This is a genomic window from Pseudomonas sp. FP1762 (genome assembly GCF_030687105.1).
Classification (GTDB): Bacteria; Pseudomonadota; Gammaproteobacteria; order Pseudomonadales; family Pseudomonadaceae; genus Aquipseudomonas; species Aquipseudomonas siliginis.
In genome coordinates this window covers 5,007,501-5,121,460 of sequence record NZ_CP117458.1, presented here as the reverse complement: position 1 = coordinate 5,121,460, position 113,960 = coordinate 5,007,501, and the positions used below count along the sequence as shown (strand labels likewise).

General features: G+C 60.3%; 104 protein-coding genes and 4 tRNA genes (1 of these 108 only partly in view). 59 read left to right on the top strand and 49 right to left on the bottom strand.

Going from position 1 to position 113,960, the window contains the following annotated elements:
- Positions 1-39: 39 nt before the first annotated feature.
- From katB to radA, 3 genes are read left to right on the top strand one after another with little or no spacing between them, the layout of a single operon-like run.
- A complete protein-coding gene (katB, locus tag PSH90_RS22835; protein ID WP_305381566.1) occupies positions 40-1,581 on the top strand; it encodes a catalase KatB in 1,542 nt (513 codons plus the stop codon).
- 58 nt (positions 1,582-1,639) lie between these two features.
- On the top strand, positions 1,640-2,185 hold the full coding sequence (locus tag PSH90_RS22830) for an ankyrin repeat domain-containing protein (protein WP_305381564.1): 546 nt from the start codon (positions 1,640-1,642) through the stop codon (positions 2,183-2,185).
- 47 nt (positions 2,186-2,232) lie between these two features.
- On the top strand, positions 2,233-3,600 hold the full coding sequence (radA, locus tag PSH90_RS22825; RefSeq protein WP_095181861.1) for a DNA repair protein RadA: 1,368 nt from the start codon (positions 2,233-2,235) through the stop codon (positions 3,598-3,600).
- 172 nt (positions 3,601-3,772) lie between these two features.
- On the opposite strand, the gene PSH90_RS22820 is transcribed toward radA, so the two are convergent.
- Positions 3,773-4,141: a PilZ domain-containing protein gene (locus PSH90_RS22820; protein WP_252868313.1), complete on the bottom strand. Its 369-nt coding sequence runs from the start codon at positions 4,139-4,141 to the stop codon at positions 3,773-3,775.
- A gap of 159 nt (positions 4,142-4,300) precedes the next feature.
- On the opposite strand from PSH90_RS22820, the gene PSH90_RS22815 reads away from it, so the two are divergent.
- The 3 genes from PSH90_RS22815 (at position 4,301) to yjiA (ending at position 7,710) form a co-directional block, all read left to right on the top strand.
- A complete protein-coding gene (locus tag PSH90_RS22815) occupies positions 4,301-6,367 on the top strand; it encodes a carbon starvation CstA family protein (protein ID WP_305381563.1) in 2,067 nt (688 codons plus the stop codon).
- A 15-nt stretch (positions 6,368-6,382) separates the two neighbouring features.
- Positions 6,383-6,580 carry a YbdD/YjiX family protein gene (locus PSH90_RS22810; protein ID WP_003228401.1) on the top strand — a complete coding sequence of 66 codons (198 nt, stop codon included), beginning with the start codon at positions 6,383-6,385 and terminating at the stop codon, positions 6,578-6,580.
- Positions 6,581-6,732: 152 nt separating this feature from the next.
- Positions 6,733-7,710 (top strand): GTPase, encoded by a 978-nt coding sequence (yjiA, locus tag PSH90_RS22805; protein WP_305381562.1) that lies wholly within the window; start codon positions 6,733-6,735, stop codon positions 7,708-7,710.
- Between the two features lie 114 nt (positions 7,711-7,824).
- Here yjiA and PSH90_RS22800 read toward each other — a convergent pair whose 3' ends face one another.
- The 3 genes from PSH90_RS22800 to PSH90_RS22790 are packed head-to-tail and all read right to left on the bottom strand — an operon-like array spanning position 7,825 to position 10,615.
- Positions 7,825-8,529, bottom strand: a complete 705-nt coding sequence (locus tag PSH90_RS22800) for a GntR family transcriptional regulator (RefSeq protein ID WP_305381560.1) — start codon at positions 8,527-8,529, stop codon at positions 7,825-7,827.
- A gap of 18 nt (positions 8,530-8,547) precedes the next feature.
- Complete coding sequence (locus tag PSH90_RS22795) at positions 8,548-9,252, bottom strand: FadR/GntR family transcriptional regulator (protein ID WP_016773102.1); 705 nt, start codon at positions 9,250-9,252, stop codon at positions 8,548-8,550.
- Positions 9,253-9,301: 49 nt separating this feature from the next.
- The gene (locus PSH90_RS22790) at positions 9,302-10,615 is read right to left on the bottom strand and encodes a C4-dicarboxylate transporter DctA (protein ID WP_150742265.1); all 1,314 of its coding nucleotides are present in this window, start codon (positions 10,613-10,615) and stop codon (positions 9,302-9,304) included.
- 149 nt (positions 10,616-10,764) lie between these two features.
- Between PSH90_RS22790 and PSH90_RS22785 the strand changes: the two genes are divergently transcribed.
- Positions 10,765-10,941 carry a hypothetical protein gene (locus PSH90_RS22785; protein WP_177434227.1) on the top strand — a complete coding sequence of 59 codons (177 nt, stop codon included), beginning with the start codon at positions 10,765-10,767 and terminating at the stop codon, positions 10,939-10,941.
- 8 nt (positions 10,942-10,949) lie between these two features.
- Here the strand turns inward: PSH90_RS22785 and glyA are convergent, their stop codons facing one another.
- Together glyA and morA are read right to left on the bottom strand one after the other, a co-directional pair.
- On the bottom strand, positions 10,950-12,203 hold the full coding sequence (gene glyA / locus PSH90_RS22780) for a serine hydroxymethyltransferase (protein ID WP_016773106.1): 1,254 nt from the start codon (positions 12,201-12,203) through the stop codon (positions 10,950-10,952).
- Between the two features lie 231 nt (positions 12,204-12,434).
- Positions 12,435-16,283 (bottom strand): cyclic di-GMP receptor MorA, encoded by a 3,849-nt coding sequence (gene morA / locus PSH90_RS22775; protein ID WP_041477787.1) that lies wholly within the window; start codon positions 16,281-16,283, stop codon positions 12,435-12,437.
- A 286-nt stretch (positions 16,284-16,569) separates the two neighbouring features.
- On the opposite strand from morA, the gene ettA reads away from it, so the two are divergent.
- Together ettA and gdhA are read left to right on the top strand one after the other, a co-directional pair.
- The gene (ettA, locus tag PSH90_RS22770) at positions 16,570-18,234 is read left to right on the top strand and encodes an energy-dependent translational throttle protein EttA (RefSeq protein ID WP_016773108.1); all 1,665 of its coding nucleotides are present in this window, start codon (positions 16,570-16,572) and stop codon (positions 18,232-18,234) included.
- 350 nt (positions 18,235-18,584) lie between these two features.
- Positions 18,585-19,922 (top strand): NADP-specific glutamate dehydrogenase, encoded by a 1,338-nt coding sequence (gene gdhA, locus PSH90_RS22765; protein WP_305381559.1) that lies wholly within the window; start codon positions 18,585-18,587, stop codon positions 19,920-19,922.
- Here gdhA and PSH90_RS22760 read toward each other — a convergent pair.
- The 4 genes from PSH90_RS22760 to PSH90_RS22740 form a co-directional block, all read right to left on the bottom strand.
- Positions 19,919-20,413: a GreA/GreB family elongation factor gene (locus PSH90_RS22760; protein WP_305381558.1), complete on the bottom strand. Its 495-nt coding sequence runs from the start codon at positions 20,411-20,413 to the stop codon at positions 19,919-19,921. The two genes, gdhA and PSH90_RS22760, sit on opposite strands and share 4 nt — an antisense overlap.
- A 70-nt stretch (positions 20,414-20,483) precedes the next feature.
- Complete coding sequence (locus PSH90_RS22755; RefSeq protein ID WP_095181853.1) at positions 20,484-20,840, bottom strand: hypothetical protein; 357 nt, start codon at positions 20,838-20,840, stop codon at positions 20,484-20,486.
- A 219-nt stretch (positions 20,841-21,059) separates the two neighbouring features.
- Entirely contained in the window at positions 21,060-22,913 is a 1,854-nt protein-coding gene (locus PSH90_RS22745; RefSeq protein ID WP_305381556.1) for a DUF4105 domain-containing protein, read from the bottom strand.
- Between the two features lie 97 nt (positions 22,914-23,010).
- Positions 23,011-23,499, bottom strand: a complete 489-nt coding sequence (locus PSH90_RS22740; protein ID WP_016773112.1) for a DUF3015 domain-containing protein — start codon at positions 23,497-23,499, stop codon at positions 23,011-23,013.
- 302 nt (positions 23,500-23,801) lie between these two features.
- Between PSH90_RS22740 and PSH90_RS22735 the strand changes: the two genes are divergently transcribed.
- Both PSH90_RS22735 and PSH90_RS22730 read left to right on the top strand, forming a co-directional pair.
- Positions 23,802-26,240: a Lon protease family protein gene (locus tag PSH90_RS22735; protein WP_056790505.1), complete on the top strand. Its 2,439-nt coding sequence runs from the start codon at positions 23,802-23,804 to the stop codon at positions 26,238-26,240.
- 324 nt (positions 26,241-26,564) lie between these two features.
- Positions 26,565-26,885, top strand: a complete 321-nt coding sequence (locus tag PSH90_RS22730; protein ID WP_016773114.1) for a hypothetical protein — start codon at positions 26,565-26,567, stop codon at positions 26,883-26,885.
- On the opposite strand, the gene PSH90_RS22725 is transcribed toward PSH90_RS22730, so the two are convergent.
- Positions 26,882-28,711: a hypothetical protein gene (locus tag PSH90_RS22725; protein ID WP_305381554.1), complete on the bottom strand. Its 1,830-nt coding sequence runs from the start codon at positions 28,709-28,711 to the stop codon at positions 26,882-26,884. The two genes, PSH90_RS22730 and PSH90_RS22725, sit on opposite strands and share 4 nt — an antisense overlap.
- Positions 28,712-28,871: 160 nt before the next feature.
- Here PSH90_RS22725 and PSH90_RS22720 point away from each other — a divergent pair, with 160 nt between their 5' ends.
- The 3 genes from PSH90_RS22720 (at position 28,872) to PSH90_RS22710 (ending at position 30,534) form a co-directional block, all read left to right on the top strand.
- Positions 28,872-29,360 carry a TIGR00645 family protein gene (locus tag PSH90_RS22720; protein ID WP_016773116.1) on the top strand — a complete coding sequence of 163 codons (489 nt, stop codon included), beginning with the start codon at positions 28,872-28,874 and terminating at the stop codon, positions 29,358-29,360.
- A 130-nt stretch (positions 29,361-29,490) separates the two neighbouring features.
- Complete coding sequence (locus PSH90_RS22715; RefSeq protein ID WP_305381553.1) at positions 29,491-29,796, top strand: DUF6482 family protein; 306 nt, start codon at positions 29,491-29,493, stop codon at positions 29,794-29,796.
- Positions 29,797-29,916: 120 nt separating this feature from the next.
- Complete coding sequence (locus PSH90_RS22710; RefSeq protein ID WP_039761705.1) at positions 29,917-30,534, top strand: FKBP-type peptidyl-prolyl cis-trans isomerase; 618 nt, start codon at positions 29,917-29,919, stop codon at positions 30,532-30,534.
- Between the two features lie 139 nt (positions 30,535-30,673).
- Here PSH90_RS22710 and PSH90_RS22705 read toward each other — a convergent pair whose 3' ends face one another.
- The 3 genes from PSH90_RS22705 to PSH90_RS22695 form a co-directional block, all read right to left on the bottom strand.
- Positions 30,674-30,931 (bottom strand): hypothetical protein, encoded by a 258-nt coding sequence (locus tag PSH90_RS22705; protein WP_016773118.1) that lies wholly within the window; start codon positions 30,929-30,931, stop codon positions 30,674-30,676.
- Between the two features lie 204 nt (positions 30,932-31,135).
- Entirely contained in the window at positions 31,136-31,477 is a 342-nt protein-coding gene (locus tag PSH90_RS22700; RefSeq protein ID WP_016773119.1) for a zinc ribbon domain-containing protein YjdM, read from the bottom strand.
- Between the two features lie 181 nt (positions 31,478-31,658).
- A complete protein-coding gene (locus PSH90_RS22695) occupies positions 31,659-32,627 on the bottom strand; it encodes a polyprenyl synthetase family protein (RefSeq protein ID WP_016773120.1) in 969 nt (322 codons plus the stop codon).
- Between the two features lie 241 nt (positions 32,628-32,868).
- Here PSH90_RS22695 and rplU point away from each other — a divergent pair, with 241 nt between their 5' ends.
- The 5 genes from rplU to PSH90_RS22670 all read left to right on the top strand — a co-directional run bounded on the left by rplU (position 32,869) and on the right by PSH90_RS22670 (position 36,624).
- The gene (gene rplU / locus PSH90_RS22690; RefSeq protein ID WP_007924746.1) at positions 32,869-33,180 is read left to right on the top strand and encodes a 50S ribosomal protein L21; all 312 of its coding nucleotides are present in this window, start codon (positions 32,869-32,871) and stop codon (positions 33,178-33,180) included.
- Between the two features lie 35 nt (positions 33,181-33,215).
- Positions 33,216-33,473: a 50S ribosomal protein L27 gene (rpmA, locus tag PSH90_RS22685; RefSeq protein ID WP_016773121.1), complete on the top strand. Its 258-nt coding sequence runs from the start codon at positions 33,216-33,218 to the stop codon at positions 33,471-33,473.
- A 193-nt stretch (positions 33,474-33,666) separates the two neighbouring features.
- Entirely contained in the window at positions 33,667-34,890 is a 1,224-nt protein-coding gene (cgtA, locus tag PSH90_RS22680) for an Obg family GTPase CgtA (protein WP_016773122.1), read from the top strand.
- A gap of 137 nt (positions 34,891-35,027) precedes the next feature.
- On the top strand, positions 35,028-36,146 hold the full coding sequence (gene proB, locus PSH90_RS22675; protein WP_039761700.1) for a glutamate 5-kinase: 1,119 nt from the start codon (positions 35,028-35,030) through the stop codon (positions 36,144-36,146).
- A 10-nt stretch (positions 36,147-36,156) separates the two neighbouring features.
- Positions 36,157-36,624, top strand: a complete 468-nt coding sequence (locus PSH90_RS22670) for a CreA family protein (RefSeq protein WP_041477794.1) — start codon at positions 36,157-36,159, stop codon at positions 36,622-36,624.
- Between the two features lie 185 nt (positions 36,625-36,809).
- Here the strand turns inward: PSH90_RS22670 and rpsT are convergent, their stop codons facing one another.
- Entirely contained in the window at positions 36,810-37,082 is a 273-nt protein-coding gene (gene rpsT / locus PSH90_RS22665) for a 30S ribosomal protein S20 (protein WP_003228351.1), read from the bottom strand.
- Between the two features lie 252 nt (positions 37,083-37,334).
- On the opposite strand from rpsT, the gene murJ reads away from it, so the two are divergent.
- The 6 genes from murJ (at position 37,335) to ispH (ending at position 44,887) form a co-directional block, all read left to right on the top strand.
- Entirely contained in the window at positions 37,335-38,873 is a 1,539-nt protein-coding gene (gene murJ / locus PSH90_RS22660; RefSeq protein WP_305381552.1) for a murein biosynthesis integral membrane protein MurJ, read from the top strand.
- Between the two features lie 129 nt (positions 38,874-39,002).
- Positions 39,003-39,941, top strand: coding sequence for a bifunctional riboflavin kinase/FAD synthetase (ribF, locus tag PSH90_RS22655; protein ID WP_016773125.1), 939 nt, complete (start codon positions 39,003-39,005; stop codon positions 39,939-39,941).
- 13 nt (positions 39,942-39,954) lie between these two features.
- Entirely contained in the window at positions 39,955-42,786 is a 2,832-nt protein-coding gene (gene ileS / locus PSH90_RS22650) for an isoleucine--tRNA ligase (RefSeq protein ID WP_056790497.1), read from the top strand.
- Entirely contained in the window at positions 42,779-43,291 is a 513-nt protein-coding gene (gene lspA / locus PSH90_RS22645; RefSeq protein ID WP_151551936.1) for a signal peptidase II, read from the top strand. The genes ileS and lspA overlap by 8 nt, the downstream gene beginning before the upstream one ends.
- Positions 43,284-43,736 (top strand): FKBP-type peptidyl-prolyl cis-trans isomerase, encoded by a 453-nt coding sequence (gene fkpB / locus PSH90_RS22640; RefSeq protein WP_056790492.1) that lies wholly within the window; start codon positions 43,284-43,286, stop codon positions 43,734-43,736. Before lspA ends, fkpB begins: the two co-directional genes overlap by 8 nt.
- Positions 43,737-43,942: 206 nt before the next feature.
- Complete coding sequence (ispH, locus tag PSH90_RS22635) at positions 43,943-44,887, top strand: 4-hydroxy-3-methylbut-2-enyl diphosphate reductase (RefSeq protein ID WP_016773129.1); 945 nt, start codon at positions 43,943-43,945, stop codon at positions 44,885-44,887.
- On the opposite strand, the gene PSH90_RS22630 is transcribed toward ispH, so the two are convergent.
- Complete coding sequence (locus PSH90_RS22630; RefSeq protein WP_256811038.1) at positions 44,844-45,413, bottom strand: GspH/FimT family protein; 570 nt, start codon at positions 45,411-45,413, stop codon at positions 44,844-44,846. The genes ispH and PSH90_RS22630 overlap by 44 nt on opposite strands.
- Before the next feature lie 130 nt (positions 45,414-45,543).
- Here PSH90_RS22630 and PSH90_RS22625 point away from each other — a divergent pair, with 130 nt between their 5' ends.
- The 7 genes from PSH90_RS22625 to thiO are packed head-to-tail and all read left to right on the top strand — an operon-like array spanning position 45,544 to position 52,314.
- A complete protein-coding gene (locus PSH90_RS22625) occupies positions 45,544-46,017 on the top strand; it encodes a GspH/FimT family pseudopilin (RefSeq protein ID WP_041477800.1) in 474 nt (157 codons plus the stop codon).
- Complete coding sequence (gene pilV, locus PSH90_RS22620) at positions 46,014-46,463, top strand: type IV pilus modification protein PilV (protein ID WP_071173641.1); 450 nt, start codon at positions 46,014-46,016, stop codon at positions 46,461-46,463. The genes PSH90_RS22625 and pilV overlap by 4 nt, the downstream gene beginning before the upstream one ends.
- The gene (locus PSH90_RS22615) at positions 46,460-47,173 is read left to right on the top strand and encodes a PilW family protein (RefSeq protein ID WP_056790483.1); all 714 of its coding nucleotides are present in this window, start codon (positions 46,460-46,462) and stop codon (positions 47,171-47,173) included. The genes pilV and PSH90_RS22615 overlap by 4 nt, the downstream gene beginning before the upstream one ends.
- A gap of 10 nt (positions 47,174-47,183) precedes the next feature.
- Positions 47,184-47,663: a PilX N-terminal domain-containing pilus assembly protein gene (locus PSH90_RS22610; protein WP_095181844.1), complete on the top strand. Its 480-nt coding sequence runs from the start codon at positions 47,184-47,186 to the stop codon at positions 47,661-47,663.
- A complete protein-coding gene (locus PSH90_RS22605) occupies positions 47,650-50,739 on the top strand; it encodes a pilus assembly protein (protein WP_305381551.1) in 3,090 nt (1,029 codons plus the stop codon). Before PSH90_RS22610 ends, PSH90_RS22605 begins: the two co-directional genes overlap by 14 nt.
- A 15-nt stretch (positions 50,740-50,754) precedes the next feature.
- On the top strand, positions 50,755-51,156 hold the full coding sequence (locus PSH90_RS22600) for a type IV pilin protein (protein ID WP_256811028.1): 402 nt from the start codon (positions 50,755-50,757) through the stop codon (positions 51,154-51,156).
- A 57-nt stretch (positions 51,157-51,213) separates the two neighbouring features.
- Positions 51,214-52,314 carry a glycine oxidase ThiO gene (thiO, locus tag PSH90_RS22595; protein WP_252878916.1) on the top strand — a complete coding sequence of 367 codons (1,101 nt, stop codon included), beginning with the start codon at positions 51,214-51,216 and terminating at the stop codon, positions 52,312-52,314.
- Between the two features lie 92 nt (positions 52,315-52,406).
- On the opposite strand, the gene PSH90_RS22590 is transcribed toward thiO, so the two are convergent.
- The 4 genes from PSH90_RS22590 to PSH90_RS22575 form a co-directional block, all read right to left on the bottom strand.
- Complete coding sequence (locus PSH90_RS22590) at positions 52,407-53,753, bottom strand: sigma-54 dependent transcriptional regulator (protein ID WP_305381550.1); 1,347 nt, start codon at positions 53,751-53,753, stop codon at positions 52,407-52,409.
- A complete protein-coding gene (locus PSH90_RS22585) occupies positions 53,750-55,339 on the bottom strand; it encodes a PAS domain-containing sensor histidine kinase (protein WP_305381549.1) in 1,590 nt (529 codons plus the stop codon). The genes PSH90_RS22590 and PSH90_RS22585 overlap by 4 nt, the downstream gene beginning before the upstream one ends.
- Positions 55,329-55,562, bottom strand: coding sequence for a PP0621 family protein (locus PSH90_RS22580; RefSeq protein WP_056790465.1), 234 nt, complete (start codon positions 55,560-55,562; stop codon positions 55,329-55,331). Before PSH90_RS22580 ends, PSH90_RS22585 begins: the two co-directional genes overlap by 11 nt.
- Before the next feature lie 127 nt (positions 55,563-55,689).
- Positions 55,690-56,706, bottom strand: a complete 1,017-nt coding sequence (locus tag PSH90_RS22575) for an outer membrane protein assembly factor BamD (RefSeq protein ID WP_041477809.1) — start codon at positions 56,704-56,706, stop codon at positions 55,690-55,692.
- 151 nt (positions 56,707-56,857) lie between these two features.
- Between PSH90_RS22575 and rluD the strand changes: the two genes are divergently transcribed.
- The 8 genes from rluD to PSH90_RS22535 all read left to right on the top strand — a co-directional run bounded on the left by rluD (position 56,858) and on the right by PSH90_RS22535 (position 63,735).
- The gene (gene rluD / locus PSH90_RS22570; RefSeq protein ID WP_016773140.1) at positions 56,858-57,820 is read left to right on the top strand and encodes a 23S rRNA pseudouridine(1911/1915/1917) synthase RluD; all 963 of its coding nucleotides are present in this window, start codon (positions 56,858-56,860) and stop codon (positions 57,818-57,820) included.
- A complete protein-coding gene (pgeF, locus tag PSH90_RS22565; RefSeq protein ID WP_056790460.1) occupies positions 57,817-58,539 on the top strand; it encodes a peptidoglycan editing factor PgeF in 723 nt (240 codons plus the stop codon). Before rluD ends, pgeF begins: the two co-directional genes overlap by 4 nt.
- A 130-nt stretch (positions 58,540-58,669) precedes the next feature.
- The gene (gene clpB, locus PSH90_RS22560) at positions 58,670-61,234 is read left to right on the top strand and encodes an ATP-dependent chaperone ClpB (protein ID WP_016773142.1); all 2,565 of its coding nucleotides are present in this window, start codon (positions 58,670-58,672) and stop codon (positions 61,232-61,234) included.
- A 297-nt stretch (positions 61,235-61,531) separates the two neighbouring features.
- Positions 61,532-61,607, top strand: a tRNA-Asn gene (locus tag PSH90_RS22555).
- A gap of 9 nt (positions 61,608-61,616) precedes the next feature.
- A tRNA-Pro gene (locus tag PSH90_RS22550) sits at positions 61,617-61,693 on the top strand.
- Between the two features lie 5 nt (positions 61,694-61,698).
- Positions 61,699-61,774: transfer RNA gene (locus PSH90_RS22545), tRNA-Lys, on the top strand.
- Positions 61,775-61,871: 97 nt separating this feature from the next.
- Positions 61,872-61,948 (top strand) — tRNA-Pro (locus tag PSH90_RS22540).
- Positions 61,949-62,109: 161 nt separating this feature from the next.
- The gene (locus PSH90_RS22535; protein WP_041477812.1) at positions 62,110-63,735 is read left to right on the top strand and encodes a methyl-accepting chemotaxis protein; all 1,626 of its coding nucleotides are present in this window, start codon (positions 62,110-62,112) and stop codon (positions 63,733-63,735) included.
- A 156-nt stretch (positions 63,736-63,891) separates the two neighbouring features.
- On the opposite strand, the gene PSH90_RS22525 is transcribed toward PSH90_RS22535, so the two are convergent.
- From PSH90_RS22525 to PSH90_RS22510, 4 genes are all read right to left on the bottom strand, one after another.
- Entirely contained in the window at positions 63,892-65,190 is a 1,299-nt protein-coding gene (locus PSH90_RS22525) for an NAD(P)/FAD-dependent oxidoreductase (RefSeq protein ID WP_016773144.1), read from the bottom strand.
- Between the two features lie 63 nt (positions 65,191-65,253).
- A complete protein-coding gene (locus PSH90_RS22520) occupies positions 65,254-65,427 on the bottom strand; it encodes a DUF3094 domain-containing protein (protein WP_007909875.1) in 174 nt (57 codons plus the stop codon).
- A 51-nt stretch (positions 65,428-65,478) separates the two neighbouring features.
- Positions 65,479-66,006 (bottom strand): MOSC domain-containing protein, encoded by a 528-nt coding sequence (locus PSH90_RS22515; protein WP_160768590.1) that lies wholly within the window; start codon positions 66,004-66,006, stop codon positions 65,479-65,481.
- Positions 66,003-66,629 carry a DUF1780 domain-containing protein gene (locus PSH90_RS22510; RefSeq protein ID WP_007909887.1) on the bottom strand — a complete coding sequence of 209 codons (627 nt, stop codon included), beginning with the start codon at positions 66,627-66,629 and terminating at the stop codon, positions 66,003-66,005. The genes PSH90_RS22515 and PSH90_RS22510 overlap by 4 nt, the downstream gene beginning before the upstream one ends.
- A gap of 190 nt (positions 66,630-66,819) precedes the next feature.
- Between PSH90_RS22510 and PSH90_RS22505 the strand changes: the two genes are divergently transcribed.
- On the top strand, positions 66,820-67,509 hold the full coding sequence (locus tag PSH90_RS22505) for an energy-coupling factor ABC transporter permease (RefSeq protein WP_041477814.1): 690 nt from the start codon (positions 66,820-66,822) through the stop codon (positions 67,507-67,509).
- 65 nt (positions 67,510-67,574) lie between these two features.
- Positions 67,575-67,790, top strand: coding sequence for a hypothetical protein (locus PSH90_RS22500; RefSeq protein WP_016773148.1), 216 nt, complete (start codon positions 67,575-67,577; stop codon positions 67,788-67,790).
- A gap of 7 nt (positions 67,791-67,797) precedes the next feature.
- Here PSH90_RS22500 and yacG read toward each other — a convergent pair whose 3' ends face one another.
- The 5 genes from yacG to pilB are packed head-to-tail and all read right to left on the bottom strand — an operon-like array spanning position 67,798 to position 72,409.
- The gene (yacG, locus tag PSH90_RS22495) at positions 67,798-67,998 is read right to left on the bottom strand and encodes a DNA gyrase inhibitor YacG (protein WP_016773149.1); all 201 of its coding nucleotides are present in this window, start codon (positions 67,996-67,998) and stop codon (positions 67,798-67,800) included.
- Positions 67,995-68,618, bottom strand: coding sequence for a dephospho-CoA kinase (gene coaE / locus PSH90_RS22490; protein WP_305381548.1), 624 nt, complete (start codon positions 68,616-68,618; stop codon positions 67,995-67,997). The genes yacG and coaE overlap by 4 nt, the downstream gene beginning before the upstream one ends.
- Positions 68,615-69,487, bottom strand: a complete 873-nt coding sequence (locus PSH90_RS22485) for an A24 family peptidase (protein WP_150742243.1) — start codon at positions 69,485-69,487, stop codon at positions 68,615-68,617. The genes coaE and PSH90_RS22485 overlap by 4 nt, the downstream gene beginning before the upstream one ends.
- A gap of 1 nt (position 69,488) precedes the next feature.
- Complete coding sequence (locus PSH90_RS22480) at positions 69,489-70,706, bottom strand: type II secretion system F family protein (RefSeq protein WP_252884847.1); 1,218 nt, start codon at positions 70,704-70,706, stop codon at positions 69,489-69,491.
- A 2-nt stretch (positions 70,707-70,708) separates the two neighbouring features.
- Complete coding sequence (gene pilB / locus PSH90_RS22475) at positions 70,709-72,409, bottom strand: type IV-A pilus assembly ATPase PilB (protein ID WP_056790439.1); 1,701 nt, start codon at positions 72,407-72,409, stop codon at positions 70,709-70,711.
- Between the two features lie 226 nt (positions 72,410-72,635).
- Between pilB and PSH90_RS22470 the strand changes: the two genes are divergently transcribed.
- Together PSH90_RS22470 and PSH90_RS22465 are read left to right on the top strand one after the other, a co-directional pair.
- Positions 72,636-73,052, top strand: coding sequence for a pilin (locus tag PSH90_RS22470; protein ID WP_071173630.1), 417 nt, complete (start codon positions 72,636-72,638; stop codon positions 73,050-73,052).
- Between the two features lie 291 nt (positions 73,053-73,343).
- A complete protein-coding gene (locus PSH90_RS22465; RefSeq protein WP_071173629.1) occupies positions 73,344-73,697 on the top strand; it encodes a BON domain-containing protein in 354 nt (117 codons plus the stop codon).
- A 264-nt stretch (positions 73,698-73,961) separates the two neighbouring features.
- On the opposite strand, the gene PSH90_RS22460 is transcribed toward PSH90_RS22465, so the two are convergent.
- The 14 genes from PSH90_RS22460 to dksA form a co-directional block, all read right to left on the bottom strand.
- On the bottom strand, positions 73,962-74,261 hold the full coding sequence (locus tag PSH90_RS22460) for a DUF2845 domain-containing protein (protein WP_150742242.1): 300 nt from the start codon (positions 74,259-74,261) through the stop codon (positions 73,962-73,964).
- On the bottom strand, positions 74,258-77,209 hold the full coding sequence (locus PSH90_RS22455; RefSeq protein WP_305381547.1) for a DUF748 domain-containing protein: 2,952 nt from the start codon (positions 77,207-77,209) through the stop codon (positions 74,258-74,260). The genes PSH90_RS22460 and PSH90_RS22455 overlap by 4 nt, the downstream gene beginning before the upstream one ends.
- A gap of 222 nt (positions 77,210-77,431) precedes the next feature.
- Positions 77,432-78,448, bottom strand: a complete 1,017-nt coding sequence (locus PSH90_RS22450) for a class I SAM-dependent rRNA methyltransferase (protein WP_305381545.1) — start codon at positions 78,446-78,448, stop codon at positions 77,432-77,434.
- A 136-nt stretch (positions 78,449-78,584) separates the two neighbouring features.
- A complete protein-coding gene (gene acs, locus PSH90_RS22445; RefSeq protein WP_305381543.1) occupies positions 78,585-80,522 on the bottom strand; it encodes an acetate--CoA ligase in 1,938 nt (645 codons plus the stop codon).
- A gap of 201 nt (positions 80,523-80,723) precedes the next feature.
- The gene (gene pgi, locus PSH90_RS22440) at positions 80,724-82,388 is read right to left on the bottom strand and encodes a glucose-6-phosphate isomerase (RefSeq protein WP_016773160.1); all 1,665 of its coding nucleotides are present in this window, start codon (positions 82,386-82,388) and stop codon (positions 80,724-80,726) included.
- Positions 82,389-82,745: 357 nt separating this feature from the next.
- Positions 82,746-83,606: a pantoate--beta-alanine ligase gene (gene panC, locus PSH90_RS22435; protein WP_305381542.1), complete on the bottom strand. Its 861-nt coding sequence runs from the start codon at positions 83,604-83,606 to the stop codon at positions 82,746-82,748.
- Positions 83,603-84,403, bottom strand: coding sequence for a 3-methyl-2-oxobutanoate hydroxymethyltransferase (gene panB, locus PSH90_RS22430; protein WP_122698553.1), 801 nt, complete (start codon positions 84,401-84,403; stop codon positions 83,603-83,605). The genes panC and panB overlap by 4 nt, the downstream gene beginning before the upstream one ends.
- Positions 84,404-84,838: 435 nt before the next feature.
- A complete protein-coding gene (gene folK / locus PSH90_RS22425; RefSeq protein WP_071173623.1) occupies positions 84,839-85,324 on the bottom strand; it encodes a 2-amino-4-hydroxy-6-hydroxymethyldihydropteridine diphosphokinase in 486 nt (161 codons plus the stop codon).
- A gap of 3 nt (positions 85,325-85,327) precedes the next feature.
- On the bottom strand, positions 85,328-86,728 hold the full coding sequence (locus PSH90_RS22420; RefSeq protein WP_056790418.1) for a polynucleotide adenylyltransferase PcnB: 1,401 nt from the start codon (positions 86,726-86,728) through the stop codon (positions 85,328-85,330).
- A gap of 733 nt (positions 86,729-87,461) precedes the next feature.
- Complete coding sequence (locus PSH90_RS22415) at positions 87,462-88,898, bottom strand: sigma-54 dependent transcriptional regulator (protein WP_252868293.1); 1,437 nt, start codon at positions 88,896-88,898, stop codon at positions 87,462-87,464.
- Positions 88,899-88,920: 22 nt separating this feature from the next.
- Positions 88,921-91,875 (bottom strand): sensor histidine kinase, encoded by a 2,955-nt coding sequence (locus PSH90_RS22410; protein ID WP_024014332.1) that lies wholly within the window; start codon positions 91,873-91,875, stop codon positions 88,921-88,923.
- Positions 91,859-92,035 carry a hypothetical protein gene (locus tag PSH90_RS22405; protein WP_003176118.1) on the bottom strand — a complete coding sequence of 59 codons (177 nt, stop codon included), beginning with the start codon at positions 92,033-92,035 and terminating at the stop codon, positions 91,859-91,861. Before PSH90_RS22405 ends, PSH90_RS22410 begins: the two co-directional genes overlap by 17 nt.
- 77 nt (positions 92,036-92,112) lie before the next feature.
- Entirely contained in the window at positions 92,113-93,006 is an 894-nt protein-coding gene (gene gluQRS, locus PSH90_RS22400) for a tRNA glutamyl-Q(34) synthetase GluQRS (RefSeq protein WP_305381541.1), read from the bottom strand.
- Positions 93,007-93,215: 209 nt separating this feature from the next.
- A complete protein-coding gene (gene dksA / locus PSH90_RS22395) occupies positions 93,216-93,659 on the bottom strand; it encodes an RNA polymerase-binding protein DksA (RefSeq protein ID WP_041477831.1) in 444 nt (147 codons plus the stop codon).
- 332 nt (positions 93,660-93,991) lie between these two features.
- Between dksA and PSH90_RS22390 the strand changes: the two genes are divergently transcribed.
- Both PSH90_RS22390 and sfsA read left to right on the top strand, forming a co-directional pair.
- Entirely contained in the window at positions 93,992-95,161 is a 1,170-nt protein-coding gene (locus PSH90_RS22390) for a pyridoxal phosphate-dependent aminotransferase (protein WP_056790414.1), read from the top strand.
- Positions 95,161-95,874 carry a DNA/RNA nuclease SfsA gene (sfsA, locus tag PSH90_RS22385; RefSeq protein WP_150638526.1) on the top strand — a complete coding sequence of 238 codons (714 nt, stop codon included), beginning with the start codon at positions 95,161-95,163 and terminating at the stop codon, positions 95,872-95,874. The genes PSH90_RS22390 and sfsA overlap by 1 nt, the downstream gene beginning before the upstream one ends.
- Here sfsA and PSH90_RS22380 read toward each other — a convergent pair.
- Positions 95,871-96,188, bottom strand: coding sequence for a Rieske (2Fe-2S) protein (locus PSH90_RS22380; protein ID WP_305381540.1), 318 nt, complete (start codon positions 96,186-96,188; stop codon positions 95,871-95,873). The two genes, sfsA and PSH90_RS22380, sit on opposite strands and share 4 nt — an antisense overlap.
- 164 nt (positions 96,189-96,352) lie before the next feature.
- Here PSH90_RS22380 and PSH90_RS22375 point away from each other — a divergent pair, with 164 nt between their 5' ends.
- Genes PSH90_RS22375 through PSH90_RS22360 form a run of 4 tightly spaced genes read left to right on the top strand, consistent with a single transcriptional unit; the run spans position 96,353 to position 99,894 of the window.
- Positions 96,353-97,225, top strand: coding sequence for a hemin ABC transporter substrate-binding protein (locus PSH90_RS22375; protein WP_305381539.1), 873 nt, complete (start codon positions 96,353-96,355; stop codon positions 97,223-97,225).
- A 50-nt stretch (positions 97,226-97,275) separates the two neighbouring features.
- Positions 97,276-98,259 carry an iron ABC transporter permease gene (locus PSH90_RS22370; protein WP_305383146.1) on the top strand — a complete coding sequence of 328 codons (984 nt, stop codon included), beginning with the start codon at positions 97,276-97,278 and terminating at the stop codon, positions 98,257-98,259.
- Positions 98,259-99,026: a heme ABC transporter ATP-binding protein gene (locus PSH90_RS22365; RefSeq protein WP_305381538.1), complete on the top strand. Its 768-nt coding sequence runs from the start codon at positions 98,259-98,261 to the stop codon at positions 99,024-99,026. The genes PSH90_RS22370 and PSH90_RS22365 overlap by 1 nt, the downstream gene beginning before the upstream one ends.
- A 19-nt stretch (positions 99,027-99,045) precedes the next feature.
- Positions 99,046-99,894 carry a ChaN family lipoprotein gene (locus PSH90_RS22360; protein ID WP_305381537.1) on the top strand — a complete coding sequence of 283 codons (849 nt, stop codon included), beginning with the start codon at positions 99,046-99,048 and terminating at the stop codon, positions 99,892-99,894.
- A gap of 232 nt (positions 99,895-100,126) precedes the next feature.
- On the opposite strand, the gene PSH90_RS22355 is transcribed toward PSH90_RS22360, so the two are convergent.
- The 4 genes from PSH90_RS22355 to PSH90_RS22340 all read right to left on the bottom strand — a co-directional run bounded on the left by PSH90_RS22355 (position 100,127) and on the right by PSH90_RS22340 (position 103,491).
- Entirely contained in the window at positions 100,127-100,921 is a 795-nt protein-coding gene (locus PSH90_RS22355; protein ID WP_252882689.1) for a Crp/Fnr family transcriptional regulator, read from the bottom strand.
- 15 nt (positions 100,922-100,936) lie between these two features.
- Complete coding sequence (locus tag PSH90_RS22350; protein WP_016773175.1) at positions 100,937-101,209, bottom strand: TfoX/Sxy family protein; 273 nt, start codon at positions 101,207-101,209, stop codon at positions 100,937-100,939.
- 289 nt (positions 101,210-101,498) lie between these two features.
- Positions 101,499-101,843, bottom strand: a complete 345-nt coding sequence (locus PSH90_RS22345; protein ID WP_305381534.1) for a pentapeptide repeat-containing protein — start codon at positions 101,841-101,843, stop codon at positions 101,499-101,501.
- Between the two features lie 91 nt (positions 101,844-101,934).
- Positions 101,935-103,491 carry a bifunctional aminoglycoside phosphotransferase/ATP-binding protein gene (locus PSH90_RS22340; RefSeq protein ID WP_056790394.1) on the bottom strand — a complete coding sequence of 519 codons (1,557 nt, stop codon included), beginning with the start codon at positions 103,489-103,491 and terminating at the stop codon, positions 101,935-101,937.
- A gap of 116 nt (positions 103,492-103,607) precedes the next feature.
- Between PSH90_RS22340 and mrcB the strand changes: the two genes are divergently transcribed.
- From mrcB to PSH90_RS22325, 3 genes are read left to right on the top strand one after another with little or no spacing between them, the layout of a single operon-like run.
- Positions 103,608-105,932 (top strand): penicillin-binding protein 1B, encoded by a 2,325-nt coding sequence (mrcB, locus tag PSH90_RS22335; protein WP_056790389.1) that lies wholly within the window; start codon positions 103,608-103,610, stop codon positions 105,930-105,932.
- Between the two features lie 16 nt (positions 105,933-105,948).
- A complete protein-coding gene (locus PSH90_RS22330) occupies positions 105,949-106,698 on the top strand; it encodes a M48 family metallopeptidase (protein WP_041477844.1) in 750 nt (249 codons plus the stop codon).
- Positions 106,698-107,033, top strand: coding sequence for a YqcC family protein (locus PSH90_RS22325; RefSeq protein WP_056790386.1), 336 nt, complete (start codon positions 106,698-106,700; stop codon positions 107,031-107,033). The genes PSH90_RS22330 and PSH90_RS22325 overlap by 1 nt, the downstream gene beginning before the upstream one ends.
- 124 nt (positions 107,034-107,157) lie before the next feature.
- On the opposite strand, the gene PSH90_RS22320 is transcribed toward PSH90_RS22325, so the two are convergent.
- Positions 107,158-107,574, bottom strand: coding sequence for a DUF4124 domain-containing protein (locus tag PSH90_RS22320; protein ID WP_150638534.1), 417 nt, complete (start codon positions 107,572-107,574; stop codon positions 107,158-107,160).
- 399 nt (positions 107,575-107,973) lie between these two features.
- Between PSH90_RS22320 and PSH90_RS22315 the strand changes: the two genes are divergently transcribed.
- The 6 genes from PSH90_RS22315 to msrQ form a co-directional block, all read left to right on the top strand.
- Positions 107,974-109,698: an acetolactate synthase 3 large subunit gene (locus tag PSH90_RS22315; protein ID WP_039761986.1), complete on the top strand. Its 1,725-nt coding sequence runs from the start codon at positions 107,974-107,976 to the stop codon at positions 109,696-109,698.
- A gap of 2 nt (positions 109,699-109,700) precedes the next feature.
- Positions 109,701-110,192, top strand: coding sequence for an acetolactate synthase small subunit (gene ilvN, locus PSH90_RS22310; RefSeq protein WP_003176102.1), 492 nt, complete (start codon positions 109,701-109,703; stop codon positions 110,190-110,192).
- Positions 110,193-110,238: 46 nt separating this feature from the next.
- Complete coding sequence (gene ilvC / locus PSH90_RS22305; RefSeq protein WP_003228216.1) at positions 110,239-111,255, top strand: ketol-acid reductoisomerase; 1,017 nt, start codon at positions 110,239-110,241, stop codon at positions 111,253-111,255.
- Positions 111,256-111,403: 148 nt separating this feature from the next.
- Positions 111,404-112,261, top strand: coding sequence for a CDP-diacylglycerol--serine O-phosphatidyltransferase (gene pssA, locus PSH90_RS22300; protein WP_016773182.1), 858 nt, complete (start codon positions 111,404-111,406; stop codon positions 112,259-112,261).
- Between the two features lie 63 nt (positions 112,262-112,324).
- Positions 112,325-113,338 carry a protein-methionine-sulfoxide reductase catalytic subunit MsrP gene (gene msrP, locus PSH90_RS22295; RefSeq protein ID WP_024014317.1) on the top strand — a complete coding sequence of 338 codons (1,014 nt, stop codon included), beginning with the start codon at positions 112,325-112,327 and terminating at the stop codon, positions 113,336-113,338.
- Positions 113,338-113,960, top strand: partial view of a protein-methionine-sulfoxide reductase heme-binding subunit MsrQ gene (gene msrQ / locus PSH90_RS22290; protein ID WP_305381533.1) — the 5' portion only. 1 nt of this gene lie beyond the right edge of the window; 623 of the gene's 624 nt are visible here — the first part of the coding sequence; its start codon is at positions 113,338-113,340; only part of the stop codon is in view: it crosses the right edge, with 2 bases visible at positions 113,959-113,960. The genes msrP and msrQ overlap by 1 nt, the downstream gene beginning before the upstream one ends.

Below are 113,960 nucleotides of genomic sequence, written 5' to 3'. Positions count from 1 at the left end.
CGCACCTGGATGCGCCCAATAAAACCAGAGGAACCTGATATGACATCCACTCCTGGACTGGGGGCTTTTCCCTTCCGCCGCACCTTCGGCGTACTGACTGCCGGGCTGCTGACCTTTTCGGTCAACGCCGCTCCGCTGACCCGCGATAACGGCTCGGCAGTCGGTGACAATCAGAACTCGCAAACTGCCGGCGCCAACGGCCCGGTGCTGCTGCAGGATGTGCAACTGATCCAGAAGCTGCAGCGCTTCGATCGTGAACGCATCCCCGAGCGCGTCGTACACGCACGCGGCACCGGCGCTCACGGCACCTTCACCGTGACCGATGACCTCAGCGACCTGAGCAAGGCCAAGGTGTTCGCCGCAGGCCAGAGCACGCCGGTATTCGTGCGTTTCTCGGCGGTGGTGCATGGCAACCATTCCCCGGAAACCCTGCGTGACCCGCGCGGTTTCGCCACCAAGTTCTACACTGCTGACGGCAATTGGGATCTGGTCGGCAACAATTTCCCGACCTTCTTCATCCGCGATGCGATCAAATTCCCGGACATGGTGCACGCCTTCAAGCCCGATCCGCGCACCAACCTCGATGACGATTCGCGCCGGTTCGATTTCTTCTCCCATGTACCGGAAGCCACCCGCACGCTGACCGAGTTGTATTCCAACTACGGCACTCCGGCCAGTTACCGGGAGATGGATGGCAATGGTGTTCATGCCTATAAGCTGATCAATGCCAAGAATGAAGTTCACTACGTGAAGTTTCACTGGAAGAGTCTTCAAGGCATCAAGAATCTCACGCCAAAACAAGTCAGCGAAGTTCAGGGTCAGGATTACAGTCATATGACTAACGACTTGGTGAGTAATATCAACAAGGGCAACTTTCCGAAGTGGGACTTGTACGTGCAAGTTCTCAAGCCACAGGATTTGTCCAAGTTTGATTTCGATCCATTGGATGCAACCAAGATCTGGCCGGGTATTGCCGAGCGCAAAGTTGGACAAATGGTCCTGAACCGTAATCCGGCCAATGTCTTCCAGGAAACCGAACAAGTTGCCATGGCTCCAGCCAACGTAGTTCCGGGTATCGAACCTTCGGAAGACCGCTTGTTGCAGGGCCGAGTGTTCTCTTATGCCGATACGCAGATGTATCGCCTCGGCGCCAACGCTTTGCAATTGCCGGTCAATGCACCGAAAACCGCAGTGAACAATGGCAATCAGGATGGTGCGATGAATTTCGGCGCCAGCCAGTCCGGCGTCAACTACCAGCCAAGCCGCCTGCAACCGCGTGAAGAAACGCCAGCGGCGCGTTACAGCCAGTCGGCGCTGGCGGGCAGCACGCAGCAGGCGAAGATCCAGCGTGAGCAGAACTTCAAGCAGGCCGGTGATCTGTATCGCTCGTACAGCAAGCAGGAACGCCGCGACCTGATCGACAGCTTCGGCGGCTCACTGGCCACCACTGATGACGAGAGCAAGCACATCATCCTGTCGTTCCTGTACAAGGCCGACCCTGAGTACGGCAGCGGTGTGACCGAAGTGGCCAAGGGCGACCTCAGCCGTGTGAAAGCACTGGCGGCGAAACTGACCGACTGATAGCCATGCGGCGCACGCGAGGGCCTGTGCGGCCTCGCGTGCGCTCAAGGAGAGCCCGATGCGTGTTTTTCTTTTATGCCTGGCCGGGTGCCTGTCGTTCAGCGCGTGGGCGGCACCGGTCGAGCAAAGTCCCGAGGCGGTCAAGGCGCAGTTGCAGGATTACTACTTCGACGCCGCCCGCCGGGGTGATGTGCCGATGCTCGAGACCTTTATCGAGTCTGGCTATTCCCTCGATACCCGCGACAGCAAGGGTTACACCGCGCTGATCCTGGCGGCCTATCACGGTCAGGCGCCGGCGGTTGAGCGCCTGCTCGCCGCTGGCGCAGATGCCTGTGCCCAGGACCAACGCGGTAACACGGCGCTGATGGGCGCGATATTCAAAGGCGAATTACAGATCGCCCGGCGACTGATGGCCAGCGATTGCAGCCCCGACCAGCGTAATGGCGCCGGACAGACAGCGGCGATGTACGCCGGGCTGTTCAAGCGTCTGGAATTGCTTGATGCGCTGAAAGCCAAGGGCGCCGACCTCAACGCCGAGGATCCGCTGGGCAACAGCGCCGCGCGTCTGGCCAGCGGCGAAATCCGTACCGCTGCGCCGCGCTGATCATCGATGGCTGCGTTATCATCGCGTCTTTTGTTCCGGGGGTTCTGATGGCCAAGGCCAAGCGCATGTACGGCTGCACCGAGTGCGGCGCAACCTTTCCCAAGTGGGCCGGGCAGTGCGGCGAGTGCGGTGCTTGGAACACTCTGACTGAAACCATGATCGAAAGCGGCGGCGCCACGGCACCTACCGGGCGCACCGGTTGGGCTGGCCAGCAGGCGCAGATCAAGACGCTCGCCGAAGTCAGCATCGAAGAGATTCCACGTTTTTCCACCGCCTCCGGTGAGCTCGACCGCGTGCTCGGCGGTGGTCTGGTCGATGGCTCGGTGGTGCTGATCGGCGGTGATCCGGGGATCGGCAAGTCGACAATCCTGCTCCAGACCCTGTGCAATCTGGCCAAGAGCATGCCGGCGCTGTACGTCACTGGTGAGGAATCCCAGCAGCAAGTGGCGATGCGCGCCCGCCGTCTCGGCCTGCCGCAGGATCAACTGCGGGTGATGACCGAAACCTGCATCGAAACCATCATCGCCACCGCCCGCCAGGAAAAGCCCAAGGTCATGGTGATCGACTCGATCCAGACCATCTTCACCGAACAACTGCAATCGGCGCCGGGCGGCGTGTCGCAGGTGCGCGAAAGTGCGGCGTTGCTGGTGCGTTACGCCAAACAGAGCGGCACGGCGATCTTCCTCGTCGGCCACGTCACCAAAGAGGGCGCCTTGGCCGGTCCGCGTGTTCTGGAACACATGGTCGATACCGTGCTGTATTTCGAAGGTGAATCCGATGGTCGTCTACGTCTGCTGCGCGCGGTGAAGAACCGTTTCGGGGCGGTCAACGAATTGGGCGTGTTCGGCATGACCGACAAGGGCCTGAAAGAAGTCTCCAACCCATCGGCGATTTTTCTCACCCGCGCCCAGGAAGAAGTCCCGGGCAGTGTGGTCATGGCGACGTGGGAAGGCACCCGACCGATGCTGGTGGAAGTGCAGGCACTGGTCGATGACAGCCATCTGGCCAACCCGCGTCGGGTGACGCTGGGGCTGGATCAGAACCGTCTGGCGATGTTGCTCGCGGTGCTGCACCGCCACGGCGGGATTCCGACCCACGATCAGGACGTGTTCCTCAACGTGGTCGGTGGCGTGAAGGTGCTGGAGACAGCGTCGGATCTGGCGTTGATGGCGGCGGTGATGTCGAGTTTGCGCAATCGGCCGTTACCGCATGATCTGCTGGTGTTCGGCGAAGTCGGCCTGTCCGGCGAGGTGCGCCCGGTGCCAAGCGGGCAGGAGCGGCTGAAAGAAGCGGCCAAGCACGGTTTCAAACGCGCCATCGTGCCGAAGGGTAATGCTCCGAAGGAATCGCCGGCGGGGTTGCAGATCATTGCCGTGACCCGCCTTGAACAAGCACTTGACGCACTGTTTGAGTGAACGCCGAACCTCTGTGGTGAGGGGATTTATCCCCGTTGGGGCGCGTAGCGGCCCTGAAAAAAACGGGTCTGCTGCGCAGCCCAACGGGGATAAATCCCCTCGCCACATAAGTCCCTTCACCACATAGATCCCCCTCACCACAGGGCATTCCAATTCGGGGTTGGGGGTGGCGCTAGATTTCGATCAGCGCACCCAGTTCGCGCTCCAGCTCGGCCTCATCCGCCAGATTCAGTTCGATCAAGCGGCGCAGGCGCTGGATCGATTCCAGGCTGATGTGCCGGCAGATGAACCCCAAGTGGCCGTTTTCCTCGTGGGCCAGACGCACGTCCATTTCTATATCGACGTCTTCGCTCAGATGAATGTCGACTAGGAAGTCCTGCTCTTTATCCCCGAGCCACGGCTCCGGTCGCTCGATCAGCAGGCCCTTGAGCGACAGGTCGATCAACTTGACCGGCCAGATGTACTCGCCCTGTTTCAGCTCGGTTCGGGCATCGAACGCAATACGTTTGAAACGACGTCGATTGGCGGGGTGCTCGCTCATGGCGCAATCCTCATGAAGGTTCGCTGACTATAGACCGCGAATGCGGGCGCCAGCCAATCGCTCAAGCGTCTAGACCTATGTCGGGGTATGGCCTTTGGCGCCGTAAGCGCTAAACTCGGGGTGGCTGTATTTCTTGTCCACCCTGGCTGGAATAATAAAATGAAAAATAATAATAGCCTGCTGCGCCACTTACCCTGGCTCGTGCTGGCAATCGTAGGAGCGTGCGCCCTTGGCGTAGTGGCATTGCGCCGCGGCGAGGCGATCAACGCCTTGTGGATTGTGGTCGCTGCCGTGGCCATTTATCTGGTTGCGTACCGTTACTACAGTCTGTTCATCGCCAACAACGTGATGCAACTGGATTCGCGTCGGGCCACCCCCGCCGTGCTCAACAACGATGGTCTGGACTATGTGCCGACCAACAAACACATTCTTTTCGGTCACCACTTCGCGGCCATCGCTGGCGCGGGGCCGCTGGTCGGTCCGGTGCTGGCGGCGCAGATGGGGTATCTGCCCGGCACACTCTGGCTGATTGCCGGTGTGGTGCTGGCGGGCGCGGTGCAGGACTTCATGGTCCTGTTCATGTCGACCCGACGCAACGGCCGTTCCCTGGGCGACATGGTGCGTGAAGAGATGGGCCGGATTCCCGGGACCATCGCACTGTTCGGCTGTTTCCTGATCATGATCATCATCCTCGCGGTGCTGGCGCTGATCGTGGTCAAGGCCCTGGCCGAGAGCCCGTGGGGCATCTTCACCGTGATGGCGACCATCCCGATCGCGATGTTCATGGGCATCTACATGCGCTACATCCGCCCGGGCCGCATCGGCGAGATCTCCGTGGTCGGTGTGTTGCTGCTGCTCGGCTCGATCTGGCTGGGCGGGCAGATTGCTGCCGATCCGGTATGGGCCAAAGCCTTCACCTTCACCGGTGTGCAGATTACCTGGATGCTGGTCGGTTACGGTTTTGTCGCCGCGTCGCTGCCGGTCTGGCTGATTCTGGCGCCGCGTGACTATCTGTCGACCTTCCTCAAGATCGGCACCATCGTCGCCCTGGCGATCGGTATTCTGGTGACCATGCCCGAGCTGAAAATGCCGGCGCTGACCCAGTTCGTCGACGGCACCGGGCCGGTATGGAAGGGCGGTCTGTTCCCGTTCCTGTTCATCACCATCGCTTGCGGCGCGGTATCGGGTTTCCACGCGCTGATCTCGTCGGGCACCACGCCGAAGCTTTTGGATAACGAAACCAACGCCCGCTACATCGGTTACGGCGGCATGCTGATGGAATCGTTCGTGGCGATCATGGCCATGGTTGCCGCTTCGGTGATCGAGCCAGGCGTGTACTTCGCCATGAACAGCCCGGCCGCCGTGGTCGGCAGTGATGCCGCGTCAGTGGCGCAAATGGTCACCAGCTGGGGCTTCGCGATTACGCCGGAGGCGCTGCAAGCGGTTGCCCATGATATCGGCGAAACCACCATTTTGGCTCGCGCCGGTGGTGCGCCGACCCTGGCGGTCGGTATCGCGCAGATCCTGCACAGTGTCCTGCCGGGTGAAAACACCATGGCGTTCTGGTACCACTTCGCGATCCTGTTCGAAGCGCTGTTCATCCTCACCGCTGTGGACGCCGGTACCCGTGCCGGGCGTTTCATGCTGCAGGATCTGCTCGGCTCCTTCGTACCGGCGCTGAAGCGCACCGAATCGTGGACCGCCAACCTGATCGCCACCGCCGGTTGTGTGGCGATGTGGGGCTGGTTGCTGTATCAGGGCGTGATCGATCCACTGGGCGGCATCAACACCCTGTGGCCACTGTTCGGCATCTCCAACCAGATGCTCGCCGGTATCGCGCTGATGCTCGGCACCGTGGTCCTGATCAAGATGAAGCGCCAGCGCTACATCTGGGTCACCCTGTTGCCGGCCACCTGGCTGTTGATCTGCACCACCACTGCTGGCTTCATCAAGCTGTTCGACGCCAATCCGGCGATCGGCTTCCTGTCCCTGGCCAAGAAGTACAGCGATGCGCTGGCCAACGGTCAGGTGCTGGCTCCGGCGAAGAGCGTCGAGCAGATGCAGCACGTGATCTTCAACGCCTACACCAACGCCACACTCACCGCGCTGTTCCTGTTCGTGGTGTTCAGCATCCTGTTCTATGCGCTCAAGGTCGGCATCGCCGCCTGGGGCAAAAAAGAGCGTACGGATAAAGAATCGCCATTCCAGGCCCTGCCGGATGCGTAACCAGAGGATTGCAGCATGTTCAATGACCTGAGTCGCCTCGGTAAATACCTCGGTCAGGCCGCGCGCTTGATGGTCGGCATGCCCGACTACGACACCTACGTCGAGCATATGCAAACCAAACACCCGGACAAACCGGTGATGAGCTACGAGATGTTCTTTCGCGAACGTCAGGAAGCCCGTTACGGTGGCAAGGGTGGGCCGAAGTGCTGTTGAGCTGACAGCCTGCGGTTGAGGTAATCCCCTGTGGGAGCGAGCCTGCTCGCGAATACGGAGTGTCAGTTGATGAAGGATTTGACTGACACACCGCTTTCGCGAGCAGGCTCGCTCCCACATTTGTTTTTGTGTTCTTTTCAGGAGATCGGGTTTTGTCTTCTCCCATTCCGGTAACGGTCCTCAGCGGTTTCCTCGGCGCCGGCAAGACCACCTTGCTGCGTCATTTATTGAAAGCCGAGCACGGCCTGAAAATCGCCGTGATCGAAAACGAATTCAGCGACGCCGGCATCGACACTCAGTTGCTGGGTGACGAGCCGGTGCAGGTCATGACCCTGGCCAACGGCTGCGTCTGCTGCACCATTCACACCGATCTGACCAAGGCGCTGTACTTGCTGCTCGAGCGCCTGGACAGCGGCGAGATCGCCTTCGATCGTCTGGTGATCGAGTGCACCGGTCTCGCCGATCCGGCACCGGTGGCGCAGACGTTCTTCATCGACGAAGAGCTGCGCGAGCGTTACCTGCTCGACGGCATCATCACCCTGGTCGACGCCGCTCACGCCGACGTGCACCTGACCCAGACCATTGCCCAGGCGCAGATCGGTTTCGCCGATCGCTTGCTGGTGAGCAAGACCGACCTGGTCGATGAGGCGACGTTCACCGCGCTGAGCGAACGCCTCACCCGAATCAACCGCCGCGCACCAATCCGTGTGGTCGAGCATGGCAACATCGATCTGGCCGAACTGCTGGATGTGCGCGGCTTCAACCTCAATGCTGATCTGGGCGGTGGTTTGAGCCTGCGTCCGGTGAGCAAGGCACCGTCGATCGATCGCATCTCCAGCCTGGTGCTGCGCACCGATCAGGCGCTGGATATCGATCAGCTCAGCGATTTCATGAACGAGTTGCTGGAAGAGCATGGCAAGCAATTGCTGCGTTACAAAGGCGTGCTGAATATTGCTGGCGAAGATCGGCGCCTGGTGTTTCAGGGTGTGCTGAAACTCTATGGTTTCGACTGGGACACTGAATGGGCCGAGGGCGAGGCGCGGGAGAGTGTGATCGTGTTTATCGCCGATGACTTGCCGGAAGAGAAGATTCGGGCGGGGTTTGCCAGGGTTGCAGCGCAACAAGCCTGATAATTTCAATAGCTCAACGGGCCTCTTCGCGAGCAGGCTCGCTCCCACAGTAGAACGCATTCTGTCAGAAGGAATGCAATCCACTGTGGGAGCGAGCCTGCTCGCGAAGGCGGTCTAACCGACAGCACAATGCTCAAGGTCTGGAGCGAGCAGTGTCTGCTCAAGATGATCCAGATGCCGATTTATCAGCCTCCCGGCCTTGCAAGCATCACCTCGCTCCACAACCTCAACCAACGCCAAATGCTCCTGCCACGCGCAACAGCTGCGCGTCGGGCACCGACTCCGCGCAATCGCCAGCGACGTCAGCGGCACCAGACTGCGCAGAAAATGCGCCAACGGCAGATTTCCCGCCATTCGTGCCAATTGCAAATGAAACTCCCCCGATAACCGAATCGCCGCCCCCCGACGATCCTGCTCGACGGCGCGCTTCTCGCGCTCTATCAACGTGCGCAAGCATTTCAAATCGTCTGGCTGCGGACGCTGACACGCCAATCGCACCAAGGTGTTCTCAGCCAGCCGTCGCGCATGCAAGGTCTGCCGGATCAGTTCCCGATCAGGCGCGGCCACTCGTGGTCGATGATTGGCGCGCAACACCACGATCTGCTCATGGAACAACTGCGTCAGCACCCGTCGTACATCGGCGCGGCCGGCGCCGAACATCGCTTGCAGACTGTCCTCGGTGAACCGGCTGTCTTCATCGATACGCTGTTCGAGGATCGCGTCGAACAGTCGCGGATACAGATCCTCCGTCGGCGTGCCCAGGCGAGAGACGGGCAGGGCGGTCGAATGCGCATGCGAGGCTGAAGCAAAACTGTTCATGGCCGTTCTCCTGGCAAATCAGGTGGGCAGGTTGTCGTCCGGAATATTCAGCTCAACGCCCATGCGCTGGCCTTCGCGCAGAATGTGCCGACGCATTTCGGCGCTGGCCTGAGCGCTGTTCTTGCTGCGGATCGCGCGGACTACGGCTTCGTTTTCTTCCAGGCGTTCGGCCAGATGTTCCGGTGAATTGCGCAACACTTCGGCGCTTTGCTTGAGGGCATTGCTGGTCTGCTGCACCACGCTCTGGAAAATCGGGTTCGAGGTCAGCGTGAACAGTTCTTCGTGAAAGGCGATGTAGGCGCTGACCCCGGCTTCACTGTCACCGGCCTCGAGGGCTTCGCGCATGTCCATCAGGGTCAGGCGCAATTGGCCGACTTCCTTGCTGCTGATCGATTGCGCGACCAGCCCGACGATGAACGGCTCAAGGGTGTAGCGCAGTTGCAGCACGTCTTCGAGACTGGCGCCGGCGACTGCGCTGTCGTGGCTCTGGCTGTCGCTGAGTTGCGCATCGAGGACGACCACGCCTTTGCCCGGCATCGAGCGCACCAGGCCGAGTGTTTCCAGCACGATCACCGCTTCGCGCAGGCTCGGCCGGCTGATGCCCAGCTGTTCGGCCAGTTCACGCTGGCCCGGCAGCATGTCGCCGGAGCGCCACTGGCCTCGGGCCAACGCGGCGCGGAGTTTCTCCACCACTGAATTGACGACGGTTGAAGTTGTAATCACGTATTGGCTCCCTGCGCCGTGCCTGCGCATTGGCAGGCACGGCACTCATTCAGAATTCTTTGGCCGCCGCCGGAGCGACGGTTTTTCGCGGTTGAAAGTTATAGCCCTGTTCGCCGTTGAGCACCTTGTTCGCTCGCTGCACGTCGATGTCCTTTTCCCAGCGGGCGATGGCCACGGTGGCGACGCAGTTGCCGATCAGATTGGTCAGCGCGCGGCCGATGCCCATGAACCAGTCCACGGCCAACACCAGCACCAGGCCGACCACGGGAATCGCCGGAATCGCCGTCAGCGTTGCCGCGAGAATCACCAGCGCCGAACCGGGAATGCCGTGGGCGCCTTTGGAGGTGATCAGCGACACCAGCAGAATCGTCAGCAAATCGGTCATCGCCAGCGGTGTGCCGGTGGCATTGGCGATGAACACGATGGCCAGGGTCAGGTAAATCGAGAAACCGTCGAGGTTGAACGAGTACCCGGTCGGGATCACCAGACCGACCGTCGAGCTGCCGATACCGAGGTGTTCGAGCTTGCGCATGATCTGCGGCAGCACGGCGTCGGAAGAGGCGGTGCCCATGACGATCAGCAGTTCTTCCCGCAGGTACTTGAGCAGCGGCCACATGCGCAGGCCGGAGACGCGCATCACCAGACCGAGGATCAGCGCGACGAAGGCGATGCAGGTCAAATAGAACAGACCGACCAGACTGCCCAGGTGCTGCAGCGAGTCGAGACCGTATTTGCTGGTGGTGAAGGCGATGGCGCCGAACACGCCGATCGGCGCCAGCCGGACGATCATGCCCATGATGCGGAAAATCACGTGGCTGAGTTCGTTGATCAGTCGCGAAATCCCGGAAGCCGCTTCGCCAACCAGATTCAGCGCACTGCCGAACAGCACCGAGAACAACAGCACTTGCAAGATATTGTTGTCAGCGAAGGCACCGATCACCGAGGTCGGGATCAGGTCCATCAGAAATTGCGTGGTGGTGTGCATGTGCTGGCTGCGCTCGGCGAGGTCGCCCATGTCGGCGCTGGAGAGCTGCTCCAGATGAATGTTCGCGCCGCTGCCAATGCCGGTGCTGAAGGCGAACACCAGGCCGATCACCAGAGCGATGGTGGTCAGCACTTCAAAGTAGATCACCGATTTGAGGCCAATGCGCCCGACCTTCTTCAGATCGCCCGCGCCGCTGATGCCGCTGACCACCACGCAGAACACGATCAGGCCAATCAGCATCTTGATCAGTTTGATGAAGCCATCGCCGAGCGGTTTGAGCTGAGCGGAGTATTCAGGAAGGGTCAGCCCGCAGACGATGCCGAGCATCAGTCCGAGAACCACTTGAAGGAAGATTGAACGCGAGCACCATCTGAGCATGGGAGGAATCCTGGGTCGGTGTCCTGGCTGCCGCACGCGTTGCGCATCGGATGCAGGACTTAATTATTGTGGTCTTACCGGTATGTCCAGTGCAGGCGCAGTCTAGGCTTGGTTTTTTCCTGATTACAAGGGGAAAGCATGAAATTGGCATGACCGGTCTGACCAGCGGCCAAAGCCGCGTAGGAGCTGCCGAAGGCTGCGATCTTTTGATCTTGTTTATAAAATCCAGATCAAAAGATCGCAGCCTTCGGCAGCTCCTACAGGTGAATTGCAGGCGAAAAAAAACCGGCCAATCACTTGGCCGGTTTTTCATGCTGCTGGTTTAACGTCGCGATTAAGCGCCGTACACCGGCAGTTTCTTGCAGATGGCTTTGACTTTCTCGCGAACGGCGTCGATCACCGCTTCGTTGTTCAGGTCAGCCAGGATGTCGCAGATCCAGCCGGCCAGCTCTTTGCACTCAGCCTCTTTGAAACCGCGAGTGGTCACAGCCGGAGTACCGAAGCGCAGGCCGGAGGTGACGAACGGCGAGCGTGGATCGTTCGGCACGGAGTTCTTGTTCACGGTGATGAACGCTTTGCCCAGAGCGGCGTCAGCGTCTTTGCCGGAGATGTCCTGCTTGATCAGCGACAGCAGGAACAGGTGGTTTTCAGTACCGCCCGAAACCACGTCGAAACCGCGCGCGATGAACACTTCGGCCATGGCCTTGGCGTTCTTCACCACTTGTTGCTGGTAAGCCTTGAACTCAGGCTGCAGCGCTTCCTTGAAGCAGATCGCCTTGGCCGCGATCACGTGCTCCAGCGGGCCACCCTGGGCGCCCGGGAATACTGCGGAGTTGAGCTTCTTCTCGATCTCGGCGTTGGCACGGGCCAGGATCAGACCGCCACGTGGACCGCGCAGGGTCTTGTGCGTGGTGGTGGTCACGACGTCGGCGAACGGCACCGGGTTCGGGTACACACCAGCGGCAACCAGACCGGCGACGTGAGCCATGTCGACGAACAGGTAAGCGCCGACCTTGTCAGCGATTTCGCGGAAGCGCGGGAAGTCGAGGATCTGCGAGTAGGCCGAGAAACCGGCAACGATCATTTTCGGCTTGTGCTCGACCGCCAGACGCTCGACTTCGTCGTAGTCGATCAGGCCGTTGGCATCGATACCGTATTGAACGGCGTTGTACAGCTTGCCCGAGGAGGAAACGCTGGCGCCGTGGGTCAGGTGACCGCCATGGGCCAGGCTCATGCCCAGAATGGTGTCGCCACCTTGCAGCAGAGCCAGGTAAACAGCGGCGTTGGCTTGGGAACCGGCGTGCGGCTGAACGTTGGCGTAATCAGCACCGAACAGTTCCTTGGCACGGTCGATGGCCAGTTGTTCAACCACGTCAACGTATTCGCAACCACCGTAGTAACGCTTGCCCGGATAGCCTTCGGCGTACTTGTTGGTCAGGACCGAGCCTTGAGCTTCCATCACCGCTGGGCTGGTGTAGTTTTCCGAAGCGATCAGCTCAATGTGTTCTTCCTGACGCTGAGCTTCTTGCTCCATGGCGGCAAAAAGGTCGGCGTCGTACTTGGCAATAGTCAAATCACGGCTGAACATGGCGGTCCTCAAGGATCGGGGGCAGAAAAGGGGGGCATTCTAACCCAACCGCTTTTGGATGACATATGAAACGACGTCATGTCGCAGACAAGTGGCGTTCATGACAGATGTGCGGTGCTTTTGCCGGCCCCTTCGCGAGCAGGCTCGCTCCCACATTTGAGATGCATTCCCCTGCTGCAATGCATTCCCCTGTGGGAGCGAGCCTGCTCGCGAAGGGCGCGCCGCAGATGTTCAGTCGAACATGAACAGCGCATCGTTACAGAACTGCGCTTCAAACCGTCCCGCCGGCATCGGCCGGCCGAACAGATAGCCCTGCACCTCATCGCAACCATGCTCACGCAGGAAGTCCAGTTGCTCGTGGGTTTCCACGCCCTCGGCGATCACCGCCAGGTTCAGGCTGTGGGCCATGGCGATGATCGCCCGGGCGATCTGCGCGTCCTGTTCGCCGGACGGCAGGCCGTCGACGAAAGTACGGTCGATCTTCAGCACGTCGATCGGGAATTGCTTGAGGTAGTTGAGCGATGAATAACCGGTGCCGAAGTCATCGACTGCGATGCTCAGGCCGAGGTTCTTCAGCCCGGCAAGAATCTGCATCGCCTCGCTGACTTCGCGCATCAGGATACTTTCGGTCAGTTCCAGCTCCAGACACGCCGGTGGCAGGCCGGTTTCGCGCAGGATCGTCGCGATTCGCGTGCCCAACTGGCCATCGGAGAACTGCCGTGCGGAAATGTTCACCGAGACCTTCGGCACCCGCACCCGTTGCTGGTGCCAGGTTTTCAGCTGTCGACAGGCCTCGCTGATGACCCAGTCGCCAACGTCCACCACCAGGCCGAGCTCTTCCAGCACCGGAATGAAATCACCCGGCGGCACCAGCCCGCGACGCGGATGGCGCCAGCGCAGCAGCGCTTCGGCGCCGGTCAGGCGCTTGCCGTCGCCACTGAACTGCGGCTGGTAATACAGGACGAATTCGTTCTGCTCCAGCGCATGGCGCAGATCGCTTTCCAGTTCCAGACGCTCCAGCGCACTGGCGTTCATGTCGGCCTGATAGAACTGGAAGTTGTTCTTGCCGCGTTCCTTGGCGTGGTACATCGCCGTGTCGGCGTTCTTCATCAACTGGCTGAGTTCGTTGCCGTCCTGCGGACTCAGGGCGATGCCGATACTGGCGGTGACGAAGAACTCGCGGCCCTCGAGCACGAACGGCCGCACCAGGCTGGCGAGAATCTGCTCGGCGACATGAATCGCCCGGTTCAGCGCCAGTTCGCGATTGGAGCGATGCTGCAGCAGCAAGGTGAATTCGTCGCCGCCCATGCGCGCCACGGTGTCGTCGTCATCGACGCAGGCCAGCAGGCGCGTGGCCATGTCCTTGAGCATGCGGTCGCCGGCGGCGTGGCCGAGGGAGTCGTTGATCGGTTTGAAACGGTCGAGGTCGAGGAACATCAGCACCACCCACGACTTCTGCCGTTCGGCCGCTTGCAGCGCGGTGTGCAGACGGTCCTGGAACAGCGTGCGGTTCGGCAGGTGGGTGAGGGCGTCGTAATAGGCGAGGCGGTGGATGCGCTGCTCGCTGGCCTTGCGCTCGCTGATGTCGCTGAAGAAACACACGTAACTGGCCAGATCGCCCTCGTCGTCGAGCACGGCAGTGATGCCGACCCACGCCGGGTAGTGCTCGCCGTTACGGCGCTTCATCCATACTTCGCCTTCCCAGGTGCTGTGCTCGTGCAACTGCTTGAGCACGTAGCGCAGGTGCGCATCCTGCTGTTCGTCGACGGTGAGCATGTTCGGCAACTGGTCAAGCACTTCGCCGACGCTGTAGCCGCTGACCCGACTGAAGGCTTCGTTGGCCTGAACGATATAACCGGCCGGGTCGGTGATCAGGATTGCCGAAGTCGAGTGCTCGAATACCGTAGCGGCCATGCGCAGGTCTTTTTCCGCGCGGCGCTGCTGGCTGATATCGCGGCCGACGCCGAGCACGCCTTCGAACGCGCCGTGTTCGTCCCAAACCAGCACCAGGCGCAGTTCGATCGGAATCTTGCGGCCATCGGCACGCAGGCAATCGAAGAGGAACAGCTGGGTTTGCACCTGACTGCGCAGCAATGCCAGTTGCTCGGGCTTGTCCAGCGCCTTGCTGACGCGGTCCATCAGCACATGAATGCCGTTCAGTTGCCCGGGATTGGCGATGATCGATTGCCAGCCGTTCTGGAAAATCCATTCGGCGTTGTAGCCAAGCACGGCCTGCACCGACGGGCTGACGTAGTTCAGCGAGAGCTTGCTGTCGGTGGAGAAAATCACGTCGCTGATGCTTTCGGCGAGCATGCGGTAGCGCTGCTCGCTGTCACGCAGCGATTCGCTCGCCTCAATCTGTTCGGTGATGTCCTTGGCGACGCCGATGATCCGCGTGACCTGATCATGCTTGTCCCGCGCCAGCGCCTGTTCACGGATGTCGAAGCGCCGCCACTTGCCGTCGCGATGGCGGAAGCGCAATTGGCATTGCAACAACTGGCTGTAACCGGCGTGACGCTGCAACTGCCGCGAGCGATGGTAATAGTCGGCGTCTTCCGGATGCAGAAGGATTTCCCAGAAGTATTCGCCCATCTGATGCAGTTCAGTGCGGTTGTACCCCAGGGTCTGGCCGAGGTGGTGGTTGCTGAAAATCATCCGCTGGCTGATCACGTCCTGCACATACAGATGATCCGGCACGGTGCGCACCACGTCCGACCAGAAGCCTTCGCGCTCCAGCAACGACAGCTCGATCAGCTTGCGGCTGGTGATGTCGTTGATGCTGAGGATCACCGCTTTATAGTCGTGCTGCTCGCTCGGCAGGCGCAGGACCATCCACAGGTGCTGGTCGCGACCATTGCTGTTGGGCAGTTTGATTTCCAGTTCCAGCTGTTTCTGCTGCTGCAGGACGGCGTCGAGGATCTGCTGACCGATCGCGCACTGCGGATGGCGCTGGCCATCGATCAGCAGTTGCCAGGCATCGTCGCAGGAATGCACATCGAGCAGTTGCAGGGCGACCTGATTGACCTCGGTGACGCGCATTTCCGCGAGCAACTGCTGGCGCTGCTGCGGTTGGTCGAGCCAGGCCTTGAGCTGGTCGCTGGTCTGGATCTGCGCCTTGTCGAACATCTGCTTGAGGCCGGACAGGTCAAGCACGCACAAGGCCACGCCGGTGCCTTCGAAAATATCCTGATAACGCCGCCGGCCTTCATGCACCTGGCGCTGGCGCCGACGCATGTTCAACAGGGCGATCACCGGCAACATCGAGAACGCCAGGCCGAGCAGGCATTTGCCGATGAACGCCGGCAGCAATTCTTCCAGTACGCGCTGGCGGTCGAACAGCCCGCGCAGTTGCCAGTCGCTGCTGCTCAGCGGCACGGTCAGCACGGTGTTGGCGACATCGTCAGGCGTCAGCCCGCCAGCCTTGGCCGAGGGCAGCCCCGCTTCGCGGCTGATGATCTGGTGATTGAGGCGGTTTTCCACCAGCCACAACGGGCGCAGGGCGGTGGCGTCCTGTTTGGTCAGCGAGTCGAAGAAGGTTGGCGTCAGGCGCAAGGCCCAGTAACCGCGACTGCTGCCGCTGGCCTGATGCAACAGCAGGTGCACCACCGAGCCGTCATCGGCATTGCTGAAATAATGCGCCTGAGCGCGACTGCGACGCACCAGTTCGGTCAGGTAATCGGCGTCGGAACTGTCGGTGGCGCTGTCGCTGATGATGCGGCCGGAGGGAGAAAGCAGGGCCATGCTGCGCAGATCCGGCAGCGAACGCTGCAACTTGCGCAGGAGCATCTGCTGTTCGTCGGCGGTTTGCGGTTGTTCGACGATCGGTAGCAGATTGAGGGCGATTTGCGCATTCAGCGCCATGTTCAGGCTGACCTGGGCGGCGAGGTCGGCGGTGTAGTCGATGGTGTACTGGCGCTGATTCTTCTGCGTTTCACGCAATTGATCGAGCAGTTGCCAGAACAGCAACGCGAGCAATAACAGCACGAGGGTGGCCAGCGCACCCTTCAATGTCCCGCGCAGGGGCGAGCCGGGCGCCGGTGGGGTGCTGCTCACAGAGGCTGGCGGAGTGACATTGGTCAAGCTGTGATCCTGCGATTTGGCTGGACTGGCGCGACGTGCACTATAAGCCGGACGCCCGAAGGGCGGCTAGCATGCCTTGACTCGTGGCGAAGTGCCAGCCCCTCTCGGCTGGACTGCCATCGGTCATTAAGGTAGCTTTGCCGGTTACGCGGGGGCGTTCCAGCTCCTAGAATCAGACTTTTTCCGCGCGCACGCATTGATGATCCTCAAGTGAACGACGCGCACCGGTCTGGCCAGGCATCGCCTGCGCTCCAATCATTCATCTGTCACTGACCCAAGGTTCTCCATGGCTCAATACGTCTTCACCATGCATCGGCTGGGCAAAGTTGTTCCGCCGAAGCGGGAAATTCTCAAGAACATTTCGCTGTCCTTCTTCCCCGGCGCCAAGATCGGCGTGCTCGGCCTCAACGGTTCGGGTAAATCCACGCTGCTGAAAATCATGGCCGGCGTCGACACCGAGTTCGAAGGCGAAGCCCGTCCGATGCCGGACCTGAACATCGGTTACCTGCCGCAAGAGCCGCAGCTCGACCCAGCCAAGACCGTACGTGAAGTGGTCGAGGAAGCGGTCAGCGTGATCAAGGATGCGCAAGCGCGTCTGGACGAGGTCTACGCGGCCTACGCCGACCCGGATGCCGACTTCGACAAGCTTGCTGCTGAACAGGCCAAGCTCGAAGCGATTCTGCAGGCCAGCGACGGCCACAACCTCGAGCGCCAGCTGGAAGTTGCTGCCGATGCACTGCGTCTGCCGGCCTGGGACGCGAAAGTCGAACACCTGTCCGGTGGTGAAAAGCGCCGTGTCGCCCTGTGCCGTCTGCTGCTGTCCGCGCCGGACATGCTGCTGCTCGACGAACCGACCAACCACCTGGATGCCGATTCGGTGGCGTGGCTGGAGCATTTCCTCCACGACTTCCCGGGCACCGTGGTCGCGATCACGCACGACCGTTACTTCCTCGACAACGTCGCCGGCTGGATTCTGGAACTCGACCGCGGCGCGGGCATTCCTTACGAGGGCAACTATTCGGGCTGGCTCGAAGCCAAGTCCGATCGTCTGGCCCAGGAATCAAAGCAGCAGTCGGCTCACGAAAAAGCCATGAAAGAAGAACTGGAGTGGGTGCGCAAAGGCGCCAAGGCCCGCCAGTCGAAATCCAAGGCACGCCTGCAACGCTTCGAAGAAATGCAATCGCAGGAATTCCAGAAGCGCAGCGAGACCAACGAGATCTACATCCCGGCCGGTCCACGCCTGGGCGACAAGGTCATCGAGTTCAAGAACGTCACCAAGGGCTACGGCGATCGCGTGCTGATCGACAACCTGTCGTTCTCCATGCCGAAAGGCGCCATTGTCGGCGTGATCGGTGGTAACGGTGCCGGTAAGTCGACGCTGTTCCGCATGCTGATGGGCAAGGAAACCCCGGATTCGGGCAGCATCGAAATCGGCGAAACCGTGCAACTGGCCTGCGTCGACCAGAGCCGCGAAGACCTCGACGGCAGCAAGACCGTGTTCCAGCAGATTTCCGACGGTTCCGACCAGATCCGCATCGGCAACTACGAAATCCCGTCGCGCACTTACGTCGGCCGCTTCAACTTCAAGGGCGGCGATCAGCAAAAGTTCGTCAAGGATCTGTCCGGCGGTGAGCGCGGTCGTCTGCACCTGGCGCTGACCCTGAAGGAGGGCGGCAACGTCCTGCTGCTCGACGAACCGTCCAACGACCTCGACGTGGAAACCCTGCGTTCGCTGGAAGAAGCCCTGCTGGACTTCCCGGGCGCCGCCATTGTGATCTCCCACGATCGGTGGTTCCTTGACCGTGTCGCCACGCACATCCTGGCGTATGAAGACGACTCGCAAGCGGTGTTCTTCGAAGGCAACTACACCGAATACGAAGCCGACCGCAAAAAACGCCTCGGCGAAGCAGCGGCCCAGCCTCACCGGGTACGTCACAAGAAACTGGCCTGATTCGGGTTGGTTGCAAAAAGAGCGGAGCCTTCGGGCTCCGTTTTTTTTCGCCTGGTTTTTTCCTGATAAACCGAGTTGCGGCTTTCGCGAGCAGGCTCGCTCCCACAGGGGTAACGCATTCCAAATGTGGGAGCGAGCCTGCTCGCGAATACGGTGTAACTGTTGGTGCAAGTCTTGGATCTGTGCTCCCCACTCAGGTGCAAAAACGGATCAAATACCCCTCGGATTTATATCCTGTGCACCATTTAATTTCATAACTGCGACATTTTGCTCTGTTCCTGTGCGCAATTCGTTTGTTACAGTCCGACCCAATCTCTTCCAACGACAATAAATTTGCCGAGACTTTGCCCATGATCGAATCCGTCGAATCCTTCCTTGCGCGCCTGAAAAAACGCGACCCGGATCAACCCGAATTCCACCAGGCTGTCGAAGAAGTCCTGCGCAGTCTGTGGCCGTTTCTTGAAGCCAATCCGCATTACCTGACTTCAGGCATTCTCGAGCGCATCTGCGAGCCCGAGCGCGCGGTGGTGTTTCGCGTGTCGTGGGTCGACGATCAGGGCAAGGTCCAGGTCAATCGCGGTTTCCGCATCCAGATGAACAGCGCCATCGGCCCTTACAAGGGCGGCCTGCGCTTCCATCCATCGGTGAACCTCGGCGTGCTGAAATTCCTCGCCTTCGAGCAGACCTTCAAGAACTCGCTGACCTCCCTGCCCATGGGCGGCGGCAAGGGCGGTTCCGACTTCGATCCGAAGGGCAAGAGCGACGCCGAGGTCATGCGTTTCTGCCAAGCGTTCATGAGCGAGTTGTATCGCCACATCGGCGCCGACGTTGACGTGCCGGCCGGTGACATCGGCGTCGGTGCGCGGGAGATCGGTTTCCTCTTCGGCCAGTACAAGCGCCTGAGCAACCAGTTCACCAGCGTCCTCACCGGCAAGGGCATGACCTACGGCGGCAGCCTGATTCGCCCGGAAGCCACCGGTTTCGGCTGCGTGTACTTCGCCGAGGAGATGCTCAAGCGCCGCGGGCAGGGCGTGGAAGGCAAGCGCGTGGCGATTTCCGGTTCCGGCAACGTTGCTCAGTACGCGGCGCGCAAAGTGATGGACCTGGGCGGCAAAGTGATTTCCCTGTCCGACTCCGAAGGCACGCTGTACTGCGAGGCAGGCTTGAGCGAAGCACAGTGGCTGGCGCTGCTGGAGCTGAAGAACATCAAACGCGGGCGCATCAGCGAACTGGCGAGCGCCCATGGTCTGGAATTCCGCGCCGGCCAACATCCGTGGTCGCTGCCGTGCGATATCGCGCTGCCCTGCGCGACGCAGAACGAACTCGACGCCGAGGCCGCACGCACGCTACTGCGCAATGGCTGCGTCTGTGTGGCTGAAGGCGCGAACATGCCGACCACGCTGGAGGCTGTGGATATCTTTATCGAGGCCGGCATTCTGTTCGCACCGGGCAAGGCGTCGAATGCGGGCGGTGTTGCCGTGAGTGGTCTGGAAATGTCGCAGAACGCCATGCGCCTGCTGTGGACGGCGGGCGAGGTGGACAGCAAGCTGCACGCGATCATGCAGTCGATCCACCACGCCTGCGTGCATTACGGCGAAGACAACGGTCAGATCAATTACGTCAAAGGCGCGAACATTGCCGGCTTCGTCAAAGTCGCCGATGCGATGTTGGCGCAAGGCGTGGTTTAAGCCGGTTCGATGCGGATCACTTCGATCAGTTGGTCGCCGGCAGGCCGCTGCCATAGCACTTCATCGTTGAGCCGGGCGCCAAGCAAAGCCCGGCCCAGCGGTGAGGCCCAGTTGATCAGGCCCTGACTGGCGTCGGCCTGATCTTCGCCGACCAGTTGCACGCGGTGTTCTGTGTCGTGTTCGTCGGCGAAGGTCACCCAGCTACCGATTTGGACCTTGTCGGTGGAGGTCGCAGCGATTGCAACTTGGGCGCTGCTCAGGCGTTGAGTGAAATAACGCAGATCCCGTTGCAGATCGGCCAGACGTTGCTTGTCGGCCTGCTCGCCCTTGGCCGTTTGCTCGGCGTGCAGGCTTTGCAACTCGGTGACTTTCGCCTGCAATTGCGTCAGACCTTGCGGGGTGACGTAATTGGGCTGCGTGCTGACCTGACGTTCGACCGGCTGATCGGCCTGCGCGGCGGCGTTGTCTTCGTTGACGAATGCGCGACTCATGAAGTCCTCCTGTTAAAGGATTTGGGCCATGGTTGCCGGCATTTGGTTTCAACGGATGTCTGCAAACGACCTATTGCGAGCGATAAGCCCGCCCGACGTCCTGGTCCTTCTGCTGCTGCCAGGCGCGTTCGCGTTCATCCCAATGTTCGTTGCGATATTGCTCGCGATCCCTGTTTTCCAGCATCGCCTGACATTGGCGGAAGCCGTCGACCCAGCCGTCGGCGTATTGCTGGTCCTTGAGATAGCGCGGCACATTCTTGCGAAACTCACCGCTGATCGAGCCCGCCGCTTGCCGGCCGCTGACGCAACCGTCATCGAAACCGTCGGCGAAGGCCGGTGGATAACCCTTGGCGATCAAGTCTTCATGGGTGGTCTGGCAACCGCCCAGCGCCAATACAACGCCCAACAACCCCACGCACCGCCACATCGCACTCTCCCGCGCCGATACTCGGCTCATAAGGAAAGTCTAGAAGGGGATTCATGAGGCGGCTGTCGAAGGCCTGTGAAAAATCCATTGCACACCACAAGGCCCCTGTGGGAGCGAGCCTGCTCGCGAAGGCGTCTTGTCAGGCAACACTGCTATTGACTGACCCACCGCTTTCGCGAGCAGGCTCGCTCCCACAGGGAGATTTACACAGGCTCGGGATCAGTAGTGATACCACTTCACTTCAAGCATGACTTCCGTTTCCGGGCTGGCGAGCTGGCTGAACTCGCGCTGCGCGCTCAGGCGCAAACCGAGGTTGCGCGACAGCTCCCACTGCTGATTCAGGCTCAGGCTACGGCGCACTTCGCCGTTGAAGAAGTAGTCGCCCTTGGCCTCCAGGCTCAGATTGCCCAGCGGGTTTTTCCATAGCACGCCGGTATTGAAGCCACCAGCCGGGGAAACAAACTCGGCGAAGTCATTGTTGTGTTCCACGCGTACCGTGCCCAGCGCGAAGCCGAGCACGTCTTCGCCCAACTGCCACGTGCCGCCGCCGCCACCGTTGACATGGCTGACCAGCGTCTCGTCATCATGCTTGCCCGGCACGCGCTCAAGGCCACCGGTGACTTGCCACGACAGCGGTTGCAGCAGCTCGTTGCGCGGTGTCAGCGAACGAATGGTCGCCAGGTCCAGTTGCTGCAACTGCCAGTCATTGCTTTCGTATTGGCGCAGCTTCAGTTGCAGGATCTCGATCTGCGCGCCGAGAGGAAAGCTTTCGGCGTTGTCATTGAGGTCGTGATAAGCCATGCGTAGGCCATATTCGCCAAAGGCGCGATCGCCTCGCGTACCTAGGCCGGCCTGCCAGGTGCGGGACTCGTGGCCATCTTCGGGCAGACCGGGTTGCGGAATTTCCAACTCCGGCGCCGGGTTCTTGTTGATCGCCCGCAGCAGTTCAAAACTGCGCTGCGCTCGTTGCGGGTCGCGCTCCTGACCGTTGGCGCGGTAGCGCTCCAGACGATAGGCGGCGTCGACGATCAACGCCTGACGTGCGCGCGGCAGGGCTTTGAACTTTGGCTCTTGCAGGACTTTTTGATCGGCGCTGACTTTCAGCACCCATTGCTGTTCTTCATCGCTCAACGGTTCGGCGCGGCTGAGCAGTTCACGTTCGCGGGACGGGCGATATTCGATGTGTTCGACCAGCCCGGCCTCTTTCACCGCTTTGACAGTGTCGGTCGGGATCGCGGTCAGCGGGAATTGTTCGGTCAGGCGCAGGCTCGGTCGCGCCACTTGCAGCAGTTCCAGCAAACGATACGAGCAGTTTTCGTCGAAGAAGAAGTAGTCGAACTGGATCTGCTTGAGCTCCCACACATGTTCGACCATGCGTGCGGTTTCTTCCTGGGTCAGGTTGAGGCGGTATTCCCACAGGTCGCGGTTTTCCAGGCTGCGGTATTCCGAGAGTTTTTCCTGATACGGCACCAGCGCAAACAGCCCCGGGTAGCCGCCCATCAAGCCTTTCCAGGCATACAGAATGCTGTTGTCCGAGCCTTCGATGTAGGCACCGAAGTTGATCGCGTAGCTGAGCAGTGAAGTCTTGTCGGCCTGCACATCCGCCTGATCGATGCGCAGCAGGGTGTGGCCGAACATCGACGAAGGGCTGTTGAGATACGCCGCCGGGAAGATCATCACCGCGCTGTGCGGCGAGACGTCCTTGAACCATTGCTTGTATTCGGCGCATTCGGGCGCTGGCAGGTCGGCGAGATTGAGCTGCGCTTTCAGCCAGCGTGTACGCGCCGGGTAGACGCATTGTGCGTGTTGCTCGCCGAGGCTGGCCGGGGCGTACAGCGCCTGCACGGTGGCGGCCAGTTCGCGGTCCGGATGCTCGTTGCCGTCGGGCGCGAGAAAGAACTTCTTGTCGCTGACATAGCTGCGCCAGCCGCCGAGTTTGGCGGTTTCGTAATGACCGAGGGAAATCCAGAAGCGGTCGTTGGCCAGTTGCTGCAAACGTTGAGGATCGATGTGAGGCGCGGCGGACAGCGGGGCGCAGACACAGAGCGCCAGCCAGGCAAGGCGTTTGAGCATAGTCGGCAACTTGAACAGGAAAAGAAATAAAAGACCCAAAGAGGGGCGGGCCAAAAAAACAAAACCCGCTTCCCGAAGGAAGCGGGCGGGGTCGAGCTTAAGCCTGAGTTGCGTACTTGGCCAGACGTGGGTCCGATTTCAGTACCGCCAGGGTGTTGGTATGCACGTCTTCAGCGGTCACGTCAGCCTTGCTGAAGATCTGCTGGAAGTGCTCGTGGGTCACTTGCGCGAAGTGCGCGCGATCTTCCGGTGCTACGCCCAGGACCACGGCATAAGTGGTCAGCGCTTCGCCATTGCCTTTGGCCATGTCTTCGGACAGCTCGTTCATCATGCCATTCATGGCGAACCAGGATTTGCCGCCGTAGGTCAGCGATGCGTTGGTCGAGCAACCGTTGGTGCCGGAAGTCATACCGAACGTGGCGTTACCGGAAGTGCCGTTGGTGGTGGAAGCAAGGAAGTGCGCCGGGGTGCCACGCTGACCTTCGAACAGCATGTTGCCCCAACCGCAATCCGGGCCGCCCGGGGCTTGCGCCATTGCGTTGATGGATACAGCGGTGAAGAGAGTACCGAGAAGAATCCGTTTCATAGCTTTGTTCTCTTTATGTGCATACCAATGGACAGGGTTCTGGCCCTTCGCGCTCTGCCCGAGGACAGAACCGAAAGTGTCAGTGGGCCGGTATTAGTTCCAGCCGCGCAGTTTGGAGTTTAGGCACGTTCCAGCGGTTCCGTGATTTTTTGCAAAATATTTGGAATAAACCTCTGATTTATCGGGATGCGTCGGCCGGCCGCGCGCTTGTCTATGCTTTGTCATGTGGCGCGCCTTGCCAGTGGGGCACGGGCAGCGCCAGAATGCCGCTACCTGCCCCGCCTGATTGTTAAGGAAGCCCGATGCCTGATCCTGTTGCTGCCAGCCTGCGTCTTGCGCCCGAAGCGCTGACTCGTCCGTTTTCCGCTGAACAGTTCAGCTTCACTAGCACCAATGATCTGGAGCCCTTTCGCGGTGTGCTCGGCCAGGAACGCGCGGTCGAAGCCTTGCAGTTCGGTGTGGCGATGCCACGCCCCGGTTACAACGTATTCGTCATGGGCGAGCCCGGCACTGGCCGTTTTTCGTTCGTCAAACGCTACCTGAAAGCCGAAGGCAAGCGCCTGCAGACCCCGGCGGACTGGGTCTACGTCAACAACTTCGATGAGCCGCGCGAACCGCGTGCACTGGAGCTGCCATCGGGCACGGCGGCCTCGTTCATCGCTGACATCAACGGCCTGATCGACAACCTGCTGGCGACTTTTCCGGCGGTTTTCGAACACCCGTCCTACCAGCAGAAAAAAAGCGCCATCGACCGCGCCTTCAACCAGCGCTACGACAAGGCGCTGGACATCATCGAGCGCCTGGCCCTGGAAAAAGACGTCGCCCTGTACCGCGACAGCAGCAATATCGCCTTCACGCCGATGCTCGACGGCAAGGCCCTGGACGAAGCCGAATTCGCGCAGTTGCCGGAAGCCGAGCGCGAGCGGTTTCACGATGACATTTCCGGCCTCGAAGAGCGCCTGAACGAAGAACTCGCCAGCCTGCCGCAGTGGAAGCGCGAGTCGAACAATCAACTGCGCCACCTCAACGAAGAAACCATCACCCTGGCCTTGCAGCCGTTGCTGGCGCCGCTGTCGGAGAAGTACGCGGAGAACGCCGGGGTCTGCGGTTACCTGCAAGCGATGCAGGTCTACCTGCTGAAAACCGTGGTCGAGCAACTGGTCGACGACAGCAAGACCGACGCCGTCGCGCGCAAGTTGCTGGAAGAACAATACGCACCAAGCCTGGTGGTCGGGCATCCGGCCAGCGGCGGTGCACCGGTGGTATTCGAGCCACATCCGACCTACGAAAACCTGTTCGGCCGCATCGAGTACACCACCGATCAGGGTGCGCTCTACACCACTTACCGGCAGTTGCGTCCGGGGGCGCTGCACCGCGCCAACGGCGGTTTCCTGATTCTTGAAGCGGAAAAAATGCTCAGCGAGCCGTTCGTGTGGGATGCGCTCAAACGCGCCCTGCAATCGCGCAAACTGAAAATGGAGTCGCCGCTGGGCGAGATGGGCCGCTTCGCCACCATGACCCTGAATCCGCAGCACATCCCGCTGCAGGTCAAAGTCATCATCATTGGTGCGCGGCAGCTGTATTACACGCTGCAGGATCTCGATCCGGACTTCCAGGAGATGTTTCGCGTTCTGGTCGACTTCGACGAAGACATCCCGATGGTCGACGAAAGCCTCGAGCAGTTCGCCCAGCTCCTGAAGACGCGTACTTCGGAAGAAGGCATGGCGCCGCTGACCGCCGATGCGGTGGCACGGCTGGCGACCTACAGTGCGCGGCTGGCCGAGCATCAGGGGCGCTTGTCGGCGCGCATTGGTGATCTGTTCCAACTGGTCAGCGAGGCGGATTTCATTCGCCATCTGGCCGGCGATGAAATGACCGACGCCGGCCATATCGAACGCGCCCTGAAAGCCAAGGCCACCCGCACCGGGCGGGTCTCGGCGCGGATTCTCGACGACATGCTCGCCGGAATCATCCTCATCGACACTGACGGTGCAGCAGTCGGCAAGTGCAACGGGCTGACGGTGCTGGAGGTCGGTGATTCGGCGTTCGGCGTGCCGGCGCGGATTTCCGCCACGGTGTACCCGGGCGGGAGCGGTATCGTCGACATCGAACGTGAGGTCAACCTCGGCCAGCCGATTCACTCCAAAGGCGTGATGATCCTCACCGGTTATCTGGGCAGCCGTTACGCCCAGGAATTCCCGCTGGCGATTTCGGCAAGCATTGCGCTCGAGCAGTCGTACGGTTACGTCGACGGCGACAGTGCATCGCTGGGCGAGGCGTGCACGCTGATTTCGGCACTGTCGAAAACCCCGCTCAAGCAATGTTTTGCCATCACCGGTTCGATCAACCAGTTTGGCGAAGTGCAGGCGGTCGGCGGGGTCAACGAGAAGATCGAAGGCTTCTTCCGCCTCTGCGAAGCACGCGGTCTGACCGGCGAGCAGGGCGCGATCATTCCCCAGGCCAACGTCGCCACGCTGATGCTCGATGAGAAAGTCCTCGCCGCCGTGCGCGCCGGCCAGTTCCACGTGTATGCGGTGCGTCAGGCCGATGAGGCGCTGAGCCTGCTGGTGGGCGAGCCGGCCGGAGAGCCGAACGCCGATGGCGAATTCCCCGAAGGCAGCATCAATGCCCGAGTGGTCGAGCGCCTGCGCGATATCGCCGAGATGATCAGCGAAGAGGACTTGAAAGAGGCCGAGAAGGAGCTGGCGCAGGAGGCTCTCGCCGAAGCCAAACCGGCCTGATCAGTTCACGCCAGACCCTGTGGGAGCGAGCCTGCTCGCGAAAGCGCTGTATCAATCGACGAATGAGTTGGCTGATCCATCGTCTTCGCGAGCAGGCTCGCTCCCACAATGCTTTTCCAGATTGATTTCTGCGGGGATCTTCGGGGAATGTGTCACGAGTCTGGCGCCAATATTCACACAATGACCATTCGGCGCCTTCTGGTTCCATTTGGCTTGCGCGGGACACTTTTCTTCTATTCTCAGGTCAAGGATATCGACAGTATCACTGGATCGAGCCAGTCCTCCCATGGGGGCTGAATACCGGCTTTACCGAGGGTCGCCGCCATGTCGCGCAACCTCTGTCTCACCCGTCAATGCCTGGGTCTGGTGACCCGGATCGAATGCGCCGTCAAGCCGCTGGCCGGCGACAACGGCATGTGGACGCTGCTCTTCGCGGCCGGCATGGCCGGCGAACAACCTTCCGCGATCAAAGCCCAAGGCCCTTTTCACGGCCCGGTCGCGGCCGAGTCGATTCTCGACACCATCGTTGAAAGCCTGACCTTGCATGGTTACGAACTGGCCGATGATCCGCAGATCTGGAGCCTGCACCTGCAAGCCCAGTTGCGGCAGATCAACGGCGGCCGTGGGCGCAGCCTCAACGGTTAAGGTGCTGACTGGTCGACCTGCGCCTTGTCGAGCTTGACCTCAAAACCGTATTGCACGGTGGCGAGGTCGGTGCGCTGATAGGTTTCCACGCGAGTCGGGCGACCGTAAAAATAGTGCACGCCGAGTAGCGCCGGGCCTTCTGCACTGGCGTCGTGGCTGACCGAAAGAATCTGCTTGAGGTAGTGGCCACTGTCGTCCTTGACGAAGAAACGCCATTCGTTGGCCGGGAAGGTTTTCAGGTCGACCACCAGCGTGCTGTCCTTGATCGCCAGGCCTTTGGGCAATGACTGCGCGTCGTAGGATTGCTTGGCCACCGTGGCCAGAAATAACGGCATCGAGCCCACGGCAATCGCCGGGGTTTCCGGAAACAGGTTCAGATCATATGTAATCGTCGCTTGCAGCGGATCGACCTGATACGCCTCGGGCGGCAGTTCGATCGGCTCGTCGAGTTTGCCGCCGCGCTTTTCCGTGAAGAAAGTCACCGGGCTGACGCCGGGATTGAGTTGGTCGCCAAGCAATTCGTCATTGAAGGTGCGGCGGTGGGAAAACTCGATACGCGCCGCGCTCGGCTCTTCCACCGATTGATGAATGCGCACGCCGGCCTTCAATTGTTCCTCGGTCAGGTCCGCGCCTTTGAGCCAGTTGGCGGCCAGATCGTCATACACCACAACTGGCAGATCCAGCGGCTGCACGGCTTTGGCCGTGGTGTGCGGATTGAAGGTGCGCACCGGCAGATCCAGGGATTTGCGCGTCACCGTTGCCGAGGAGAAGTCGAGCACGCTGACTTCCAGTGTGTCGATGGGGCCGTGGAAATACACCTTGTTGTAGCGGCGCGGGTGTTCTTTCTCGAAGGCTTGCTGTTCGTCGCTGAGCTGTTTTTCCAGGGTGTCGCTCCAGCTCTTCTGCTTCTGTAACTGCGTCAGTTGCTTCTGGTAAAACTCGACCTGCTCCGGGCTTTCGTTGATCGAACCGGCGCGCACCAGGTATTGGCCACTGGCGTCGCGGGCCTGGACGATCAGCGGATTGATCCGGGTTTCGGCGACTTCTGCCGCGAGCGGCAGGCTGTTGCTGACTTCGACCTCGGCGTAGTTTTTTTCCAGCTTGAGCAGTTTGACGCTGAGATTGTCGTTGCTGCGGGTCTGGCCGACGTCTTTCTGCGTCAGGTCGAAACTGTACAAGCGACGGGGCGCAATGACCTCGACCTGGCCTTGCAGGCTGACCGGTTGTGGCAGGCTTTTTTTGTCGACGTTGAGGCCATCGATGAACGGATAGGTCACCGTCAGGTCATCGGGGTTGGTCACGTTGGAGCTGGACGGGCTGAGCTGAATGCCCGGATCGGTTTCCGACCATTCCGGCTGCCAGGCGATCACCCGTTTGTTGCTCAACGTGACCGAATGCCATTCGATGCCGTGCGGGAACAGAAAACCGCCGGGAATGTTCAGGTTGAACGGGAATACCGGTTGCAGATCGGTCAGGTAATCCGAGCTGGCGTCCTTGTGCAGCACGAACAGGCCGTTGATGAACGTATCGACCAGCGCCTGCGGGGTAGGATAGTGCTTGAGCACGGCGAGGGCGTCGGCACCGTATTCGGTATGCGGGGTGATGTCGTCAAGCTTGAGCCTGGCCCGTTCGAGCAACAGCAGCGAACCGCCGAGTTCGGTGATGGCGTCCTTGAGCTTCGGATCGCTGATCGTGTCCAGTGACTGTTCGAAGGTGGCGGTCTTTTCGTCAAGGTTGGCGACTTGTTTTTCATCGCCGGGCGAGCAACCGCCGATGAGCAAGGCGAGGCAGATTCCGGCAGTCGTCAAGGCTGATCGCACATCCATTTCCACGCATCCTGTCCACTGTCATTGGGCTGTCAATGCTTTGGACACTAGCAGAAAAACTTTGTCACACACACGCAGGTGGCGGATTTTCCGGCGGTTTCTGGCTGTCACAGCGGGCTGTTATACTCGCCGCCATTTCCAGCCCCTTGTGTGAGAGTCAATGGAACGCTTTATCGAAAATGCAATGTACGCCACCCGCTGGCTGCTGGCGCCGATCTACATCGGCCTGTCCCTCGGTCTGCTGGCGCTGGCATTGAAGTTCTTCCAGGAAATCATCCATATCCTGCCCAACGTCTTCGCCATGGCTGAATCGGATCTGATTCTGGTGCTGCTGTCGCTGATCGACATGGCGCTGGTGGGCGGTCTGCTGGTAATGGTGATGATTTCCGGCTACGAGAACTTTGTCTCGCAACTGGACATCGACGAAGGCAAAGAGAAGCTCAGCTGGCTGGGCACCATGGACTCGTCGTCGCTGAAGATGAAAGTCGCGGCGTCGATCGTGGCGATTTCCTCGATCCATTTGCTGCGTATCTTCATGGACGCCAAGAACGTCGATCCCGAGCATTTGATGTGGTACGTGATCATTCACATGACTTTTGTGGTATCCGCATTTGCCATGGGTTACCTGGACAAGGTCACCAAGCACTGATCAGCCGATCAAGGCAAAAAAACCGCCCGTCTGTTGCGAAACAGACGGGCGGTTTCGTTTGTGGCTTGTGCTTTCAAGCGCAGCGGCCTATGCCTGTAACGGTGCGATTCGCCATGTGTGAGGTGCTTCCATGAACCTGCAAGAGTTGAACGCGTTTGCTGTTGCCAAAAAGGTCGATGAGTTGAACCTGATCTCGATGGAGGGTGGCATTTACCTGTTGGAAGCGAGGATGCATGGAGCGGCGTATCCGTTGAGCGATCTCAAGGGCAATATGCTGACGCTGCGCTCAGTGGAGCACGCGCGGGATCTGCTGCATGCCTTTCCGGTACTGCCCTTCAATCTTGTGCACACCTCGGTCCACGACGAAATGTGTGGCCTGGTCGGTGACCTCGATGAAAGCCTGAAAGTGCCGCTCGCCTGGCGCTCGGCCCTGTAGCCCCGGCCCCAAGTCCGGGGTATCTGTGCTAGTCTGCTCGCCCTTTTGGTTCCGGGCGCGCCGGGACGCGCTGTGCACGCACGGCAAGTCCTGTGGCCGTCCGCACAGCGGAGCAGTGTCATGTCCGAAGTAAATCTGTCCACCGACGAAACCCGCGTCAGCTACGGTATCGGCCGTCAACTCGGCGACCAGCTGCGCGACAACCCGCCACCGGGTGTCAGCCTGGACGCGATCCTGGCCGGTCTGACCGACGCTTTCGCCGGCAAGCCAAGCCGTGTTGGCCAGGAAGAAATGTCCGCCAGCTTCAAGGTGATCCGCGAGATCATGCAAGCCGAAGCAGCGGCCAAGGCTGAAGCCGCGGCTGGCGAAGGCCTGGCCTTCCTCGCCGAAAACGCCAAGCGTGACGGCATCACCACCCTGGCTTCCGGCCTGCAATTCGAAGTGCTGACTCAGGGCGAAGGCGCCAAGCCGACCCGTGAAGACCAGGTACGTACGCATTACCACGGCACCCTGATCGACGGCACTGTGTTCGACAGCTCCTACGAGCGCGGCCAGCCTGCAGAATTCCCGGTTGGCGGCGTGATCGCTGGTTGGACCGAAGCCCTGCAACTGATGAATGCCGGCAGCAAATGGCGCCTGTACGTGCCGAGCGAACTGGCTTACGGCGCACAAGGCGTGGGCAGCATCCCGCCGCACAGCGTTCTAGTATTCGACGTCGAGCTGCTGGACGTTCTGTAATACCGAGCCTGCCTAGATGGCGGGCTAAAAAATGTGGGAGCGAGCTCGCTCGCGAAGGCGGTTTTTCAGTCGACTCATTCGTTGACTGATTTATCGCTTTCGCGAGCAAGCTCGCTCCCACAGGTTTTTTTAATGCTGCTCATATTTCGATCTTGTTGTGCAGCTCATTGGTCGGGCGCAACGCCCGGGCATAGCAGAACAGGAACAGATTGCGCACCAGCTCCTTGAGTACCAGCGGCTCGCTGGAATTGAGGCTGCTGACGTCCAGATCACCTTGATCCTGCAGCTCATGCAAGGCTTCTTCTTCAAGCACCGCACAGACTTCGCCGGTTTCCCGATGGAGGATTCTGAGGTACGGGTGTGGGCGATCCAGCCAGGCGTCGATCAAATAAGTCATGGGTCTCATCTCCTTGAAAGGTTTCAATGAGAATAATTCTTATTCATTAAATAGCAAGTGCCTATTGGCGGATCGTGGATTTTTCCGGGTAAAGGTTGTGTCAGGTCAAAATGGCTGGCTGATGGCCATGCGCGAATTCATTGAGCTGGAGCGGGGAGGGCAAAGCTCCATCCCACGACTGGCGCGGGATGGCTGACGCAAGGCTCAGACTTTTCTGACGAACTCGGATTTGAGCTTCATCGGGCCGATGCCGTCGATCTTGCAGTCGATGTCATGATCGCCGTCGCACAGGCGGATGTTCTTGACCTTGGTGCCGACCTTGACCACCAGCGACGTGCCTTTGACCTTGAGGTCCTTGATCACGGTGATGGTGTCGCCGTCCTGCAGGACGTTGCCGACCGAATCTTTCTTCACGGCATCATCGGCCGCCACTTCGGCTTCGCCGCTGGCAGACCACTCGTGGGCGCACTCGGGGCAGACCAGTTGGGTGCCGTCTTCGTAGGTGTATTCGGAATTGCATTTCGGGCAGGGTGGCAACGTGCTCACTAAGGTTCCTTGGGTATCAGGAGGACTAAAGGGCGCACATTGTATAGGGTTTTACGCGGAGGAGGGCATAGCGCAGAAACAACTGTGGGAGCGAGCCTGCTCGCGAAAGCGCTGTGTCAGTCAACATTGAGTCGATTGGCAGATTGCTTTCGCGAGCAGGCTCGCTCCCACAGGGGATGAATCAGTGCGTGCGGGCGACCGCGAACTCGCTCAGTTCCACCAGCGCATCGCGGTATTCGCTGGCCGGCAGCGCCTCCAGGCACTTGATCGCGCGGGCCACGTAATCGCGGGCCAGTTGCGCGGTGTACTCCAGCGAGCCGGACGCTTCGACGGCGATGCGGATGCTTTCCAGGTCTTCGATCCCGCCTTTCTGGATCGCCTGACGCACCAGTGCCGCCTGCTCGGCTGTACCTTCGCGCATGGTGTAGATCAGCGGCAGGGTTGGCTTGCCTTCGGCCAGATCGTCGCCGACGTTCTTGCCCAGGGTTTCCGCGTCGCCTTTATAGTCGAGCAAGTCATCAACCAGCTGGAACGCCACACCCAGGTGATCGCCGAACGTGCGCAGGGCTTCACTCTGCTCGGCGGTCGCGCCAGCCAGGGCGGCGGCGCTGTGGGTCGAGGCTTCGAAGAGCATCGCGGTCTTGCCGCGGATGACTTCCATGTAGGTTTCTTCGCTGGTGCTGGCGTCACGCACCTTGGACAGCTGCAACACTTCGCCTTCAGCGATGATGCGCGTGGCCTGGGAGAGAATCTTCATCACCGGCATCGAGCCCAGTTCGACCATCATTTCGAACGAGCGCGAATACAGGAAGTCGCCGACCAGCACGCTCGGGGCATTGCCCCACATGGCGTTGGCGGTCGAGCGGCCACGGCGCATGCCGGACATGTCGACGACGTCGTCATGCAGCAAGGTCGCGGTGTGCAGGAATTCGATGGTGGCGGCCAGCAGGCGCATGTCGTCGCCTTCGCGACCCAGGGCCTTGCCACACAGCAACACTAATAAAGGACGCAGGCGTTTGCCGCCGGCCGACGTGATGTAATCGCCGATTTTCGATACCAGCGGCACTCGAGACGTCAGCTGCTTCTTGATGATGCCGTCGACGGCGCTAAAATCGTCCGCCACCGCGCGGTAGAAAGCTTGGGGTTGCATCAGCGAGAGTCGCTCCAGAAGGGTTGCGCGGCATGCTAGGACCCCCGTCCAGACCTGTCAAGGCGCGATGGACGGCCACTTGCGCGAGGCAGATTGCTTGCGTACAATCGCGCACCCTGAACTTCCTGGGCAGCACCTGCCTTACGCAATTGCACTTGGGCCGTTCCAGCCCCATGCAGCCATGCCAGCCAATACCTCTTCTTATAAAGAGCTGGGTGAGCAGGATTATCGGAGAAATACCATGTACGCAGTAATCGTTACCGGCGGTAAGCAATACAAGGTCGCTGAAGGTGAATACCTGAAGATCGAAAAACTGGAAATCGCTACTGGCGAATCCGTGACTTTTGATCGCGTTCTGCTGGTCGCCAACGGCGACGACGTGAACATCGGCGCACCAGTTGTTGCTGGCGCAACCGTCAAGGCTGAAGTGATCTCCCAAGGTCGTCACGATAAAGTCCGCATCATCAAGTTCCGTCGCCGTAAGCACCACATGAAGCGTATGGGCCACCGCCAGTGGTTCACCGAGATCAAAATCACCGGTATTCAGGCTTAATTACAGCCTAATTCCTCACTAGGAGAATTGAACTCATGGCACACAAAAAAGCTGGTGGTAGTACCCGTAACGGTCGCGACTCAGAAGCCAAACGCCTTGGCGTGAAGATGTATGGCGGCCAGGTCATCAAGGCCGGCAACATCATCGTGCGTCAGCGCGGCACCCAATTCCACGCTGGCTACGGCGTTGGCATGGGCAAGGATCACACTCTCTTCGCTAAAATCGAAGGCGTGATCAAGTTCGAAGTAAAGGGCGCCTTCGGTCGTCGTTACGTGAGCGTAATCGCGGCTTAATCGCGAGATCGCTGGAGAAGCCCTGTCTTGCGACGGGGCTTTTTCGTTTGTGGGGTGAGTCTCTTGCAAAGCTGTTTGTATGGGCTGTCGGCGTGCGATGCAGGTCGTGTCTTGGGGTCGCTGCGCTCATTTTTGCAAGAGTCTTATGTCTTGATTGTTTTTCGGCTCGTCCGTACGGCGAGAGGCGTTGGTTATGAAGTTTGTTGATGAAGTATCGATTCGCGTAAAGGCCGGTGACGGTGGCAACGGTGCCATGAGTTTCCGTCGGGAAAAATTCATTGAAAACGGCGGCCCGAACGGCGGTGATGGCGGTGACGGCGGTTCCATCTACATGATGGCCGACGAAAACCTCAATACCCTGGTCGACTACCGTTACACCCGTCACTTCGATGCCGAGCGTGGCTCCAACGGTGGCAGCACCGACTGCACCGGCAAGAAGGGCGAAGACCTGATCCTGCGCGTGCCGGTCGGCACTACCGTGATCGACTCCGCCACCCAGGAGGTCATCGGCGACCTGACCAAGGCTGGTCAGAAACTGATGGTAGTGCAGGGCGGCTGGCACGGTCTGGGCAACACCCGTTTCAAATCCAGTACCAACCGTGCACCGCGTCAGACCACGCCAGGCAAGCCGGGCGAGCAGCGCGACCTGAAGCTGGAAATGAAAGTGCTGGCCGATGTCGGTCTGCTGGGCTTGCCGAACGCCGGTAAAAGTACCTTTATCCGTTCGGTCTCGGCCGCCAAGCCGAAAGTCGCCGACTACCCGTTCACCACACTGGTGCCGAACCTGGGTGTGGTCAGTGTCGATCGCTGGAAAAGCTTCGTCATTGCCGACATTCCGGGTCTGATCGAAGGCGCTTCCGACGGTGCCGGCCTGGGCATTCGCTTCCTCAAGCACCTGGCGCGTACGCGTCTGCTGCTGCACCTCGTCGACATGGCGCCGCTGGATGATTCCAGTGCTCCGGACGCAGCTGAAGTGATCGTCAACGAGCTGATCAAGTTCAGCCCGTCGCTGGCCGAGCGTGATCGCTGGCTGGTGCTGAACAAGTGCGATCAGATCCTTGAAGAAGAGCACGATGCTCGCGTCAAGGAAATCGTCGATCGCCTGGAATGGACTGGTCCGGTGTACGTGATCTCGGCCATCGCCAAGATCGGTACCGAGCGTCTGTGCCACGACATCATGCGTTACATGGAAGACCGTGCCGATCGCCTCGCCGCAGACCCTGCGTACAAGGAAGAGCTGGCCGATCTCGATCAGCGCATCGAAGACGAAGCCCGTGCGCAGTTGCAGGCGCTGGACGACAAGCGTGCCCTGCGTCGCAGTGGCGTGAAGTCGGTCCATGACATCGGCGACGATGACTGGGACGAAGAAGATGTGGATGACGAAGACGGTCCGGAAATCATTTACGTGCGTGACTGATCCGTTGCGATAAACTTGAACGCCGCTCAATCGAGCGGCGTTTTAGTATCCGGAAATCGATCGTTGGTCAGCAATCGCCACGATTAACGTCACGGGCAGTGCCAGGTCGCGCTGCCCTCAAGCTAAGGTTGAAGATGATGCGGAGCAAGGTGACAGGTGCGCAGCGTTGGGTCGTGAAGATCGGCAGCGCTTTGCTGACAGCTGACGGCAAAGGGCTGGATCGCGCGGCAATGAGTGTCTGGGTCGAGCAGATGGTGGCGCTGCATGAGGCGGGCGTCGAGCTGGTGCTGGTGTCCTCCGGGGCGGTGGCGGCCGGCATGAGTCGCTTGGGCTGGACCGCACGACCCAGTGCCATGCACGAGCTCCAGGCGGCCGCTGCAATCGGTCAGATGGGGTTGGTGCAGGCGTGGGAGTCGAGCTTCGCCGAGCATGGCCGGCACACTGCGCAGATTCTCCTCACCCACGACGACCTGTCCGACCGCAAGCGCTACCTGAATGCCCGCAGTACCTTGCGTGCACTGGTCGAGCTGAAGGTCATTCCGGTGATCAACGAAAACGACACTGTGGTCACCGATGAAATCCGTTTCGGCGACAACGACACGCTGGCGGCGCTGGTGGCCAATCTGGTCGAGGCCGATCTGCTGGTGATCCTCACTGATCGCGACGGCATGTTCGACGCCGATCCGCGCAACAATCCCGATGCGCAGCTGATTTATGAAGCGCGCGCCGATGATCCGACGCTCGATGCGGTTGCAGGTGGTACCGGCGGTGCGCTGGGGCGCGGTGGCATGCAGACCAAGTTGCGTGCGGCACGCCTGGCAGCGCGTTCCGGTGCGCACACCATCATCGTTGGCGGGCGGCTTGAGCGTGTGCTTGATCGTCTCAAGGCGGGCGAGCGCATCGGCACGCTGCTATCCCCTGAGCGTGGCATGCTCGCGGCGCGCAAGCAGTGGCTGGCCGGGCACCTGCAAACCCGTGGCACCCTGGTGCTGGATGAGGGGGCGGTGTCGGCGTTGTCCAAGGGCAACAAAAGTCTGCTGCCGGTGGGGGTGAAACTGGTTCAAGGCAGTTTCCGTCGCGGTGAGATGGTCGTCTGTGTGGCGCCGGACGGTCGGGAGATTGCGCGGGGTCTGGCCAATTACAGCGCCCTGGAAGCGCAAAAAATCATCGGTCAGTCGTCGGATGCGATTGTCGGTTTGCTCGGTTACATGGCGGAGCCGGAACTGGTTCACCGTGACAACCTGATTCTGGTCTAAGGAAAATTCGATGCGTGTAGCGAAAGGGTTGTTGGGCCTGCTGATGGCCATGCCGTTGCTGGTCTCGGCCGAGGAAATCGGTCAGGTGTCGACGGTGTTCAAGTTTGTCGGGCCGAATGACCGGATCGTGGTCGAGGCCTTCGACGATCCGAAAGTCGAGGGCGTGACCTGCTACCTGTCGCGTGCCAAGACGGGCGGAGTGAAGGGTGGTCTCGGTCTGGCCGAGGATCGTGCCGAAGCCTCGATTGCCTGTCGTCAGGTCGGGCCGATCAAGTTCAAGGGTGAGTTGAAGGACGGCGACGAGGTGTTCAAGGAGCGCACCTCGCTGGTGTTCAAGACCATGCAGGTGGTGCGTTTCCTCGACAAGAAGCGCAACACGCTGGTGTATCTGGTCTACAGCGATCGCTTGATCGAGGGCAGTCCGCAGAATGCCGTGACGGCGATCCCGATCCTGCCGTGGGTGCCGGTCCAGCAATAAGCGCCACCAATCCGAACTGTGGGAGCGAGCCTGCTCGCGAAGAGGTCATGTCGGTCGATAGAAATATCAACTGGCAGATCGCATTCGCAAGCAGGCTCGCTCCCACACTTTTTTTGCCTGTAGCTTGTTAAATCACGGGCAATAAAAAACCGACCCTGAGGTCGGTTTTTTAATGACTACGTCGATTAAGCGGCTTCTTTCAGCGCTTTGACGTGGCCATTCAGACGGCTCTTATGACGAGCAGCCTTGTTCTTGTGGATGATGCCTTTATCGGCCATACGGTCGATAACTGGCACAGCCAGAACGTATGCAGCTTGAGCTTTTTCAGCGTCTTTTGCGTCGATGGCCTTAACTACATTCTTGATGTAGGTACGAACCATGGAACGCAGGCTGGCGTTGTGGCTGCGACGCTTCTCAGCCTGTTTTGCACGTTTTTTGGCGGAAGGTGAGTTGGCCACCGTCGAGCTCCTCGAAAGACTTTTTAGGAAATAGCAAACAAAATAGGCCGCGAATCATGCCGATGAAGACTTGTCTTGTCAAGGGCACTTGAATCGTTCCGCTAAGTGGTAGGTATAAAGAGGCGGGATATTTATTTCCGGCGCTTGACCTGTAAACTCGCGAGCTTTGGCTCTGTGCTGTTGCGGCGCGGAGTATCGCACAAGTAGGCGCATTGTTCGCCTGCTGTTTATCGACAGGCACAAACTCTCTCAATGAATCTGCTCAAATCGTTGGCCGCCGTCAGCTCTATCACGATGCTTTCCCGGATTCTGGGTTTCGTTCGTGACACGCTGATCGCGCGGACATTCGGCGCCGGGATGGCCACGGATGCCTTCTTTATTGCGTTCAAACTGCCCAACCTGCTGCGGCGCATTTTCGCCGAGGGGGCGTTTTCCCAGGCGTTCGTGCCGATCCTTGCCGAATATAAAAGCCAGCAGGGCGAAGAGGCGACGCGCACCTTTATTGCCTATGTGTCGGGCCTGCTGACGCTGGTGTTGGCGGTGGTGACGGCGCTGGGCATGATCGCTGCGCCCTGGGTGATCTGGGCCACAGCGCCCGGTTTTACCGATACCCCGGAAAAATTCCAGCTCACCTCCGATCTGTTGCGGGTGACCTTTCCTTATATATTGCTGATCTCGCTGTCGTCGCTGGCCGGCGCGATTCTGAATACCTGGAACCGCTTCTCGGTGCCGGCCTTCGTACCGACTCTGCTCAACGTCAGCATGATCGTGTTTTCGCTGTTCCTCACGCCGTATTTCGATCCACCGGTCATGGCTCTTGGCTGGGCGGTGTTGGTCGGCGGTCTGGCGCAGTTGCTGTATCAGCTGCCGCACCTGAAAAAGATCGGCATGCTGGTGCTGCCACGCCTGAACCTGCGCGACAGCGGCGTTTGGCGGGTGATGAAGCAGATGCTGCCGGCGATTCTCGGCGTGTCGGTCAGTCAGATTTCATTGATCATCAACACCATCTTCGCCTCGTTTCTGGTCGCAGGTTCAGTGTCGTGGATGTATTACGCCGACCGTTTGATGGAATTGCCGTCGGGCGTATTGGGCGTGGCGCTCGGCACGATTCTGCTGCCGACACTGGCCAAGACCTACGCCAGCAAGGATCGCCACGAATACTCGCGCATCCTCGATTGGGGGCTGCGCCTGTGCTTTGTGCTGGTGCTGCCGTGCGCGCTGGCACTGGGGATTCTTGCCGAGCCGCTGACTGTTTCGTTGTTCCAGTACGGTCAGTTCAGTGGCTTTGATGCCGAGATGACCCAGCGCGCGCTGATTGCCTATTCGGTCGGCCTGCTCGGGATTATCGTGATCAAAGTGCTGGCGCCGGGCTTTTATGCGCAACAGAACATTCGCACCCCGGTGAAAATCGCAATTTTCACGCTGGTCTGCACGCAGTTGTTCAACCTGGCGCTGATCGGGCCGCTGGCCCACGCCGGCCTTGCCTTGGCGATCAGTGCCGGTGCTTGCCTGAACGCCGGGCTGCTGTTCTACCAACTGCGCAAGCAAAAGATGTATCAACCGCAACCGGGCTGGGGCAAATTCGGCTTCAAGCTGGTCGTTGCGGTGACCGTGATGTCGGCGGTCTTGCTGGCCGGCATACATTTCATGCCCGCCTGGGATGAGGGCCATATGCTTGAGCGCTTCTTGCGCCTGGGCGCGCTGGTGGTTGCTGGCGTGGTGGCGTATTTCGGTATGTTGTTGCTGTTGGGTTTCCGCCTGCGCGACTTCAATCGCAGGGCCTTGAGCTGAGGTTTCAGCCTTCATGAGCAGGCATGGGCCGGCGGTTTTGTCGGCTCGTTCACTTTGCGTTACGGTGTTGCCTGTCGTCGGCCGTCGGGTGTGGTTATAATCGACCACTTTATGAGCAAGAAGCGCGTTATGCAGCTGGTTCGAGGCCTCCACAACTTGCGCCCCCAGCATCGGGGCTGCGTCGCCACTATTGGCAACTTTGACGGTGTTCACCGTGGTCACCAGGCTATCCTGGCCCGGCTGCGTGAGCGTGCGCTCGAGTTGGGCGTACCCAGCTGCGTGGTGATTTTCGAGCCGCAGCCGCGGGAGTTCTTTGCTCCCGACACCGCACCGGCACGTCTGGCGCGGTTGCGCGACAAGCTGCAGTTACTGGCCGCTGAAGGCGTCGACCGGGTCTTGTGCCTGGCTTTCAACCAACGGCTGAGCAAGCTCAGCGCCAGTGAGTTCGTCGATACCATTCTGGTCGATGGCCTTGGCGTGCAGCATCTGGAGGTCGGTGATGATTTCCGTTTCGGTTGCGACCGCCTCGGCGATTTCGATTTTCTGATGCAGGCCGGGCAGGTTCACGGTTTCACCGTCGAAGCGGCGCAAACCGTCGAGCTGGACGGCATTCGCGTCAGCAGCACGCAGGTGCGCAACGCCTTGGCTGCGGCGGATTTTGCCTTGGCCGAACGCTTGCTCGGCCGTCCGTACCGCATCGCCGGTCGCGTGCTGCATGGTCAGAAACTGGCCCGGCAACTGGGCACGCCCACTGCCAACATTCAACTCAAGCGTCGTCGCGTGCCGTTTACCGGGGTGTATCTGGTGAATGTCGACATCGACGGCAAGACCTGGCCCGGCGTCGCCAATATCGGCGTGCGCCCCACGGTGCAAGGAGATGGCAAAGCCCACCTCGAGGTCCATCTGTTAGATTTTGCCGGCGATCTGTATGACCGGCGTTTGACGGTGGTTTTCCACCAAAAGCTGCGTGAAGAGCAGCGCTTCGCCTCTCTGGAGGCATTGAAAACGGCGATCAATGCGGATGTCGCCACCGCCCGTGCACTAGCCGCACCTAGCGCCCATCGCTAATGAAGAGCCTTAAATGACCGACTATAAAGCCACGCTAAACCTTCCGGACACCGCCTTCCCAATGAAGGCCGGCCTGCCACAGCGCGAACCGCAGATCCTGCAGCGCTGGGACAGTATTGGCCTGTACGGAAAGTTGCGCGAGATTGGCAAGGATCGTCCGAAGTTCGTCCTGCACGACGGCCCTCCGTACGCCAACGGCACGATCCACATCGGTCACGCACTGAACAAGATTCTCAAGGACATGATCATCCGCTCGAAAACCCTGTCGGGTTTCGACGCGCCGTACGTCCCGGGCTGGGACTGCCACGGCCTGCCGATCGAGCACAAGGTGGAAGTGACCCACGGCAAGAACCTCGGCGCGGATAAGACCCGCGAGCTGTGCCGTGCCTACGCCACCGAGCAGATCGAAGGGCAGAAGTCCGAGTTCATCCGTCTCGGCGTGCTGGGCGACTTCGCCAACCCGTACAAGACCATGGATTTCAAGAACGAGGCCGGTGAAATCCGCGCCCTCGCCGAAATCGTCAAGGGCGGTTTTGTCTTCAAGGGCCTCAAGCCAGTGAACTGGTGCTTCGATTGCGGTTCGGCTCTGGCTGAAGCGGAAGTCGAGTACGAGAACAAGAAGTCCTCGACCATCGACGTTGCGTTCCCGATCGCCGACGAAGCCAAACTGGCTGCGGCCTTCGGTCTGGCCTCGCTGAGCAAACCTGCTGCGATCGTGATCTGGACCACCACCCCGTGGACCATCCCGGCCAACCAGGCGCTGAACGTGCACCCTGAATTCAACTACGCCCTGGTCGATATCGGCGACAAGCTGCTGGTGCTGGCTGAAGAGCTGGTCGAAGCCTGCCTGGCGCGCTATGGCGTGGAAGGTTCGGTCATCGCCACCACCACCGGTAAAGAGCTGGAGCTGATCAACTTCCGTCACCCGTTCTACGATCGTCTGTCGCCGGTGTACCTGGCTGACTACGTCGAACTGGGTGCAGGCACCGGCGTGGTTCACTCCGCCCCGGCCTATGGCGTGGACGACTTCGTGACCTGCAAGAAATACGGCATGGTCAACGACGACATCCTCAACCCGGTACAGAGCAACGGCGTGTACGTGCCGTCGCTGGAATTCTTCGGTGGCCAGTTCATCTGGAAGGCCAACCCGGCCATCGTCGAAAAACTGACCGAAGTCGGTGCGCTGATGCACACCACCGTCATCGAACACAGCTACATGCACTGCTGGCGCCACAAGACCCCGCTGATCTACCGCGCTACTGCGCAGTGGTTCATCGGCATGGACAAGGAGCCAACCAGCGGCGACACCCTGCGCGTGCGCTCGCTCAAAGCCATCGAAGACACCAAGTTCGTTCCGGCCTGGGGCCAGGCGCGCCTGCACTCGATGATCGCCAATCGTCCGGACTGGTGCATCTCGCGTCAGCGCAACTGGGGCGTGCCGATCCCGTTCTTCCTCAACAAGGAAAGCGGCGAGCTGCACCCACGTACCGTCGAGCTGATGGAAGAAGTCGCCAAACGCGTTGAAGTCGAAGGCATCGAAGCCTGGTTCAAACTCGACGCCGCCGAACTGCTGGGCGATGAAGCGCCGCAATACGACAAGATCAGCGACACCCTCGACGTCTGGTTCGACTCCGGCACCACGCACTGGCACGTCCTGCGCGGATCGCACCCGATGGGCCACGAGAGCGGCCCGCGTGCCGACCTGTACCTGGAAGGTTCCGACCAGCACCGTGGCTGGTTCCACTCCTCGTTGCTGACCGGTTGCGCCATCGACAACCACGCACCGTACCGCGAACTGCTGACGCACGGCTTCACCGTCGACGAGTCCGGCCGCAAGATGTCCAAGTCGCTGAAAAACGTGATTGAGCCGAAGAAGATCAACGATACGCTGGGCGCCGACATCATGCGTCTTTGGGTCGCGTCGACCGACTACTCTGGCGAAATCGCTGTGTCGGATCAGATCCTGACCCGCAGCGCCGATGCCTATCGTCGTATCCGTAACACCGCGCGCTTCCTGCTTTCCAACCTGACCGGTTTCAATCCGGCCACCGATCTGCTGCCGGCAGAAGACATGCTGGCGCTGGATCGCTGGGCGGTGGATCGCACGCTGTTGCTGCAACGCGAGTTGCAAGAGCATTACGGCGAATATCGTTTCTGGAACGTGTACTCGAAGATCCACAACTTCTGCGTGCAGGAGCTGGGCGGTTTCTACCTCGACATCATCAAGGACCGCCAGTACACCACCGGCGCCGACAGCAAGGCCCGTCGCTCGTGCCAGACCGCGCTGTTCCACATCTCTGAAGCGCTGGTGCGCTGGATCGCGCCGATCCTCGCCTTCACTGCCGACGAGCTGTGGCAATACCTGCCGGGCGAGCGTAACGAGTCGGTCATGCTCAACACCTGGTACGAAGGCCTGACCGAGCTGCCGGAAGGCTTCGAGCTGGGTCGCGCCTACTGGGATCGCATCATGGAAGTGAAAGTCGCGGTCAACAAAGAGATGGAAATCCAGCGTGCGGCGAAAGCCGTCGGTGGCAACCTGCAGGCCGAAGTGACGCTGTTTGCCGAAGAGGCGCTGAGCGCCGATCTGGCCAAGCTGAGCAACGAGCTGCGCTTTGTCCTGATCACCTCGACTGCCAGCGTCGCGCCATTCGTTCAGGCTCCGGCCGATGCAGTGGCCACCGAAGTCAGCGGTCTGAAACTGAAGATCGTCAAATCGGCGTTCCCGAAATGCGCGCGGTGCTGGCATTGCCGCGAAGACGTCGGCGTGAATCCGGAACATCCGGAAATCTGCGGGCGTTGCGTCGACAACATCAGCGGTGCTGGCGAGGTTCGTCACTATGCCTGATGCCATTGGCCGTTTCGGACGGCTGAGCTGGCTGTGGTTGAGCCTGCTGGTCCTGGTCATTGACCAGGCCAGCAAGTTCTACTTCGAAAGCAAGCTCGAAATGTTCCAGCAGATCGTGATCATTCCCGATCTGTTCAGCTGGACCCTGGCCTACAACACTGGCGCTGCCTTCAGCTTCCTCGCCGACAGCTCCGGCTGGCAGCGCTGGCTGTTTGCGCTGATCGCCATTGTCGTCAGTGCGGTGCTGGTGGTCTGGCTCAAGCGTTTGGGTCGCAACGACACCTGGCTGGCCGTCGCCCTGGCACTGGTGCTGGGTGGCGCGCTGGGCAACCTGTATGACCGCATTGCCCTGGGCCATGTGATCGACTTCATTCTGGTGCACTGGCAGAACCGCTGGTATTTCCCGGCGTTCAACATTGCCGACAGCGCGATCACCGTTGGCGCGATCATGCTGGCACTGGACATGTTCAAATCGAAGAAAACCGAAGAGGCTGCTCATGACTGAACCGCAATCGACTGAGCAACGCATCGGCCAGAACACCGAAGTCACCCTGCACTTTGCCTTGCGCCTGGAAAACGGTGACACCGTCGACAGTACCTTCGACAAGGCCCCGGCGACCTTCAAGGTCGGCGATGGCAACCTGCTGCCGGGTTTCGAAGCCGCACTGTTTGGCTTCAAGGCCGGCGACAGGCGCACAGTGACCGTTGAGCCGGAAAACGCTTTCGGACAGCCAAACCCGCAGAACGTGCAGACCATCCCGCGTTCGCAGTTCAACGACATGGAGTTGTCGCCGGGTCTGCTGGTGATCTTCAACGATGCGGCCAATACTGAATTGCCAGGAGTGGTGAAGGAATTCGATGACACGCAAGTGACCGTCGACTTCAACCACCCGCTGGCGGGCAAGACGCTGACCTTTGACGTGGAAATCATTTCCGTCAAAGCGATCTAAAAATGCAGGAGTGAGCTTCTGTGGCGAGGGGATTCATCCCCGCTGGGGTGCGAAGCGCCCCCAGACCAGTCAACGGATTCTGAGATAAGTCCGTTGAAGGTCTGCGACTGCTACGCAGCCGAGCGGGGATGATTCCCCTCGCCACAACAAGCAGGTCTCCACAGTCTGTTTTCCATTGTTTTCGCGCGCAAGACACGAGGCACAGCATGCAAATCAAACTCGCCAACCCCCGTGGCTTCTGCGCCGGTGTGGACCGGGCGATCGAAATCGTCAACCGCGCCCTGGAAGTCTTCGGGCCGCCGATCTATGTGCGTCATGAAGTGGTGCACAACAAGTTCGTCGTCGAAGACCTGCGCAGCCGTGGCGCGATTTTCGTCGAAGAGCTCGATCAGGTACCCGATGACGTGATCGTCATCTTCAGCGCCCACGGTGTTTCCCAAGCCGTGCGCAACGAAGCTGCAGGTCGTGGCCTGAAAGTCTTCGATGCAACCTGCCCGCTGGTGACCAAGGTGCACATCGAAGTCGCCAAATACAGCCGCGACGGTCGCGAGTGCATCCTGATCGGCCACGCCGGTCACCCGGAAGTCGAAGGCACCATGGGCCAGTACGATGCCAGCAACGGCGGCGCGATCTACCTCGTCGAAGACGAAAAGGACGTGGCCGCATTGCAGGTACGCGATCCGGAAAGACTCGCCTTCGTCACCCAGACAACCTTGTCGATGGACGACACCAGTCGCGTTATCGATGCCCTGCGCACGCGCTTCCCGGCCATCGGTGGTCCGCGCAAGGATGACATCTGCTACGCCACACAAAACCGCCAGGACGCCGTCAAGCAACTGGCCGACGAGTGCGACGTGGTGCTGGTGGTCGGCAGCCCGAACAGTTCCAACTCCAACCGTCTGCGTGAACTGGCTGAGCGTATGGCGACTCCGGCCTACCTGATCGACGGTGCCGAGGACCTGCAACAGAGCTGGTTCGACGGCGTCGAGCGTATTGGCATTACCGCTGGCGCGTCCGCACCGGAAGTGCTGGTCCGGGGCGTGATCCAGCAATTGCAGGCCTGGGGCGCGACCGGTGCCGACGAGCTGGCTGGCCGTGAGGAGAACATCACGTTCTCGATGCCGAAAGAGCTGCGCGTCCGTTCGATCTGACGCTTCTGCCTTTGTCGCACAGCGCCTGTTCGGTCTCCTGACTGCCCAGGCGCACGCGACCGGTCGCCGCCAGCACGATCTGCCGCTGGCTGACCGGTTCGCGCGGCGAGCAGATGTGTATTGTCCCCGCCTGAAATCGCCGTCCCGGCATCAGCGGCTGTCCCAGATGACTGAACCGCACGTAGCGGCTCACCCACCAATTGCCGACAATCGCCACCTTCGCCTCACTGGCGCGTTCAACCAGCAGCGGATTGCTGCTGTCCTCCGGCCCTTTGCCGCTAAGATCCAGAATGATTCGCCAACCCTGACTCCAGTCGCCGTCAATGCCATGGATCACCACACTTTGATTGTGGGTCATAGCCAGGGTGCGAGCATGGCGGATACCTTCGAGCAGCGACTGCGCTGCGTGGTCGCGCTGAGTCGCTTGCTTGAGCGCGGCGAACGCCGGGCTGACCAGCAGCAGAACAATTGCGCCAATCGCCAGTCCGATAAGCAGTTCAATCAGGCTGAAACCGTGTTGCGGCATGAAAAATCCCTCCGTGGAATGGTATGAGCAGCGCAATCCGTGCGCCGCGCAGGGCAAATCAGTCGGCGCGTGCCGAGCGAATGTTCTAGCGTGTAAAAGCAGGTATAGCCGACGGCAACGGAGGGCACCGATGGATCTTCGTACAAAAGGTTTCACGCTGGTCGAGTTGCTGGTCGCCATTGCGGTGTTCCTGATACTGATCACGCTGGCGGTGCCGGCCTTTACCCGTACGATCCAGAGCAGCAAGGCGGATACCGAAGTCGGCGACTTGCAGCGGGCAATCAATTTCGCTCGCCTCGAGGCAATCAACCGCGGCGTCACGACACGTCTGCGTCCGACCGCTGGCGGCAGTGTCTGGACCGGTGAGCTGGCGGTCTACGACAGTACTGGCAATCCGGCCAATGTGTTGCGGGTTGTTCCAGCAATGAGCAGTGGCGCGACTCTGACGCTACCCTCAGGAGTGACCGCACTGGATTTCAACAATCTCGGCGGTCTGGCGGCACCGTCGACGGCGGTGGTCATCGGTTACACGCTGGGCACGCAAAGCAGGACGCTGAACGTGTGTTTGAACGGACGCATTCAATTGGGTGGAAATTGCGGATGAGGGCAGGGAGCAAAAACGCACAGGAGGGCATGACGCTGATCGAAGTGCTGGTCGCGTTGCTGATTCTTACCGTCGGGCTGTTGGGCGCAGCGGCGGTGCAGCTCAATGCGCTGAAGTACACCGACAGTTCGCGGATGACCAGTCAGGCCAGTTTCATCGCCTATGACATGATGGATCGCATCCGCGCCAATTCCGGCGCCAACTACACCGTCACGCCACCGACCTCGGGCAATCTGAGTAATGCGCGGGATCAGGATCTCTACGATTTCACCACCAACATCGCCAACTTCGGCGGCCCGACCGCGACGGGCAGCATCACCCTCAATCAGCGGGTCTACACCATCACCATTACCTGGAGCGATGCGCGCGCGGCGAACGCTGCCAGTGCACAGCGCAGTTTCGTGCTGAGCAGCCGGGCGGCGGTCGATCCGGTGGCCACACCATGAAGTACGCCAGCCGTGGTTTCGGCCTGATTGAGCTGCTGATTGCCCTGGCTTTGGGGCTGATCGTCGTGCTCGGCGTGGTACAGATTTTCATCGCCGCAAAAAACACTTACGTCAGTCAGAACAGCGCCGCAGCGATGCAGGAAGATGCGCGCTTCGTTCTCAGCAAAATGATTCAGGAAATCCGTATGGTCGGCATGTTCGGCTGCCTCGGCACCATCGTCGACTCCAGTTCTGCAGGGGATTTCAACACCGCGCAACTCATCCCGATCAACTGGGATAACGCCAGTCTCAAGCTGACCATGGTCACCGCCGATGTCGGCAGCGGCGGGGGAACGCCGACCTGGACGGTGATTTCCGATTGTCGCAACAGCGCGGTCGCCTACAGCGGATTGCGCAGCCCGACCACGGGGCAGATCGCGTTCCCGATCCGGCGCCTGATCTACAGCTTCAGCAATAACCAGATCCTCATGGGCACTGGCAGCGGCAATCCGGCGCAGCAAGTGCTGGTGAACAACGTCAGCGCCTTCAACGTCACATTCGGTCTGGCCAGCTCCGCGACCGACGTCGCAGCTTCAACGTACAGCAGCAACCCCGGCGATCCGGCGCGCATCCGCAGCGTGCGCCTGAGCCTGACCCTCACCGACCCGAACAATCGGGTGCGCAATCAAACCTTCAACGTGGTTGCGGCATTGCGCAACCGCTTGCCATGAGGGGGCGGCGATGAGGATTTCCTTGCAACAACGTCAGGCCCAGCGCGGCATGGTCCTGTTGGTGAGCCTGGTGTTTCTGCTGTTGCTCACATTGATCGGTTTGTCCTCGATGCAGAGCGCCAACCTGCAAGAGAAAATGGCCGGCAGCGTAAGCCTGCGCAATCAATCGTTTCAGGCTGCGGAAGCGGCGTTGCGTATCGGCGAAAGTGCGGTGCAGCTGGACAGTTACTCGTTGGCGGTGTGCAGCGGCACGACCCAATGTCTGCCGCCGGCGGAGTCGTCAGTGGTCAGCTCGGCCGGCTTCAATTCGACCTCCGGGGTGACCTGGATCGCCGCCGGTAATGGCTTTTATGGCGTGCAGAACATCGGCACGACCCTGACGGCGGTGAACGTGCCGAGTAACACTTCGGCGACGTTGTATCGAGTCACTGCGGTCGGCATCGCCGGCAATTCGCGTAGCGTGGTGGAGAGTGTCTATGCGAAGTATTGAGCGCGGCCTGTCGCTGCTGATCGGCATGCTGCTGAGTTGCTACCTGGCGGCACCGGCCTGGGCTTTCACGCCTTCCGATTCGCCATTGCTGAGCGCGGCTGCGGTGGCGCCCAACGTGATGCTGCTGATCGATGACTCGGGGAGTATGAACAGCATCATCTACGCCGCCGGATTCGACCCGAACGTCAACCGCACTCCCGCCCGGCAGTGCAATGCCTTCCTCGGCTTGTGCTCTGCACTCAATGCGCCGCAGATTACTGGCGACACAGTGTTTCTATCGAGCCTGCCGACTTCCGGGTGCTCGGGAGGCGCCTATGCGTTCTACAACAACAGCGTGGCGCCGTTGTGCCTCAAGCTCCCCGACCCGGTAGGCAACGAGAGCACTCGGTATTCCGCCGATTACATTTCCTACATAGTCAGCCTCGCCAACAGCACCGGCACCCGCGACTTCACTACGGGGGCGATTCCCAACGATTACCGGATGAACGTGGCGCGCAACGTTTCCACCGCACTGGTGAGCAGCAACCGCACTTTGCGCATGGGCCTGTCGACATTCAATCCGGCGACCAGCAGCAACCCGGGCAACGGCGGTTTCATCGCCCGCTCGATCACCGATTTGTCACCCGTCGCGGGCAGCGTCACCCAGGCCCAGGCAGACACCAACTACAACGCGCTGATTTCATCGATCAACGGCTTGAACGCCGTGGCCAACACTCCGTTGGCCGAGAGCTACTACGAAGTCACGCGCTACATGCGTGGCTTGGCGCCTTACTACAACGGCACACCGGCGAGCTATACCAGTCCGATTCAATACCGCTGCCAGAAAAACTACGGCGTGGTGATTACCGATGGCTTGCCAACCTATGACCGTACCTTCCCGACCAACGATCCGCTGGGAGGCAGCCGGCTACCGAACTGGGATGGCGTGAATAACGATGGCGACAACCTCAACGGTGACGGTGAAGGCGACACGCTTTATCTGGATGACATCGCCAAATTCGCCTTCGACATCGACATGCGTTCGACCGGTACTGACGCAGCAGGCAAGAGCTGGAACGCGGTGGATTTTCCCCGGCAGAACATGAACACCTACACCGTGGGTTTCGCGGCGGATAACGACATGTTGTCCGACGCCGCCAGTTACGGGCAGGGCAGGTACTACCAGGCGACCGACAGCTCCGGGCTCAATGCGGCGTTATCGTCGGCATTGAGCGATATCACTTCCAAGGCCGGCTCCGGTGGTGCCGGCGTCGCCAGCAGCAGCACCTTGAGCAGTGGCAGCAGTTTTTACCAGACCACTTACGATCCCAAGGATTGGCGGGGCACGATCAGGTCGTTCGGCTTTACCTCGACCGGCACGGTAAATACCTCGGCGGCGCAATGGTCGACCGACACCACCATCGTGCCCTCTGCCACAGCGCCGACTTTCCAGTCATGGAACACCTTGAGCAACACGCCTATTGCCCTGGCACTCCTCAACTTTTCCCCGGCGCAGCAGACTACGCTGAATCAGGGGTTGCCCGCCGGAATCAACGGTAATGATCTGGTGGAGTGGAGCAAAGGGACCAACAGGGCCGGGCTCAAAGTGCGCACTGCGCTGCTGGGCGACATCATCAATTCGCCGCTGGTGCTCGCGTCGCCTTCGGACAAGACCGCATCCGATCTGACGGGTGACAGCAGTTACACCAACTACCTGACCACCAAGGCTGCGAACATGAATGCCAGTCTGGTGGTGAACGCCAACGACGGTTTCGTCAACGTGATCAATTCGGCGAACGGCACCCGCCGTTATGCCTACATCCCCTCCAGCGTGCTGCCTTCGTTGCGGCTGATTGCGGATACCAATTACGTCAACGGCGTCAGCCACAAGTTTCTCGTGGACGGTCAGGTCGGCGTGTTCGATGCGCAGGCCGGCACCACCTGGAGAACGCTGGCCATTGGCGGAACGGGGGCCGGTGGTAAAACCTTCTACGGACTGCAACTGTTCGATGCCTCGGCAGGCAACGTGATCAAGGCACTGTGGGAAGTCAGTGCGCCGGCTACGGCCAATGCGTCGAATGCTTTCAATGATCTGGGTTACGCCTACGCCCGTCCGGAAGTCGCACGCTTGGCCAATGGTCGCTGGGCGACATTCATCGCCAATGGTTACGGCAGCAATTCGGGGGTTGCAGCGTTGTATGTGCTGGATGCGCTGGATGGTTCGCTGATCAGGAAAATCGTCATCGACAGCACGGAAACCACTAACGGTCTGTCTTCGGTAAAACTCAGGGTCAATTCCTCGAACGTAGTGCAGGCTGCCTACGCTGGTGACCTGAAGGGGCGTATGTGGAAATTCGACTTGAGCGCACCCGGGGCAGAAAGCTGGGGCGTGGCGTTTGCCGGCAAGCCATTGTTCACCGCCCCGGGCGGGGCAACGCAGCCGATCACCGCGCAACCGCTGCTGGCGGATAATCCGCAGGGCGGCAAGCAGGTGTTCTTTGGCACCGGCAAGTTCAACGAGACTGCCGACAAGACCAACAAGGATCTGCAGGCGTTCTATTCGATCTGGGATGCGGAAGGAGGCTCAGGGCAAATCACCGTTAGCAGCTTGCAGGCACAGGCGATTACCGGCTCGTTCTCCGGCAGTTCCGGGCAGTTTCTGACCACCAGCCAGAATGAAACGACGTATCCGGCAGAGAAAGGGTGGTATCTGCCGCTGGCGTATAACAACGTGCTGACCGGTGAACGCGTGATCAATCAGGCCAGTATTGTATTGGGGCGAGTTGTTTTCACCACTGCCAGCGTCGATACCACCGACCCTTGTTCGAGTTTTGGTACGGGCCGACTGGTCGAACTCGATGCGTTCAACGGTAAGATGCTCAACTACGCCGTGATCGACACCAACGGTGACCGTTTGGTCGATGGCACTGACACGATATCAAGTGGCGTGGTATTCACCGGTGGCATTCCGACCCTTAACGTTATTTCCGCGGGTGGTACGGGAAAGGTCGTGACCGAGACCAGTGGCGTCATCACCACCGTTGTGGAAAAAGGTGGCGGCGGCAGCCGTCGTATCATGTGGCGACAAATCCAGTAAGCGAGAGTTTGAGGCATGCGCAGAACCAGCCGAGGTTTTACCCTGATCGAGATCATGATCGTCATCGCGATTATCGGGATCATCCTCACCATCAGCATTCCCAGCTACAACGAATACGTGAAGAAGGGCCGTCGCGCCGAAGTGGTCTCGCTGCTCTCGGAGCAGGCGCAGACCCTCGAACGCTTCTACACCCGCAACAATGTCTACACCGGCGTCACCGGACTGAGCACGGGCAATGATTTCTATACCATCACCCCGACGCTGACCGACCAGACCTTTGTGCTCACCGCGATTCGTAAAACCGGCTCGGCCATGGCCACCGACAAATGCGGTGATTTCACCCTGACCAACACCGGCGTGCGAAGCATGAACAACGCGACTACCGGTGTGACCGCCAAGGATTGCTGGGGCCGCTGACGCATTCTTTTTCGGGCGCCTTTTGCGCCCACTGTCTTTTTTACGGTTGGATCAAACATGACCAGGCAACAGCAAGTGGTGATTGTCGGCGGCGGGGTGATTGGCCTGCTCACTGCCTACAATCTCGCCTCCGAAGTGCGCAGCGTGGTGCTGCTGGATCGCTCGAATGTCGGCCAGGAATCGTCCTGGGCTGGCGGCGGCATCGTCTCGCCGTTATACCCGTGGCGCTACAGTCCGGCAGTCACCGCGCTGGCGCATTGGTCGCAGGATTTTTATCCACAGCTCGGCGAGCGCTTGTTTGCTGACACTGGGGTTGATCCTGAAGTGCACACCACTGGTCTGTATTGGTTGGATCTGGACGATGAAGCCGCAGCCATGGCCTGGGCCGCGCGGGAAAATCGGCCGCTGCGGGCTGTGGATATCTCGGCGGCACATGACGCGGTGCCGGTGCTCGGCAGCGGTTTCAGCCGAGCGATCTACATGGCCGATGTCGCCAACGTGCGCAATCCACGGCTGGTCAAATCGCTGAAAGCCGCGCTGCTGGCGCTGCCGAACGTGACGATTCACGAGCAATGCGAAGTCAGTGGTTTCGTCCGCGAGGACGAGCGCGTGGTTGGCGTGCAAACCTCCACTGGGGTGATGAGCGGCGACGAGTTTGTGCTGACGGCGGGGGCGTGGAGCGGCGATCTGCTCAAGACGCTGAACCTGACGCTGCCGGTCGAACCGGTCAAAGGCCAGATGATTCTCTACAAGTGCGCGGCTGATTTCCTGCCGAGCATGGTGCTGGCCAAGGGACGTTATGCGATCCCGCGTCGCGACGGTCACATTCTGATCGGCAGCACGCTGGAGCACGAAGGTTACGACAAGACCCCGACCGATTTAGCGCTGCAAAGCCTCAAGGCCTCGGCGATCGAATTGTTGCCGGCGCTGGCGGACGCCGAAGTGGTCGGGCACTGGGCCGGGCTGCGGCCGGGGTCGCCGGAAGGGGTTCCCTTTATTGGCCGGGTGCCGGGGTTCGAGGGGTTGTGGCTGAACTGCGGGCATTACCGCAACGGGCTGGTGCTCGCGCCGGCGTCATGCCAGTTGTTTGCCGATGTCATGCTGGGGCGAGCGCCGATCATTGATCCGGCGCCGTATGCGCCTGAGGGCCGGATTTAGTCAGAGGCTGGTAGACCGCCTTCGCGAGCAGGCTCGCTCCCACAGGAATACTCATTACAAATGTGGGAGCGAGCCTGCTCGCGAATGGGCCTTCAATCCAGTCCCAATTTCTTCAGCCGATAGCGCATCGACCTGAACGACAGACTCAACCGCTGCGCCGCTGCCGTGCGGTTCCAGCGGGTTTCCTCCAGCGCCTGCAGAATCAGTTTCCTCTCGACGCTCTCCAGATAATCCTCGAGATTGTCGATCTGTGTCAGATCGGCCATCGCCCCATCCGCCGTGCAATTGCCTTCGCTCAAACGCAGATCCTGCGCTTCGATCGTGCGGTTTTCACACAGGGTGTGCGCGCGTTCGAGAACATTCTCCAGTTCGCGCACGTTGCCGGGAAAGCGATAGTTCTTCAGCGCCTCCAGCGCTTGCGGGTGCAGGCGCGCTTCGGGTTGTCCGGTGTCTTTGGCCAAGCGCTTGAGTACGTGCATGGCAAGCGCCTCGATGTCGTCGCGGCGTTCGCGCAGGGAAGGCACGCGCAGTTCGATGACGTTGAGCCGGTAATACAGATCCTGGCGGAAGCGTTCGGCCGAAACTTCGGCTTCAAGGTCTTTGTGCGTGGCGCAAAGGATACGCACGTCGACCACCGTTTCCTGCTGGCCGCCGACGCTGCGCACGGCTTTTTCCTGAATTGCCCGCAGCAGTTTCACTTGCATCGACAGTGGCAGATCGGCGACTTCATCGAGAAACAGAGTGCCGCCATGGGCCGCCTGGAATAGCCCCGGCTTGTCTTCGACGGCACCGGTGAAGCTGCCTTTGCGGTGGCCGAAAAATTCGCTTTCCATCAGTTCCGACGGAATTGCCCCGCAGTTCACCGGCACAAACGGCTGGCTGGCGCGCGGGCCTTGTTCGTGAATCAGACGCGCGACCAGTTCTTTGCCGCTGCCGGATTCACCACTGATGTACACCGGCGCCTGACTGCGTGCGAGCTTGTCGATCTGCTTGCGCAGATTGGCCATCGGCGGCGAATCGCCCAGCAAGCGTCGCTCGATTGCCGTGCTCAAGCCGCCCGCTGTCGGCAGGCGCAGCGCCGAGCTGACCAGTTCGCGCAGGCGCGGCAGCTCCACCGGTTTGGTGAGGAAATCGAACGCCCCGGCCTTCAATGCATTGATGGCCGTTTCCAGGCTTCCGTACGCAGTGATCATCGCCACCGGCAGGTTTGGATCGCGTTGCTGAATGTGTTGCACCAGCTCCAGCCCGGTGCCGTCGGGCAGGCGCATGTCGGTCAGGCACAGGTCAAAGTGCTCGCGCTGCAACAGCGCCTGAGCCTCGCCCAGATTGCGTGCGCTGAAGGTCTCGAGTTTCATCCGTCCCAGGGTGATTTCCAGGAGCTCGCGGATATCCGGTTCGTCGTCGACGATTAGAATTTTTTGCCGTGGGCTTGTATTCAACTTTGTTTCCGTCCGTGAGCAAAAGTGATGCAAAAGCAGCCGCCGCCTTGGCGTGATTTGAAGTCTAGGCGTGCCTGGTTGCTTTCGCACAGCTCACGGGACAGATAAAGGCCAAGACCGGTGCCCTGACTGCTCGTAGTGAAGAACGGCTCAAACAGATGCGCCTGTTCATCGGCCGACACGCCGGGGCCGTTGTCCTGCACTTCGAGCACTGCCAGTTGGCTGTCGGGGTCGACGAACAGTGCCAGCCAGACGTCGGCCTGCTCGTGCAGTTGGGCACTGTGACGCCAGGCGTTGCGGATCAGATTGTCGAGAATCTGCCGCAGCTGGTTGGGGTCCATCAGTGTGGTGAAATCGCCGGAATTGATTCGCAGATGAATGTGCTGGCGTTCGGTGGCCTGCTCGCGGGTTTCGCCGACGAAGTCTTCCAGCCACGGCTTGAGGTCCAGCCGTTGCGGCGCGCTTTGCTGGCGGCGGGACAGTTGCAGGACGTTTTCGATGACTCGGTTCATGCGCTGGGAGTGGTCTTGAATAATCTGCGTCAGACGTCGATCTGCGCTATCGAGTTCCTCGGACTCGGCCAACAGCTGCGCGGCATGACTGATCGCGCCCAGTGGATTGCGAATTTCATGGGAGATGCCGGCGGTCAAACGCCCGAGCGCAGCGAGCTTGAGTTGCTGGGCTTGTTGGGTGATTTGCGCGAGGTCTTCGAGAAACACCAGCGTCTGCTGGTTCGGACTCTGCTCGAGAGCGATGAAGCTGGGTTGCAGCTCAAGGCCATTGCCGGGGATTTTCAGACTCTGCGGGCGCAAGGTCGGGTTGTTGCGCCACAGTTGCAGGCGCTCGACGAGTGCTGGCGAATATTCGTCGATCAAATGACCTTGCAGGTGACTATGGCCGAGCAGACTCTGCGCACTGTGATTGGCCAGTTGTACCCGGCGTTGTTCGTCGAGTACCAGAATGCCGGTGCGCATGCGTTGCAGGATCAACGCATTCAACGCCTCCAGGCTGACCACCTCGCTGGCGCGTTGTTCGGCCAGGTTCTCGCTGACTTCGAGGCGGCGGATCAGCCCTTGCACCAGCAGTGAGGCGGCGAAGCACAGCGCGCCGAGGGTGCCGGCTTGCAGGTACGCGTTGGCGCTCAAGGGGCGGCTGAGCCCCAGCAGAAAACTCAGGCCGACAATGCCGATCGCCGCGATGGCGGCAATCAGCAGGCCGATGCGTCGGCGCAGCAGGGTGTTGCTGATTGCCACCGAGACCACCAGCAGATTGCCCAGCGCACTGGCCACGCCGCCGGCCGCGTAGAACAGGCCGCACAACAGCAGCACGTCGACGAGGGCCAGGGTGAACAACTGCGCCGGGCGCCGGGTGTTTTCGAGGAACACCACCAACAGCATATTGATGATCAGGTACAGCCAGCTGCCACCGCGCAGCAGATCGTCGTTGGCCGACGTCAGCAGGCGGTTGTCCATGTTGCTGGAGATCAGCAACACCAGAGTGATGCCGACACTTAAACGGTAGAGGTGATAAAGGCGCAGCAGACGCTGCGCCTGTTTCTGGTCGGCGTTGACGGCCTCAGCGACCACTGGCGCCCGGGCCTTGCTCGAGATGAGCCTGGCTGCAATACCACAGTTGCTGGTTGCCCAGCGCGCGGTCGCGCGGCAGGTGCACGCCGCAGTGGGCGCAACGCACCATCGGCGGCGCGTCCTGTTCGCGCGGCGATCGGGCGGACGAGGCGGGGGCCTTGAATTTGCGCCAGAGCCAGATGGCGGCGAAGATCAGGGCAATCCAGAACAATAAACGAAGCATGATGAGCGGCTTTTCGACTGATGATCCGGCAGTTTAGCCAAGGACCCGATCAGCGCACAGCCTATTAAAGCGCGGCAATAAAAAAGGGAGATCCGCGGATCTCCCTTTTTTCGTACAGCCGGTGTGATCAGTCGAACACGCCGAAGGTCATGTAGCTGAACCACGAGCGGTCGGTGTCGCTGGATTCCGGTTCTGGCTCTTCGATCACGTCGCCGTTCTCGTCTTTAGGCTTGAGCTCGTTCGGGATCGCATCTTTCGCGTCCTGGAACTGCTTCTGCACGTCCTGGTTGGCGCGGGTTTCGCCCGGCGGCAGCGGTGGACGCGATTCGATCAGGCCCAAAGTCGCTTTGCTCAGAAACGAACGGTTGTCAACCTCGGCTACGCGTGGCACGAACTGGCCATCTTCCAGGCTCGGGTGGTCCGGGTAGTTGAGCTTGAGGGTTTCCAGGCTGGTGGCCGCCAGATCGTCGAGGTGCAGACGCTGGTAGGCTTCGGTCATCACCGCCAGGCCGTCGCCGACCGATGGGGTTTCCTGGAAGTTTTCCACGACGTACTTGCCACGGTTGGCAGCGGCTACATAAGCCTGACGGGTCAGGTAGTAGTCAGCGACGTGGATTTCGTAGGCGGCCAGCAGGTTGCGCAGATAGATCATGCGCTGCTTGGCGTCCGGCGCGTAGCGGCTGTTCGGGTAGCGGCTGGTCAGCTGCGCGAACTCGTTGTACGAGTCGCGGGCGGCGCCCGGGTCACGCTTGGTCATGTCCAGCGGCAGGAAGCGCGCCAGCAGGCCGACGTCCTGGTCGAACGAAGTCAGACCCTTGAGGTAGTACGCGTAATCCACGTTCGGATGCTGCGGATGCAAACGAATGAAGCGCTCGGCGGCAGACTTTGCAGCTTCCGGCTCGGCGTTCTTGTAGTTGGCGTAGATCAACTCCAGCTGAGCCTGATCGGCGTAGCGACCGAACGGATAACGCGACTCCAGAGCCTTCAGCTTGGCTGTGGCGCTGGTGTAGCTGTTGTTGTCCAGGTCAGTCTGAGCCTGCTGATACAGCTCGGCTTCGCTGAGGTTTTCGTCTACGACTTCCTTCGATGAGCAAGCAGCGGTCAATGCGAGGATGGCGATCAGCAGCAGGTGTTTCACTTGCATGGCGGCTTGCGTCCCTATGACGGCCGCTGTCTTGGGCGGGGCCGTCCTGTTATGATGAGCGCCCCGTTGAAAAGCCTCGGGGCAAAAGACGCCGTATTTAACCACAAGCGCGCAGCCGAAACCAAAGGCTGTGCCGACGCCCAGTCCGAGCATGTCCGATAAAATTGAACTTCGCGCAGAGGTGCCGTCCGAATTGGGCGGCCAACGCCTCGATCAAGTCGCCGCCCAACTCTTCGCTGAGCACTCACGCTCGCGCCTTTCCGCCTGGATCAAAGAAGGTCGCCTGACTGTGGACGGGGCGGTGATCCGCCCGCGCGACATTGTGCATGGCGGTGCCGTCCTTGAGCTGACTGCCGAGCAGGAAGCCCAGGGCGAGTGGATCGCCCAGGACATCGAGCTCGACATCGTCTATGAAGACGACGACATCCTGGTGATCAACAAGCCTGCGGGCCTGGTGGTGCACCCGGCCGCCGGTCACGCCGATGGCACCCTGCTCAACGCTTTGTTGCACCATGTGCCGGACATCATCAATGTCCCGCGCGCCGGTATCGTGCATCGTCTGGACAAGGACACCACCGGTCTGATGGTGGTGGCCAAGACCATTCAGGCGCAGACCAAACTGGTTGCGCAATTGCAGAGCCGCAGTGTCAGCCGCATCTATGAGTGCATCGTCATTGGCGTGGTCACCGCCGGTGGCAAGATCAACGCGCCGATCGGTCGTCACGGCCAGCAACGCCAGCGCATGGCAGTGATGGAAGGCGGCAAGCCTGCCGTCAGCCACTACCGCGTGCTCGAACGTTTCCGTTCGCACACCCACGTGCGGGTGAAACTGGAAACCGGTCGGACCCACCAGATCCGCGTGCACATGGCGCACATCAACTTCCCGTTGGTCGGCGATCCGGCGTACGGCGGGCGTTTCCGCATTCCGCCTGCGGCCAACCCGACCATGGTGGAATCGCTCAAGCACTTCCCGCGTCAGGCGCTGCACGCGCGCTTCCTTGAACTCGATCACCCGACGAGCGGTGAGCGCATGAGCTGGGAATCGCCGCTGCCGGAAGATTTCGTCTGGCTGCTGACCCTGCTCAAGCAGGATCGCGAGGCCTTCGTCGGATGAACTGGCTGACGCCGGACTGGCCTGCGCCGGCCAGCGTCAGGGCCTGTGTCACCACCCGCGAGGGTGGTGTCAGCGAGGCGCCGTTCGACAGCCTGAATCTGGGCGATCATGTCGATGATCGTCCGCAGGACGTCGCTGAGAACCGTCGACGCTTGACCGATCACTTCTCCATACAGCCTGCCTGGTTGCAGCAAGTGCACGGGATCACCGTTGCCCATGCTGATCCGGGCGTCGTTGCGACTGCAGATGCCAGTTGGACGGCAGCGCCGGGTATTGCCTGCGCGGCGATGACGGCAGACTGTTTGCCGGCATTGTTCTGCGATCGTGCCGGCACGCGTGTCGCGGCCGCTCATGCCGGTTGGCGGGGTCTGGCGGCGGGCGTGCTTGAGGCAACTCTCGACAGCCTCGATGTTCCTGCTGACGAGGTACTGGTCTGGCTCGGCCCGGCCATTGGCCCCAAAGCCTTTGAAGTCGGTCCGGAAGTACGGGAAGTCTTCATCAATCAACTGCCTGAAGCAGCAGAAGCGTTCGTACCGAGCAACAATGCCGGCAAGTTCATGGCTGATATCTATCTGCTGGCGCGCCTGCGTCTGGCTGAACGGGGTGTCACGGCTGTTTATGGTGGCGGTTTCTGCACCGTGACCGATCCGCGCTTCTTCTCCTATCGCCGTGCGTCGCGCACCGGTCGTTTCGCCTCCCTTGTTTGGCTCACCCGCTAAACTCTCTGATCTGCATCAACTCTCCGACGCTTGAATCTCCCAGAATCGACCGCATCTACAGTGGTATCTGGCAGGTTTCTTTATTCAGGATGGTTTCTTAGGTCCGGCCTGCTCAAAAGGAAGGTGACCCATGCGTATTGACCGTTTAACCAGCAAATTACAGTTGGCCCTGTCCGACGCCCAGTCGTTGGCGGTTGGCCACGATCATCCGGCCATCGAGCCGGCGCACTTGATGCAGGCCATGCTTGAACAGCAGGGCGGTTCGATCAAGCCGCTGCTGATGCAAGTCGGCTTCGACGTCAACAGCTTGCGTAAAGAGCTGACCAAAGAGCTCGATCAACTACCGAAAATCCAGAACCCGACCGGCGACGTCAACATGTCGCAGGATCTGGCGCGCCTGCTCAATCAGGCTGACCGTCTCGCTCAGCAGAAGGGCGACCAGTTCATTTCCAGCGAACTGGTGCTGCTCGCCGCGATGGACGAGAACAGCAAGCTCGGCAAGTTGCTGCTCGGCCAAGGCGTGAGCAAGAAGGCCCTGGAAAACGCGATCAACAACCTGCGTGGCGGCGAAGCGGTAAACGACGCCAACCACGAAGAGTCGCGGCAGGCGCTGGACAAGTACACAGTCGACCTGACCAAACGCGCCGAAGACGGCAAGCTTGATCCGGTGATCGGCCGCGACGACGAAATCCGTCGCACGATTCAGGTTCTGCAACGCCGCACCAAGAACAACCCGGTGCTGATCGGTGAACCTGGCGTGGGTAAAACCGCGATCGCCGAGGGGCTGGCGCAGCGCATCATCAACGGCGAAGTGCCGGACGGCCTTAAAGGCAAGCGTCTGCTGTCGCTGGACATGGGCGCGCTGATTGCCGGCGCCAAGTATCGCGGCGAGTTCGAAGAGCGCCTCAAAGGCTTGCTCAATGAACTGTCGAAGCAGGAAGGGCAGATCATTCTGTTCATCGACGAACTGCACACCATGGTCGGCGCCGGTAAAGGCGAAGGCTCGATGGACGCTGGCAACATGCTCAAGCCTGCGCTGGCTCGCGGCGAGCTGCACTGCGTCGGCGCGACCACGCTCAATGAGTACCGCCAATATATAGAGAAGGACGCGGCGCTCGAGCGGCGTTTCCAGAAAGTTCTGGTGGACGAGCCGAGCGAAGAAGACACCATCGCGATTCTGCGTGGCCTCAAGGAGCGTTACGAGGTCCACCACAAGGTGGCGATCACCGACGGCGCGATCATCGCTGCGGCCAAGCTCAGCCATCGCTACATCACGGATCGACAGCTGCCGGACAAGGCCATCGACCTGATCGACGAGGCGGCCAGCCGTATCCGCATGGAGATCGACTCCAAACCGGAAGTACTCGATCGTCTGGAGCGGCGCCTGATTCAGCTGAAGGTGGAATCCCAGGCGCTGAAGAAAGAAAGCGACGACGCGGCGAAGAAACGCCTGGAAAAACTCCAGGAAGAAATCGAGCGTCACGAGCGTGAGTATTCCGATCTGGAGGAAATCTGGAACTCGGAGAAAGCCGAGGTGCAGGGTTCTGCGCAGATTCAGCAGAAGATCGAACAGTCGCGCCAGGAACTGGAAGCCGCGCGCCGTAAAGGCGACCTGAATCGCATGGCCGAGTTGCAATACGGGGTGATCCCCGATCTGGAACGCAGCCTGCAAATGGTCGACCAGCACGGCAAGAGCGAGAACCAGTTGCTGCGCAGCAAGGTGACTGAAGAAGAGATTGCCGAAGTCGTGTCGAAGTGGACTGGCATCCCGGTGTCGAAAATGCTCGAAGGCGAGCGCGACAAGCTTATGAAGATGGAGAGCCTGTTGCACAAACGGGTAATCGGTCAGGAAGAAGCGGTTGTGGCTGTGGCCAACGCCGTACGGCGTTCCCGCGCCGGACTGTCCGACCCGAATCGTCCGAGCGGCTCGTTCATGTTCCTCGGCCCTACCGGTGTCGGTAAAACCGAGCTGTGCAAGGCCTTGGCCGAATTCCTTTTCGATACCGAAGAGGCGATGGTGCGGATCGACATGTCCGAGTTCATGGAGAAACACTCCGTGGCTCGTCTGATTGGTGCGCCACCGGGCTACGTAGGCTATGAAGAGGGCGGTTACCTGACCGAAGCGGTGCGTCGCAAGCCGTACTCGGTGATCCTTATGGACGAAGTCGAGAAGGCGCACCCGGATGTGTTCAACATCCTCCTGCAAGTGCTTGAGGATGGCCGTCTGACCGACAGTCACGGGCGTACGGTGGACTTCCGCAACACGGTGATCGTGATGACGTCCAACCTCGGGTCGATGCAGATCCAGGAACTGGTCGGTGATCGTGAGGCGCAGCGTGCTGCGGTGATGGACGCGCTGACCTCACACTTCCGTCCGGAGTTCATCAACCGCGTTGACGAAGTGGTGATCTTCGAGCCGCTGGCGCGGGATCAGATCGCCGGCATCACCGAGATCCAGTTGGGCCGCCTGCGCAGCCGCCTGGCCGAGCGCGAGCTGAAGCTGGAGCTGAGCCCGGAAGCGATGGACAAGCTGATCGCCGTCGGTTACGACCCGGTGTATGGCGCACGTCCTTTGAAACGGGCGATCCAGCGCTGGATCGAAAACCCGCTGGCACAGTTGATCCTGTCGGGTCATTTCATGCCGGGCGACACCGCCACCGGCAAGGTCGAGAACGACGAAATCGTTTTCGGCTAAGCCTCAGCGGCAATGAAACCGGGAAGGCCTCGCATTGCGAGGCCTTTTTTTCGCCAGGCTGTTGAACTCAAAGGAAAAGGCTTGTAAAGTGCGCCCCGCAGTCAGTCACCGGCAGCGTTTCAACCCACCGGGTTGGAATCTGAAATAAGTTGCAAATCATTAACTTGAAAGCAATTTAGGGGGTTGACAGAGGTGTTCTAGGTTGTAGAATAGCGCGCCTCAGACACACGAACGCAGCGATGCGAACGGGTGGCGAGATGCAACAAAGCTTCACCGTTGTAAATTGAAATGTGTAGTTCCGTGATAGCTCAGTCGGTAGAGCAAATGACTGTTAATCATTGGGTCCCAGGTTCGAGTCCTGGTCACGGAGCCAATTTCAAACCGGGGTATAGCGCAGTCCGGTAGCGCGCCTGCTTTGGGAGCAGGATGTCAGGAGTTCGAATCCCCTTACCCCGACCATATTTGGGTCGTTAGCTCAGTTGGTAGAGCAGTTGGCTTTTAACCAATTGGTCGTAGGTTCGAATCCCACACGACCCACCATTTTTGAAACCAGTTTGCGCTGGGATCGAATCTTAAGATCAGAGGCCAAAAGCGCTGATCGAAGAAGGCGATCTTTGAAAGGTCGCCTTTTTTTTACCGGGGTATAGCGCAGTCCGGTAGCGCGCCTGCTTTGGGAGCAGGATGTCAGGAGTTCGAATCCCCTTACCCCGACCATATTGAAAATCCTCGTATCGAAAGATGCGGGGATTTTTTTTGCCTGCTGAAAGGCGAATCCCTTCAAGTCGTCATACAACCTGCCGATAGCCCGCTAACACGAGGGGACTGCCAACGCTTCGCCCCTTGATCTGGCCATTACAAGAATAAGGGCGTTCGTCATGTTGCTTCGTCAGTTGAATATTGCTCCCCGGGCTGCCCTGGGATTTGCCCTGATCGCGGTGTTGGTGGCCTTGCTCGGCGTGTTTGCGCTGGGGCAGATGTCGAGCATTCGCGACAGCGAGGTGGCGGTGGAGAACCGCTGGTTGCCGAGCATCCGTGGCGGCGACGAGATCCGCGAACTGATGCTGCGCATCCGCACCATCTCCCTGCGCATGGCGCTCGATCAGGATCCGGCCAATATCGCCACCTATCGCGGCCAGATGGACACCCGCGACAAGGAACTGAGCGAGAAAATCGCCGCCTACGACAAACTGGTCGACACTGCCGAAGGTCAGCAGCTGTATGACCAGTTCAAGAAAACCTTCGCCGCCTATCGCACCGGCATCGCCCAGTCATTCACCCTTGCCGAGCAAGGCAAGCGTGACGAGTTGACCAAATTGTTGCTGGTTGACATGAAGACCGTGGTCGACGGCTCCGGCAAGCAACTCAACGATCTCGCCGATCTGTTCGCCCGCCAGGTCGCCGCCGAAAGCGAGAAGTCCGCCGCGCATTATGAAACCTCGCGGACCATCGTCAGCCTGTTCATTGGATTGGCAGCGCTGGCCACAGTGGCGCTGGCGATGTTGCTCACGCGCAGTATCGTGCGCCCGCTGAGCAGCGCTGTGGATGCCGCTGAAAGTGTCGCCAAGGGCGATCTCACGCGGCCGATCGAAACCCATGGCAACGACGAAGTCAGCCGCTTGCTCAAAGCCTTGGCGACGATGCAACAGAACCTGCGCGAGACCCTGCAAGGTATCAGCGGCTCAGCCACACAACTGGCCACCGCCGCTGACGAACTGAGCGCCGTCACTGTCGACAGCACCCAAGGCCTGCAAGAGCAGAACAACGAAATTGAACAAGCTGCCACTGCGGTCAACGAGATGACCGCTGCGGTGGAGGAGGTCGCGCGCAACGCGGTGTCGACGTCCGATGCCACGCGCCAGTCCAGTCAATCAGCGCAATTGGGCCAGGAGCGCGTCAGCGAAACCGCCAGTGCGATCAACGCCCTGGCCAGTGATGTACAGAACACCGGCGAACTGGTGCAGTCGCTGGCCAATCAATCGCAAGACATCGGCAAGGTTCTGGACGTGATTCGCGCCATCGCCGAGCAGACCAATCTGCTGGCGCTCAACGCTGCCATCGAGGCAGCACGTGCGGGCGAAAGCGGTCGAGGTTTTGCGGTGGTAGCCGATGAGGTGCGCGCGCTGGCGTATCGCACCCAGCAATCGACGCAGGAAATCGAGCAGATGGTGCAAGGCATGCGCAGCGGTTCGAGCCAGGCGCTGGAGTCAATGCAGGCCAGCGCATCTCGTGCGGCGAGCACGCTGGTTCTCGCAGAGCGGGCAGGTGAGGCGTTGGTGACGATCACGGCGTCGGTGCACGAGATTCACGAGCGCAACCTGGTGATCGCCAGCGCTGCCGAGGAGCAGGCGCAGGTGGCGCGGGAAGTGGATCGCAATCTGGTGAACATTCGCGACCTGTCGGTGCGTTCGGCTGCAGGTGCTGATCAGACCAGCGCGTCGAGCCACGAACTGTCGCAACTGGCCAATGCGCTACAGGGCATGGTGCGACGCTTTCAGCTCTGATGAACAGAGATCAATTGCAGGCCTTCGCCTGCTGATTTGCGCACAACACGAAAGAATGTGGGAGCGAGCTTGCTCGCGAAGGGGGCGAATCATTCAACGACAGTGTTGACTGATCCACCGCTTTCGCGAGCAGGCTCGCTCCCACAGGTTGGCGCTTTAGTGCAGTTTCAGACGCGGTTCGGTGCCACGACCAATCTTGCTCCCCAGCATCAGCATCGCCGTGCGGAACGGGCCGTACAGCGCCATCTGGTGCATACGGTACAGCGACACATAGAACATCCGCGCCAGCCAGCCTTCGAGCATGACGCTGCCGGTCAGGTTACCCATCAAGTTACCCACAGCAGAAAAACGCGACAGTGAAATCAGCGAGCCGTAGTCGGTGTACTTGTACTCCGGCAGGGTCTTGCCTTCGATGCGCAATTTCAGCGACTTGGCCAGCAGCGACGCCTGTTGATGCGCCGCTTGTGCCCGTGGCGGCACGTTGCGATCGGTACCCGGTTGCGGACAGGCCGCGCAGTCACCGAAGGCAAAGATGTTTTCGTCGCGAGTGGTTTGCAGAGTCGGCAGCACTTGCAGCTGATTGATGCGGTTGGTTTCCAGACCGTCGATGTCCTTGAGGAAACCCGGTGCGCGAATGCCGGCAGCCCAGACCTTCAGGCTGGCCTTGATCTCGTTGCCATCGGCGGTGATCAGGCTGTCGGCAGTCACTTCGCTGACTGCTGCGTTGGTCATCACATTGACCCCGAGCTTCTCCAGGGTCTTGTGCACCGGCCCGCTGATGCGCTCCGGCAGGGCAGGCAGCACCCGTGGGCCGGCTTCGATCAGCGTGATGTGCATGTTTTCCGGTTTGATCCGGTCCAGACCATACGCGGCCAGTTCATGGGCGGCGTTGTGCAACTCGGCCGCCAGTTCGACGCCAGTGGCGCCAGCGCCGACGATCGCTACGCTGATCTGCTCGACCACGTCGGTCTGCCCGGCGTGGGCGCGCAGATAATGATTGAGCAATTGCTGATGGAAGCGCTCGGCCTGTTTGCGCGTATCAAGAAACAGGCAATGCTGCGCCGCGCCCTGGGTGCCGAAATCGTTGGTGGTGCTACCGACGCTGATCACCAGCGAGTCATAAGCCACTTCACGCGCCGGTACCAGCTCGACGCCGTTTTCGTCATAGGTTGCCGCCAGCTGGATTTTCTTCTGCGCGCGATCAAGCCCGCTCATGCGCCCGAGCTGGAACTCGAAGTGGTTCCATTTTGCCTGGGCGACATAATTGAGTTCGTCTTCGGAGGAGTTCAGGGAACCGGCGGCCACTTCGTGCAGCAGCGGTTTCCAGATGTGGGTCAGGTTCGCGTCGACCAGCATGACGCTCGCCGTGCCGCGCTTGCCCAGAGTCTTACCCAGACGGGTAGCCAACTCCAGACCGCCGGCGCCGCCGCCGACAATGACAATACGATGGGACATAGGGATAACTCGCAAGGTTTTTAAAGGAAATCGGTGCGGTTACCCGAGGGAGCGCAAGGCAGCTCATAACGTCAGGTAACTGATAAATCGGCTCAACAGGCCCAGACCAATGGTCACTGCCAGCACCAGCACCAGGAGCATCCACGGCCGGAAAGGCCGGCGCTCGACACGGTGTTGGGACAATTGCAGGTACTCTTCGACATGCTTTTGGTCTTCGGGGTTCAGGCGGCTGGTCATATTTGCCTCGTCAGGTAGACGTTACTGAATGAGCACAGGCTACAGCGGTTTTCAGCCCGGGTTGAACGCAGCGTAGCCGCTGTCCGGGACCGGTTCGACGCACACGCTATCGTCGAGGCGAATGATGCCGCTTTGTAACACCCGGGCAGTGATCCCGCCATGCCCGCGCACGGCTTGAAACGTGCCCGGGCCGAGATTGTTCTGCAAGCGTGCGCAGGGCTGACACCAGCCAGTGGTTTCGAGTATCGCTTGCCCGATGCGAAAGCGCCGCCCCTTCAGGCTAAACAAATTGATTCCGCTTATAACGAGATTGCGCCGCAGATCTTCAGGCCGGACCGGCTCGTCATCGGGACGGCCCATCAATGCATTGATCACCGCCAAGTGCTCCCACTGAATCAGCGTCACCTGTCGCGCATTGCGAACGCCCGGGCGGGCGTGGTCGCCGGTGAGCCCGGCTTCCAGCCGCGCCTCGACCGCGTCCAGCTCAAGCATCGGCCCACGGGATTCTGGACGCACACCGATCCAGCGCACACGACCGGTTTGCGGAACCTCAGCGATCAACTGCTGCAGCGGCGTCACAGGCTGATACCCACGTCGAACACAATGCTGCGGCCGAGGTTGCTGCGCAGAAAGTCCGGCGCGTCGGGATGAGCAAACAGCACCCTGGCGAATGTCGGGCCGACCAGCGACAGCGAGCGCCAGCCCTGACGCAGATATTCGGTCGGTGGCGGGAAATGACTGTTGAGATCCAGCACTTCGCGCTTGAGGCTGGCGAAGGCGATGATGTCCAGTTCACCCAGATCCATGCCGCGTTCCTTGTAGTTGTGCGCCTTCTTGCGCAGGGTTGGCGCCAGACGCAGGAGAAATTCATTGGCCGGGATGCGCTTGGGTTTGGCTTCGCGGCGCACCAGTTGGCTCAGGGAGAACGCACTGCGCCGACGCTGCAATTCGTCGCGCCATTCATCATTGAGACGGCGGCCTTCGTCGAGGACGAAAAAAACTTCGAAATTGGCATCGCGGAACAACACGTCCGGCGGCTCACCGGCCGGGGCGAATTCGTCGGCGCGGTAGGGGATGTTCAGACCTTGCAGCAGGCGCTGGCAGACCCAACGCTCACGCTCCCATTTGCGGGCATTGGACAGGAACGCGTTGGCTTGCTCGGCCGCGATGGTCAGCAGGCGTAAATAATCTGAATCATCCATAAGCCCAAGCTTAGCGTCCAAATGCGACAAGCAGATAGCTTTGCATCGGCTCAGACATAAACGTCGCGCGATTGCGCCCTTGTAGGCGCTGCCGAAGGCTGCGATCTTTTGCTTTTATAAACAAGATCAAAAGATCGCAGCCTTCGGCAGCTCCTACAAAAAAGCGTGTCGAGTAGCAGGTGAGGGAATCATGATCGGTGCCGAACTGCTTTCAACGGCAAGCCTGACACTCGGCTGGCTGATTTATCTGCCGGCGCTGCTCTGGGCGATCATGCGTGCGCCATGGGTCGAGCTGTTCAGCGACAGTCGTCGGCAGCACTTGCTGTTCGGCACGGTGTTCGCGCTGTTTCTGCTGTGGCTGGTGCGCAGGGATTTCGACACCGGTGTGTCTTACCACTTTATCGGCATGACGGCGGTGACGCTGCTGCTCGATTGGCCGCTGGCGATCGTCGGCGGGCTGGTTGCGCAGATCGGCCTGGTGTTGTTGGGGCGACAGGATCTCGCAGCGGTCGGCGTCAATGGCGCGTTGCTGATTCTGCTGCCAGTGCTGATCACCGAATGCGTGGCGATTCTGGTCGAGCGTGCGCAGCCACGAAATCCGTTCGTTTACATCTTCTGTTCCGGCTTCTTCGCCGCTGCGTTGTCCGGCCTGTTGTGCCTGATTCTGAGCCTGACGCTGCTGTGGTACGACGGCCTCTTCGCCATGCCGGAATGGCTGGAAGATTTCGTCGGCTACCTGTGGTTGCTGCTGTTTCCCGAGGCTTTTATCAACGGCATGGTCGTCAGTGCATTGGTGGTGTTCTGCCCGGAATGGCTGGAGACCTTCAACCGCACCCGTTACCTTTCGGCGCCGTGGAAGGACGACGATCCGAAGTCTTGATCCACATCAAACCGGCCAGGCAGCAGAGATTTCATGCTCGCGCAAATTCCTTCAGGAGCAGTGGCATGGGCGTGTACGAATGGGCGCGGCAGGAAACCCGGCAGAGTCTGGAGCTGGCGCAGGAAGTGGGCTTTGATCCGGGCCTGAGTTTGCGCGCCCTGCTCAGCGCCGTGGTGCAGCAGAGCAAGGCAGTGCGCAATGCCGAAGACCTGGCCGACGAGTTGCGCTTTCTCGCGGAGAACCTCGACGACAGTCAGGACTACGGCTTTATGCGGCCCTGATCAGCGATCAGTGACGCGGATCGAAATCGCCGGAAAACAGCTCGTCCTCGGCATCCGGGGCGACCGGAATCTTGTGTTCTTCCGAGGCCCAGGCGCCGAGGTCGATCAGTTTGCAGCGATCGGAGCAAAACGGACGGAATTTGTTCGCCGGGGTGAATTCGACGGGGGCGCCGCAGGTCGGGCATTCAACGGTTGGAATCTGGCTCATGCTTGGCCTCCGGATAAAGTCAGATAAAAGTGATGCAGACGCTCGACCTCGCTGTGCAGCCAGGCAAGGTCGCGATCGTTGACGATCACATCGTCGGCACGGTTCACGCGGTCTTCACGGCTCGATTGCGCCTTGAGGATCGCCTGCACCTGCGCTTCGCTGGTCTGGTCACGCTGCAAGGTGCGTTCGATCTGCAGTTGTTGCGGCGCATCGATGACCAGAATGCGCTGGGTCATCGCGTATTGCCCGGACTCGATCAGCAACGGTGACACCAGAATCGCGTAAGGCGATTTTGCCTGCGCCAGATGATCAGCGATTTCTTCGCCGATCAACGGATGCAACAGCGCCTCTAGCCAACGCCGCTGTTCAGGGTCTTCAAAAATCAGTTTGCGCAGGGCGGCGCGGTCCAGCGTGCCATCGGCCAGCAACACGCCGGAACCGAAATGCTCGGCGATTTTCGCCAGCGCTGGACGCCCCGGCTCGACTACCCAGCGCGCCGCATGATCAGCATCCACCACATGCACACCGAGATCGATGAAGTGCTGCGCCGCCGCACTTTTGCCGCTGCCGATGCCGCCGGTCAGGCCGAGAATCCAGGGTTTTTCCACAGAGGTATTCATTTCAAACCGACAGACTGCCAATAGAAGTCGGTTATTTGACCACCCCAGAGCAAGGCAATCCAGCCGGCAATTGCCAGAAAGGGTCCGAAGGGGATCGGCGTCGAGGTTTCCTGGGCACGCAGACGCAGCATGACAACGCCCAATGTCGCCCCCACCAGGGAAGATAGAAGAATCGTCAGCGGCAGAATCTGCCAGCCACCCCATGCGCCGAGCAAGGCCAACAGCTTGAAATCGCCATGGCCGATACCGTCCTTGCCGGTGAGCAGTTTGAACAGCCAGAACACCGACCACAGCGCCAAATAACCCGCGACCGCGCCCCACAACGCATCGGGCAACGCCACGAACACGCCGAAGCTGTTGACGATCAGCCCCAGCCACAGCAGCGGCAGCACCAGCACATCGGGCAGCAGTTGATGTTCGCAGTCGATCAGACTCATCGCCAGCAAGCCCCATGTCAGCAAGATCAGCAGACCTGCCGGCCAACCGAAGCCGAGATGCCAGGCAATGAATGCCGAGAGGACGCCGCAGGCCAGTTCGGTCAGCGGGTAACGTTTGCTGATCGGCGCCGAACAAGCCGAGCAGCGCCCGCGCAGCAGCAGATAACTGAGCAGCGGAATGTTTTCCCAAGGGCGGATCCGGTGTCCGCAATGCGGGCACGCGGAGTGCGGCAGCATCAGGTTGTAGGTCGGCACAGGCGTTTCAGTGGGCAGGCCGAGCACATCATGAGCCTGCTGGCGCCAGTCGCGCTCAAGCATTTTCGGCAAGCGCCAGACCACAACATTGAGGAAGCTGCCGACCACCAGCCCGAGCAGCAGCGCGCTGACCACAAAGGCCAGCGGATACACGGCAAACAGTTCATCGATAGACATGTCAGATCGCTGAGCCGAGCTGGAAGATCGGCAGGTACATGGCCACCACCAGTCCACCGACGATGACCCCCAGCACCACCATGATGAACGGCTCCATCAGGCTGGTGAGGTTGTCGACCATGTTATCGACTTCCGCTTCATAAAAACCGGCGACCTTGTCGAGCATGTCATCCAGCGCGCCCGATTCCTCGCCGATGGCGGTCATCTGCACCGCCATGTTGGGAAACACACCGGTGCTGCGCATGGAGAAATTCAGTTGCATGCCGGTCGAGACGTCCTGCCGCACGCGCAACACCGCGCGCTTGAACACCACATTGCCGGTGGCACCGGCGACCGAATCCAGTGCTTCCACCAGCGGCACGCCGGCTGCGAAAGTGGTCGACAGGGTGCGGGCAAAGCGGGCGACGGCGGACTTGTACATCAAGGTGCCCACCAGTGGCAGCTTCAGCAGCCAGGCATCGCGCCGGTCGCGCAGGGCCTGCGAAGTCTTCAACGCGTGGCGAGTGCCGAAAAACACCGCCACCAGCGCAAAAAGAATCGCCCACCACCACTGCTGCATGAACTCCGACAGGCTGATGATCATCAGGGTAAAGCCCGGCAATTCGGCGCCGAACCCGGAGAATACCGACTGGAACTGCGGCACCACTTTGACCAGCAGAATGCCTGTTACCACTGCCGCCACCAGCACCACGGCGGTGGGGTAGGTCATGGCTTTCTTGATCTTGGCCTTGAGCGCTTCGCTTTTTTCCTTATAGGTCGCGACCCGTTCAAGCAAGGTGTCGAGGGCGCCAGACTGTTCGCCGGCGTCGACCAGATTGCAGTACAACTCGTCGAAGTATTGCGGTTTCTTGCGCAGGGCCGTAGCGAAGCTGTTACCGGCCGCGACCTCCTGTTTGACCTCGTCGACCAGTTTGCGCATGGCCGGGTTTTCGAAGCCTTCGCCGATGATGTCGAAGGACTGCAACAGCGGCACGCCGGCCTTCATCATGGTCGCCATCTGCCGGGTGAACAGGGCGATGTCCTGCGGTTTGATGCGTTTGCCGAAGGTCAGCAGGGACGCGGATTTCTTGCGCACCTTGCCCGGGTTGATCCCCTGTTTGCGCAGTTGCGCCTTGATCAGTGCGGGGTTCTGTCCGCTCAACTCGCCGCTGACTTTACTGCCTTTGCGGTCGGTGCCTTCCCAGGCGTAAACGCTGACTTTCGCTGCCTTGACCGCCATGTTCAATCCTTGGTGACCCGGTTGATTTCCTCAAGGCTGGTGATGCCTTGCATGGCCTTGTGGAGCCCGGAAGTGCGCAGATCGGCGAAGCCGTCGCGGCGCATCTGAATATCGATTTCCAGCGAATTGCCTTCGGCCATGATCAGCCGTTGCAGGTCCGGTGTGTTCTTTACCACTTCATAAATCCCCACGCGTCCTTTGTAACCGCCATTGCAGTGATCGCAACCGACCGGCTCGTAGATCGTGAAATGGCCGATGCGTTCCTCGGGGAAGCCTTCCTTGAGCAAGGTTTCGTGCGGGATCTCCAGCGGCCGCTTGCAGTGTGCGCACAACTTGCGCGCCAGACGCTGGGCGATGATCAGGCTGACCGAGGTGGCGATGTTGAAACCGGGAATGCCCATGTTGTGCAGGCGTGTCAGGGTTTCCGCTGCGCTATTGGTGTGCAGGGTCGACAGCACCAGGTGGCCGGTCTGCGCAGCCTTGATTGCGATCTCGGCGGTTTCCAGGTCGCGGATCTCGCCGACCATGATCACATCCGGGTCCTGACGCAGAAACGAGCGAAGCGCCTGGGCGAAGTCCAGCCCTTGGCGGGGATTGACGTTGACCTGATTGATGCCTTCCATGTTGATTTCCACCGGATCTTCGGCGGTGGAAATATTGATGTCGACGGTGTTGAGGATGTTCAGCCCGGTGTACAGCGACACGGTTTTACCGGAACCGGTGGGGCCGGTGACCAGAATCATCCCTTGCGGCTGTTTCAGTGCGGCCAGGTACAAGGCCTTTTGTTCGGCCTCGTAGCCCAGCGCATCGATGCCCATTTGCGCACTGGACGGGTCGAGAATCCGGATCACCACTTTTTCGCCCCACAGAGTCGGCAGGGTGTTGACGCGGAAATCGATGGATTTGCTTTTCGACAGGCGCATTTTGATGCGGCCGTCCTGAGGTTTGCGCCGTTCCGAGATATCCAGACTGGCCATTACCTTCAAGCGCGCGGCAATGCGCCCGGCCAACTGGATCGGCGGCTTGGCCACCTCGCGCAGCATGCCGTCGGTGCGCATGCGCACCCGATAGTTTTTTTCGTAGGGTTCGAAATGCAGGTCGGAAGAGCCGCTTTTGATCGCATCGAGCAGCATCTTGTGCACAAAACGTACGACCGGGGCGTCGTCGGCATCGAGGCCGCCGATCACGTCCTGTTTGTTGTCATCAATGGACTCGACGTCGAGGCCGTCGAGATCGACATCGGCCATTTCCTCCAGGCCCGAGGCATGGCTGTCGAAGAACTTGTCGATGGCGTCGCTGAGCTTGTCGTCCTCCACCAGAATCGCTTCGGTGCTCAGGCCGGTGCTGAACTGAATGTCGCTGATCGCCTGCTGATTGCTTGGGTCGGAAAGGCCCACGAACAGTTTGTTGCCGCGCCGCCAGAGGGGCAGGGCGCAGTGCTGGCGAACCAGTTTCTCACTGACCAGACCCTTGGGCTGAGTCTCTTTGTCGAGGCAATGCAGATCGAGCAGGGCCATGCCGAAATGTTCCGAGGCGATCTCGGCAATTTGCCGGCTGTTGACCAGTTTGTTGTGCACCAGGTAATTGACCAGCGACACGCGATTGCGCTGGGCCTGCGCCCAGGATTGCCGGGCGCTTGTTTCCGTGAGCAGTTCGGCCTGGACCAATTGCTTGGCCAGACCGCTCAGAGCGATGTCATTCATGGGGATTCCGCACGCTTGCCGTTCATGACTTATAGCCTAGTCAAGTGACAGCGCCAAACACGGCCGGTGCAGGTGACAAAAAGTGTCAGATAGTGCGGTTGCGGGTTGTAGGAAACGGCGTTGGGGAATGAGCGCGCCCAGCAGACGGGGGCAAATGGGCGTTGGCATGGGCTGTGCTGGGCCTTGTTCAGATCATGAGATTTCGACTCATGCATGGAGCGTGTCTATGAAAAAACAACAAGGTTTCACATTGATCGAGCTGCTGATCGTTGTGGCGATCATCGGCATTCTGGCGACTATCGCCCTGCCGCAGTATTCGAAGTATCAGGCGCGGTCGAAGGTGACGGCGGGTATTGCCGAAGTTTCCGCCCTCAAAGTCAATTTCGAAGACGTGATCAACGCGGGATCTGGTGATCCAACTTTGGCTAACGTCAACGCAAACGTAGGTGCCACTCAAAACTGCACAATGGGTGTGAGTGGCAAAGTGGCTGACGGTACCGGGACGATTACTTGCAAGTTGCTTAATGCTCCGGCTCCGGTTCTTGGCCAGACGATCACCTTGACTCGTAGTGCGACCGCGGGTTGGTCTTGCGGCTTCTCCGGTTCCAAGGAATACACGACGACCAGTTGCCCTGGCGTTTAACTGAGTACAAAGCGAATGCCCCGCACTGCGGGGCATTTTCGTATGGTCACCTGTCTACAAAAGCTCCAATAATTTCAGCAGCTTATGAACTTTCCAAAAAACCGCAACTTGCATGCGAAGATTGAGCGAGTCATGCATTTTGCATGAAAATGAAAATTGGCATTTTTCATAACTCATTGTTTTTAAAAGAATTTATATGGCAAAAAAAGTTGGCACAGCGTTCGCAATATATCCGGTAACCCTGCTGACAAGCGTTACAGCAGACTTCCAGTAAAAACAGGAGTTACTCGTATGAAGAAGTTCGCTATCACTGCCGCTGCTACCGCTCTGACCCTGACCATGGCTGGTGGCGCTTTCGCCCAGTCCGCTCAGGCTACCCAGTCGCCAATGGTTCTGGCTGCCGGTGAAATGACCAAGGCTAAAGAAGAGACTTCCGATACCTGGATCACCACCAAGGTCAAAGCTGATCTGGTCACCGAAAAAGGCATTCCAGGCACTGATATCAAAGTCGAAACCAACAAGGGTGTAGTTTCCCTGTCGTCGACCACTGCGGTAACCGAGTCGCAGAAAGAAGTCGCCGTAGGCATCGCCAAGAAAATCAAAGGCGTTAAAGCGGTCTCCGCTGACGGCCTGAAAGCCGAGTAAGGCAAGACTTCTCGCCTGAACCGGGAGAAGACGCGACAGACGGGCCGAGCAATACGTCTGCCGCAACTTTAGAGTTCATGCGAACGGTCACACGGATGTGACCATTACAGGCCCCGGCACTTGTGTCGGGGCCTGTTCTATTTTGGGCAATACCAATGTGGGAGCGAGCCTGCTCGCGAATGCGTAGTGTCAGCCGACAAGTTCGTCAGTAGACAGACCGTATTCGCGAGCAGGCTCGCTCCCACAGGGTGAATTTCGTTCGGCTTAGTTACCGCGTTTGCTGTTGATCTGCCTCAAGCGATTACCTTCAAAGCGCAGGTACTGGTACATGCCGTTGTTTGGTCCGTAGGTCCATTCCTCGACCTGAAACTCTTCGCGGCGATTGGCACTGCGCTTGTAGCCGAGCACATCGCGGCTGACCGGCTCGCCGCATTTTTGCAGCACCTCGCTAGCGCGGTCGCCGAGGCTGATCAATTGGCTGCCGCAGCGCAATGTATCCGAAGCCGACGCATGGCCGGCGGCGCACGTCAGAGCGAGCGCCATCAACCAGTTACGCGCGGTCATTCTGCATCCAGGTGCATTTGCGTGACCACGCGGCCATCGCTTTCGGCCTCGCCGAGGTTGGCGTCGATGAAATACACGCGGTCATCCTCGAGCTTGCCCTTGTCGACCAGGTAATCCTTGATGGTGCTGGCGCGATCCTGGCCCAACTGGCGCAACAGCACCTCGCTGCCACTCCAGAACGCGATCACGCCCTGGCGCATTTTCGCCGTGCGTTCTTCCTTGCCCAGGTCTTTCCATTCTGCCGGTGGCTGGGTTTTCAGGCGGGTGCGGTAGATGCCTTCGAGCAACGCGCCTTTCTCGCTTTCGGGCACTTGCAGCAGCGAGGCCTGGGCCGGGACTTTGTCGCCACGGCGCTGGAGCATCTTGTAGTAGTTGTACTGATATTCGCGTTCCAGGCGTTGTTCGGCGAGCAGTGGCCCATCGCTGCTCTTCGCGGCCGTGCCTTCGATTTCCAGGCGCAGCGCCGGACGTTCCTTGAGTGCCTGCGACAGTTTCACCAGCGCCGCTTCGGCGTCTTTGCTCAGATCGCTGGAGCCCGGCGCGAAGGACACCGTGCCGAGGTCTTCGGAGCCGCCGCCACTGACCAGCCCGCCGATCATCTTGAACGGTGCGGCGGCCGCTTTGACGATCAGATTGCGCAGGGTTTGCCAGACGATCGGCATCACGCTGAACTGTGGATTATTCAGGTCGCCGGTCACCGGCAATTCGATGGAGATCTTGCCGTCGACGTCCTTGAGCAGGGCGATCGCCAGTTTCAGCGGCAGACTCACTGCATCAGGGCTGTCGACCTTCTCGCCCAGTTGCAGCTGCTCGACGACGACTTTGTTCTCGGCTTTCAGCTGGCCTTTGGTGATCAGGTAGTGCAGATCGAGGTTGAGCCGGCCCTTGCGGATGCGGTAGCCGGCGAATTTGCCGGAGTAGGGCGTCAGGGTCGTCAGTTCGACGCGCTTGAAGCTGGTGGCGATGTCGAGGCTGGCCATCGGGTCGAACGGATTGACCGCCCCCTTGATGGTCACCGGCGCATAGCGGTCGACCTTGCCTTTGATATCGACGCTGGCCGGTTTTGCCTGACGGCTGTCGATGGTGCCGATCTGACCGTTGAGCTGCTGCACGGCGGTGGCGAAATTCGGCGTCAGGCTGAAGTCGGCGAAGTTGGCCGAGCCGTCGTTGATCGCAATCGCACCGATGTGAATGCCCAGTGGTTTGTCCTTGCCGGGCGGTTTGGCTCCGGCAGGTTTGGCACCGCTGTCGGCCGGTTGCGGGATCAGCAGGTCGTCGACGTTGGTGGTGCGATCGTCGTTGACCATGAAGCGCACATACGGCTGCAACAGGTTGACCTTGTCAATCGACAGGCTGTCGCCGTGCTGATAATTGATGCCGTCGACCACGACTTGCTGCCATTTGAGGAAGTCGCGGGTCTTCAGCGTATCGAGGGTGTGCAGTTGATCGATCTGCGCGCGGCCGGTGACGCTGAGGGCCAGTGGTTCGGTGCTTTTCAGGTTGACCTTGAGGTCACTGCCGAGCATGCCGCTGCGCAGTTCCAGGCGAATGAACGGGTTGATATAGGACTGCGCGACACGCAGGTCGACGTCCTGGGTTTTCACGTTGAGCTGCGCGTTGACCGGGGCCAGATTGACCGTGCCGTCGGCGCTGATCTTGCCTTGCTTGCCCAGACCGCTGTCGAGCTTGAGCTTGAAAGGCGAGCCGTTGAGGCTGTCGAAATCCTGCAGGTCGACGTTCAGCGGGGTGATGTCCAGCGCCACCGCCGGTTGCGCCGAGCGGTCAGCGAGATGGACCGTGTAGTTGCGCAGTTGCACATCCTTGACCAGCACCTGCCATGGCTTGCTCGGGGCGCTTGGCTCAGGTTTCGGCGAGTCGGCGGCGGCCGGTGTATCCGCCGGTTCGGCAGCGGCTTTGGCAGCCGGTTTCGACGGCTGGCTGGCGAACAGCTTCTGCCAGTCCAGTTGGCCGTCAGCTTCCAGCGCCGCCCAGGTTTCCAGTTTGTTGCTGCGGATCTTGCCGACCACCACTTGCTGCTTGGCCAGGTCCAGCGAGGTTTCGCTGACGTCGAGGCGTTCGAGCCTGGCCAGCGGACGTCCGTCCGGAGCCTTGATGGCGAACGGCGCAATGCTCACCGCGACGTTGTTCAGCAGCAGTTCGGTTTGTTTCGACAGGTTGAGTTTGTACTCAGTGCTGAGGCTGACCACGCCGTTTTCCAGCACCAGCGGCACGGCGTCACGCACGTAAGGCCAGAAGGATTTCATCTGGCCATCGGTGACTTTCAGGGTGCCTTCGGAGGTGAACGGGATCAGGCTGAAATTGCCGGTCCAGTCGATCCTCCCGCCAGCGGGGCCGATGGCGACGAGGGTCATGTCGGCGCTGTCCTCGGGCAAAGTGCTGAGGTTTTTCAGCTCGAAACTGAGGTCGTCGTAAAGAAATTCGATCGGCTCGCTGGGCCGCATATCCTCGAAATGCACCACGCCGCCGGCCAGTTTGATGTTGTCGATACGCAGCGGGAATGGCTTGGCGTCGGGATCGGCGGGTGTCGGCTCGCTCGGCGGCAGGTTGAACAGGCCGAGCAGGTTGAGCTTGCTGTCCTTGGCGAAGAGGATTTCGCTTTTGGGTTTGTCCAGTTCGATGTCGGACAGATGCAGCGCTTTGGTCCACAGGCTGTCGATTTGCAGGTTGGCATAGAGCCGATCGAAGCCGACCTGCTCCTTGCCCGGTTCGCCGATGACCAGGCCCCACAGGGTGACCTCAAGGCTGAACGGGTTGAGTTCGATGCGCTGCAGATGCGCCGGCACCGTCGCGTAGTTCGCCAATTGCTGGTTGGCCACGCGCAAGGCAATGCCCGGCAGGATCAGAAACCCCAGCAGGCTGTAGAGGGCCAGGGCTGTCAGCAGTGCGCCAATCGCGCGAATCAATCCTTTGGGCATGTGCGGCTTCATCTGTCTGAATCGGAGTGCCTTGGAGTATGGCACGCGATTCTGGTTCCGAAGTGCTTGATGTGGGACAGGATTGTTCAGAAATTTCTGTAGGAATAGATCTCCCCGGTGGGAGCGAGCCTGCTCGCGAATGCGGTGGTTCAGTGAAAAACAAGTCGACTGACACTGCGCTTTCGCGAGCAGGCTCGCTCCCACAGGGAAATGTAATCGCTCATGCCGGAGGGATCACAGCTGCAAGATCAGCGTCTTCAACGGTGGCTGCTGGTCCCGCGAAGGGAAGTCGGCGCCCGGGGTCATCACACTCCATTCGCGCACCGGGCGGCCGGCCTTTTCGGCGCAGCGCAGCACTTGTTCGCGCCAGTCGTCCATGCTGACTTTCGCCAGGTTGTTGCAGCAGATCAGTACGCCATTGTCGGCGGTGGTCAGCAGGGCCGGTTTGAGCAGGCTTTGATAATCGCGTAGCAGGTCGACCGTGCCAAATGCGCTTTTGGCCCACGCCGGCGGGTCGAGCAGCACCAGATCGTATTGGCGCTGTTCGAGGCGCTGATAGCTCGGCAGCTTCTGCCCGCGCCGCACGCTGATCGGCAGGCCGGCGAGTTGGCGGATTGCCGGGAAGTAATCGGACTGAATGAATTGCATCGGCGGCAACTGCGGGTTGAGCAATCCATTCTCGCGACCGACCGCCAGATTGCCCTCGGCAAAGTCCAGGTTGCACACCTCGCGCGCACCGCCGGCCGCCGCACTGAGGCCAACACCACAGGTGTAGGCGAACAGGTTGAGCACGCTTTTGCCTTGCGCATGATCCTTGACCCAGCCACGGGTGTTGCGCAGGTCGAGGAACAGCAGCGGATCCTGCCCGGCATGACGCCCGCGCACGCGGTAGTTCAGGCCCCATTCATGCCCGACCAGATCCGCCAGTGCGGCGTCATCGGCTTTATAGACGCTGTCCTCGCGATCAATCCGCGAGTTGCCACGGGAGCGGTCGTTGTAGACCAGCAGGCTGTCGAGGCCCAGGGTCTGGTTGACCATGGCGTGCAGTTGCAGCAGGTCGTCACGTTCGAGCGTCTGGTGAAAACTCTGCACCAGCAGTTGCGGGCCGTAGCGGTCGATGGTCAGGCCGCCGGCGCCTTCCTGGCTGCCGTGGAACAGCCGATAGCAATCGGTGCCCTGGCTGTGCAGCGCAGCGAGCAGGTCCTGGCGTTGATCGAGGGCGGCGCGCAGCGCCTGATTCAAGGAAGACATGCGGGCGCCTTGCTGAGGGGAATTGGGGCGCGGGAGTTTAACAGTTTGCCGGGGGATCGCGTGATGGCCCTTCGCGAGCGAGCTCGCTGCCACATGTGCAATGCGATCACCTGTGGCAGCGAGCCTGCTCGCGAAGCTATTGATTCAAACGTTTATCAACGAGGTCCTGCACCACACTCGGATCTGCCAGGGTCGAAGTATCGCCAAGGCTGTCGAGCTCATTGCAGGCAATCTTGCGCAGAATCCGCCGCATGATCTTGCCCGAACGGGTCTTGGGCAATGCCGGCGCCCACTGGATCAGGTCAGGTTTGGCGAAGCTGCCGATCTCCTTGCTGACATGCGCCAGCAGGTCTTTCTTCAGCTCTTCGTTGGCCTCGGTGCCGTTCATTGGCGTCACGAATGCGTAGATGCCCTGGCCTTTGACGTCGTGGGGATAACCGACCACGGCGGCTTCGGCGATGCTGTCGTGCAGCACCAGGGCGCTTTCCACTTCGGCGGTGCCGATGCGGTGGCCGGAAACGTTGATCACGTCGTCGATGCGTCCGGTGATCCAGTAATCGCCGTCCTCGTCGCGGCGGGCGCCGTCGCCAGTGAAGTAATAGCCGGGGTAGGGTTTGAAGTAGGTGTCGATCATCCGCTGCGGATCGCCGTAGACGCTGCGAATCTGCGCCGGCCAGCTCGACTTGATCGCCAGCACGCCGCTGCCGGCGCCTTTGATTTCCTTGCCGGCTTCGTCAAGCAATACCGGTTGCACGCCGAACATCGGTTGCGTCGCGCAGCCGGGTTTGATCCGTTGGGCGCTGACCAGCGGGCTGAGCATGATGCCGCCGGTTTCGGTCTGCCACCAGGTGTCGACGATCGGGCAGCGCTGTTCACCGACAGCATTGAAATACCATTCCCACGCTTCCGGGTTGATCGGCTCACCGACGCTGCCGAGCAATCTGAGGCTGGCGCGTGAAGTTTCCTTCAATGGTCCGGCGCCTTCGCGCATCAGCGCGCGCAGGGCGGTGGGTGCTGTGTAGAAAATGTTGACCTTGTGCTTGTCGATGACCTGCCAGAAGCGCGAACTGCTCGGGTAGCTCGGCACGCCTTCGAACATCAGTGTGGTCGCACCGTTGGCCAGCGGCCCGTAGACGATGTAACTGTGGCCGGTGACCCAGCCGACGTCGGCGGTGCACCAGAACACTTCGCCGTCGCGGTAGTCGAGCACATATGTGAAGGTCATCGCCGCTTGCAGCAGATAGCCGCCGGTAGTGTGCAGCACGCCTTTGGGTTTGCCGGTGCTGCCGGAGGTGTAGAGGATGAACAGCGGATCTTCGGCGTCCATCGGTTCCGGCGGGCAGTCGTCGCTGACCTCGCGCACGGCCTGGTGATACCAAAGGTCACGGCCTTCGACCCAATCGACTTGGCCCTGAGTGCGCTCGACGACCACCACGGTGCTGACGTTCGGGCAGCTTTGCAGGGCTTTGTCGACGTTGTTTTTCAGTGGCACGAAGCGGCCGCCACGTACGCCCTCATCGGCGGTGATCACGGTACGGCAGTCGGCGTCGAGAATTCGATCACGCAGGGAATCCGGGGAAAATCCGCCGAACACCACCGAATGAATCGCGCCGATTCGCGCGCAGGCGAGCATGGCGTAGGCGGCTTCGGGGATCATCGGCATGTAGATGCACACCCGGTCGCCTTTCTTTACGCCACGGCTTTTCAGCACGTTGGCCAGACGGCAGACGTGGTGATGGAGTTTGTTGTAAGTGATCTGCGCCGATTCGGCTGGGTCGTCGCCTTCCCAGAGCAGGGCGGTCTGCTCGCCGCGTTGCTTGAGGTGACGGTCGATGCAGTTGTAGCTGACGTTGAGCTTGCCGCCGGCAAACCAGGCGGCTTCTCCGGTTTTCAGGTCATAGCGCTGAACAGTCTGCCACGGCGTGCTCCAATCGAGGAAACGCGTGGCCTGCTCGGCCCAGAAGGCACTGGGGTGTTCAATCGATTCGCGGTACAGGCGCCGATACTCGTCCTGGCTCAACTGAGCGGCCTGGCGCACGGCATCGGCTTTGGGGAACGTGCTGATATCGAACATGACGGTTCCTTATTCTTGTGGTGCGACACGAATAAAGATGCGCCGAGCGCTGCACAGGTTCAAGTCATGTGCCAAAACAACTGTGGGAGCGAGCCTGCTCGCGAAGGCGGAATGTCAGTCAACGAAGGTGTTGAATGAAGAACCGCTTTCGCGAGAAGGCTCGCTCCCACAGGGGAACAGCGTTGTGCCCGAAGGCTTTTATCAGCCGCGATGGCGTCCGCGGAAGTAGTTGATCAGGCCTTGAGTCGAGGCATCGTCAGCCACGGTCTCGTCGCTGCCGACCAGACGGTTGTAGACGCCTTTGCCCAATTCCTTGCCCAGTTCCACACCCCACTGGTCGAAGGCGTTGATGCCCCAGACCACGCTTTGCACGAACACTTTGTGCTCGTACATCGCAACCAGGGCGCCGAGGCGACGCGGGCTGATGCGTTCGACTACCAAGGTGTTGCTCGGGCGATTGCCCGGGATCACCTTGTGCGGCGCCAGTTTGCGCACGTCGTCTTCGCCCATGCCTTTGTCGCGCAGTTCGGCTTCGGCTTCCGGCAGGGTCTTGCCGAGCATCAGCGCCTGGCTCTGCGACAGGCAGTTGGCGTACAGCCACTGGTGATGGTCGGAAACCGGGTTGAAGCTGACGATCGGCACGATGAAGTCGGCCGGGATCAGTTGGGTGCCCTGGTGCAGCAACTGGTGATAAGCGTGCTGACCGTTGCAGCCGACGCCGCCCCAGATCACCGGGCCGGTATCGGTCGACACCGAGGTGCCGTCCTGACGCACGCTCTTGCCATTGGACTCCATGTCCAGCTGTTGCAAGTGCTTGGTGATGTTGCGCAGGTAGTGGTCGTACGGCAGGATCGCGTGGCTTTGCGCACCCCAGAAGTTGCCGTACCACACGCCGAGCAGCGCCAGCAGCACCGGCATGTTCTGTTCGAACGGCGCGGTCTGGAAATGCTGGTCCATGGTGTAGGCACCGGACAGCAGTTCCTTGAAGTTGGACATGCCGATGGCCAGTGCGATCGGCAAACCGATGGCCGACCACAGCGAGTAACGCCCGCCGACCCAGTCCCACATCGGGAAGATGTTTTCTTCGCGAATCCCGAAAGCCACAGCGGCGGCGTTGTTGCTCGACACAGCGATGAAGTGGCGATACAGCTCGGCTTCGGAACCGCCCTGCGCCAGGTACCAGGCGCGTGCGGCCTGCGCGTTCTTCAGGGTTTCGAGGGTGTTGAACGACTTCGACGAAACGATGAACAGCGTGGTCTCGGCGCGCAGTTTCTGCGTCAGCTCATGGAATTCGCTGCCGTCGATATTTGCCAGATAGTGGCAACGTACGCCTTTCTGCGCGTAGGACAGCAGTGCTTCGGACACCAGCTCAGGACCGAGGAACGAACCACCGATACCGATGTTGACCACGTCGGTGATCGGCTTCTCGGTGTAACCGCGCCACAAGCCATCATGAATTCGGCCAACCAGATCGGTGATCTGGTTCAGCACCTTGTGCACTTCCGGCATCACGTTGACGCCGTTGACCGACAATTTGTCGCCGACCGGGCGGCGCAGGGCGGTGTGCAGTGCCGGGCGGCCTTCGGAGGCATTGACGATTTCGCCGTCGAACAGCGCTTTGATCGCGCCCTTCAGATCGACTTCATTGGCCAGGCCCACGAGCAGGTTGCGGGTCTCGGCGTTGATCAAATTCTTCGAATAATCGAGAAACAGACCGCAGCTACTGAGGGTGAACTGATTGAAACGCTGCGGATCGGCGTTGAAGGCTTCGCGCATGCTGAAATCCTGCATGGCTTGGCGGTGGTCTTTCAACGCTTGCCAGGCGGGCAGAGCGGTAACGTCGTGAGGAGTGCGGTAGTACGCCATCGCTGCGGTTTTCCTTTTTACTTGAACGGCCTTTTGAACACGGTACAGATCAACCACGGGTTTTAGCGCATGGGATCAACTGCGTCGACACGAGATCTGGACACAGGGCGAATACAGTAAACCTCGCGCTGCGTTCTGTCTTGACTTTGTCTGACCAGATCCCTGTACTTTTTTAACATCCGCAGAGGAATCTGGCCGACAAACGGAGGTGCCCGGAAGACTTTCGCCCACCGGCATGCACCTGAAACACATGTGGGAGCGAGCCTGCTCGCGAAGGCGGCGTGTCAGGCAACTTATAAGTCGCTGATACACCGCTTTCGCGAGCAGGCTCGCTCCCACAGGGAAATTCGTTACTGCTTAAATCGGGCTATCGAGATTCAGGTGCAGGTTGTCGATCAACCGCGTGGTGCCGAGGAACGCCGCCGCGAGAATCACCAGATCGCGATCCTCCGCCGTCGCCGGACGCAAGGTCAGGCCATGACGGATTTCCAGATAATCCGGACGCAGCCCCGCCGCTTCCAGCACCTGCAACTGCGCAGCGATCAGCGCTGGGTAATCACGCTCACCTTGTTTGATCGATTCGGCGATGCTGCTCAGCACGCGATACACCACCGGTGACACGGCGCGCTGGTCTTCACTGAGGAAGCCGTTGCGCGACGACAGCGCTAGACCGTCCGCAGCACGTACGGTTGGCTCGCCGATGATCTGGATCGGCATGTTCAGGTCGTGCACCAGTGCGCGGATCACCGCCAGTTGCTGGTAATCCTTCTGGCCGAAGATCGCCAGATCCGGCTGGACCATGTTGAACAGCTTGCTGACTACGGTCGCCACACCTTCGAAGTGCCCCGGACGGCTGGCGCCACACAGGCCTTCGGACAATTGCGGCACGCTGACCCGGGTTTGCCCGGCCATGCCGTCCGGGTACATCTCTTCAACCGTTGGCGCGAACAGCAGGTCGCAACCGGCTTCGAGGAGCTTTTCCTGATCGGCGGCGAGGGTGCGCGGGTATTTGTCGAGGTCTTCGCCGGCGCCGAATTGCAACGGATTGACGAAAATACTCGCGACGACGAAATCCACTCGCTGGGTAGCTTTGGTGATCAATGCGACGTGGCCGCTGTGCAGGTTGCCCATGGTCGGCACGAAGCCGATGCGCTTGCCTTCACTGCGCGCGCGGGCGACGGCGGCGCGCAGTTCGCGTACGGTTTTGACGGTGTTCATGCAGAGAATCCGTGTTCGATGCCAGGGAACGTAGTGGCTTTGACTTCGCTGACGTAAGCCTTCAGCGCGGACTGGATGCTGTCCTGACCTTGCATGAAGTTTTTGACGAATTTGGGTACGCGGCCGGTGATCGACAGGCCGAGCATGTCGTGCAATACCAGCACCTGGCCGTCGGTGGCGTTGCCGGCACCGATACCGATCACCGGAATGCCCACGGCCTGGCTGATTTCTGCCGCCAGTTCGCTCGGCACGCACTCGAGCAACAGCATGGCCGCACCGGCCTGCTCCAGCGCGATCGCATCGGCACGCATCTGCCGCGCCTGGTTCTCATTGCGGCCCTGCACCTTATAGCCACCGAGGATGTTCACCGCTTGCGGGGTCAGGCCCATGTGCGCGCACACCGGCACACCGCGCTCGGCGAGCAGGCGGATCGACTCCGCCAGCCACAGCTGACCTTCAACCTTGACCATGTGCGCGCCGGCCTGCATCAGCATGGCGCTGTTGTTCATGGTCTGTTCGAGGGTGGCGTTGGCCATGAACGGCAGGTCGGCGAGGATCAGGGCATCGCCATTGCCACGCTTGACGCTGGCGACGTGATAGGCCATTTCCGCCGTGGTCACTGGCAGGGTGCTGTCGTGCCCCTGCAGGACCATGCCCAGGGAGTCGCCGACCAGCAGCACTTCGACACCGGCCTCGTTGCAGGCGTGGGCGAAGGTCGCGTCATAGCAGGTCAGCATGGTGATTTTTTCACCTTTCTGCTTGAGGCTCTGGAGCGTGGTCAGGGTGATGGCTGGCATGTAAAAAATCCTCGTTCAGGCGCTCTGGAAACTGCTGCGAGTCACGCGCGTGATTCTTCATCTACTCAGGCGCACGGTCTTGTGTCGTGCTTTGAAAGGCCTGGATTGCGCCCGTTCATGCCGGGTTGGCGGCAGCGGGACGCCTATAGTCGTGATGAGCCAACAGGAAGTCAATTGCGTGTGTTACCGCCTTGTTACGCGGGCGGTGTTACCGGCGTTACTGATGCGATTCAGCGGCGCGGCGGGCCTGATTCGGGGGATTTTTGTCTGACAAAAACTGGAGATTGGCAGGTGACCTGTGGCGAGGGGATTTATCCCCGTTGGACTGCGAAGCAGGCCCAAATCTGACCAAGCTGTACACAACATGGGGCCGCTCCGCGACCCAACGGGGATAAATCCCCTCGCCACACAACCACATTTCACAGAAGATTTTTGTCAGGGCTGGGGGAGGCGCTCGAGGCCGACGAACGGGCAGGCGGCCAGCAGGTCTGTCAGCGTGCGGCCATCGGCAAGACGCAGATCCTGCGGTGCCAGTTCAGCGAGGGGATAGAGAACGAACGCCCGCTCCTGAATCTGGTAATGCGGGACTTTCAGCCGTGGCTCGTCGATCAGGCGATCGCCGAACAGCAGAATATCCAGATCCAGCGTGCGTGGCCCCCAGCGCTCAAGACGCTCGCGGCCCTGAGCGTTTTCGATCGCTTGCAAGGCGTCGAGCAGCTCGATCGGTGCGAGCGAGCTGTCGAGGGCGGCGACAGCGTTGGTGTAGCGCGGCTGGCCCGGCAACAGTGAATCGCTTTGATAAAAGGCTGAAACGCCGGCAAGACTCGTCTGCGGCAATTGCCCCAGCGCCGCGATGGCGCTGCGCAACTGGTCGGCCGGGTCAGCGAGGTTGCTGCCCAGACCAATGTAGATGCGTTCCATCGCTTACTCGCCCGTCGCGCTCGAAGCGCCGGCGCGCTTGCGCTTGGAACCGCCGCTGCGGCGACGTTTGCGTGGCGCGCCGCTGGCATCGTCACCCTTGCCGCTGAGGTCGCGGATCATGTCGCGACGCTCGCTGTCGTTGGCGTCCTGATAATCGGTCCACCATTCGCCGAGGCCATCGGTCTCCTCGCCGGCGCTTTCACGCAGCAGGAGGAAATCGTAACCGGCGCGGAAACGCGGGTTGTCCAGCAACAGATCGGCGCGTTTGCCACTGCGCCGTGGCAGGCGTTCCTGCATGTCCCAGATTTCGCGGATCGGCATGGTGAAGCGCTTCGGAATCGCGATGCGCTGGCACTGTTCGGCAATCAGCTCGTGAGCGGCTTCCTGCATCGCCGGAATCGGCGGCATGCCACGTTCCTGCAGACGCAACACGCGGGCCGGCAGTGCCGGCCAGAGCAGGGCGGCAAACAGGAACGCCGGGGTCACCGGTTTGTTCTGCTTGATGCGCAGGTCGGTGTTGGTCAGCGCTTCGCTGATCAGCGTGTGGGTGTATTCCGGGTTGTATTCCAGCGCCTCGGCACTGGCCGGGAACAGCGGGGCGAACAGTTGCAGATCAACCAGCATTTCAAAGGTGATCGCGCCGTGCCCGGAGAGGAACAGCTTGAGCACTTCTTCGAACAGCCGCGCCGACGGAATCTCGCGCAGCATCGGCGCCAGCTCACGGATCGGCTGCACGGTGTGCTTCTCGATGCCGAAGTTGAGCTTGGCGGCGAAACGCACGGCCCGCAGCATGCGCACCGGGTCTTCCTGGTAACGCTGCTTCGGGTCGCCGATCAGACGGATCAGGTGATTGCGAATGTCGTGCACGCCATTGGCGTAATCGAGAATGCGCTCGCTGACCGGATCGTAATACAGAGCATTGATGGTGAAGTCGCGGCGTTGCGCGTCTTCTTCCAGGGTGCCGTAGACGTTGTCGCGCAGAATCCGCCCGCTCTCGTTGCGCGAAGACTGGTTGCTGTCTTCCTCGTCTTCGTTGATCGGGTGATTGGCGCGGAAGGTCGCGACTTCAATGATTTCGCGACCGAAATGGATGTGCACCAGTTTGAATCGGCGACCGATGATCCGCGCATTGCGGAATTCGGCACGGACCTGCTCGGGGGTGGCGCTGGTGGCGACGTCGAAATCCTTGGGCGTGATGCCCAACAGCATGTCACGCACGCAACCACCGACCAGATAAGCCTGGTAACCGGCACCTTGCAGGCGTTCGACGATATTCACCGCATAGCGGCTGAACTGCGTTTTCTGCAGCGAATGTTGGCCGCTGTTGAGCACTTCAGGGGTGCTGCGGATGTGTTGCGTACGACGCACGGGAGTTCGGAATGACTGGAACAGCTTCTTCAGCATGGGATGCACTGTTTGAAGGAATGTTCGGCCATACCAAAAGAATGACCGCATGATGGGCGCAGATTCTAGCATTTAGTCGGGGGATGGTGTAGGACGCGGCAGATATGAGCTGCAAGCCCCAAGCTACAAGGGTCCAGCGAGGAAAACGGGGGAATTTCACGGAAGGGAGAAACTACAAGGGGAGCCGAAGCTCCCCAAGAAGTAGTTGCGTGCTCTTTTTATTATTGATTCGGGCTTCTTGTTTTTGTTGAGTGCCCTCGCCACGAAGTGTTTCCTTCGTGACCCTCCCAATCGGGAGCCAAGAGCAAACGGATTGCTTTGGTCGCTGAATTGCAGTGATCTGTCGATCCAACCAGTACAGGCTCTGTCTTAGGACAGTTTTTGTTGTTCTCGGCCTGGTCGTGGGGCAAGCCCCAAATACAACGCCTCTCCAAAAGAATCAGTTAGCTGCGCCTCTCGCCGTCTTGTTTTTATTGTGCGTGAGTCGATTCGTCTTATTTTTATTGTCTTGTGCATTGCTTGTTATTGTTCTTGTACCAAACATATAGCAGGGTGCGTGCCAACTTTTGCCAAGCCCAGTAAAACAAGGGGTTAGGTCGATATAACCGTTTTGCAGGGGCGAAAAAAAGCCGGGGTTTCGTTACCGATAACCCCGGCTTCTGTTACGTGAATCGACTGCGGTAACAGTTTTTTCACATTGTCATGCGTTACCCGCGCACGCGGTGGGTAACGCTCAGCTTTCGCTGGCGACCCCGGTCTTGCGCCGTGGAATGCCCAGACGCTGGCGGCGTTCCCACAGGCATTTGCGGCTGACGCCCAGTTTGCGTGCCAGTTCGGTCTCGGTCATATGGTCCTGATGCTCGAGGACGAAGTGCTGGAAATAGTCTTCCAGCGACAGATCCTCGGTCGGCTCATGGCTGCTGTTGCTGGCGTTACCGCCGGTTTGCGGCGGCAGACCGATGAACTCGTCGTCTTCCAGATCGCTCAGCTCGATGTCGATGCCCAGCAGGTCGGCCGAAATCTCCGGGCTTTCGCTGAGAATCACCGCGCGCTCAACTGCGTTTTCCAGCTCACGCACGTTACCGGGCCAGGAATAGTGTCGGATCGCCTGTTCAGCGTCGGCAGCGAATTTCAGGTCGGTGCGATTGATCCGCGCGCTCTGGCGAGCGAGGAAGGCATTGGCGATTTCGTTGACGTCGGCGCCACGCTCGCGCAGCGGCGGCAGCTTCAGGGCAATCACGTGCAGACGGTAATAAAGGTCTTCACGGAACTGGCCGATTTTCGCCAGGCTCTTCAGATCGCGGTGCGTTGCAGCGATCAGGCGCACATCGACTTTCTGCGACTGCACCGAACCTACGCGGCGGATCTCGCCCTCCTGCAGAACCCGCAGCAGGCGAGCCTGGGCTTCGAGGGGCAGTTCGCCGATCTCATCGAGGAACAGGGTGCCGCCGTCCGCCGCTTCGACCAGACCGGCGCGACCGGCGCTGGCGCCGGTGAACGCGCCTTTCTCGTGGCCGAACAGTTCGGACTCGATCAGGCTTTCCGGAATCGCCGCGCAGTTCACCGAGATCATCGGCGCCTTGGCGCGTTTCGACAGATTGTGCAGGGCGCGGGCCACCAGTTCTTTACCGGTGCCGGACTCACCCTGAATCAATACGTTGGAATCGGTTGGCGCGACTTTGCGGATCTTGCTGTACAGGTCCTGCATCGGCGGGCAGGAGCCGATGATGCCAATTTCACCATTGCTGTTATCCACAGAGGCTTTGCCATTGCCGGCGGCAGGCTTGCTCGCCGTGGTTTCGCCGGCAGCTGGCGCCGACTGGCGATCGCGCAGGATCCGTGCAACCGCCTGGAGCATTTCATCGTGGTCGAACGGCTTGGCGATGTAATCGACCGCACCCATTTTCATCGAGTCGACCGCCGAGCGCAGGCTGGCGTAACTGGTCATGATCAGCACCGGTGTGCCTTGCCCGAGCTTGATCAGCTCGGTGCCCGGAGCGCCCGGCAGGCGCAGGTCGCTGACGATCAGATCGAACGTAGGAATGGTGAAGCGTTCTTGTGCTTCCTGCACTGATCCGGCTTCGCTGACCTGGTACTGGTTGCGTTCCAGCAGGCGGCGCAAGGCGGAGCGGATAATGGTTTCGTCTTCGACGATCAAAATGTGCGGCATTGATTCGATACTCTCGACGGTCTCAGTTCACAGCGGACGTCGCTTCGACATGACGCGGTAAGGTCACCCGGATACGGGTGCCGCGTTGGCTTTGTACATCAGCCGGGCTGTCGATGGTGATTTGTCCATAATGCTCTTCAACGATGGAATAGACCAGTGCAAGGCCCAGACCGGTGCCTTCACCCGGATCCTTGGTGGTGAAGAAAGGTTCGAACAATCGGTCCATGATGCTCGACGGAATACCGCTGCCTTCGTCTTCGACGATCAGATCGACCGTGTGTTCGCCGGCTTCGCTCTTGACCCGTACCGCACTGTGCGGCGGCGAGGCGTCGCGGGCGTTGGAGAGCAGATTGATCAGCACCTGGGCGAGCCGTTGCGGGTCGCCTTCGACCCAATGATCGGGATCGCACAGGTTGTAGAACTGCACTTCGAAATTGCGCCGGTTCAGCGCCAGCAGGCCAATGGCGTCCTGCGCGACTTCGGCCAGACACACTGGTTCGTCGTTGTGCTGATGGCTGCCGGCATGGGCGAAGCTCATCAGCGACTGGACGATGCGCGAGACGCGTTTGGTCTGCTCGAGAATCTGCCCGCTGATTTCCGTCAGCTCGCCGTCATCTTCACGCTCTTCGCGCAGGTTCTGCGCCAGGCAGGCGATGCCGGTGATCGGATTACCGATTTCGTGGGCCACACCCGCTGCGAGTCGACCGATGCTGGCCAGCCGTTCGGAATGCACCAGTTTATCTTCGAGCATCTGCGTTTCGGTCAGATCCTCGACCAGTAACACCAGGCCACTGTTACCCGGGGCCAACGGCTCGTCGATTGCCGCTTTGTGCAGATTCAGCCAGCGGGTCTGACCATCGAGGGCCAGATGCTGTTTGTGCAAATGCTCGTCGGGCAGGTTGATGAAGCCTTGCAGCAATTCTTTCCACGGGTTGGCGATCGTGCTCAGGCGCGAACCGACCACTCGCTGTGCGGCGATGCCGGTCAGCTCTTCCATCGCCTTGTTCCACATCAGGATCTCCTGATCCTTGGCCAGCGAGCAGACGCCCATCGGCAGTTCCTGCAAGGTCTGGCGGTGGTAGCGGCGCAGGGCATCGAGCTCGGCGGCCAGGCCGGTGAGGCGCGAGTGGTAATCCTCGAGACGGCTTTCAATGAAGTGAATGTCTTCGGTGACGTAGTTTTCGCCGCCAGCCTTATAGGGCAGGAAGGTTTCCACCATATCCTGCGCAACGCTCGGGCCCATCAGGCCGGACAGGTTGGCCTCGATGCGGTCGCGCAACCGGCGCAAGGCATACGGCCGGCGTTCATCGAAGGGTAGATACAAGTCGCGCAGCGCTTGCTCGACTTCTTTCTGCGCAGCCTTGGCACCCAGCGGCTTGGCCAGCTGCGTGGCGAACTCCTGCGGCGAGGCGGCGTGCAGTTCGCGGCGTTGCGGGCGCCGCACGTTGTCCACTGCACAGGCTTCGGCGGCGCTGGCTTCTTCCGGGCTGGCGTTGGTGAACAGCGAGATCAAAGTGAACATCAGCACGTTGGCGGCCAGCGAGGCGATGGCCGCCATGTGCCAACTGGTGTCGTCGAGCACGTAGATCATGTTCAGCAGCGGGATATAGAAGCCCTGCAGATTGCCGACCAGCGGCAGCAGCATGGTCACCACCCAGACCGTGATCCCAGCCAGCAGACCGGCAATGAAGCCGCGGCGGTTGGCGGTGGGCCAGTACAACACCGACAACACCCCGGGCAGAAATTGCAGAGTCGCAACGAACGCGACGATGCCGAGGTTGGCCAGATCCTGTTCGACGCCGAGCATCAGGTAGAAGCCGAAGCCGGCCATGATGATCGCCACGATCAGCGCCCGGCGGGTCCATTTCAGCCAGCGGTAGATATTGCCTTCGGCCGGCGGTTGATAAAGCGGCAGCACCAGATGGTTCAGCGCCATGCCCGACAAGGCCAGGGTGGTGACGATGATCAGGCCACTGGCGGCGGACAGGCCACCGACGTAGGCGAGCAAGGCCAGCGGTTTGCTGTTGGCGGCAATGCCGATGCCGAGGGTGAAATATTCCGGGTCGGTGGTGGCGCCGAGTTTCAGGCCTGCCCAGAGAATCAGCGGTACGGCAAGACTCATCAACAGCAGAAACAACGGCAGGCCCCAACTGGCGCTGACCAGCGAGCGCGGGTTGAGGTTTTCCGTAAAGGTCATGTGATACATGTGCGGCATCACGATCGCCGAGGCGAAGAACACCAGCAGCAGCGTGCGCCACGGGCCTTCCTGCAACGGCGTGTGCAGGGCGGCGAGGGCCGTCTGGTTTTGCAGCAGCCACAGTTCGAGCTGTTGCGGGCCGTCGAATACGCCATACAGCGCATACAGGCCAACGCCGCCGAGGGCGATCAGTTTGATGATCGACTCAAAGGCAATCGCGAACACCAGCCCTTCATGTTTCTCGCGCGTGGCGATATGCCGGGAACCGAAGAAGATTGTGAACAGAATGATCAGCGCACAGAACGCCAGCGCCACGCGGCTCTGCACGCGTTCGCCGGTGAGGATGCCGATCGAGTCGGCCACTGCCTGAATCTGCAGGGCAAGCAATGGCAAGACGCCAATCAGCATGAAAATCGTGGTCAGCGCGCCGGCCCAAGTGCTGCGAAAGCGGAAGGCAAACAGATCGGCCAGCGACGACAGTTGATAGGTGCGGGTGATCTTCAGGATCGGATAAAGCAGCACCGGCGCCAGCAGGAATGCACCGGACACGCCGAGATAACTGGACAGAAAGCCGTAACCGTACTGATAGGCCAGGCCCACCGTGCCGTAGAACGCCCAGGCACTGGCGTAAACCCCCAGCGACAGGGTGTAGGTCAACGGGTGGCGAATGATCGCGCGCGGGATCATGCCCCGTTCGCTGACCCAGGCAACGCCGAACAGCGCCGCCAGGTACGCGGCGCTGATCAGGATCATCTGGGTCAGGCTAAAGCTCATCGGCATCTTTTTGGCTCTGCAGGATGAAGGTCACGACAATCAGGATCAGCCAGAGCAGATAAGGGCGATACCAGGCGCCCGTCGCGTCGATCCACCAATCCATGATGGCGGGGGAGAACAGGTAGATCCCGACGACCAAAAGCAGGACCAAGCGATAGATGTACATCCCGGCCTCTCTTTTTTATGCGCGTGCCCGAAAACGTGCGGCGATGGTAACGGATGGGCGCGCGACTGCAAGTGTCGTCATTGCAGTTGCGCTTCGGGCAGGGTCAGTGTGCGCGGGATCTTGGCAGCATCCCAATGTGCGCTGCCCCAGGCCAGCAGTTCGCGCGGCGAAGCGTGAGCCAGTTCGGTGCCGGGATGCTGCCCCAGCGCGCGCAAGGCCCGCAGCAGCAACGGCGTGGCCTGATCGGCTTCGAGCGGCGGCGAACGGTAGGACTTGCCGAGTTTGTTGCCGTCCTGCTGGGTGATCAGTGGCAGGTGCAGATAGCGCGGCTGTTTCAGGCCGAGCAGTTCTTGCAGGTACAGCTGACGCGGCGTCGAATCGAGCAGATCGGCGCCGCGCACAATATCGGTAATGCCTTGCCAAGCGTCGTCGAGCACCACCGCCAATTGATAAGCGTAGAGACCATCGCGCCGACGAATGACGAAGTCGCCGACGTCGCGGCCCAGGTGCTGACGGTATTCGCCCTGCACGCGATCGATGAAGTGGTATTCCAGCTCAGGCACGCGCAGGCGGATCGCGGCGTCGTGCTGATCATGGCCGGCATTGCGGCAAAACCCCGGATAAATCCCGTGATAGGGCTCCAGTTGTTTGCGCGAGCAGGTGCAGGCGTAGGCCAGACCGTGGTTGAACAGGCTGTCGAGCACTTCGGCATAAGCCGCGCGCCGATCGCTCTGGCGGACCATTTCGCCGTCCCATTCGAAGCCGTAACTTTCCAGCGCCTTGAGAATGGCCTCTTGCGCACCGGGCTCTTCGCGCGGCGGATCGAGATCTTCCATGCGCACCAGCCAGCGCCCACCGACGGAGCGGGCGTCGAGGTAAGACGCCAACGCAGCGACCAGCGAACCGAAGTGCAGGTGGCCACTGGGGGTAGGGGCGAAGCGGCCGATGTAGGCGGGGGATTTGGCAGTCATGGAGGCGATAAAGGCTATTCAGAATTTGAGCAGGTTACCTCTGTGGGAGCGAGCCTGCTCGCGAAAGCTGTGTCAGTCATGAAAGAGTTATCTGAGAGGACGCTTTCGCGAGCAGGCTCGCTCCCACAGAGGCAGACGCAGGTTCCGCGGGCAAAACACAGAAACAAAAACGGAGCGTTTACACGCTCCGTTTTTCGTTCAGGCCGAGATTACTTGCCGACCTGCTTTTCCTTGATTTCCGCCAGGGTCTTGCAGTCGATGCACAGATCCGCGGTCGGACGGGCTTCGAGGCGCTTGACGCCAATCTCGATGCCGCAGGACTCGCACCAGCCGTACTCTTCGTCTTCGATCAACTGCAGGGTCTTGTCGATTTTTTTGATCAGCTTACGCTCGCGGTCGCGGGCGCGCAGTTCGAGGGAGAACTCTTCTTCCTGGCTGGCACGGTCGGCCGGGTCAGGGAAGTTGGCAGCTTCGTCTTTCATGTGATCAACCGTACGGTCGACTTCCTGCATCAAGTCCAGTTTCCACTTGTTCAGGATCTTGGTGAAGTGCGCGCGCATCGGAGCGCCCATGTACTCTTCACCCGCCTTCTGAACGTAAGGTTCGAAGCCGCTGATCGACGTTTGCTGCTGTTGCTTTGCTTGGGTGGGCATGAAATGGACCGCCTCTACTCTTGTAATCCATTGCGCAGGATTGCTCCATCACCGACACCTGCCGGCCCTGCGGCTGCAAGCGGGCGAACTTACCAGATCAAATCAGCCTGCGCTACTCCCGGATGTCGAGCCCCCGGCGGGTGGCGCTTGCAGATGTCTGACAAGCCGTGTCTGTGGGAAGGGAGACCTGTTCAATCACTGATTTTAGTCAATCCTGGAGCGTACGTTCAGATCGTTACAGTCCAGCGTTCTTGAGGCTGTGACCTTCACGGGTTCTCGCTCGTTCCGGCAGACAGGTAGAATCGTCTCTTTTTTCCGTCGAAGGCATTCCAATGGCCCCCTACAGTGCGCGCAGTCGTGCGATCGAACCGTTCCATGTGATGGCGCTGCTGGCGCGGGCCAATGAATTGCAGGCCGAAGGCCACGACGTGATCCATCTGGAAATCGGTGAGCCGGACTTCACCACCGCCGAGCCGATCATTCGCGCCGGACAAGCTGCGTTGACGGCGGGCAAGACCCGCTACACCGCCGCCCGTGGCATTCCCGAACTGCGCGAGGCGATCGCCGGTTTCTACCAATCGCGTTACGGCCTGAATATCGACCCACGGCGGATTCTGATCACGCCGGGCGGCTCCGGCGCGTTGTTGCTGGCCAGTGCCCTGTTGGTCGATCCGGGTAAACACTGGCTGCTCGCCGACCCGGGCTACCCGTGCAACCGGCATTTCTTGCGGCTGGTCGAAGGCGCGGCGCAACTGGTGCCGGTCGGGCCGGAGGTGCGTTACCAACTGACCCCGGATCTGGTGGCGCGGCATTGGGACCACGACAGTGTCGGCGCCCTCGTCGCTTCGCCGGCCAACCCGACCGGAACCCTGCTGACCCGCGATGAACTGGGCGGATTATCCACAGCCATCAAGGCCCGGCACGGGCACTTGGTGGTGGATGAGATCTACCACGGCCTGACCTACGGCACTGATGCTGCCAGTGTGCTGGAAGTCGATGACGGCGCTTTTGTCCTCAACAGTTTCTCCAAGTATTTCGGTATGACCGGTTGGCGCCTGGGCTGGCTCGTGGCGCCAGACGCGGCGGTCAGCGAATTGGAAAAGCTTGCGCAGAACCTCTACATCAGCGCGCCAAGCATGGCGCAATACGCTGCGCTGGCCTGTTTCGAGCCCGCCACCATTGCGATTCTCGAAGAGCGCCGCGCCGAGTTTGCGCGCCGTCGCGATTTTCTCCTGCCGGCGCTGCGTGAACTGGGTTTCAACATCGCGGTTGAGCCGGAAGGCGCGTTTTATCTGTACGCCGATATCAGCCGTTTCGGCGGTGATGCCTTCGCGTTCTGCCGGCATTTCCTCGAAACCGAGCACGTCGCCTTTACGCCGGGACTGGATTTCGGTCGTTATCAGGCCGGTCATCACGTGCGCTTCGCTTACACACAAAACCTCGCACGATTACAGGAAGCCGTGGAACGCATCGCGCGCGGCTTGAAGAGCTGGCAAGGCTGATGCGCTTTTATCCTGCTCTGGAAGAAGCGCGGCTGATTCGTCGTTATAAGCGTTTTCTCGCCGATATCGAGACCGTTAGCGGCGAGTTGCTGACCATTCACTGCCCCAATACCGGCTCGATGCTCAATTGCCAGGTCGAGGGCGGGCAGGTCTGGTTCAGTCGCTCCAATGACCCGAAACGCAAATTGCCCGGCACTTGGGAAATTGGCGAAACCCCGCAGGGCCGACTGTTTTGCGTCAACACCGGGCGCGCCAACGGTTTGGTCGAAGAAGCCTTGCACGCTGGGGTGATTACCGAGTTGAACGGCTTTACCGCGTTGAAGCGTGAGGTTGCCTACGGACAGGAAAAAAGCCGCATCGACTTCCGCCTCGAATACCCCAGCGGGCCGGCGTATGTCGAAGTCAAAAGCGTCACCCTCGGCTTCGACGGCACGGCGGTGGCGGCGTTTCCCGATGCGGTGACCCAGCGCGGCGCCAAACATCTGCGCGAGCTGGCGCATCTGGCGCGCGACGGCATTCGGGCGGTGCAGTTGTACTGCGTGAACCTCTCCGGCATCGATGCCGTGCGCCCGGCCGAGGAAATCGATTGGGCTTACGCCGAGGCGCTGCGTGAAGCGGTCGCGTGCGGTGTCGAGGTGTTGGCGTACGGCGTGCGCCTGGACCATGAAGAGATGGTCATCGACCGCCGACTCGATGTGCGGCTCAACGGTTAAACGTCGATCCACACGCCTCGTGTATCTTCCCGGCATTCAATTGCCGTGAGTGACTGCCCGGCGCAGGGGCCGGCGACGCATTCGCCGTTCTCGATCAGAAACAGTGCGCCATGGGTGGCGCACTGGATCAGACTGTTGCTGGGGTCGAGAAACTGGTCGGGCTGCCATTCCAGCCCGACGCCGCGATGCGGGCAGCGATTGAAGTAGACATAGACCTGCCCGCCACGACGCACGGCGAAAAGCTTTTTGCCTTCAATTTCGAAACCGCGACTGCCGGCTTCGGCCAGATCACTGCCGGCGCAGAGAAACTTCATGGCTATCCTCTAATGTCCGCTCGTGTCTGGATATGTCCGAGCTTGACGTTCAAATGCAAACAATTATCAAATGGCGACCTTCTCCCACAGGGAGTCTGGCCGTTGCCGAGGATACTTGGCTCGCTGCGCCGATGCCCGGGAAACCTTGTTCAAGGAAGCTGTGTATGCGCCTGAAAACCCGCGTTGCCGTGCTGTGCGCCGGCCTTTTGCTCTGCCATCAGGCGGCTGCGGCGGATTTACCGCAACGCTGGGTCAGCGCCGGTGGCGCGCTGTCGGAATGGGTCAGCGCACTGGGCGGCGAGTCGAAGCTGGTGGGGGTCGATACCACCAGCCAGCATCCCGAATCGTTGCAGGCGCTGCCGAGCATTGGTTATCAGCGCAGCCTGTCGGCCGAAGGCATCTTGAGCCTGCGTCCGGACATTCTGATCGGTACCGAAGAAATGGGGCCGCCGCCGGTTCTGGCGCAAGTCAAAGCAGCCAAGGTACAGGTCGAGTTGTTTTCAGCCCAGCCTGATCTGCCGACGCTGGAAAAGAATGTCACTCATCTGGGCCAGTTGCTCGGTGCGCAAGAGAAGGCTGCGCAGTTGCTGGAGAATTATCAACAGCAGCTCCAGGCGCAGACAGTGCGAGTTGCCCAAGTGCAAACCACACAGAAAGCCCCCGGTGTGTTGCTGCTGCTCGGGCACGCCGGCGGCAAGCCGTTGATCGCCGGCAAGGACACTGCCGCCGATTGGCTGCTGCAACAGGCGGGCGGGCACAACCTTGCTACTCATACCGGCTACAAACCGTTTTCTGTCGAATCCCTCGCCAGCCTCGATCCCGAAGTGCTGGTGTTCGCTGACCGAGCATTGACCGGCGAGGCGGCAAAAGCCGCGTTGTTCAAGGAAAACCCCATCCTCAATTCCAGCCGCGCGGCCAAGAGCGGGCGGGTGATGGAGCTGGACCCGACGCTGCTGGTGGGCGGTCTCGGGCCACGGTTGCCGGCTGCTTTGCAAACCCTGACGGACGGTTTCTACCCGGCCAAGGGCGGCCAATGACCACACAGGTCAAACCCCGTGGCTTGTTCATCGGCCTGACATTGCTGTGTTTGCTGGCGATCTGGCTGTCGCTGGCATTGGGGCCGGTGAGCCTGCCGTTGTTCGATACCCTGCGCGCGGCGCTGCGTCTGATCGGCGTGCCGCTGGCGCCGGAAGGTCTGGAGCAGGCCGAGCTGATTCTCGGCCAGATCCGCCTGCCGCGAACCTTGCTCGGCTTGGCGGTCGGTGGCGTGCTGGCGCTGTCCGGCGTGGCGATGCAGGGTCTGTTTCGTAATCCGCTGGCGGACCCGGGACTGGTCGGGGTGTCCAGTGGCGCGGCACTTGGCGCGGCGATTGCGATTGTCGGCGGCTCGTTCTTTGGCGGCCTGCCGGAGTGGTTCGGGCCGTATCTGTTGTCGGTGTGCGCGTTTCTTGGCGGGCTCGGGGTGACGGCGCTGGTCTATCGGCTGGGCAGGCGCAACGGTCAGACCCACGTGGCGACCATGTTGCTGGCCGGTATCGCGCTGACGGCGCTGGCCAGTTCGGCGGTCGGTCTGTTCACTTACCTGGCCGATGACGCCACGCTGCGCACCCTGACATTCTGGAACCTGGGCAGCCTCAACGGCGCCAGTTACGCGCGGCTGTGGCCACTGCTGATCATCACCATCGGCGTGGCGCTGTGGTTGCCGCGTCGGGCCAAGGCATTGAATGCCTTGTTGCTCGGTGAATCCGAGGCCGGTCATCTGGGCATCGATGTCGAACGGCTCAAGCGCGAACTGGTGTTCTGCACCGCGCTGGGTGTCGGCGCGGCGGTGGCCGCTGCGGGCATGATCGGTTTTGTCGGGCTGGTGGTGCCGCATCTGGTGCGCCTGCTGGCCGGCCCCGATCACAAAGTGCTATTGCCAGCCTCGGTGCTGGCCGGTGCAAGCCTGTTATTGCTCGCCGATTTGGTGGCGCGCTTGTCGCTGGCGCCGGCGGAGTTGCCGATCGGCATTGTCACCGCGTTTATCGGCGCGCCGTTCTTCCTTTATCTGCTGCTGCGAGGGCGTGCCTGATGTTGTCCGCGCACGATCTGCATGTCCGCCGTGGCCGCAAAGCGGTGCTCAGTGGGGTTACGCTCGGGCTCGAACCCGGCGAGGTGCTTGGGGTGCTGGGGCCGAACGGCGCCGGGAAAAGCACGTTACTTGGCGCCTTGTGCGGGGAGTTGCTCGCCAGTGACGGCAACGTTTCGCTCGATGGTCAGGCATTGAGCTATTGGAGCGGAACACAGCGGGCACAACGACTGGCGGTGTTGCCGCAGGTGTCGACGCTGGATTTTGCCTTCGCCGTCGAAGAGGTCGTCGGCATGGGCCGTTTGCCGTACCAGACCGGGCGCGTACGTGATGACGAAATCGTCGCGGCAGCGCTGGCCGCCGCCGATGCCGGTCACTTGGGTGGGCGCAGCTATCTGGCATTGTCCGGTGGCGAGCGTCAGCGCGTGCATCTGGCGCGGGTGCTGGCGCAACTCTGGCCGGGTCAGGCCGGGCAAACCTTGTTGCTCGACGAACCGACATCGATGCTCGATCCGCTGCATCAGCACACCACCCTGCAGGCGGTGCGCGAGTTCGCCGATCGCGGCGCGGCGGTACTGGTGATCCTGCATGATCTGAATCTTGCGGCGCGCTATTGTGATCGCGTGCTGTTGCTGGAGGAGGGGCGCCCGGTTGCGCTGGATACCCCGCAGCAGGTGCTGCGTCCGGATACGCTCAGAGCGGTGTTCGGCCTGGAGGTTTTGGTGCAACCGCACCCGGAGCGTGGGCATCCGCTGATCATCGCCCGCTGATCAATCATCGAGGTGTCGCATGCGTGGATTGTGGTTGTTGGCACTGGTGTTGCTCGCGGGGTGTCAGCACGTGGTGGCTCCACCGGTGGGCGGCGATATCCGCGATCTGCGCAGCGGCGAGATGCTCACCGCGCAGCAACTGCTGGTGCGTCTCGCTGAACCTGAGCGTTTGATCATCGGTGAGCAGCACGACAATGCCGATCATCATGCTGCGCAATTGTGGCTGTTGCAGTCGCTGGGCGAGCGCCGGGTGCAAGGCAGTCTGCTGCTGGAAATGCTCACGCCGGATCAACAAGCGAAAGTCGATGCGCTGCGCCAGTCGAAGTCCGTCGCGGCTGATTTGCCTGCGGCATTGGCCTGGCAGGAGGGCTGGGACTGGAATCTTTACGGGCCGATCGTGCGCTTCGCTCTGACACAGCCATATCCGCTGCTGGCGGCCAATCTCGATGACAGCGAAATCCGTGCGTTTTACCGAAATCCACCTGCGCTGAACGGTCCTCGCAGTAATGCGTTGTCCGTGCAGAACACGTTGCTTGGACAAGTCAGTGAATCTCACTGCGGCTTGCTGCCCGAATCACAGATGCCGGCGATGCTGGCGATTCAGCAACAGCGTGATCGACGCATGGCCGAACGCATGCTGGCGGCGCCAATGCCTTCGATCCTGCTGGCCGGTGCCTGGCATGCGCGCAAGGATGTCGGCGTGCCGCTGCATTTGCTGGATCTTGGCGCTGACAAGCCACCGATCGTATTGATGCTGGCCGAGCAGGGCGCTGCGGTAACGGCGGCGATGGCCGATTACGTCTGGTACACGCCGGCCACACCGAAGCCGGATTACTGCGAGCAGATGCGTCAGCAATTCGCCAAATGACTTTTCGGCAGGCAAAAAAAGACCCGGTAAAAACCGGGTCAAATAACCGTGATTAGCCTGATGAGGAGATAATCTGAGAGTCCGAACCAAGGGCTTTTCAGAATATCGACTGATCTCGCGACCAGTTGTGATAATCATAGCGATTCTCATTACCGAGTCAACCGCTGTTTTTGCCAATCTGTAATTTAGTTTTGCGAGTGGTGGTGAGGCCCTGTGAATAAAGGGCTATGCGCTAGGTGCGCTGCGTCGTCAACTGCGTGATCTGGCGATTCAACTGTCCGATGCGTCGAGCCATACCCTCAATCAGGCCATGGGCGATCTTCGGATTGCTGCGAGTCATGCTCAAAAATTGATCACCGGGAATCAACATCACCGTGCTCGGCTCGGACGTCACCACCGAAGCGTTGCGCGGCTCGCCGGTAAACAACGCCATGGCGCCGAAAATCTCGTCCTTCGGCACGTCACCGACCTTGTGCCCGTCAACAAATGCCTCGGCGTGCCCGTCGATGATCACGAAGACATGATCCGCTGCATCGCCCTGTTGGATCAGCACGGCGCCGGCCTCGACCCGTTTGAAGCCGTTGGTGCTGCGGAACTCCCGGGGTTTCAACTCGGCCACAGCGTGGGCGAGCAGCGCCATTTGCCCGAGCAGATAGCTCAGAAGCTGCTCGGCTCGATCAGGGTCGGCATACAAATGCTGCAAAACCTCTGCGCGACCGTAGGGCAGCAGGCGCACAGTGCTGTCGCTGCATACGCGACAGTCGCTCCATTGCTCGCCACGTTGCAGACCGAGCAGATCACCTTCCTGCCAATAGAACAGAGGGCGGCCCGCGATGCAGCCATGCACAACGCCCTCGCTCAGCAAAAACAGCTGATCGTCCGGCAACTGCGCAAACAAATCATCCGTGGCCTCCAGTTCGACAACAGTCGCGCATGGCGATAAATCCTGTAGCCACTGCCCGGGAAGACTCTGCAAGCGATTGATCAATGCGTCGGCGTGCGCCGACTGTTCCCCCAGCAAATACATGGCGTCAGCGCCTGTTCAGTTTTTATGGCGCGCGGAAATGGCTTCGAGCTGCTTGTTCAAGGCGTCCTTGCGCTCGGCAGGGATGTCGTTCCAGTGCACGTCCATCAACGCCCCTTCGATCGCATACAACAACACCTTTGAAGCGCGAAAGCCTCGAGTACGCACGGCCCGGTAGGCATCCACTGCACCGAGGCGACGCAAGTCCGAGGCGCTGTGGATGCCCACGGCATGCAGCCATTGCGCCGATGTCTTGCCAAGATTTTTCAGGTGTTGCAGTTCATCATTCATCAAGCCTCCTTGCGACGGCCGAATGGTGCGTGGGCGAGCTTCTCAGCAGTGTAGCCATCAGTAGGAAAAGCGTGGTTGTTTGGTCGGATTCGACGCAAAAGCTTCTAAGAAAGGGGGGTAAAGGACCTGCGAACGCAGAGGGAAGGGAGGTAAACGATTATCAATGTGGGAGCGAGCCTGCTCGCGAAGAGGGCGTATCAGACACAATCAATATCGACTGACACTACGCCGTCGCGAGCAGGCTCGCTCCCATAGGGGCAAGGCGTGGTGTCAGGAAGATTTCCGGATGTCAGCGAGTGCGATAGCGCAACCGTGTACCGAAATTCATCGACATCAGGATCTCGTCGGCACTCAGCTCCGGCGGGAAGTACGCACCGGAAATCTGTGCATGGGCCAGGCTGGCGCCTTCGAGCGAAGCCTTGCGGAAATCGATGCCGCGCAAATCGGCGGAGCGGAAATACGCATCGCGGAAATCCACGTTATCGGCGTTCAGTTCGCGCAGGTCGAGGCCCCGGAAATCGCCGCCGACCATGTCGATGGGGCCATCCTGTGGGCGTTCCTTGTTGAAGCCTGCAACGTCGTCTTTGTGCAGCAGGGCGTAAAGCGGAGTGTCGAGCAGTTTAGGCTGGCTCATGTCAGATCACCTGTTGGTTTTATGACGCCAGTATAGTGCCACTATTTGCCGGCCGTGAAGCGAGCGAGGGCTTCACGGCCGAAATAGTTTTTTACAGGCCCGGCAGGCGCTGACGGATCTGCGCGACCACGGTGTCCAGCGTGCCGGATTCATTGGTCTGCACGCGTTTGCTGCGCAGAATCTCCTCCGGGGTCAGCGCTTCGCGGTTGGCCTGCTGCGCTTCGATCACTGCCAGGGTGGCGTCGGACGGATCCTTCTGATCGGCCTGGCGCATCGCCAGCCAGCTCTCGATTACCGCTTGCGGGGCGTTGCAGTCGAGGATCAGGAACGGCGTGCCGGTGGCTTCGGCAATCTTCGCCGCGTTATCGCGCTGCTCGCGTTTGAGATAGGTCGCGTCGATCACTACCGGGAACCCGGCGTGCAAAATCACCTCGGCGATTTCATGCAGACGTGCGTAGGTCGCGGTGCTGGCGTCGGCACTGTAAATGCCGGCCTGCACATCGTTGGCGACGGTCTGCTCGCCAAACAGGCGCTTGCGTTCGACATCGGAACGCAGGCGAATCGCGCCCAGCGCTTCGACCAGGCGCATGGCCACATGGCTCTTGCCGACGGCGGAAACACCGTGGGTAATGGCCATGAAGCGCGAAGGAATGGTGCTGTAGCTTTCCGCCAGGTTGGCGTAGTTGCGGTACTGGCGCAGGGTGGTGGCGCGCTGCACCGCAGTCGCGTCCGCCGGCATGCTGAACAATGCCACCTTGGCCCGCACCAGCGCGCGGTAGGCTTTATAGAAGTTCAGCACTTCCAGGCCCTCATAGTCGCCGGTCAGTTCCAGATACTGGCTGATGAGGCGACGCGCCAACGATTTCAGGCCACGGTCTTCCAGGTCCATGGCGAGGAAGCCGGTGTCGGCCCAGACATCAGTGAAACGGAATGGCTCGTTGAACTCGATGCAGTCGAAGATCACCACATTGCCGTCGATGACCGTGGCGTTGCCCAGGTGAATGTCGCCGTGGCATTCACGGGTGAAACCTTGTGTCTTGCGCTGGGCGAACAGGGGCTTGAGGCGCTCGAAGCTGCTTTCGGCCCAGGCTTTCAATGCCTCAAGTTGCAGCAAGTCGTTCTTGTCGCTGAGGAACGGCAGGATCTGCTCGAAATTTTGCGCGACCGGCGCCATCACGCTGTCCGGTGTACCGGCGTCGTGTTCGGCCGGGACTTTCGGGGCGTTGAGATGGAAATGGGCGATCTGCTCGGCCAACGCGTCGATGTGCTGAGTGGTCAGTTCGCCATTGGCTTGCAGGGTGCTGAGCAAGCCGCTCTGCGGGAACTGGCGCATTTTCAGCACGTATTCGATAGCCGGGCCGTCGCCGCCCAGTTGCGGTGCCTCGACGCTGCCGGTGACCGGCAACACGTCCAGATACAAATCATCGGTCAGACGCTGGTTCAGCCGCAGCTCTTCAGCGCAGAAATGCGCACGTGCGTCGAGGCTGGTGAAGTCGAGGAAGCCGAAATTCACCGGCTTCTTCACTTTATAGGCAAAGGGCCCGGTGAGAATCACCCACGAGATGTGGGTTTCGATGACCTGAAACCCTTCGACGGGATGCGGGTAGAGGGCCGGGTTTTGCAGGGCAGCGATCAGGGACTGGCTCACGGGCGATCCTTCAGAGGCGGGGGAATTCGAGGCGGCCATTATGGCTGCTTGCCCGCCTGACGCAAACCTCCGCGCGTGCCTGTTGAGGATCGATAAAGTGCGTATAATCCGCCGCCATGACTCGATCCCGATCCCCCCGTACCAAGAAAAAACCACCAGCCAAGGGCCTCAGCCCATGGTTGAGCTGGGCCATTAAACTCAGCCTGGTCGGCCTTGTAGTGCTGGCCGGCTTTGCCGTTTACCTCGATGCCGTGGTGCAGGAGAAGTTCTCCGGCAAGCGCTGGACCATCCCGGCCAAGGTGTACGCGCGCCCGCTTGAGCTGTTCGTCGGACAGAAGCTCAGCAAGGACGATTTCCTCACCGAACTCGATGCCCTCGGCTATCGCCGCGAAGCCGTGAGCAATGGCCCCGGCGCAGCCGCCGTCAGCGGCAATACGGTTGACCTGAACACTCGTGGCTTCCAGTTCTATGAAGGTCTGGAAAAGCCGCAGCCAGTGCGTGTGCGCTTCTCCGGCGACTACGTCGCCGAACTGTCCTCGACCAACGGTTCGAAACTGTCGGTGGTGCGCCTCGAGCCGCTGATGATCGGCGGCATTTACCCGAAAAATCTCGAAGACCGCATCCTGATCAAACTCGATCAGGTGCCGCCGTACCTGCTCGAAACCCTGATCGCCGTCGAAGACCGCGACTTCTACAGCCACTGGGGCGTGTCGCCGAAATCGATCGCCCGCGCCGTGTGGATCAACACCTCCGGCGGCAAGATGACCCAGGGCGGCAGTACGCTGACCCAGCAGTTGGTGAAGAACTTCTACCTGACCAGCGAACGCAGCCTGACCCGCAAGCTCACCGAAGCGATGATGGCGTTGCTGCTGGAACTGCATTACGACAAGAAGGAAATTCTTGAGGCCTACCTCAACGAAGTCTTCGTCGGTCAGGACGGCCAGCGTGCGGTGCACGGTTTTGGTCTGGCCAGTCAGTTCTTCTTCGGCCAGCCTTTGTCCGAGCTGAAACTGCATCAGGTAGCGCTGCTGGTCGGCATGGTCAAGGGGCCGTCCTACTACAACCCGCGTCGCAACCCGGAGCGCGCGCTGGAGCGGCGCAATCTGGTCCTCGACGTGCTGGCGCAGCAAGGCGTGGCAACCCCCGAACAGGTCGAAGCGGCGAAGAAAATGCCGCTCGGTGTGACGACTCGCGGCAAGCTCGCCGACAGCTCGTTCCCGGGCTTTATCGACCTGGTCAAACGCCAGTTGCGCGAAGACTACCGCGACGAAGACTTGACCGAAGAAGGCCTGCGCATCTTCACCAGTTTCGACCCTATTCTGCAGATGAAAGCCGAAGCCTCGGTCAACGACACGTTCAAGCGTCTGGCCGGGCGCAAGGGCTCGGATGACGTCGAAGCGGCGATGGTCGTGACCAACCCGGAAACCGGTGAAGTCCAGGCGATGATCGGCAGCCGTCAGGCCAGTTACGCCGGTTTCAACCGTGCACTGGATGCGGTACGCCCGATCGGCTCGCTGATCAAACCGGCGGTGTATCTGACCGCGCTGGAGAAACCGAGCCAATACACGTTGACCAGTTGGCTGTCGGACGATCCGCTGTCAGTCAAAGGCGCCAACGGTCAGGTGTGGAAGCCGCAGAACTACGATCGCCGCTCCCACGGTACGGTGTTCCTCTATCAAGGCCTGGCGCATTCCTACAACCTGTCGACCTCGCGCCTGGGCCTAGAAGTCGGCGTGCCGAACGTGCTCAAGACCGTAGGTCGCCTGGGCGTTACCCGTGAATTCCCGGCGTTCCCGTCGATGCTGCTCGGTGCTGGCGGCATGACGCCGATCGAAGTGGCGACCATGTACCAGACGCTGGCCAACGGTGGTTTCAATACGCCGATGCGCGGCATTCGCAGCGTGCTGACCGCCGAGGGCGAGCCGCTCAAGCGTTATCCGTTCCAGATCGAACAGCGCTTCGACCCTGCCTCGATTTACCTGATCCAGAACGCCATGCAGCGGGTGATGCGTGAAGGTACAGGCAGTTCGGTTTATAACGTGCTGCCCAAGACCCTGACACTGGCGGGCAAGACCGGTACCAGTAACGATTCGCGCGACAGCTGGTTTGCCGGTTTCAGTCAGGATCTGCTGGCAGTGGTCTGGCTGGGTCGCGACGACAACGGCAAGACGCCGTTCACCGGGGCGACCGGTGCGCTGCAGGTCTGGACCAGTTTCATGCGCAAGGCCGATCCGCTGCCGCTGGACATGCCGCAGCCGGACAACGTCGTGCAGGCCTGGGTCGATTCGCGCACCGGCCAGGGTTCGGATGCCAACTGCCCCGGCGCGGTACAGATGCCGTATATTCGCGGCAGCGAGCCGCCACCCGGCGCCGCGTGTGCAAGCGAAACACCTGCCTCGCCGGAGTCGGTGATGGACTGGGTCAAGGGCTGGATGAATTAAGCAAAGAGGGTTTCAAGTGAACAAGTGGTTGATTCCAGCGGTGACCGCCGTGGCTTTGCTCAGCGGCTGCTCCACCGTACAGCGTGGTTCGATTCCGGTAGTGGATTCGGGTACGGCCGTGTCCAATAGCGAACGCATCGGCGCCAATGGCGGTTTCCGCCAGACCACGGTCAAGCGCCCGGCGCAGGGCCAGACTCAGGCGATTCCGCAGGGCGATACCGGCGTGGTGGTGATGGTGCCGGGCGGCGGTGCTGCGGTGTCAACACCGATCAGTTCTTCGCCGATCGTCCCGGGGCCTGCATCTGGCGGTATCACGTCGGGGCCGTATAACCCATCGGCGGTTGAGTCGGCGCCGATCAACTCCGGCAGCTACAGCATGCCGTCGACGCCAAGTGGCATTCCTTCGGCCAGCAGCGGTGGCGGGCTGTCGGCGGATGAGCAACTGGACGGTCCGGTACTCGCCTTGCTGACCACCGCGCAACAGCAGCAGGCTGGCGGCGACCTCAACGGTGCCTCTTCCAGCCTGGAGCGGGCGCAACGTGTCGCCCCCCGGGAGCCACAAGTGCTTTACCGTCTGGCGCAGGTGCGCATGGCCCAGGGCGATGCGCCGCAAGCCGAGCAATTTGCCCGTCGCGCGTTGACCATGGCCAACGGTCGTCCGGATCTGCAAGCCAGCCTGTGGGAAATCATCGCTCAATCTCGTGAGAAACAAGGCGATTCCGCCGGCGCCGCGCTGGCCCGTCAGAAGGCCAAGGTTTCCCTGTGATGGACGTGCGTTTCCCGAAAATCGCCGATCAGCTGTTGTTGATTGAACGCGAGCTGCGCACCCAGGGCTGGTGGGATGAGGTTCAGCCGTCGGTCGAAGCCCTGAGCAGTGTCGAGCCGTTCTCGGTCGACACGCTGGACTTCGAGCAATGGCTGCAATGGATCTTCCTGCCGCGCATGAAGATGATCCTCGAACAGGATCTGCCCTTGCCGAACGCCTCGGGCATTCAGGAAATGGCGGAAATGGTCTTCGCCCAGCGCAACCTTGGCGGCAAGGATCGGCAGTTGCAGGTGCTGCTCAAAGAGTTTGACCGGCTGATCACTGCCTCCCGCTGAGCGCGGTTGTGTAGGAGCTTTGTAGGAGCTGCCGAAGGCTGCGATCTTTTGACTTTAGACGAGCAGGATCAAAAGATCGCAGCCTCGTTGCACTCGTCAGCTCCTACAAGTTCCGACGTCGCGATTACGAGCAATTCTCGGCAATCTGCTTCTTCGCTTCGACGATGCGTTCCTGACGCTGTGTATCATCGAGCCTGCGCAAATCCCCCTCGACCTCCTCACGCAAGCGCGGATTGTTCTGCAGTTGCGCCAGGTTCGTGCGTGCCTGTTCGCAAAAGGCCTTGAGCTGCGCCTGCTGCTCGGCGACCTGTTTCTTCACCTTGGCATCAATGGCTTTCTGATCGCCGAGCACGCCGCCGCCCGGCAGCGGCGCGGCTTTCGGCGCGGGTGAGGAGGGCGTTTGCACGGTCGTCGCCGGTTGGCCCTGCGGCGGTTGTGCATCGAAATGCGTGACGCCTTGGGCATCGACCCATTTGTAGATTTGAGCGGCCGAGCACCATGGGCTGAGACCGATCAGCAAAGTGAGGAGGAGCGTTCGCATGCTGATTCCTTGGCAAAAATGCGCAATTGACGCTAACAGAGTAGCGCTTTTCAGGTTTTTTCTTGCGTTCTCATGTGCTTACCCACAATTAACCCCACAGACGACTTGACTTGCAGAGGGCGAAACAGAAGAATCCAAAGTCCGCTGTAGAGGGACTGCCAGAAGCAGACCCACTCGGTAGATCATGAGGCGCACATCCGCGCCGACCTGTTACACCCGCAACGCGTTACCTCGCGCTGGGTGGGAAAGGCCCGCAACACTTGGGACGATCCCAATACTTGCTCAGTCAGTGCTGACGTAGTCGGCGACCACCGTCGCTCATGCTCTGCCGAGAAGTAAACCTATTAAGACCCGCCCCTTTTTTGTGGACGGTATTCTGGCGTTTTAGAGGTGAACAACGTGGAGCTTTTATCTGGCGGTGAGATGCTCGTCCGCTTTTTGCGTGACGAAGGCGTCAAATATATCTACGGGTACCCGGGTGGTGCTCTCCTGCATGTTTACGATGCCCTGTTCAAAGAACCGGAAGTGACCCACATCCTGGTTCGTCACGAACAAGCGGCGACCCATATGGCTGACGGCTACGCCCGTGCCACCGGTAAAGCCGGCGTGGTATTGGTGACATCCGGTCCAGGCGCCACAAACGCCATCACCGGTATCGCCACCGCCTATATGGACTCGATTCCGATGGTGATCATTTCCGGTCAGGTGCCAAGCACCATGGTCGGCACCGACGCGTTCCAGGAAACCGACATGATCGGTATCTCCCGGCCGATCGTGAAGCACAGCTTCATGATCAAGCACGCTTCGGAAATCCCGGAAGTCATGAAGAAGGCCTTCTACCTGGCGCAGTCCGGTCGTCCGGGCCCGGTCGTGGTCGACATCCCGAAAGACATGACCAATCCGGCCGAGAAATTCGAATACGTTTTCCCGAAGAAAGCCAAGCTGCGTTCCTACAGCCCGGCCGTTCGCGGTCACTCCGGGCAGATCCGCAAGGCGGCAGAAATGTTGTTGGCGGCCAAGCGCCCGGTGCTGTACTCCGGCGGCGGCGTGATTCTCGGCAATGGCTCCGCGCAACTGACCGAGCTGGCGAAAATGCTCAACCTGCCGGTGACCAACACCTTGATGGGTCTGGGCGCTTTCCCTGGCACTGACCGTCAGTTCATCGGCATGCTCGGCATGCACGGCAGTTACACCGCGAACCTGGCGATGCACCATGCCGATGTGATCCTCGCCGTCGGCGCACGCTTCGACGATCGGGTGATCAACGGCCCGGCGAAATTCTGCCCGAACGCCAAGATCATCCACATCGACATCGACCCGGCGTCGATCTCCAAGACCATCAAGGCTGACGTGCCAATCGTGGGTCCGGTCGAGAGCGTCCTGACCGAAATGGTCGCGATCCTCAAGGAAATCGGCGAGACCCCGAACAAGGAGTCCGTGGCCAGTTGGTGGAAGCAGGTCGATGAATGGCGTGGCGATCGCGGCCTGTTCCCTTATGAAAAGGGCGACGGCAGCAAGATCAAACCGCAGACCGTGATCGAAACCCTCTGCGAAGTGACCAAGGGCGACGCCTTTGTGACCTCCGACGTGGGTCAGCACCAGATGTTCGCTGCGCAGTACTACACGTTCAACAAGCCGAACCGCTGGATCAACTCCGGTGGTCTGGGCACGATGGGCTTCGGTCTGCCAGCCGCGATGGGCATCAAACTGAGCTTTCCGGACGACGACGTTGCCTGCGTCACCGGCGAAGGCAGTATCCAGATGAACATCCAGGAGCTGTCGACCTGTCTGCAATACGGCTTGCCGGTAAAGATCGTCATCCTCAACAACGGTGTGCTGGGCATGGTTCGCCAGTGGCAGGACATGAGCTACGGCAGCCGTCACTCGCACTCCTACATGGAATCGCTGCCCGACTTCATCAAGCTGGCTGAAGCCTACGGCCACGTTGGCGTACGCATCACCGAATCGAAAGATTTGAAGTCGAAGATGGCCGAAGCGTTCGCCATGAAGGATCGCCTGGTGATCATCGATGTTGCGGTCGACACCAGCGAGCACGTCTACCCGATGCAGATCAAAGACGGCTCCATGCGCGATATGTGGCTGAGCAAGACGGAGCGTACTTAATCATGCGGCACATTATTTCCCTGCTTCTGGAAAACGAACCCGGCGCTCTGTCTCGTGTAGTCGGCCTGTTCTCGCAGCGCAACTACAACATCGAAAGCCTGACCGTGGCGCCGACCGAAGACCCGACCCTGTCGCGTCTGACGCTGACCACCGTGGGTCACGATGAAGTCATCGAGCAGATCACCAAAAACCTGAACAAGCTGATCGAAGTGGTCAAGCTGGTGGACCTGTCGGAAAGCGCTCACATCGAGCGTGAACTGATGCTGGTCAAGGTCAAGGCCACTGGCGCCCAGCGCGCCGAGATCAAACGCACTACCGATATCTACCGTGGGCAGATCGTCGATGTCAGCGCCAGCGTGTATACCGTTCAGTTGACCGGTACCAGCGACAAGCTCGACAGCTTCATTCAGTCCATCGGCACCGCATCGATTCTGGAAACCGTCCGTAGCGGCGTGACCGGCATTGCTCGCGGCGACAAAGTTCTCAGCATCTAAACCAAATTAGCGCATGGCCTGAACGGCCGGATATAAGGGGAAATTCATGAAAGTTTTCTACGATAAAGACTGCGACCTGTCGATCATCCAGGGCAAGAAAGTTGCCATCATCGGTTACGGCTCCCAGGGCCACGCTCAGGCGTGCAACCTCAAAGACTCCGGTGTCGACGTTACCGTCGGTCTGCGTAAAGGTTCGGCCACCGTTGCCAAAGCCGAAGCTCACGGCCTGAAAGTGACCGACGTTGCTTCCGCTGTTGCCGCTGCCGACCTGGTCATGATCCTGACCCCGGACGAGTTCCAGTCCTCGCTGTACAAGAACGAAATCGAGCCGAACATCAAGAAAGGCGCCACCCTGGCCTTCTCCCACGGCTTCGCGATTCACTACAACCAGGTTGTTCCGCGTGCTGACCTCGACGTGATCATGATCGCGCCGAAAGCCCCGGGCCACACCGTGCGTTCCGAGTTCGTCAAAGGCGGCGGTATCCCTGACCTGATCGCGATCTACCAGGACGCCTCGGGCAACGCCAAAAACGTTGCACTGTCCTACGCCGCTGGCGTCGGTGGCGGTCGTACCGGCATCATCGAAACCACCTTCAAGGACGAGACCGAAACCGACCTGTTCGGCGAACAAGCCGTTCTGTGCGGCGGTACCGTTGAACTGGTAAAAGCCGGTTTCGAAACCCTGGTTGAAGCTGGCTACGCGCCGGAAATGGCCTACTTCGAGTGCCTGCACGAACTGAAGCTGATCGTTGACCTCATGTACGAAGGCGGTATCGCCAACATGAACTACTCGATCTCCAACAACGCCGAGTACGGCGAGTACGTGACCGGCCCGGAAGTGATCAACGCCGAATCCCGTCAGGCCATGCGCAACGCCCTGAAACGTATTCAGGACGGCGAATACGCCAAAATGTTCATCAGCGAAGGCGCAACCGGCTACCCTTCGATGACCGCCAAGCGTCGTAACAACGCCGCTCACGGTATCGAAATCATCGGCGAGCAACTGCGCTCCATGATGCCGTGGATCGGTGCCAACAAGATCGTCGACAAAGCCAAAAACTAAGTCGTCGTCCCTTGCACGAAAAACGCGGCCTAGGCCGCGTTTTTTCGTTTGGGCCGGTGCTTCTGGTATAAAGCTGCATCGTTTGTGGCCGAACTGTCGTCCTCAAGCCTCTGTCGAATTTTTTCCAAACCGTTGCAAGGTAATGTCCATGAGCGAACGTCCCGAAGAGCCGAACAAGGCTTCCGACGCCGAAAGCCTGCTGCCCATCGATGAACACATCGAAGAAGGGCACGACGCCGAAGGTCGTAAAGTCCGGCATCGTGGTATCTATCTGCTGCCGAACCTGTTCACCACCGCCAACCTGTTCGCAGGCTTCTATTCCATCATCAACTCGATGAGCGCGCAGGCCGCGTTGAGCGCCGGCGACTCGGTGAATGCGAGCAAGTACTTCGCCTTCGCTGCAATCGCGATTTTCGTCGCGATGGTGCTCGACGGTCTCGATGGTCGCGTAGCGCGCATGACCAATACGCAAAGTGCTTTCGGCGCCGAGTATGACTCGCTGTCGGACATGGTCGCCTTCGGCGTCGCGCCGGCATTGCTGGCCTTCGGCTGGGCGCTGGGAGACATGGGCAAGGTCGGCTGGATGGTCGCCTTCATATATGTAGCGGGTGCGGCGTTGCGTCTGGCGCGTTTCAACACCCAGGTCGGCACGGCGGACAAACGCTACTTCATCGGTCTGGCCAGCCCGGCGGCGGCAGGTGTGGTGGCCGGCATTGTCTGGGCGTTCAGCGATTACGGCATTCAGGGTTCGAAGATGTCGTTCCTGGTGGCGTTGATGGTGGCGGCGGCCGGCATGCTGATGGTCAGCAACATCAAGTACAACAGCTTCAAGGAGCTGGATCTCAAAGGTCGCGTGCCGTTCGTGGCGATCCTGGCGGTGGTGCTGGTATTCGCTGTCGTGTTCAGTGATCCGCCGCGCATTCTGCTGCTGGTGTTCCTCGCCTATGCGGCGTCCGGTCCGGTACAGTATCTATTGCGTCTTCGTCGTCACAAAAACGCCGAGTGATGTAATTTCCCGCATACTCCGCAGTCTATGGGTGCACCTGTCCTCCAAAGCTGCGGAGTTGTCATGTTGATCAAGATCCCCAAAGCATCCGACTGCCATGAGTCGGATGTCACGCCTGAAGCCATTTATCTCTCCCGTCGCCAATTGCTCGGCGCCACTGCTGCCGGTATTGCCGTGAGCAGCCTGCCACGCTGGGCCAGTGCCGCTGATGCCCCTCGCTACTCTGATGTTGAATCCGGCAAGGCTCCGGCCTGGTTTGCCGAAAAGCTTCCTTCTACTCAATGGGGTGCGGTCAACGTCAAGGACGAGGCGATCACGCCTTATAAAGACGCCACGAACTACAACAACTTTTATGAATTCGGTACAGGCAAGGGCGATCCCGCGAGGAACGCTGGCGACCTGAAAACCGAACCCTGGAGCGTGGTGATTGACGGGGAGGTGGGTAAGCCGGGGCGTTATGCGCTGGAAGACTTCATGAAACCGTATCAACTGGAGGAACGTATTTATCGTCTGCGCTGCGTCGAGGCGTGGTCGATGGTCATTCCCTGGATCGGCTTTCCCATCTCGGCCTTGCTCAAGCAGGTCGAGCCGACTTCCAAGGCCAAGTACATCCGCTTTGAAACCCTGCAGGATCCCAAGAGCATGCCCGGCCAGCGCTCCGGTTTTGCCTTGATCGACTGGCCGTACGTCGAAGGCTTGCGTCTGGATGAGGCGATGAATCCTTTGGCGATTCTGGCGGTGGGCATGTATGGACGCGAACTGCCGAACCAGAACGGCGCGCCTTTGCGTCTGGTGGTGCCGTGGAAGTACGGCTTCAAAAGCGTGAAATCCATTGTGCGCATCAGTCTGGTCAGCGAGCAGCCGAAGACCACCTGGCAAAGCATTGCTGCCGATGAATATGGCTTCTACGCGAATGTGAATCCGACGGTTGATCATCCGCGCTGGACCCAAGCCCGCGAGCGGCGCTTGCCGAACAGCCTGTTCAAACCGAATGTGCGCGATACCCAGATGTTCAACGGCTACTCGGATGAAGTCGCTTCTTTATATACAGGGCTCGATCTGCGGAAGAACTACTGATGCGTTATCCGTTCTGGCGAGTGGGCGTGTTCATTGCGGCAGCGATCTGGCCATTGCTGTGGTTCTATCAGGCGTTCGCCGATCTGCTCGGGCCTGACCCGGGCAAGGTGCTGGTTGATCGTCTCGGGCTTGGCACGCTGGTGTTGCTGTTGATTACGCTGAGCATGACGCCGTTGCAAAAGCTGAGCGGCTGGGCGGGGTGGATTGCAGTGCGCAGGCTGTTAGGGCTTTGGTGTTTTGCTTATGTGACGCTGCATCTGTTCAGCTATATGGCGTTTATCCTCGGGTTTGACTGGTCACAGTTGGGCGTCGAGCTACGCAAGCGGCCTTACATCATTGTCGGTGCACTCGGCTTTCTCGGATTGCTGATACTGGCAGTGACGTCGAATCGTTATAGTCAGCGTCGTTTGGGTGCTCGCTGGAAGAAGCTGCATCGCTTGGTTTACGTGATACTTGGGCTGGGTTTGCTGCATATGCTCTGGATCGTGCGGGCCGATCTAGAGGAGTGGGCGATTTATGCCTTTATAGGCGCTGTGCTCTTGCTGCTTCGTGTGCCGCCGGTGATGAGGCGAATCCCGCGTTTAATGGCTAAAAAGCAGAATCTGCAAGAAAAGCGAAATTA

Bases quoted from the DNA above. Each gene is read 5' to 3' on its own strand.
- PSH90_RS22760 (WP_305381558.1), bottom strand. From the start codon at position 20,413: ATGAGTCGCGCATTCGTCAACGAAGACAACGCCGCCGCGCAGGCCGAT.
- PSH90_RS22525 (WP_016773144.1), bottom strand. From the start codon at position 65,190: ATGTCCCATCGTATTGTCATTGTCGGCGGCGGCGCCGGCGGTCTGGAG.
- PSH90_RS22485 (WP_150742243.1), bottom strand. From the start codon at position 69,487: ATGTCTATCGATGAACTGTTTGCCGTGTATCCGCTGGCCTTTGTGGTC.
- PSH90_RS22415 (WP_252868293.1), bottom strand. From the start codon at position 88,898: ATGCCGCACATTTTGATCGTCGAAGACGAAACCATTATCCGCTCCGCC.
- PSH90_RS22390 (WP_056790414.1), top strand. From the start codon at position 93,992: ATGGCCCCCTACAGTGCGCGCAGTCGTGCGATCGAACCGTTCCATGTG.
- cgtA (WP_016773122.1), top strand. From the start codon at position 33,667: ATGAAGTTTGTTGATGAAGTATCGATTCGCGTAAAGGCCGGTGACGGT.
- PSH90_RS22625 (WP_041477800.1), top strand. From the start codon at position 45,544: ATGGATCTTCGTACAAAAGGTTTCACGCTGGTCGAGTTGCTGGTCGCC.
- PSH90_RS22705 (WP_016773118.1), bottom strand. From the start codon at position 30,931: ATGACTTATTTGATCGACGCCTGGCTGGATCGCCCACACCCGTACCTC.
- PSH90_RS22695 (WP_016773120.1), bottom strand. From the start codon at position 32,627: ATGCAACCCCAAGCTTTCTACCGCGCGGTGGCGGACGATTTTAGCGCC.
- PSH90_RS22815 (WP_305381563.1), top strand. From the start codon at position 4,301: ATGAAAAATAATAATAGCCTGCTGCGCCACTTACCCTGGCTCGTGCTG.
- clpB (WP_016773142.1), top strand. From the start codon at position 58,670: ATGCGTATTGACCGTTTAACCAGCAAATTACAGTTGGCCCTGTCCGAC.
- sfsA (WP_150638526.1), top strand. From the start codon at position 95,161: ATGCGCTTTTATCCTGCTCTGGAAGAAGCGCGGCTGATTCGTCGTTAT.
- PSH90_RS22575 (WP_041477809.1), bottom strand. From the start codon at position 56,706: ATGCAAGTGAAACACCTGCTGCTGATCGCCATCCTCGCATTGACCGCT.
- ispH (WP_016773129.1), top strand. From the start codon at position 43,943: ATGCAAATCAAACTCGCCAACCCCCGTGGCTTCTGCGCCGGTGTGGAC.
- rluD (WP_016773140.1), top strand. From the start codon at position 56,858: ATGTCCGATAAAATTGAACTTCGCGCAGAGGTGCCGTCCGAATTGGGC.
- PSH90_RS22380 (WP_305381540.1), bottom strand. From the start codon at position 96,188: ATGAAGTTTCTCTGCGCCGGCAGTGATCTGGCCGAAGCCGGCAGTCGC.
- PSH90_RS22460 (WP_150742242.1), bottom strand. From the start codon at position 74,261: ATGACCGCGCGTAACTGGTTGATGGCGCTCGCTCTGACGTGCGCCGCC.
- rpmA (WP_016773121.1), top strand. From the start codon at position 33,216: ATGGCACACAAAAAAGCTGGTGGTAGTACCCGTAACGGTCGCGACTCA.
- PSH90_RS22420 (WP_056790418.1), bottom strand. From the start codon at position 86,728: ATGCTGAAGAAGCTGTTCCAGTCATTCCGAACTCCCGTGCGTCGTACG.
- PSH90_RS22320 (WP_150638534.1), bottom strand. From the start codon at position 107,574: ATGCGAACGCTCCTCCTCACTTTGCTGATCGGTCTCAGCCCATGGTGC.
- ileS (WP_056790497.1), top strand. From the start codon at position 39,955: ATGACCGACTATAAAGCCACGCTAAACCTTCCGGACACCGCCTTCCCA.
- PSH90_RS22630 (WP_256811038.1), bottom strand. From the start codon at position 45,413: ATGCCGCAACACGGTTTCAGCCTGATTGAACTGCTTATCGGACTGGCG.
- ribF (WP_016773125.1), top strand. From the start codon at position 39,003: ATGCAGCTGGTTCGAGGCCTCCACAACTTGCGCCCCCAGCATCGGGGC.
- ilvC (WP_003228216.1), top strand. From the start codon at position 110,239: ATGAAAGTTTTCTACGATAAAGACTGCGACCTGTCGATCATCCAGGGC.
- glyA (WP_016773106.1), bottom strand. From the start codon at position 12,203: ATGTTCAGCCGTGATTTGACTATTGCCAAGTACGACGCCGACCTTTTT.
- PSH90_RS22325 (WP_056790386.1), top strand. From the start codon at position 106,698: ATGGACGTGCGTTTCCCGAAAATCGCCGATCAGCTGTTGTTGATTGAA.
- pilB (WP_056790439.1), bottom strand. From the start codon at position 72,409: ATGAATGACATCGCTCTGAGCGGTCTGGCCAAGCAATTGGTCCAGGCC.
- PSH90_RS22480 (WP_252884847.1), bottom strand. From the start codon at position 70,706: ATGGCGGTCAAGGCAGCGAAAGTCAGCGTTTACGCCTGGGAAGGCACC.
- PSH90_RS22465 (WP_071173629.1), top strand. From the start codon at position 73,344: ATGAAGAAGTTCGCTATCACTGCCGCTGCTACCGCTCTGACCCTGACC.
- PSH90_RS22730 (WP_016773114.1), top strand. From the start codon at position 26,565: ATGTCGCGCAACCTCTGTCTCACCCGTCAATGCCTGGGTCTGGTGACC.
- lspA (WP_151551936.1), top strand. From the start codon at position 42,779: ATGCCTGATGCCATTGGCCGTTTCGGACGGCTGAGCTGGCTGTGGTTG.
- PSH90_RS22605 (WP_305381551.1), top strand. From the start codon at position 47,650: ATGCGAAGTATTGAGCGCGGCCTGTCGCTGCTGATCGGCATGCTGCTG.
- panB (WP_122698553.1), bottom strand. From the start codon at position 84,403: ATGCCAGCCATCACCCTGACCACGCTCCAGAGCCTCAAGCAGAAAGGT.
- PSH90_RS22345 (WP_305381534.1), bottom strand. From the start codon at position 101,843: ATGAGCCAGCCTAAACTGCTCGACACTCCGCTTTACGCCCTGCTGCAC.
- PSH90_RS22800 (WP_305381560.1), bottom strand. From the start codon at position 8,529: ATGAACAGTTTTGCTTCAGCCTCGCATGCGCATTCGACCGCCCTGCCC.
- fkpB (WP_056790492.1), top strand. From the start codon at position 43,284: ATGACTGAACCGCAATCGACTGAGCAACGCATCGGCCAGAACACCGAA.
- PSH90_RS22720 (WP_016773116.1), top strand. From the start codon at position 28,872: ATGGAACGCTTTATCGAAAATGCAATGTACGCCACCCGCTGGCTGCTG.
- PSH90_RS22375 (WP_305381539.1), top strand. From the start codon at position 96,353: ATGCGCCTGAAAACCCGCGTTGCCGTGCTGTGCGCCGGCCTTTTGCTC.
- pgeF (WP_056790460.1), top strand. From the start codon at position 57,817: ATGAACTGGCTGACGCCGGACTGGCCTGCGCCGGCCAGCGTCAGGGCC.
- PSH90_RS22470 (WP_071173630.1), top strand. From the start codon at position 72,636: ATGAAAAAACAACAAGGTTTCACATTGATCGAGCTGCTGATCGTTGTG.
- PSH90_RS22405 (WP_003176118.1), bottom strand. From the start codon at position 92,035: ATGTACATCTATCGCTTGGTCCTGCTTTTGGTCGTCGGGATCTACCTG.
- PSH90_RS22510 (WP_007909887.1), bottom strand. From the start codon at position 66,629: ATGGATGATTCAGATTATTTACGCCTGCTGACCATCGCGGCCGAGCAA.
- dksA (WP_041477831.1), bottom strand. From the start codon at position 93,659: ATGCCCACCCAAGCAAAGCAACAGCAGCAAACGTCGATCAGCGGCTTC.
- proB (WP_039761700.1), top strand. From the start codon at position 35,028: ATGCGGAGCAAGGTGACAGGTGCGCAGCGTTGGGTCGTGAAGATCGGC.
- msrP (WP_024014317.1), top strand. From the start codon at position 112,325: ATGTTGATCAAGATCCCCAAAGCATCCGACTGCCATGAGTCGGATGTC.
- PSH90_RS22785 (WP_177434227.1), top strand. From the start codon at position 10,765: ATGACCGGTCTGACCAGCGGCCAAAGCCGCGTAGGAGCTGCCGAAGGC.
- PSH90_RS22535 (WP_041477812.1), top strand. From the start codon at position 62,110: ATGTTGCTTCGTCAGTTGAATATTGCTCCCCGGGCTGCCCTGGGATTT.
- PSH90_RS22715 (WP_305381553.1), top strand. From the start codon at position 29,491: ATGAACCTGCAAGAGTTGAACGCGTTTGCTGTTGCCAAAAAGGTCGAT.
- panC (WP_305381542.1), bottom strand. From the start codon at position 83,606: ATGAACACCGTCAAAACCGTACGCGAACTGCGCGCCGCCGTCGCCCGC.
- PSH90_RS22735 (WP_056790505.1), top strand. From the start codon at position 23,802: ATGCCTGATCCTGTTGCTGCCAGCCTGCGTCTTGCGCCCGAAGCGCTG.
- radA (WP_095181861.1), top strand. From the start codon at position 2,233: ATGGCCAAGGCCAAGCGCATGTACGGCTGCACCGAGTGCGGCGCAACC.
- thiO (WP_252878916.1), top strand. From the start codon at position 51,214: ATGACCAGGCAACAGCAAGTGGTGATTGTCGGCGGCGGGGTGATTGGC.
- murJ (WP_305381552.1), top strand. From the start codon at position 37,335: ATGAATCTGCTCAAATCGTTGGCCGCCGTCAGCTCTATCACGATGCTT.
- folK (WP_071173623.1), bottom strand. From the start codon at position 85,324: ATGGAACGCATCTACATTGGTCTGGGCAGCAACCTCGCTGACCCGGCC.
- PSH90_RS22670 (WP_041477794.1), top strand. From the start codon at position 36,157: ATGCGTGTAGCGAAAGGGTTGTTGGGCCTGCTGATGGCCATGCCGTTG.
- katB (WP_305381566.1), top strand. From the start codon at position 40: ATGACATCCACTCCTGGACTGGGGGCTTTTCCCTTCCGCCGCACCTTC.
- ettA (WP_016773108.1), top strand. From the start codon at position 16,570: ATGGCTCAATACGTCTTCACCATGCATCGGCTGGGCAAAGTTGTTCCG.
- rplU (WP_007924746.1), top strand. From the start codon at position 32,869: ATGTACGCAGTAATCGTTACCGGCGGTAAGCAATACAAGGTCGCTGAA.
- mrcB (WP_056790389.1), top strand. From the start codon at position 103,608: ATGACTCGATCCCGATCCCCCCGTACCAAGAAAAAACCACCAGCCAAG.
- PSH90_RS22790 (WP_150742265.1), bottom strand. From the start codon at position 10,615: ATGCTCAGATGGTGCTCGCGTTCAATCTTCCTTCAAGTGGTTCTCGGA.
- acs (WP_305381543.1), bottom strand. From the start codon at position 80,522: ATGTTCGATATCAGCACGTTCCCCAAAGCCGATGCCGTGCGCCAGGCC.
- PSH90_RS22505 (WP_041477814.1), top strand. From the start codon at position 66,820: ATGATCGGTGCCGAACTGCTTTCAACGGCAAGCCTGACACTCGGCTGG.
- PSH90_RS22450 (WP_305381545.1), bottom strand. From the start codon at position 78,448: ATGTCTTCCTTGAATCAGGCGCTGCGCGCCGCCCTCGATCAACGCCAG.
- PSH90_RS22820 (WP_252868313.1), bottom strand. From the start codon at position 4,141: ATGAGCGAGCACCCCGCCAATCGACGTCGTTTCAAACGTATTGCGTTC.
- PSH90_RS22610 (WP_095181844.1), top strand. From the start codon at position 47,184: ATGAGGATTTCCTTGCAACAACGTCAGGCCCAGCGCGGCATGGTCCTG.
- pgi (WP_016773160.1), bottom strand. From the start codon at position 82,388: ATGGCGTACTACCGCACTCCTCACGACGTTACCGCTCTGCCCGCCTGG.
- PSH90_RS22755 (WP_095181853.1), bottom strand. From the start codon at position 20,840: ATGTGGCGGTGCGTGGGGTTGTTGGGCGTTGTATTGGCGCTGGGCGGT.
- gdhA (WP_305381559.1), top strand. From the start codon at position 18,585: ATGATCGAATCCGTCGAATCCTTCCTTGCGCGCCTGAAAAAACGCGAC.
- PSH90_RS22725 (WP_305381554.1), bottom strand. From the start codon at position 28,711: ATGGATGTGCGATCAGCCTTGACGACTGCCGGAATCTGCCTCGCCTTG.
- ilvN (WP_003176102.1), top strand. From the start codon at position 109,701: ATGCGGCACATTATTTCCCTGCTTCTGGAAAACGAACCCGGCGCTCTG.
- PSH90_RS22410 (WP_024014332.1), bottom strand. From the start codon at position 91,875: ATGCCGATGAGCTTTAGCCTGACCCAGATGATCCTGATCAGCGCCGCG.
- gluQRS (WP_305381541.1), bottom strand. From the start codon at position 93,006: ATGACTGCCAAATCCCCCGCCTACATCGGCCGCTTCGCCCCTACCCCC.
- yacG (WP_016773149.1), bottom strand. From the start codon at position 67,998: ATGAGCCAGATTCCAACCGTTGAATGCCCGACCTGCGGCGCCCCCGTC.
- PSH90_RS22350 (WP_016773175.1), bottom strand. From the start codon at position 101,209: ATGAATGATGAACTGCAACACCTGAAAAATCTTGGCAAGACATCGGCG.
- PSH90_RS22745 (WP_305381556.1), bottom strand. From the start codon at position 22,913: ATGCTCAAACGCCTTGCCTGGCTGGCGCTCTGTGTCTGCGCCCCGCTG.
- pilV (WP_071173641.1), top strand. From the start codon at position 46,014: ATGAGGGCAGGGAGCAAAAACGCACAGGAGGGCATGACGCTGATCGAA.
- PSH90_RS22360 (WP_305381537.1), top strand. From the start codon at position 99,046: ATGCGTGGATTGTGGTTGTTGGCACTGGTGTTGCTCGCGGGGTGTCAG.
- PSH90_RS22810 (WP_003228401.1), top strand. From the start codon at position 6,383: ATGTTCAATGACCTGAGTCGCCTCGGTAAATACCTCGGTCAGGCCGCG.
- PSH90_RS22740 (WP_016773112.1), bottom strand. From the start codon at position 23,499: ATGAAACGGATTCTTCTCGGTACTCTCTTCACCGCTGTATCCATCAAC.
- PSH90_RS22455 (WP_305381547.1), bottom strand. From the start codon at position 77,209: ATGAAGCCGCACATGCCCAAAGGATTGATTCGCGCGATTGGCGCACTG.
- PSH90_RS22615 (WP_056790483.1), top strand. From the start codon at position 46,460: ATGAAGTACGCCAGCCGTGGTTTCGGCCTGATTGAGCTGCTGATTGCC.
- PSH90_RS22580 (WP_056790465.1), bottom strand. From the start codon at position 55,562: ATGCTTCGTTTATTGTTCTGGATTGCCCTGATCTTCGCCGCCATCTGG.
- coaE (WP_305381548.1), bottom strand. From the start codon at position 68,618: ATGAATACCTCTGTGGAAAAACCCTGGATTCTCGGCCTGACCGGCGGC.
- PSH90_RS22365 (WP_305381538.1), top strand. From the start codon at position 98,259: ATGTTGTCCGCGCACGATCTGCATGTCCGCCGTGGCCGCAAAGCGGTG.
- PSH90_RS22830 (WP_305381564.1), top strand. From the start codon at position 1,640: ATGCGTGTTTTTCTTTTATGCCTGGCCGGGTGCCTGTCGTTCAGCGCG.
- PSH90_RS22520 (WP_007909875.1), bottom strand. From the start codon at position 65,427: ATGACCAGCCGCCTGAACCCCGAAGACCAAAAGCATGTCGAAGAGTAC.
- PSH90_RS22355 (WP_252882689.1), bottom strand. From the start codon at position 100,921: ATGTATTTGCTGGGGGAACAGTCGGCGCACGCCGACGCATTGATCAAT.
- pssA (WP_016773182.1), top strand. From the start codon at position 111,404: ATGAGCGAACGTCCCGAAGAGCCGAACAAGGCTTCCGACGCCGAAAGC.
- PSH90_RS22600 (WP_256811028.1), top strand. From the start codon at position 50,755: ATGCGCAGAACCAGCCGAGGTTTTACCCTGATCGAGATCATGATCGTC.
- PSH90_RS22710 (WP_039761705.1), top strand. From the start codon at position 29,917: ATGTCCGAAGTAAATCTGTCCACCGACGAAACCCGCGTCAGCTACGGT.
- PSH90_RS22500 (WP_016773148.1), top strand. From the start codon at position 67,575: ATGGGCGTGTACGAATGGGCGCGGCAGGAAACCCGGCAGAGTCTGGAG.